The organism is Pseudomonas sp. NFACC45 (genome assembly GCF_900113505.1).
GTDB lineage: Bacteria > Pseudomonadota > Gammaproteobacteria > Pseudomonadales > Pseudomonadaceae > Aquipseudomonas > Aquipseudomonas tehranensis.
Genome location: NZ_FOPO01000006.1, coordinates 287607 through 402234 on the forward strand (window position 1 = coordinate 287607; position 114628 = coordinate 402234).

The 114628-nt window shown below is 60.3% G+C and carries 106 protein-coding genes and 2 tRNA genes (2 of these 108 only partly in view); 66 read left to right on the forward strand and 42 right to left on the reverse strand.

The window, feature by feature from the left end; genetic code table 11:
• Nucleotides 1-741, reverse strand: partial view of a substrate-binding periplasmic protein gene (locus BM132_RS13490; protein ID WP_092455865.1) — the 5' portion only. 15 nt of this gene lie to the left of the window's left edge; only the first 741 of its 756 coding nucleotides appear in the window; its start codon is at nucleotides 739-741; its stop codon lies off the left edge, out of view.
• Nucleotides 742-957: 216 nt separating this feature from the next.
• On the opposite strand from BM132_RS13490, the gene BM132_RS13495 reads away from it, so the two are divergent.
• Nucleotides 958-2472, forward strand: a complete 1515-nt coding sequence (locus BM132_RS13495) for a trypsin-like serine peptidase (RefSeq protein WP_092455867.1) — start codon at nucleotides 958-960, stop codon at nucleotides 2470-2472.
• A 24-nt stretch (nucleotides 2473-2496) separates the two neighbouring features.
• Here BM132_RS13495 and hisF read toward each other — a convergent pair whose 3' ends face one another.
• From hisF to BM132_RS13525, 6 genes are all read right to left on the reverse strand, one after another.
• On the reverse strand, nucleotides 2497-3267 hold the full coding sequence (hisF, locus tag BM132_RS13500; protein WP_047226901.1) for an imidazole glycerol phosphate synthase subunit HisF: 771 nt from the start codon (nucleotides 3265-3267) through the stop codon (nucleotides 2497-2499).
• Between the two features lie 9 nt (nucleotides 3268-3276).
• Complete coding sequence (gene hisA, locus BM132_RS13505) at nucleotides 3277-4014, reverse strand: 1-(5-phosphoribosyl)-5-[(5-phosphoribosylamino)methylideneamino]imidazole-4-carboxamide isomerase (protein WP_092455869.1); 738 nt, start codon at nucleotides 4012-4014, stop codon at nucleotides 3277-3279.
• Nucleotides 4015-4056: 42 nt separating this feature from the next.
• A complete protein-coding gene (locus BM132_RS13510; RefSeq protein ID WP_092455871.1) occupies nucleotides 4057-4311 on the reverse strand; it encodes a DUF2164 domain-containing protein in 255 nt (84 codons plus the stop codon).
• On the reverse strand, nucleotides 4311-4949 hold the full coding sequence (gene hisH, locus BM132_RS13515) for an imidazole glycerol phosphate synthase subunit HisH (RefSeq protein WP_047226898.1): 639 nt from the start codon (nucleotides 4947-4949) through the stop codon (nucleotides 4311-4313). The genes BM132_RS13510 and hisH overlap by 1 nt, the downstream gene beginning before the upstream one ends.
• A complete protein-coding gene (gene hisB, locus BM132_RS13520; RefSeq protein ID WP_003186751.1) occupies nucleotides 4949-5542 on the reverse strand; it encodes an imidazoleglycerol-phosphate dehydratase HisB in 594 nt (197 codons plus the stop codon). The genes hisH and hisB overlap by 1 nt, the downstream gene beginning before the upstream one ends.
• Before the next feature lie 287 nt (nucleotides 5543-5829).
• The gene (locus BM132_RS13525) at nucleotides 5830-7491 is read right to left on the reverse strand and encodes an OFA family MFS transporter (RefSeq protein ID WP_092455873.1); all 1662 of its coding nucleotides are present in this window, start codon (nucleotides 7489-7491) and stop codon (nucleotides 5830-5832) included.
• A 262-nt stretch (nucleotides 7492-7753) separates the two neighbouring features.
• Here BM132_RS13525 and panM point away from each other — a divergent pair, with 262 nt between their 5' ends.
• The 18 genes from panM to BM132_RS13615 all read left to right on the forward strand — a co-directional run bounded on the left by panM (nucleotide 7754) and on the right by BM132_RS13615 (nucleotide 24217).
• Entirely contained in the window at nucleotides 7754-8152 is a 399-nt protein-coding gene (gene panM, locus BM132_RS13530; RefSeq protein ID WP_092455875.1) for an aspartate 1-decarboxylase autocleavage activator PanM, read from the forward strand.
• Between the two features lie 140 nt (nucleotides 8153-8292).
• Nucleotides 8293-10530 carry an AsmA family protein gene (locus BM132_RS13535; protein WP_092455877.1) on the forward strand — a complete coding sequence of 746 codons (2238 nt, stop codon included), beginning with the start codon at nucleotides 8293-8295 and terminating at the stop codon, nucleotides 10528-10530.
• Nucleotides 10527-11594, forward strand: coding sequence for an A/G-specific adenine glycosylase (mutY, locus tag BM132_RS13540; RefSeq protein WP_092455878.1), 1068 nt, complete (start codon nucleotides 10527-10529; stop codon nucleotides 11592-11594). Before BM132_RS13535 ends, mutY begins: the two co-directional genes overlap by 4 nt.
• The gene (locus tag BM132_RS13545; protein WP_092401386.1) at nucleotides 11591-11863 is read left to right on the forward strand and encodes an oxidative damage protection protein; all 273 of its coding nucleotides are present in this window, start codon (nucleotides 11591-11593) and stop codon (nucleotides 11861-11863) included. Before mutY ends, BM132_RS13545 begins: the two co-directional genes overlap by 4 nt.
• Before the next feature lie 102 nt (nucleotides 11864-11965).
• Nucleotides 11966-12041, forward strand: a tRNA-Phe gene (locus tag BM132_RS13550).
• A 153-nt stretch (nucleotides 12042-12194) separates the two neighbouring features.
• Entirely contained in the window at nucleotides 12195-12602 is a 408-nt protein-coding gene (locus BM132_RS13555; RefSeq protein WP_092455880.1) for a hypothetical protein, read from the forward strand.
• Between the two features lie 209 nt (nucleotides 12603-12811).
• Nucleotides 12812-13867 (forward strand): PDDEXK nuclease domain-containing protein, encoded by a 1056-nt coding sequence (locus tag BM132_RS13560; protein ID WP_092455882.1) that lies wholly within the window; start codon nucleotides 12812-12814, stop codon nucleotides 13865-13867.
• Nucleotides 13868-13962: 95 nt separating this feature from the next.
• Nucleotides 13963-14568, forward strand: a complete 606-nt coding sequence (locus tag BM132_RS13565; RefSeq protein WP_092401377.1) for a biliverdin-producing heme oxygenase — start codon at nucleotides 13963-13965, stop codon at nucleotides 14566-14568.
• Nucleotides 14565-16799: an ATP-binding protein gene (locus tag BM132_RS13570; RefSeq protein ID WP_092455884.1), complete on the forward strand. Its 2235-nt coding sequence runs from the start codon at nucleotides 14565-14567 to the stop codon at nucleotides 16797-16799. The genes BM132_RS13565 and BM132_RS13570 overlap by 4 nt, the downstream gene beginning before the upstream one ends.
• Nucleotides 16800-16839: 40 nt before the next feature.
• Nucleotides 16840-17286: a hypothetical protein gene (locus BM132_RS13575; RefSeq protein WP_092401372.1), complete on the forward strand. Its 447-nt coding sequence runs from the start codon at nucleotides 16840-16842 to the stop codon at nucleotides 17284-17286.
• A gap of 548 nt (nucleotides 17287-17834) precedes the next feature.
• Nucleotides 17835-18608, forward strand: coding sequence for an ABC transporter ATP-binding protein (locus BM132_RS13580; RefSeq protein ID WP_092401369.1), 774 nt, complete (start codon nucleotides 17835-17837; stop codon nucleotides 18606-18608).
• A 13-nt stretch (nucleotides 18609-18621) separates the two neighbouring features.
• Nucleotides 18622-19389, forward strand: coding sequence for an ABC transporter substrate-binding protein (locus BM132_RS13585; RefSeq protein WP_092401366.1), 768 nt, complete (start codon nucleotides 18622-18624; stop codon nucleotides 19387-19389).
• A 78-nt stretch (nucleotides 19390-19467) separates the two neighbouring features.
• Nucleotides 19468-20163 (forward strand): ABC transporter permease, encoded by a 696-nt coding sequence (locus BM132_RS13590; protein WP_092455886.1) that lies wholly within the window; start codon nucleotides 19468-19470, stop codon nucleotides 20161-20163.
• Nucleotides 20160-20849, forward strand: a complete 690-nt coding sequence (locus tag BM132_RS13595; protein ID WP_092401360.1) for an ABC transporter permease — start codon at nucleotides 20160-20162, stop codon at nucleotides 20847-20849. The genes BM132_RS13590 and BM132_RS13595 overlap by 4 nt, the downstream gene beginning before the upstream one ends.
• A complete protein-coding gene (locus BM132_RS13600; protein ID WP_092455888.1) occupies nucleotides 20830-22062 on the forward strand; it encodes a methyltransferase in 1233 nt (410 codons plus the stop codon). The genes BM132_RS13595 and BM132_RS13600 overlap by 20 nt, the downstream gene beginning before the upstream one ends.
• A gap of 331 nt (nucleotides 22063-22393) precedes the next feature.
• The gene (locus tag BM132_RS13605; RefSeq protein WP_092401354.1) at nucleotides 22394-23218 is read left to right on the forward strand and encodes an FkbM family methyltransferase; all 825 of its coding nucleotides are present in this window, start codon (nucleotides 22394-22396) and stop codon (nucleotides 23216-23218) included.
• 75 nt (nucleotides 23219-23293) lie between these two features.
• A tRNA-Thr gene (locus BM132_RS13610) sits at nucleotides 23294-23369 on the forward strand.
• A gap of 569 nt (nucleotides 23370-23938) precedes the next feature.
• Nucleotides 23939-24217 (forward strand): DUF3077 domain-containing protein, encoded by a 279-nt coding sequence (locus BM132_RS13615; protein ID WP_092455890.1) that lies wholly within the window; start codon nucleotides 23939-23941, stop codon nucleotides 24215-24217.
• Nucleotides 24218-24406: 189 nt separating this feature from the next.
• Here the strand turns inward: BM132_RS13615 and BM132_RS13620 are convergent, their stop codons facing one another.
• Together BM132_RS13620 and BM132_RS13625 are read right to left on the reverse strand one after the other, a co-directional pair.
• Nucleotides 24407-24703 (reverse strand): type II toxin-antitoxin system RelE/ParE family toxin, encoded by a 297-nt coding sequence (locus BM132_RS13620; RefSeq protein ID WP_092455892.1) that lies wholly within the window; start codon nucleotides 24701-24703, stop codon nucleotides 24407-24409.
• The gene (locus tag BM132_RS13625) at nucleotides 24693-24935 is read right to left on the reverse strand and encodes a CopG family ribbon-helix-helix protein (protein ID WP_092455894.1); all 243 of its coding nucleotides are present in this window, start codon (nucleotides 24933-24935) and stop codon (nucleotides 24693-24695) included. The genes BM132_RS13620 and BM132_RS13625 overlap by 11 nt, the downstream gene beginning before the upstream one ends.
• Nucleotides 24936-25287: 352 nt before the next feature.
• Here BM132_RS13625 and BM132_RS13630 point away from each other — a divergent pair, with 352 nt between their 5' ends.
• Nucleotides 25288-26895, forward strand: coding sequence for a methyl-accepting chemotaxis protein (locus BM132_RS13630; protein ID WP_092455896.1), 1608 nt, complete (start codon nucleotides 25288-25290; stop codon nucleotides 26893-26895).
• A 151-nt stretch (nucleotides 26896-27046) separates the two neighbouring features.
• On the opposite strand, the gene BM132_RS13635 is transcribed toward BM132_RS13630, so the two are convergent.
• Both BM132_RS13635 and BM132_RS13640 read right to left on the reverse strand, forming a co-directional pair.
• Nucleotides 27047-27724: an RES family NAD+ phosphorylase gene (locus BM132_RS13635; RefSeq protein WP_092455898.1), complete on the reverse strand. Its 678-nt coding sequence runs from the start codon at nucleotides 27722-27724 to the stop codon at nucleotides 27047-27049.
• Entirely contained in the window at nucleotides 27724-28134 is a 411-nt protein-coding gene (locus BM132_RS13640) for an MbcA/ParS/Xre antitoxin family protein (protein WP_092455900.1), read from the reverse strand. Before BM132_RS13640 ends, BM132_RS13635 begins: the two co-directional genes overlap by 1 nt.
• 352 nt (nucleotides 28135-28486) lie before the next feature.
• On the opposite strand from BM132_RS13640, the gene BM132_RS13645 reads away from it, so the two are divergent.
• Complete coding sequence (locus BM132_RS13645; protein ID WP_092402142.1) at nucleotides 28487-29413, forward strand: LysR family transcriptional regulator; 927 nt, start codon at nucleotides 28487-28489, stop codon at nucleotides 29411-29413.
• Here BM132_RS13645 and BM132_RS13650 read toward each other — a convergent pair.
• The 9 genes from BM132_RS13650 to BM132_RS13690 form a co-directional block, all read right to left on the reverse strand.
• Nucleotides 29330-29647, reverse strand: coding sequence for an AzlD domain-containing protein (locus tag BM132_RS13650; protein WP_047226873.1), 318 nt, complete (start codon nucleotides 29645-29647; stop codon nucleotides 29330-29332). The genes BM132_RS13645 and BM132_RS13650 overlap by 84 nt on opposite strands.
• Nucleotides 29626-30339, reverse strand: coding sequence for an AzlC family ABC transporter permease (locus BM132_RS13655; protein ID WP_047226872.1), 714 nt, complete (start codon nucleotides 30337-30339; stop codon nucleotides 29626-29628). Before BM132_RS13655 ends, BM132_RS13650 begins: the two co-directional genes overlap by 22 nt.
• On the reverse strand, nucleotides 30336-30773 hold the full coding sequence (locus BM132_RS13660) for a GNAT family N-acetyltransferase (protein WP_177218176.1): 438 nt from the start codon (nucleotides 30771-30773) through the stop codon (nucleotides 30336-30338). Before BM132_RS13660 ends, BM132_RS13655 begins: the two co-directional genes overlap by 4 nt.
• 13 nt (nucleotides 30774-30786) lie before the next feature.
• Nucleotides 30787-31533: a 2OG-Fe dioxygenase family protein gene (locus BM132_RS13665; protein ID WP_092402139.1), complete on the reverse strand. Its 747-nt coding sequence runs from the start codon at nucleotides 31531-31533 to the stop codon at nucleotides 30787-30789.
• 232 nt (nucleotides 31534-31765) lie between these two features.
• The gene (locus BM132_RS13670; protein WP_092455902.1) at nucleotides 31766-33052 is read right to left on the reverse strand and encodes an OprD family porin; all 1287 of its coding nucleotides are present in this window, start codon (nucleotides 33050-33052) and stop codon (nucleotides 31766-31768) included.
• A gap of 349 nt (nucleotides 33053-33401) precedes the next feature.
• Entirely contained in the window at nucleotides 33402-33605 is a 204-nt protein-coding gene (locus BM132_RS13675) for a hypothetical protein (protein ID WP_092402134.1), read from the reverse strand.
• A 245-nt stretch (nucleotides 33606-33850) separates the two neighbouring features.
• The gene (aguA, locus tag BM132_RS13680) at nucleotides 33851-34957 is read right to left on the reverse strand and encodes an agmatine deiminase (RefSeq protein WP_092455904.1); all 1107 of its coding nucleotides are present in this window, start codon (nucleotides 34955-34957) and stop codon (nucleotides 33851-33853) included.
• A gap of 3 nt (nucleotides 34958-34960) precedes the next feature.
• Complete coding sequence (gene aguB / locus BM132_RS13685) at nucleotides 34961-35839, reverse strand: N-carbamoylputrescine amidase (protein ID WP_092455906.1); 879 nt, start codon at nucleotides 35837-35839, stop codon at nucleotides 34961-34963.
• Between the two features lie 246 nt (nucleotides 35840-36085).
• Nucleotides 36086-38998 carry an aminotransferase gene (locus BM132_RS13690; RefSeq protein ID WP_092455908.1) on the reverse strand — a complete coding sequence of 971 codons (2913 nt, stop codon included), beginning with the start codon at nucleotides 38996-38998 and terminating at the stop codon, nucleotides 36086-36088.
• A gap of 189 nt (nucleotides 38999-39187) precedes the next feature.
• On the opposite strand from BM132_RS13690, the gene rfbB reads away from it, so the two are divergent.
• From rfbB to BM132_RS13725, 7 genes are read left to right on the forward strand one after another with little or no spacing between them, the layout of a single operon-like run.
• The gene (rfbB, locus tag BM132_RS13695; RefSeq protein WP_092455910.1) at nucleotides 39188-40270 is read left to right on the forward strand and encodes a dTDP-glucose 4,6-dehydratase; all 1083 of its coding nucleotides are present in this window, start codon (nucleotides 39188-39190) and stop codon (nucleotides 40268-40270) included.
• On the forward strand, nucleotides 40267-41142 hold the full coding sequence (gene rfbA, locus BM132_RS13700) for a glucose-1-phosphate thymidylyltransferase RfbA (RefSeq protein WP_092455911.1): 876 nt from the start codon (nucleotides 40267-40269) through the stop codon (nucleotides 41140-41142). The genes rfbB and rfbA overlap by 4 nt, the downstream gene beginning before the upstream one ends.
• Nucleotides 41139-41684, forward strand: coding sequence for a dTDP-4-dehydrorhamnose 3,5-epimerase (gene rfbC / locus BM132_RS13705; RefSeq protein ID WP_092402115.1), 546 nt, complete (start codon nucleotides 41139-41141; stop codon nucleotides 41682-41684). Before rfbA ends, rfbC begins: the two co-directional genes overlap by 4 nt.
• Nucleotides 41681-42562, forward strand: a complete 882-nt coding sequence (gene rfbD, locus BM132_RS13710; protein WP_092455913.1) for a dTDP-4-dehydrorhamnose reductase — start codon at nucleotides 41681-41683, stop codon at nucleotides 42560-42562. The genes rfbC and rfbD overlap by 4 nt, the downstream gene beginning before the upstream one ends.
• A 36-nt stretch (nucleotides 42563-42598) precedes the next feature.
• Nucleotides 42599-44407 carry a sensor histidine kinase gene (locus BM132_RS13715; protein ID WP_092456049.1) on the forward strand — a complete coding sequence of 603 codons (1809 nt, stop codon included), beginning with the start codon at nucleotides 42599-42601 and terminating at the stop codon, nucleotides 44405-44407.
• Nucleotides 44404-45792: a sigma-54-dependent transcriptional regulator gene (locus BM132_RS13720; RefSeq protein WP_092455915.1), complete on the forward strand. Its 1389-nt coding sequence runs from the start codon at nucleotides 44404-44406 to the stop codon at nucleotides 45790-45792. The genes BM132_RS13715 and BM132_RS13720 overlap by 4 nt, the downstream gene beginning before the upstream one ends.
• A 45-nt stretch (nucleotides 45793-45837) precedes the next feature.
• Nucleotides 45838-46293 (forward strand): YiiD C-terminal domain-containing protein, encoded by a 456-nt coding sequence (locus tag BM132_RS13725; protein ID WP_092455917.1) that lies wholly within the window; start codon nucleotides 45838-45840, stop codon nucleotides 46291-46293.
• A gap of 124 nt (nucleotides 46294-46417) precedes the next feature.
• Here BM132_RS13725 and cysQ read toward each other — a convergent pair whose 3' ends face one another.
• Together cysQ and nudE are read right to left on the reverse strand one after the other, a co-directional pair.
• Entirely contained in the window at nucleotides 46418-47245 is an 828-nt protein-coding gene (cysQ, locus tag BM132_RS13730; protein WP_092455919.1) for a 3'(2'),5'-bisphosphate nucleotidase CysQ, read from the reverse strand.
• Nucleotides 47242-47808: an ADP compounds hydrolase NudE gene (gene nudE / locus BM132_RS13735; RefSeq protein WP_092402100.1), complete on the reverse strand. Its 567-nt coding sequence runs from the start codon at nucleotides 47806-47808 to the stop codon at nucleotides 47242-47244. Before nudE ends, cysQ begins: the two co-directional genes overlap by 4 nt.
• Before the next feature lie 88 nt (nucleotides 47809-47896).
• Here nudE and yrfG point away from each other — a divergent pair, with 88 nt between their 5' ends.
• Complete coding sequence (gene yrfG / locus BM132_RS13740; protein WP_092455921.1) at nucleotides 47897-48559, forward strand: GMP/IMP nucleotidase; 663 nt, start codon at nucleotides 47897-47899, stop codon at nucleotides 48557-48559.
• A 113-nt stretch (nucleotides 48560-48672) separates the two neighbouring features.
• On the opposite strand, the gene lysM is transcribed toward yrfG, so the two are convergent.
• Entirely contained in the window at nucleotides 48673-49122 is a 450-nt protein-coding gene (lysM, locus tag BM132_RS13745; RefSeq protein WP_092455923.1) for a peptidoglycan-binding protein LysM, read from the reverse strand.
• 136 nt (nucleotides 49123-49258) lie between these two features.
• On the opposite strand from lysM, the gene BM132_RS13750 reads away from it, so the two are divergent.
• The 4 genes from BM132_RS13750 to BM132_RS13765 all read left to right on the forward strand — a co-directional run bounded on the left by BM132_RS13750 (nucleotide 49259) and on the right by BM132_RS13765 (nucleotide 54270).
• Complete coding sequence (locus BM132_RS13750) at nucleotides 49259-50146, forward strand: LysR family transcriptional regulator (RefSeq protein ID WP_092455925.1); 888 nt, start codon at nucleotides 49259-49261, stop codon at nucleotides 50144-50146.
• 93 nt (nucleotides 50147-50239) lie between these two features.
• Nucleotides 50240-51079 carry a formate dehydrogenase accessory sulfurtransferase FdhD gene (gene fdhD / locus BM132_RS13755; protein WP_092455927.1) on the forward strand — a complete coding sequence of 280 codons (840 nt, stop codon included), beginning with the start codon at nucleotides 50240-50242 and terminating at the stop codon, nucleotides 51077-51079.
• Nucleotides 51076-53424 carry an FdhF/YdeP family oxidoreductase gene (locus BM132_RS13760; protein ID WP_092455929.1) on the forward strand — a complete coding sequence of 783 codons (2349 nt, stop codon included), beginning with the start codon at nucleotides 51076-51078 and terminating at the stop codon, nucleotides 53422-53424. The genes fdhD and BM132_RS13760 overlap by 4 nt, the downstream gene beginning before the upstream one ends.
• A 360-nt stretch (nucleotides 53425-53784) precedes the next feature.
• Nucleotides 53785-54270: a glycine zipper domain-containing protein gene (locus BM132_RS13765; RefSeq protein WP_092402083.1), complete on the forward strand. Its 486-nt coding sequence runs from the start codon at nucleotides 53785-53787 to the stop codon at nucleotides 54268-54270.
• An 85-nt stretch (nucleotides 54271-54355) separates the two neighbouring features.
• Here the strand turns inward: BM132_RS13765 and BM132_RS13770 are convergent, their stop codons facing one another.
• The 3 genes from BM132_RS13770 to BM132_RS13780 form a co-directional block, all read right to left on the reverse strand.
• Nucleotides 54356-54775, reverse strand: a complete 420-nt coding sequence (locus BM132_RS13770; protein WP_092402080.1) for an acyl-CoA thioesterase — start codon at nucleotides 54773-54775, stop codon at nucleotides 54356-54358.
• Between the two features lie 39 nt (nucleotides 54776-54814).
• A complete protein-coding gene (locus BM132_RS13775) occupies nucleotides 54815-56056 on the reverse strand; it encodes a 3-hydroxyacyl-CoA dehydrogenase (RefSeq protein ID WP_092402077.1) in 1242 nt (413 codons plus the stop codon).
• A gap of 107 nt (nucleotides 56057-56163) precedes the next feature.
• Nucleotides 56164-58092: a RecQ family ATP-dependent DNA helicase gene (locus tag BM132_RS13780; RefSeq protein ID WP_092455931.1), complete on the reverse strand. Its 1929-nt coding sequence runs from the start codon at nucleotides 58090-58092 to the stop codon at nucleotides 56164-56166.
• Between the two features lie 248 nt (nucleotides 58093-58340).
• Between BM132_RS13780 and BM132_RS13785 the strand changes: the two genes are divergently transcribed.
• Together BM132_RS13785 and BM132_RS13790 are read left to right on the forward strand one after the other, a co-directional pair.
• A complete protein-coding gene (locus tag BM132_RS13785; RefSeq protein WP_092455933.1) occupies nucleotides 58341-59405 on the forward strand; it encodes a S8 family peptidase in 1065 nt (354 codons plus the stop codon).
• Between the two features lie 185 nt (nucleotides 59406-59590).
• Nucleotides 59591-59944 carry a DUF1493 family protein gene (locus tag BM132_RS13790; protein WP_092455935.1) on the forward strand — a complete coding sequence of 118 codons (354 nt, stop codon included), beginning with the start codon at nucleotides 59591-59593 and terminating at the stop codon, nucleotides 59942-59944.
• Between the two features lie 148 nt (nucleotides 59945-60092).
• On the opposite strand, the gene BM132_RS13795 is transcribed toward BM132_RS13790, so the two are convergent.
• The 3 genes from BM132_RS13795 to BM132_RS13810 form a co-directional block, all read right to left on the reverse strand.
• On the reverse strand, nucleotides 60093-61637 hold the full coding sequence (locus tag BM132_RS13795; RefSeq protein WP_047226846.1) for a phosphoenolpyruvate carboxykinase: 1545 nt from the start codon (nucleotides 61635-61637) through the stop codon (nucleotides 60093-60095).
• Between the two features lie 178 nt (nucleotides 61638-61815).
• The gene (gene hslO, locus BM132_RS13805) at nucleotides 61816-62718 is read right to left on the reverse strand and encodes an Hsp33 family molecular chaperone HslO (protein ID WP_047226845.1); all 903 of its coding nucleotides are present in this window, start codon (nucleotides 62716-62718) and stop codon (nucleotides 61816-61818) included.
• 146 nt (nucleotides 62719-62864) lie between these two features.
• Entirely contained in the window at nucleotides 62865-63269 is a 405-nt protein-coding gene (locus tag BM132_RS13810) for an RNA-binding S4 domain-containing protein (RefSeq protein WP_092455937.1), read from the reverse strand.
• A gap of 251 nt (nucleotides 63270-63520) precedes the next feature.
• Between BM132_RS13810 and BM132_RS13815 the strand changes: the two genes are divergently transcribed.
• Together BM132_RS13815 and rimK are read left to right on the forward strand one after the other, a co-directional pair.
• Nucleotides 63521-63985: a retropepsin-like aspartic endopeptidase RimB gene (locus BM132_RS13815; protein WP_171061301.1), complete on the forward strand. Its 465-nt coding sequence runs from the start codon at nucleotides 63521-63523 to the stop codon at nucleotides 63983-63985.
• Entirely contained in the window at nucleotides 63982-64887 is a 906-nt protein-coding gene (rimK, locus tag BM132_RS13820; protein WP_092402059.1) for a 30S ribosomal protein S6--L-glutamate ligase, read from the forward strand. Before BM132_RS13815 ends, rimK begins: the two co-directional genes overlap by 4 nt.
• 122 nt (nucleotides 64888-65009) lie before the next feature.
• On the opposite strand, the gene BM132_RS13825 is transcribed toward rimK, so the two are convergent.
• Both BM132_RS13825 and ompR read right to left on the reverse strand, forming a co-directional pair.
• The gene (locus BM132_RS13825) at nucleotides 65010-66323 is read right to left on the reverse strand and encodes an ATP-binding protein (protein ID WP_047226842.1); all 1314 of its coding nucleotides are present in this window, start codon (nucleotides 66321-66323) and stop codon (nucleotides 65010-65012) included.
• A gap of 113 nt (nucleotides 66324-66436) precedes the next feature.
• Nucleotides 66437-67177: an osmolarity response regulator transcription factor OmpR gene (ompR, locus tag BM132_RS13830; RefSeq protein ID WP_025211284.1), complete on the reverse strand. Its 741-nt coding sequence runs from the start codon at nucleotides 67175-67177 to the stop codon at nucleotides 66437-66439.
• Nucleotides 67178-67533: 356 nt separating this feature from the next.
• Between ompR and BM132_RS13835 the strand changes: the two genes are divergently transcribed.
• The 3 genes from BM132_RS13835 to gshA all read left to right on the forward strand — a co-directional run bounded on the left by BM132_RS13835 (nucleotide 67534) and on the right by gshA (nucleotide 72095).
• Nucleotides 67534-69858, forward strand: coding sequence for a Tex family protein (locus BM132_RS13835; RefSeq protein WP_092402056.1), 2325 nt, complete (start codon nucleotides 67534-67536; stop codon nucleotides 69856-69858).
• Nucleotides 69858-70241 carry a PaaI family thioesterase gene (locus BM132_RS13840; RefSeq protein WP_092402053.1) on the forward strand — a complete coding sequence of 128 codons (384 nt, stop codon included), beginning with the start codon at nucleotides 69858-69860 and terminating at the stop codon, nucleotides 70239-70241. The genes BM132_RS13835 and BM132_RS13840 overlap by 1 nt, the downstream gene beginning before the upstream one ends.
• 270 nt (nucleotides 70242-70511) lie before the next feature.
• Complete coding sequence (gene gshA / locus BM132_RS13845) at nucleotides 70512-72095, forward strand: glutamate--cysteine ligase (protein WP_092402050.1); 1584 nt, start codon at nucleotides 70512-70514, stop codon at nucleotides 72093-72095.
• Nucleotides 72096-72188: 93 nt separating this feature from the next.
• Here gshA and mgrA read toward each other — a convergent pair whose 3' ends face one another.
• Nucleotides 72189-73226, reverse strand: coding sequence for an L-glyceraldehyde 3-phosphate reductase (mgrA, locus tag BM132_RS13850; RefSeq protein WP_047226838.1), 1038 nt, complete (start codon nucleotides 73224-73226; stop codon nucleotides 72189-72191).
• A gap of 273 nt (nucleotides 73227-73499) precedes the next feature.
• Here mgrA and BM132_RS13855 point away from each other — a divergent pair, with 273 nt between their 5' ends.
• Complete coding sequence (locus BM132_RS13855; protein ID WP_092455940.1) at nucleotides 73500-74240, forward strand: SDR family oxidoreductase; 741 nt, start codon at nucleotides 73500-73502, stop codon at nucleotides 74238-74240.
• 12 nt (nucleotides 74241-74252) lie between these two features.
• Here the strand turns inward: BM132_RS13855 and betT are convergent, their stop codons facing one another.
• A complete protein-coding gene (gene betT / locus BM132_RS13860) occupies nucleotides 74253-76214 on the reverse strand; it encodes a choline transporter BetT (protein ID WP_177193383.1) in 1962 nt (653 codons plus the stop codon).
• A 506-nt stretch (nucleotides 76215-76720) separates the two neighbouring features.
• On the opposite strand from betT, the gene BM132_RS13865 reads away from it, so the two are divergent.
• The 12 genes from BM132_RS13865 to BM132_RS13920 all read left to right on the forward strand — a co-directional run bounded on the left by BM132_RS13865 (nucleotide 76721) and on the right by BM132_RS13920 (nucleotide 89176).
• The gene (locus tag BM132_RS13865; protein WP_092455944.1) at nucleotides 76721-77719 is read left to right on the forward strand and encodes a D-cysteine desulfhydrase; all 999 of its coding nucleotides are present in this window, start codon (nucleotides 76721-76723) and stop codon (nucleotides 77717-77719) included.
• Nucleotides 77720-78020: 301 nt separating this feature from the next.
• Nucleotides 78021-78815 carry a cystine ABC transporter substrate-binding protein gene (tcyJ, locus tag BM132_RS13870; RefSeq protein WP_047226834.1) on the forward strand — a complete coding sequence of 265 codons (795 nt, stop codon included), beginning with the start codon at nucleotides 78021-78023 and terminating at the stop codon, nucleotides 78813-78815.
• On the forward strand, nucleotides 78815-79480 hold the full coding sequence (gene tcyL, locus BM132_RS13875) for a cystine ABC transporter permease (protein WP_092402038.1): 666 nt from the start codon (nucleotides 78815-78817) through the stop codon (nucleotides 79478-79480). The genes tcyJ and tcyL overlap by 1 nt, the downstream gene beginning before the upstream one ends.
• A gap of 3 nt (nucleotides 79481-79483) precedes the next feature.
• Nucleotides 79484-80245 carry an L-cystine ABC transporter ATP-binding protein TcyN gene (gene tcyN / locus BM132_RS13880; protein ID WP_092402035.1) on the forward strand — a complete coding sequence of 254 codons (762 nt, stop codon included), beginning with the start codon at nucleotides 79484-79486 and terminating at the stop codon, nucleotides 80243-80245.
• 465 nt (nucleotides 80246-80710) lie between these two features.
• Entirely contained in the window at nucleotides 80711-81478 is a 768-nt protein-coding gene (locus BM132_RS13885) for a hypothetical protein (RefSeq protein ID WP_092455947.1), read from the forward strand.
• Between the two features lie 368 nt (nucleotides 81479-81846).
• Entirely contained in the window at nucleotides 81847-83088 is a 1242-nt protein-coding gene (locus tag BM132_RS13890) for an SfnB family sulfur acquisition oxidoreductase (protein WP_092455950.1), read from the forward strand.
• 23 nt (nucleotides 83089-83111) lie between these two features.
• Nucleotides 83112-84305 (forward strand): SfnB family sulfur acquisition oxidoreductase, encoded by a 1194-nt coding sequence (locus tag BM132_RS13895; RefSeq protein ID WP_092455952.1) that lies wholly within the window; start codon nucleotides 83112-83114, stop codon nucleotides 84303-84305.
• Nucleotides 84305-85663 carry an LLM class flavin-dependent oxidoreductase gene (locus BM132_RS13900; RefSeq protein ID WP_092455955.1) on the forward strand — a complete coding sequence of 453 codons (1359 nt, stop codon included), beginning with the start codon at nucleotides 84305-84307 and terminating at the stop codon, nucleotides 85661-85663. Before BM132_RS13895 ends, BM132_RS13900 begins: the two co-directional genes overlap by 1 nt.
• Nucleotides 85664-85809: 146 nt before the next feature.
• A complete protein-coding gene (locus BM132_RS13905) occupies nucleotides 85810-86619 on the forward strand; it encodes a MetQ/NlpA family ABC transporter substrate-binding protein (protein WP_047226827.1) in 810 nt (269 codons plus the stop codon).
• 2 nt (nucleotides 86620-86621) lie between these two features.
• The gene (locus BM132_RS13910; protein WP_092455958.1) at nucleotides 86622-87746 is read left to right on the forward strand and encodes a methionine ABC transporter ATP-binding protein; all 1125 of its coding nucleotides are present in this window, start codon (nucleotides 86622-86624) and stop codon (nucleotides 87744-87746) included.
• Nucleotides 87736-88380, forward strand: coding sequence for a methionine ABC transporter permease (locus BM132_RS13915; protein ID WP_092455962.1), 645 nt, complete (start codon nucleotides 87736-87738; stop codon nucleotides 88378-88380). The genes BM132_RS13910 and BM132_RS13915 overlap by 11 nt, the downstream gene beginning before the upstream one ends.
• 169 nt (nucleotides 88381-88549) lie before the next feature.
• A complete protein-coding gene (locus BM132_RS13920; RefSeq protein ID WP_092455965.1) occupies nucleotides 88550-89176 on the forward strand; it encodes a class I SAM-dependent methyltransferase in 627 nt (208 codons plus the stop codon).
• A gap of 153 nt (nucleotides 89177-89329) precedes the next feature.
• Here BM132_RS13920 and BM132_RS13925 read toward each other — a convergent pair whose 3' ends face one another.
• A complete protein-coding gene (locus BM132_RS13925; protein WP_092402026.1) occupies nucleotides 89330-89896 on the reverse strand; it encodes a transporter substrate-binding domain-containing protein in 567 nt (188 codons plus the stop codon).
• Nucleotides 89897-90028: 132 nt separating this feature from the next.
• Between BM132_RS13925 and BM132_RS13930 the strand changes: the two genes are divergently transcribed.
• A complete protein-coding gene (locus tag BM132_RS13930; RefSeq protein ID WP_092402023.1) occupies nucleotides 90029-90457 on the forward strand; it encodes a DUF4399 domain-containing protein in 429 nt (142 codons plus the stop codon).
• 227 nt (nucleotides 90458-90684) lie between these two features.
• Here BM132_RS13930 and serA read toward each other — a convergent pair whose 3' ends face one another.
• Nucleotides 90685-91914: a phosphoglycerate dehydrogenase gene (gene serA / locus BM132_RS13935; RefSeq protein ID WP_092455968.1), complete on the reverse strand. Its 1230-nt coding sequence runs from the start codon at nucleotides 91912-91914 to the stop codon at nucleotides 90685-90687.
• A 205-nt stretch (nucleotides 91915-92119) separates the two neighbouring features.
• Between serA and BM132_RS13945 the strand changes: the two genes are divergently transcribed.
• From BM132_RS13945 to BM132_RS13960, 4 genes are all read left to right on the forward strand, one after another.
• A complete protein-coding gene (locus BM132_RS13945) occupies nucleotides 92120-93514 on the forward strand; it encodes an FAD-binding oxidoreductase (protein ID WP_092402021.1) in 1395 nt (464 codons plus the stop codon).
• A gap of 42 nt (nucleotides 93515-93556) precedes the next feature.
• A complete protein-coding gene (locus BM132_RS13950; RefSeq protein ID WP_092402018.1) occupies nucleotides 93557-94222 on the forward strand; it encodes a fumarylacetoacetate hydrolase family protein in 666 nt (221 codons plus the stop codon).
• Between the two features lie 238 nt (nucleotides 94223-94460).
• Nucleotides 94461-95393, forward strand: coding sequence for an SdiA-regulated domain-containing protein (locus tag BM132_RS13955; RefSeq protein ID WP_092455971.1), 933 nt, complete (start codon nucleotides 94461-94463; stop codon nucleotides 95391-95393).
• 118 nt (nucleotides 95394-95511) lie between these two features.
• Nucleotides 95512-96426 (forward strand): SdiA-regulated domain-containing protein, encoded by a 915-nt coding sequence (locus tag BM132_RS13960; RefSeq protein ID WP_092402012.1) that lies wholly within the window; start codon nucleotides 95512-95514, stop codon nucleotides 96424-96426.
• 144 nt (nucleotides 96427-96570) lie between these two features.
• On the opposite strand, the gene rpiA is transcribed toward BM132_RS13960, so the two are convergent.
• Nucleotides 96571-97245 (reverse strand): ribose-5-phosphate isomerase RpiA, encoded by a 675-nt coding sequence (rpiA, locus tag BM132_RS13965; RefSeq protein ID WP_092455974.1) that lies wholly within the window; start codon nucleotides 97243-97245, stop codon nucleotides 96571-96573.
• 138 nt (nucleotides 97246-97383) lie between these two features.
• Here rpiA and ilvA point away from each other — a divergent pair, with 138 nt between their 5' ends.
• Nucleotides 97384-98898, forward strand: coding sequence for a threonine ammonia-lyase, biosynthetic (gene ilvA / locus BM132_RS13970; RefSeq protein WP_092402009.1), 1515 nt, complete (start codon nucleotides 97384-97386; stop codon nucleotides 98896-98898).
• A 152-nt stretch (nucleotides 98899-99050) separates the two neighbouring features.
• Nucleotides 99051-99476, forward strand: a complete 426-nt coding sequence (locus BM132_RS13975) for a DUF2269 family protein (RefSeq protein ID WP_092402006.1) — start codon at nucleotides 99051-99053, stop codon at nucleotides 99474-99476.
• Nucleotides 99477-99580: 104 nt separating this feature from the next.
• On the opposite strand, the gene BM132_RS13980 is transcribed toward BM132_RS13975, so the two are convergent.
• Entirely contained in the window at nucleotides 99581-100237 is a 657-nt protein-coding gene (locus BM132_RS13980; RefSeq protein WP_092402003.1) for a histidinol-phosphatase, read from the reverse strand.
• Nucleotides 100238-100380: 143 nt separating this feature from the next.
• On the opposite strand from BM132_RS13980, the gene BM132_RS13985 reads away from it, so the two are divergent.
• Both BM132_RS13985 and ptsP read left to right on the forward strand, forming a co-directional pair.
• On the forward strand, nucleotides 100381-100860 hold the full coding sequence (locus BM132_RS13985; RefSeq protein WP_003186867.1) for an RNA pyrophosphohydrolase: 480 nt from the start codon (nucleotides 100381-100383) through the stop codon (nucleotides 100858-100860).
• Between the two features lie 22 nt (nucleotides 100861-100882).
• The gene (ptsP, locus tag BM132_RS13990; RefSeq protein ID WP_092402000.1) at nucleotides 100883-103162 is read left to right on the forward strand and encodes a phosphoenolpyruvate--protein phosphotransferase; all 2280 of its coding nucleotides are present in this window, start codon (nucleotides 100883-100885) and stop codon (nucleotides 103160-103162) included.
• A gap of 132 nt (nucleotides 103163-103294) precedes the next feature.
• Here ptsP and BM132_RS13995 read toward each other — a convergent pair whose 3' ends face one another.
• Entirely contained in the window at nucleotides 103295-104041 is a 747-nt protein-coding gene (locus BM132_RS13995; protein ID WP_092455978.1) for an NRDE family protein, read from the reverse strand.
• Nucleotides 104042-104193: 152 nt separating this feature from the next.
• Here BM132_RS13995 and BM132_RS14000 point away from each other — a divergent pair, with 152 nt between their 5' ends.
• From BM132_RS14000 to BM132_RS14010, 3 genes are all read left to right on the forward strand, one after another.
• Complete coding sequence (locus BM132_RS14000) at nucleotides 104194-104976, forward strand: sulfite exporter TauE/SafE family protein (RefSeq protein ID WP_092456052.1); 783 nt, start codon at nucleotides 104194-104196, stop codon at nucleotides 104974-104976.
• 68 nt (nucleotides 104977-105044) lie between these two features.
• A complete protein-coding gene (lgt, locus tag BM132_RS14005) occupies nucleotides 105045-105854 on the forward strand; it encodes a prolipoprotein diacylglyceryl transferase (protein ID WP_076383259.1) in 810 nt (269 codons plus the stop codon).
• 48 nt (nucleotides 105855-105902) lie between these two features.
• Nucleotides 105903-106874, forward strand: a complete 972-nt coding sequence (locus BM132_RS14010; RefSeq protein ID WP_092455981.1) for a thymidylate synthase — start codon at nucleotides 105903-105905, stop codon at nucleotides 106872-106874.
• Between the two features lie 141 nt (nucleotides 106875-107015).
• Here BM132_RS14010 and cadR read toward each other — a convergent pair whose 3' ends face one another.
• The gene (gene cadR / locus BM132_RS14020) at nucleotides 107016-107462 is read right to left on the reverse strand and encodes a Cd(II)/Pb(II)-responsive transcriptional regulator (RefSeq protein WP_092401985.1); all 447 of its coding nucleotides are present in this window, start codon (nucleotides 107460-107462) and stop codon (nucleotides 107016-107018) included.
• 86 nt (nucleotides 107463-107548) lie between these two features.
• Between cadR and BM132_RS14025 the strand changes: the two genes are divergently transcribed.
• The gene (locus BM132_RS14025; RefSeq protein ID WP_092455989.1) at nucleotides 107549-109768 is read left to right on the forward strand and encodes a heavy metal translocating P-type ATPase; all 2220 of its coding nucleotides are present in this window, start codon (nucleotides 107549-107551) and stop codon (nucleotides 109766-109768) included.
• 109 nt (nucleotides 109769-109877) lie between these two features.
• Here the strand turns inward: BM132_RS14025 and BM132_RS14030 are convergent, their stop codons facing one another.
• The 3 genes in view from BM132_RS14030 to BM132_RS14040 are tightly spaced (each overlapping or abutting the next) and all read right to left on the reverse strand, a layout consistent with a single transcriptional unit that may run on beyond the window.
• Nucleotides 109878-112925, reverse strand: coding sequence for an efflux RND transporter permease subunit (locus BM132_RS14030; protein WP_092455993.1), 3048 nt, complete (start codon nucleotides 112923-112925; stop codon nucleotides 109878-109880).
• The gene (locus BM132_RS14035; RefSeq protein ID WP_092401975.1) at nucleotides 112922-113986 is read right to left on the reverse strand and encodes an efflux RND transporter periplasmic adaptor subunit; all 1065 of its coding nucleotides are present in this window, start codon (nucleotides 113984-113986) and stop codon (nucleotides 112922-112924) included. The genes BM132_RS14030 and BM132_RS14035 overlap by 4 nt, the downstream gene beginning before the upstream one ends.
• A protein-coding gene (locus BM132_RS14040) for an efflux RND transporter periplasmic adaptor subunit (RefSeq protein WP_092455996.1) crosses the window boundary here: on the reverse strand, nucleotides 113983-114628 show its 3' portion. Its footprint extends 458 nt past the window's final position; only the last 646 of its 1104 coding nucleotides appear in the window; its start codon lies off the right edge, out of view; it ends in the stop codon at nucleotides 113983-113985. The genes BM132_RS14035 and BM132_RS14040 overlap by 4 nt, the downstream gene beginning before the upstream one ends.

Below are 114628 nucleotides of genomic sequence, written 5' to 3' on the forward strand. Positions count from 1 at the left end.
CATGATCGCGTCCACCGCACCTTCCTGGCGCAGTTCATCCAGGGCCGCTTGAAGGCGGGCGACCACGTCGTCGGGCACGTTTTTGTTCAACGCCAGGTACAACTCGGCACTGTTGAACCGTAGCACGGTCTTGAGATCGCTCACCCCTTCCTCACGCGCCAGATAGCGCCCGGCCGGATCCCCGGTGGCCCACAGATCGATTTGACCATTGACCAGCTTCCTGGCGTTGTCCTGATCGCGCAACACGACAATCGGGTTCAGCCCTTGCTTGGCCAAGGTCTCGGCAATCGCGTCACCCTTGTAAGCCCCGATCCTGTGTTGACGCGCCTGCTCCAACGAGTCCAGAGAAATCTTGCTGTCGGCCTTGGCGAGCATGATCCAGTCGTCCGGGCCAATCGGGCCGACCCATTTGAAGAGTTTTTCACGCTCGGGCAATCGCGCCGTGACAAACACGCCGTACCCGGGATTATCCAGGGCCAGTTTATAAATTCGCTCCCACGGGAAACGCAGCGTCAGGCTGTAGTTGATATCGGCACGCTTGAATATCTCGCGGACAATGTCCACGGCGATGCCATTGATGTTCTCGTTCTGAGCGAAGTTTTTGCCATTCTTGGCCATGTTGTAGGGCGGGAAGTTTTCCGTCAGCAACACCAGGCCGACGTCACGGCGATCTTGAGCTTGTGCCCCGTTGACGAACAATAAAGAGGCACTGGCAAGAACCAAAAGAATGCGTCTGAACATGTCTGGCTACCCGAATCCATGGCGTGCCCAAGAGTGCCTCGGGCCTGCGAGCATGTCCACAGCCCTTTGCTACCCAGGCGGCTCAACGACTCAAAATATAAAAGAGCACTCTCACCGTTGAGGTAACTATTTACCGCCAACCGTCAGCCCCTACCTGATTAATTGGAGAACACCGGCCACGCCGGTTTTCATTCAACTAACCAAAGGTATCACTCGATGAAATCGATCTCCTTTCTGCTGACCGGCCTGTTCTGCTCGCTGAGTTTGCAGGGTATCGCCCACAGCCAGGACTTTGGCGAAGGCATGCAAAATTTTACGGCCTCAAAGATCCTTGAAAATGCGGATGGATCACACAACCACTGGCGAGGCGTCGGACGCCTGTTTATCGACGGCTCTTGTACCGCGACGCTCCTCGACACTCAGGATGCATCGGTACCCCAACCAACACCCGCCTATGTGCTCACTTCAGGACACTGTATCGAAAAAGGCAACGGCAACATCGTGACGGATAAACCGGTCAGCGGGGTCATGCAGTTCGATTACTTCGCCGACACCGGATTATTCAAAACCTACGCGCTGAAAAAGGTGGCATGGCGCAGTATGCAAGGCGTTGATCTGGCGATCATAGAATTGGACGTCAGCCTCCAGAAACTCATTGAGGAAGGTATACAGCCCCTGGAGCTGGCCCGACAAAAGCCTGCCGATGGGACTGATGTTCTGATCGTGAGTGCCCCACTGGGTTTCGACAAAACCACATTGCGCATGGCTGCCTGCACTTTGCAGCCTGCTCGGGAAATAGTGGAAGGCCCATGGGTGTGGCGAAACAACGTAATGACGCGCTGTCAGGATATAGCTGGCGGCAGTTCAGGGGGGCCGATTCTTGATCGTCACTCCAACGAGATAATAGGCGTAATAGGCACCGGCAACCTGGCGGCCGGTTTCGCTCCATGCGACGAACATGCACCCTGTACGCGGGTTGGGGATGTCTATAAAGCCATTCCCAAAAACGTTTATGGGAACCCGACAATCTTTCTCAACGGATGCTTTGTACAAGGCCACATTGCCAATGAGGCAACTTCCTCTTGCCCGCTTTATCCAGCGTTTACCGTGAGTGCTGATACCAACGAGCCGGCAAGGTACAAGAGGCTCAAAAAACGGGATGACGGGACGACGGAGATTCCGACATGGGATTACCACTTCTCCATCAGCACCGCTTTTTATCGCCACAAGACCGTGCGCGCTGCGAAGGACTGCGAAAGTGGCCATTACTACAGCGACGCGATAAGTTCTAACGACGCGTTTATCAACAGCGAGATTGGCACCCAGCCCGGTTTCTATTTCCTTTGCATTCTTGGCGTTGATTCCGCGGCTCAAGGAGCGCAGGTCGGACTCATCAAGAATGGACTATCCCTTGCCGTGGAGGTCCTCGATGACACGCCAACGGCGCAGCCCGATTTGTCGATCAGCAGCGGAGTCGGTGTGGAGCTGGCACGCGGTAACGAATACCGGACCTACGCCGTCAAATTTGGCCCGCTGGACACCACAGATTGTTCAAAGGATGAGCAATATGTTACCCACACCTACATGGATTTCTGGTTTCCGGATGCAGAACTGCCGCTGAAATTCTGCACAATCGCCTACGACAAATCAGGACAGGCATCCGAGCCGAGGGTTGACGTACTGAGCCCTGCAACAGGGGCGCAAAACGCAACCCGCCGCTCCCTGAGGTGAGCATCGGGTCTCGTCTGTGCCAGCTTATCGAATGACGATTCCGCGCTGCGCCATGTAAGCCTTGGCTTCCGGCACGGTGTATTCGCCGAAGTGGAAAATGCTTGCCGCCAGTACCGCACTGGCATGGCCTTCAAGGATGCCATCGGCCAGGTGCTGCAGGTTGCCGACGCCGCCGGAGGCGATGACCGGAATGCCCAAGGCATCGCTGATGGCGCGGGTGACGCCCAGGTCGAAACCGTTTTTCATGCCGTCCTGGTCCATGCTGGTCAGCAGGATCTCACCGGCCCCCAGGCCTTCCATCTTCTTCGCCCATTCCACGGCGTCCAGGCCGGTGGGTTTGCGCCCGCCGTGGGTGAAGATTTCCCAGCGCGGGGTTTCGCCCGGGCCGGACACTTTCTTGGCGTCGATGGCCACGACAATGCACTGCGAACCAAAACGCTGCGCCGCTTCGCCGACGAATTCCGGGTTGAACACCGCAGCAGTGTTGATCGACACTTTGTCCGCACCGGCGTTGAGCAGGTTGCGGATGTCCTGCACGGTGCGTACGCCACCGCCCACGGTCAGCGGGATGAACACCTGGCTAGCCATGCGCTCGACGGTATGCAGCGTGGTATCGCGGCCGTCGACGCTGGCCGTGATGTCGAGGAAGGTAATCTCGTCCGCGCCCTGCTCGTCATAGCGACGGGCGATTTCCACCGGGTCGCCGGCGTCGCGAATGTTCTCGAACTTGACGCCCTTGACCACCCGGCCGTTGTCCACGTCGAGACAGGGAATGATGCGTTTTGCCAGCGCCATGGTGAGTCCTCAGCCTTTGTAGGAATCGCAGAAGGCCTGGGCCTCAGCAACATCCAGTGTGCCTTCGTAGATCGCGCGACCGGTGATCGCACCGATGATGCCTGGCGCCTTGGCGTCGAGCAGTGCCTTGATGTCGCCCAGGTTATGGATGCCGCCGGAGGCGATCACCGGGATCTTCGTGGCGGCGGCCAGGGCGGCGGTGAACGGAACGTTGCAACCCTGCATCATGCCGTCTTTGGCGATGTCGGTGTAGACGATGGCAGACACGCCATCGGCTTCGAAGCGCTTGGCCAGGTCAATCACCTGCACGGTGCTGACTTGCGCCCAACCGTCAGTGGCGACGAAACCGTCCTTGGCATCCAGGCCAACGATGACCTTGCCCGGGAAGGCGCGGCAAGCCTCGGCGACAAACGCCGGGTCTTTCACCGCCTTGGTGCCGATGATCACGTAGCTCACGCCGGCCTTGACGTAGTGTTCGATGGTTTCCAGCGAGCGGATGCCACCGCCGATCTGGATCGGCAAATTCGGATAGCGCTTGGCAATGGCCGTGACCACTTCACCGTTCACCGGCTGCCCTTCGAAAGCACCGTTCAGGTCGACCAGATGCAGGCGACGGCAGCCGCCCTCCACCCACTTGGCGGCCATGCTCACCGGATCATCGGAGAACACCGTGGAGTCTTCCATCCGGCCCTGACGCAGACGTACGCAAGCGCCGTCCTTGAGATCGATAGCGGGAATAATCAGCATCTGGCAAACCTTCAAATTCGAATGTTCAGCTTGGCTCGGAAATCAGTTTTTCTCGAGCGCCCACAAGTCGCTTTCGATGCTCTCGAACCTTTCTTTAAGGTGCGCCTGCACATCGAAAATCGCCCTGTTGTAATAGTGCGGAGCAATTTCGCGGGTAAACAGCTCAAGAATTTCCGCCGCCTCGAACGAACCCAGGTCCAGCTCGAAACGCTCCTCCATGAACCGTTGGATCTTGAGGTTCGCCTCACTCTCCTGCTCGGGCGTGAGGGTGAGGATCGGCGGCTTCTTGCGGGCCATTACCAGCGCCCATCCCACGCCGCGAAGTTCTGCAACAGTTGCAGGCCATGGGTATGGCTCTTCTCCGGGTGGAACTGCACAGCGAAGCGCGAACCGTCGGCCAGGGCCGCGGCGAAGTCGACGCCATAGTGACCGCCGCCCACTACCTGCCGGGCATTACCGGCCGCGATGTAGTAGCTGTGCACGAAGTAGAAGCGCGCCAGGTCCGGAATGTTGTGCCACAGCGGGTGATCCACCGTCTGCTTCACCTCGTTCCAGCCCATGTGCGGAACTTTGAGGTGCTCGCCGTCTTCGTGCAGATCCTTGCCGAAAAACTTCACCTGGCCTGGAAACATCGCGATGCAATCGACGCCGTCGTTCTCCTCGCTGCTTTCAAGCAAGGCCTGCATGCCCACGCAGATGCCGAGGAACGGACGGTCCTGGCTGACCTCATGCACCAACGAGTCGAAGCCCAGGCGACGGATCTCGGCCATGCAGTCACGAATCGCACCGACGCCGGGAAAGACCACCCGGTCGGCTTCGCGAATCACGTCGGCATCGCTGGTGATCAGTACCTTGCCGGCGCCCACGTGCTCGAGGGCCTTGGCCACCGAGTGCAGGTTGCCCATGCCGTAATCGATAACCGCGACCGTCTGCATTACAGAACGCCCTTGGTGGAGGGCATTTGCCCGGCCATGCGGTCATCGAGCTCCACGGCCATGCGCAGCGCGCGGCCGAAGGCCTTGAACACGGTTTCGATCTGGTGGTGGGTGTTGTGCCCACGCAGGTTGTCGATGTGCAGGGTCACATTGGCGTGGTTGACGAAGCCCTGGAAAAATTCCTGGAACAGGTCCACGTCGAAGCCGCCAACGGTGGCACGGGTATACGGCACATGCATTTGCAGGCCCGGACGACCGGAGAAGTCGATCACCACGCGCGACAGCGCCTCATCGAGCGGCACGTAGGCGTGGCCGTAGCGACGGATACCTTTTTTGTCGCCGATGGCTTTGGTGAAAGCCTGCCCCAGGGTGATGCCGACGTCTTCCACCGTGTGGTGGTCGTCGATGTGCAGGTCACCCTTGCTGACGATATCCAGGTCGATCAGCCCGTGGCGGGCGATCTGGTCCAGCATGTGCTCAAGAAAAGGCACGCCGATATCAAACCGGGCCTTTCCGGTGCCATCCAGGTTGATCGAGGCTTTGATCTGGGTTTCCAGAGTGTCGCGCTCGACAGACGCCTTACGTTCGGCCATCACCAGCTCCGCAAAATCATTGGGCGAAAAAGGCAGCCATTATAGGGGCGCGAGCGGCAAACAGAAACATAAGAGGTGACATCACTGACGGGATGAATCCCCGGCTGTCGGCGATAGACATGTCCATACAAGCATTTTTTGCCATCACCCAAAATCAAATGTGGGAGCGGGCTTGCTCGCGAAAGCGGCGTATCAGTCGACATCATCGTTAACTGACACACCGCTTTCGCGAGCAAGCCCGCTCCCACATTAGGTTTGCCCTCACCTTGAAGGTTCGGGCAACAGTCTTACTGGAACAACACCGCCGTCTTCTGCAGGGTTATCCACACACCCCACGCCAACGGAATGCCCACCACCAGCCAGGCGGCGATCGCCAAAGGCTTGGTGCCCGGCGCAGCCTTCCACTCCAGCGAAGTGGTGCTGTCGGCGCCCTTGTCATGGCCCAGCGCCTGTTCAGCGGCCAGTTCGGCATCGGTCATGAAGTACTTGTCGGCGACCGGACGGACCATCATGTTGCACAGGAAGCCCAGCACCAGCAGGCCGGCGAGAATGTACAAGGTGATGTCATAGGCCGCGGCGCGTTCAACACCGATGCTCAACTGATATTCACGCAGGTAGTTCACCAATACCGGACCCAACACGCCCGCCGCAGCCCAAGCGGTCAACAGGCGACCGTGGATCGCGCCGACCATTTGCGTACCGAACAGGTCCGCCAGGTAGGCCGGCACAGTGGCGAAGCCGCCGCCGTACATCGACAGGATGATGCAGAACGCCGCCACGAACAGCGCGACGCTGCCCAGATGGCCCAGGTTCGGGATCAGCGCGTACAGGGCAAAGCCCAGGGCGAAGAACACGAAATAGGTGTTTTTACGGCCCAGGTAATCCGAGCAGGATGCCCAGAAGAACCGTCCACCAATGTTGAACAAGCTCAGCAGGCCAGTGAAACCGGCCGCGATGGCAGCAATTTGACCCAACTGCACAGCGTCCAGTTGACCGAAAGGCAGGTCGGTACCGAGCAACTTACCGCCAAACACTTCCTGCAACAGCGGCGAAGCCATGCCCAGGATACCGATACCGGCGGATACGTTCAGGCACAGCACCAGCCATACCAGACGGAACTGCGGGGTTTTCCAGGCTACGTTCACGTGAACGTGGCGATGGGTGATCATCGCGTTTGCCGCTTTCTTCGGCGCCGGAGTCCAGCCTTCAGGCTTCCAGCCGGTCGGCGGAACGCGGTACGACAGGGCACCACCGATCATGAATACGAAGTAGATCGCAGCCATGACCAGGAAGCTTTGCCATACACCCACTTCAGTCGGCGAAGAGAAATGGCTCATCAGGGCTGCAGCCAGCGGGGCACCTACCATCGCGCCGCCGCCAAAGCCCATGATCGCCATACCGGTGGCCATGCCACGCTTGTCCGGGAACCACTTGATCAGCGTCGAAACCGGGGAGATGTAGCCCAGCCCCAGGCCGATACCACCGATGACCCCGGAGCCGACCCACATCAGCCAGATCTGGTGAGTGTAGATACCCAACGCGGAAATCAGCAGACCGCCGCACCAGCACAAGGCCGATACAACGCCAGCCTTGCGCGGTCCGGCGTGTTCCAGCCAGCCGCCCCAGATGGCTGCCGAGCAACCCAGGAAGATGAAGAACAGGGTGTAGATCCAGCCGAGCATCGAGATCGGCCAGTCACATTGGGATGAAAAGACTTGTGCGATGAAGCTCATGTCCGGTGCACAGGCTACAGGCTTGGTGACGCCCAGTGCCTTGGACAACGGCAACCAGAACACCGAAAAGCCGTAGGCCATGCCGATGCAAAGGTGGATGGCCAGTGCGGCCGGTGGAACCAGCCACCGGTTGAATCCGGGCTTGGCGATAATGCGTTCCTTGGAGAGGAACGCAGGCTGGTCGGCAAAGCCGTCCGCCGTGATGCTCGTGCTCATTTGTGTATCCCCCAGTTATTGGTATGGCTCGCCAGCCATGCATCACCCTCAGCCTTATTGCACGCAAAGCACGACTGTATTTTCTGGTGAAGCTTCATTTTGGTGCGACATTGAGTCGCAGAAGGACGGGCGAACGGGTAAAGGTTACCATTTGCTTATGACAGAAAAGCCAAAATGCCATCACCTTTTTTACATCTTCTGTCTTATCGCGCCGTTGCACGTTTTCTGTAGGGTGTGAATCGTTTATTTTTCAGGAATTTATATGCCCATCGTTGTCGAGCAGTTGAATGACGCCACCTGTCGGGACCAGCAGGACCTGCACAAGATCTACCAGGATGCCCCGGCCTGGCTGTTCGAGCCGTTCACTGACGGCACACAATTGATACGCACATGCCTGGAGGACGGCGCGTTGATCGCAGCCCGCTTCAATGACCGGTTGCTCGGTGCCGCACGGCTGCAACGGCACCAGGACGTCTGGCACTTGTCCCAAATGTGTGTGCGAAACGTTACCCGTCGTCGTGGGGTGGCGGAACGATTGGTCAGCGAAGCACGGAAAATGGCTACGCAACACGGTGCTGAACTGAAGCTCTTGGCCCCACCCGGTCATCTGGAAGCCCAGGCGCTGGCGGCCAAATTGAAGCTGGCACTGGAGCAGGCCTAGCTCCGGGAGCTCAGCCCAGCCCTCGCCACCGGTTCCATGGCCCCCAAGCCTGTCAGAAAGAACGATCACCCAACGCGCCACCAGGTCAGGGCGTTATACTCCCAGGCTAATTTTTGAACTCAACCTACAAGGACTCGCCCATGAAAGCGTTCGGCAAAATCCTGGGTCTGGTACTCCTCGGGCTGTTGCTGGTCATTGTGGCCTTGGGCTTTGCCCTGACCCACCTCTTCGATCCCAACGACTATAAAGAAGAGATCCGCCAGATAGCCCGCGACAAGGCCCATATTGAGCTGACTCTCAATGGCGACATCGGCTGGAGCCTTTTCCCGTGGCTGGGTCTGGAGTTGCACGAAGCCAGCGTCGCCACCCTGGCAAACCCGACACAACCGTTCGCCGACCTGCAGATGCTCGGCCTTTCCGTGCGCGTGATTCCACTGCTGCGCCGGGAAGTGCAGATGAGCGACGTGCGGGTCGAAGGCCTGAACCTGCGACTCAACCGTGACAAGAACGGCCACGGCAATTGGGAAGACATCGGCAAGGCCCCCGCGTCTAAAACCACGGCAAACACCCCGGCACCGGCCGAACAGCCTGCCCCTGGGGACAGCACCCCGGCGCAGAAACCGGCCCAGCCAACCCGCCTGGACATCGACAGCCTGACCGTGAACAACGCCCGGGTCGAATACACCGACGAGCAGGCCGGCAGGCAGTTCACCGCCGAAAGCATCCAACTGAGCACCGGCCCGATCCATGACTCCACCAACATTCCGGTCACCCTCACCGCGTTCCTGGCCAGCAACCAGCCAGCCGTGCGCGTGCGCACCGAAGTCACGGGCGAGCTGCGCTTTGAGCGCGCCTTGCAGCGCTACAAGTTCGAAGACCTGAAGCTGTCCGGCGAAGCCACGGGCGACCCTTTGCAAGGCAAGACCGTGACGTTCGCGGCACACGGGCAGTTACTTCTGGATAAAGCGGCGAACGTCGCCGAATGGACTGGCATCAAGCTGTCCATCAATCAACTGCGGGCGTTGGGCGAACTGAAGGTCAATAATCTGGACAAGACCCCGCAACTGAGCGGCGGCATGTCGATCGCCCAATTCGATCTGGCGAAATTCGTCGACGGCGTCGGTCAGCAACTGCCGGCCATGGCCGAAGGCAGCCTGAGCAAAGTCGAACTGGTCACCCGCATTGCGGCCACGCCGACCAGCGCCGAATTCAATAGCATCAATCTGAAAATCGACGACAGCACCTTCAGCGGTCGTATCGCCGTGGAGGACTTTGCCAAGCAGTCACTGCGTGCGCAGCTCAAGGCTGATACCTTCAACGTTGACCGCTACCTGCCGCCAAAATCCGCCGAGGCCGACAGCTCCAAGGCAGCCCGTGAGGCGGAGGTCAGCAACACCGAAGCCAGTGCCATGGCCGGCGCCGGCAGCACACCGTTGCCGAGCGCACCCACCCAGGGCGCCTGGAGCAACGACCGGCTGTTTCCAGTCGAACGCCTGGGCAAACTGGACCTGAATGCCGACCTGACCTTCGGCCAACTGACCCTCGATAAGCTGCCGATCCAGAATGCCGCCCTCAAGGCCACCGGCCAGGGCGGCCTGCTGACCCTGGAAAACCTGCGGGGCGATCTGTACAACGGCAACTTCGAAGTCAAAGGCACGCTGGACGTGCGCCAGCCCATGCCGCAGTTGAACCTGCAGACCCGCATCAACCGGGTACCGGCCGAGAAAATCATCGAAAGCCAGGGCAAGAATTCGCCCGTCAAAGGCCTGGTGACACTCAACAGCGCCGTGACCGCCAGCGGCAACAGCCAAAAGGCCCTGATCGACAGCCTCAACGGCACTGCCGGGTTCGTCATCAACGATGGTGTACTGCTCAATGCCAACCTCGAGCAGCAATTGTGCAGAGGCATCGCCACCCTCAATCGTAAAACCCTCAGTGGCGAGCCCCGCGGCAAGGACACGCCGTTCGAGCAACTCAACGGCAATCTCACCTTTCGCAGCGGCGTGGCCAGCAACCCGGACCTGAAGGTCCGCATTCCTGGCATGACCGTCAACGGTGACGGCGATATCGACCTGCGTGTGCTGGGCATGGATTACCGCGTCGGCATCATCATCGAAGGCGACAAGAGCGACATGCCCGATCCGGCTTGCCAGGTCAACGAACGTTACGTCGATGTCGAATGGCCGTTGCGCTGCCGCGGTCCGCTGGAGTTGGGCGCGAAGGCATGTCGCCTGGACAACGAAGGTCTGGGCAAAGTCGCCGCGAAACTGGCCGGCGACCGCCTCGGCGACAAGCTCAATGAGAAGATCGACGAGAAGCTCGGCGACAAGGTCAGCCCCGAGCTGAAGGACGCGCTCAAGGGGTTGTTCAAGCGATGACCGCCGAGCAGTTTTCCAGCGCCGTACTGGATTGGTTCGACCGCCACGGGCGCCACGACTTGCCTTGGCAGCAAGACATCAATCCGTATCGGGTGTGGGTCTCGGAAATCATGCTGCAGCAGACCCAGGTCAGCACCGTGCTCAATTATTTCGACCGGTTCATGGCCTCGCTGCCCACCGTGCAAGCCCTGGCCGCCGCGCCGGAAGACGAAGTGCTGCACCTGTGGACCGGCCTGGGCTACTACACCCGCGCCCGTAATCTGCAGAAAACCGCGAAGATCGTTGTCGACCAATATGGCGGTGAATTCCCCCGCGACGTGGAAAAACTCACCGAGTTGCCGGGGATTGGCCTGTCCACAGCCGGCGCCATCGCCAGCATCAGCATGGGCCTGCGGGCACCGATCCTCGATGGCAACGTCAAGCGGGTGCTGGCGCGCTTCACCGCCCAGGAGGGTTACCCGGGCGAGCCGAAGGTCGCGAAGCAATTGTGGGCGACCGCCGAGCGCTTTACACCTCAAGACCGGGTCAACGCCTACACCCAGGCGATGATGGACCTGGGCGCCACACTGTGTACCCGCAGCAAACCCAGTTGCCTGCTTTGCCCGCTGAAAAAAGGCTGCCAAGCCCACATGCTGGGGCTGGAGACCCGCTACCCGATCCCCAAGCCCCGCAAGGACGTGCCCAAAAAACGCACGCTGATGCCAATGCTGGCCAACCGCGAAGGCGCGATTCTGCTTTATCGTCGCCCCTCCACGGGCCTGTGGGGCGGCTTATGGAGCCTGCCGGAACTCGACGACCTCGACGACCTGCAACACCTGGCCCTGCAACACTCGCTGGAACTGGGCAAACAACAGGAAATGCCAGCTCTGGTACACACCTTCAGCCACTTTCAGTTGGCGATCGAACCCTGGCTGGTCCGGGTCCGGGAAACCGGCCATCACGTGGCCGAGGCCGACTGGCTCTGGTATAACCTCGCCACCCCGCCGCGCCTGGGCCTCGCCGCCCCGGTCAAGACCTTGCTCGAACGCGCGGCCGCCGTATTGAACGCAGGAGAGTTGCAATGACCCGCACCGTGATGTGCCGCAAGTACAAAGAACAACTGGAAGGCCTGGAGCGCGCGCCCTTTCCGGGCGTCAAAGGCCAGGACATCTACGACAATGTCTCGGCCAAGGCCTGGGCGGACTGGCAAAAACACCAGACCCTGCTGATCAACGAAAAACGCCTGAACATGATGAACGCCGAAGACCGCAAATACCTTCAAGGCGAAATGGAAAAGTTCTTTTCCGGCGAAGAATACGCCAAGGCCGAAGGCTACGTGCCGCCGTCCGAATAGACCACCCAGAACCGGGGCGGATCGTAAGCGACGGTAATAATTAAATATTTTTTGATAACGTGCTTGACGACCCCCTGAAAAACCCGTTTAATGCGCCCCGTTGCCCAGATAGCTCAGTCGGTAGAGCAGGGGATTGAAAATCCCCGTGTCGGCGGTTCGATTCCGTCTCTGGGCACCAAATACCGAAAACCCCGATCAAGAAATTGATCGGGGTTTTTTATTGCGTGAAATTTATTTCCGCTGCCACCCTGTCTGAGGCGGATAGAAATTCGAAGGGTTTGCCCTGAAGCTGTAGCATAGGCGGCCTTATTTTCACGTCAGGAATCTGACCATGTCATCGGCAAACAAACAGCAGAAACGAAACCAGCGCGCCAAGGCGAAAGCCAAAAAGAACCGCATTCAGCGTGCCGCTGCGCCGAACGATTTCCTGGACCCGAACGATGAGCGCATCGATCTGGAAACCGTGGACCTGACAGAGCTGTTCCAAGTCATGCGCGCGGCTGAAAAAATCAGCCAGCAGGCCATGTGCGCGGTCTTCTTGGGGCATCCGCTGCTGGCGCTTGTGCTGGAGCAGGAAGGCGAGGAAGAGGCCACTGACTTCATCATTACCGCCCTGATCGAATACCGTCGCCTGACCACGGGCGTCGATGAGCAGACCGCGCTGGACTGGGTCGAAAGTGAGCAGTTCCAGGCCGATTATGTCGCCGCGTCCAATGCGCTGGCCCAAGGTTCGATCTGATCATCGTCCGCGTTACGAGGACGTCGGCAGTGGATGACGCCCTACCGGGATAGCTCCTACAAGCCAGGGTCAGCCAAGATCAGGCGGCGTCAAACCCGTCCTGCAAGAATCGGACGGCTTTCCTCCCGCCTAATCAGACTCGCCCGGCATCATCGAAACGTCGTCCAGAGCATCCTTTTGGTCCGCCCATTCTCACGGCTGACATTGCGATGACCGCACTTCTCCCTCAAGACGACCCAAAGCTTGCCCCTCTGATTAATGAGCTAGGTGAACTGATCCGCCAGGCACGCCAGAAAGTGCTGCGTGCCGTCGATACGATTCAGGTTCAAACCTGCTGGCAGATTGGGCGGCACATCGTCGAATTCGAACAGGGAGGAGCCGAGCGGGCGACTTATGGCGCACGACTGCTGCCGTCGCTGGCGAAAGTACTGACAGCGAGGTTTGGGAAAGGGTTTGATGAACGCAATCTGCGCCACATGCGGGACTTTTATCAATCGTTTCCAATTTGGAACGCAGTGCGTTCCGAATTGAGCTGGACCCATTACCGCACACTTCTGCGAGTAGAAGACCCAAACGCCCGTCATTGGTACATGAACGAAGTCGCCATCCAAAACTGGTCCACCCGCGCCCTGGAACGCCAAATCGGAACCCTCTACTACGAACGCCTACTGGCCAGCCAAGACCGCCCAGCAGTGAAACAGGAGGCGACTTCCCATACTGAAAAGCTCAATCTCAGCCCAAGGGACATCGTCAGGGATCCGGTAGTCCTGGAGTTCCTCGGAATGCCCAATGCCGGCGCTTTGCTGGAAACCGACCTGGAGCAAGCCTTGATCGACCAGCTACAGGGCTTTCTCCTTGAACTGGGCAAGGGGTTCGCCTTCGTCGCTCGCCAACAACGCATCAGCACCGAAAGTAAAGACTTCTACCTCGATCTGGTCTTTTACAATTACCTGCTCAAGTGTTTTGTGATCGTCGACCTCAAACGCGGTGAGCTGAGCCATCAGGACATTGGGCAGATGGACATGTATGTGCGTCTCTACGACGACCTCAAGCGCAGTCCCGATGACAAACCCACTGTTGGCATTATTCTCTGCGCCCAAAAAGATGAATCGGTGGTGCGTTACTCTGTCCTGCAAGGCAACGAACAATTGTTCGCCAGCCAGTACAAACTGGTACTCCCCACGGAAGAAGAGCTGCGCAATGAGCTGGATCGTGAACGGGAAAGGCTTGAGAGTTGGCAACCAGGCCTGGCGACGGGCGAATGACAGCCGACAGCTGATGACCGTTCTCGGCAAAAAATCTGTGTAAGATTGATGCGCTTTTTTTCCAGCAACGCTCCAGTCAACGAGCTCTATCGCGCATGTCACCGGCCGCACCTCCCCCTTCTCTGATTCAGGCATTGCGGACCGAAACCGCTGAGCTGCACGTCGCCCTGGAAAAACGCTTGCCGTTTTTCTCCGAACAGCTGGACCTCGACCTGTACCGGCGCCTGATGGCGGCCTACTACGGCTTTTATAAGCCGCTGGAACAACGACTTCATGTCCTGACGCTGACACCGACGGGGCTGGACCAATCCCTGCGGATCAAACTCCCCGTACTGCGGGCGGACCTTACGGCACTTGGCCTGGGTGACCACGCTATCGAAACACTGCCCACCTGCGCGGACCTGCCGCAGATCGACTCCCGTGCCGCTGCCCTCGGGGTTTCCTATGTGTTGGAAGGCGCGACTCTCGGGGGGCAGATCCTGCGCCGCAGGGTGGCCGAACAGCTGGGTCTTGATGCCTCCAGCGGCGCGGCGTTTCTCAATGTGTATGGCGAACTCACCGGCCGGCGCTGGAAGGATTTCCTTCAATACCTGGGCGACAGGAACCTTGGCGACGCTCAAACGCTCGAAGTCACACGCGCCGCCAAAGCGACGTTTACCCATTTTGAACACTGGCTGGACAGCCAAAAGGTATTGTTATGACCCCGGAAAACCAGGAAGCCTTCGAAGAGCTGCTGGCCAACTGTGCAGATGAACCGATTCGCTTCCCTGGGGCCATCCAGCCGCATGGTGTGCTGCTGATGCTGTCCGAGCCCGACTTCGTCATCCGGCAGGTCAGCGCCAACGTTTTGCAATTGATGGGACACGACCCTCAAGGTCTCCCGGGCCAGACGCTGGACGCACTGTTCGGGCAGCAGCAGGCCCAAGCCATCCTCAAGGCCTGTCGCACCGATGCGGATGGCGACAACGCGCCCGTGGAGATTGTCGTGAACCAACTGCGTTTTGACGCCCTGGTCCACCGCCATCAAGGCGCCCTCATCGTCGAACTGGAACAGCACCTGAGCGACTACCGTCCAGAAGGTGTCAGCGGCGAAGCCAACCTGGGGCGCATGTTGCAGCGCCTGCAAGGCGCGAAAAGCCTTCAGGCTCTCTACGAAATCAGCGTTAGAGAAATTCAGGCCATGACCGGCTACGACCGGGTGCTGATCTATCGCTTCGAAGAAGAAGGCCACGGCCAGGTGATCGCCGAGGCCAGCGCGCCGTCGATGGAACTCTATAAAGGCCTGTTCTTCCCGGCATCCGATATCCCTGAGCAGGCCCGGGAGCTGTATCGCACCAACTGGCTGCGGATCATCCCCAACGCTGACTACACGCCGGTACCATTGGTCCCGGCGTTGCGCCCCGACACGCAAACAGCCCTGGACCTGAGCTTTTCCACCTTGCGCAGTGTCTCGCCGATCCACCGCCAATACATGAAGAACATGGGTGTGCTGTCGTCCATGAGTATTTCCCTGATGGAAGGCGAACGGCTGTGGGGCCTGATCAGTTGCGGTAACCGCCAACCACTGCTCGTGCCCCATGAGATGCGCATGGCCTGCCAGACCATCGGCCAAGTGCTGTCGCTGCAGATCAGCGCCATGCAAGCACTGGAGCTGACCCGCCAACGGGACGCCAAGCTTGAGGACCTCAAGGTGCTCGCCATCGCCATGGCCGAGTCCAGCGACAATGTCTTTGACGGCTTGTCCCGCGAACCCCAACGGCTGATGGACTTGGCCGGCGCCACCGGCGTCGCGATCCTCGAGGACAACAAGCTGCACCGCCACGGTCAGTGTCCGGAAGCGGAGCAGATCCGCGAACTGCATAAATGGATGCTGGAGACTGGCGAGGCCGTTTTCTCCCACCACAACCTGAGCAGCGTTTTCACTCCGGCCCAGGCTTATCAGGACGTGGCGAGCGGCGTGCTGGCGATTCATCTGCCCAAGCCTGTGGACAATGGCGTGCTGTGGTTCCGCCCCGAGGTGAAGCAAACCATCCAGTGGAGCGGCGACCCGCAAAAACCCCTGGACCTGGAAAGCAGCGAGACAGGTTTGCGCCTGCGACCGCGGACGTCTTTCGAGATCTGGAAAGTCGAAATGGCCGGCATCAGTACCCAATGGACCCACGGCGATCTGTTCGCCGCCAACGACCTGCGCCGCTCGGCCCTGGAAAACGATCTGGCTCGGCAAGTCCACAAGGAGCGTCAGGCCGTGCAGGCGCGTGATGAACTGGTGGCAGTGGTGTCCCATGACCTGCGCAACCCGATGACAGTCATATCCATGCTCTGCGGCATGATGCAAAAGTCCTTCAGCTCCGACGGCTCCCATAGCTCCAAGCGAATTGCCTCAGCCATCGACACCATGCAACAGGCCGCCAGCCGCATGAACGTACTGCTCGAAGACCTGCTGGACACTTCGCGCATCGACGCCGGCCGCTACACCATCCATCCCCAGCCGATGGACGTCAGTCAGATATTCGAAGACGCCTGCTCGCTGCTGACGCCACTGGCAACCGCCAAGGCCATCGATATTTCGTTCCACGCCGAACCCGACCTGAAGATCAATGCCGACCCCGAGCGGCTGTTCCAGGTGCTGTCCAACCTGATCGGAAACGCCATCAAATTCACTCCCCGGCAAGGCAGCGTAGGCATCAGCGCGATGTCGGTGGGTGACGAGATCGTGTTCAGCGTTCGTGATACCGGCGAAGGAATCAAGCCGGAACAATTACCTCACGTGTTTGACCGCTACTGGACAGTCAAGGAAGGCAACCCGAACGGCACTGGACTGGGTTTGTACATTTCCAAGGGGATTGTCCAGGCCCATGGCGGTAAACTGCATGCCGAAAGCCAACCCGGCAAGGGCAGCGAGTTCAGCTTTACCGTGCCGAAAATCAACTGAGCCGGGCATCGCCCCCTAACCCACTGGAAACCGAAGCCCAATGGCCTCACTGAACAAACAGCAAAAACGCGCCAAGCGTGCCAAAGACAAAGCCAAACAAATCCGCATGAGCGGGCGTAAATCCATCCCTATGTATGGCGACCCGGCCCACGCCACCGCCCAGCCACCGGTCTACGTGCTCGAACTGTTCGCCAAGCTGCGCGAAGCCGAGGCCATCAGCCGCAGCGAAATGCTCGACACCCTCCTCGCGTCCGTCAGCGTGATGATCAGCGAACGCCCCGGCCTGCTGGACCTGAAAAATGCCGAGAACGAAAGCATGGCCGCCACCAACCTGGCCGCCGACATGCTGGTGGACTACCGCATGTGGGCCGACGACATGGACCGCGAGACGGCGCAGCGCTGGCTCAGCACCCCGGAGTTCATCAAGGACTTCGGCGAGGCGCTGGATCGTTATCGTCAGTTGATGGAAGAGCCCGCCAGCGAATAAGCCGGCCAGCTATTCGTGCAGCACCGCTGCCTGCGTCGGCGGTGTCGCGGTATTCCTCACTGCTGCGTGGCACCGATACCGAGTACTTGCCCGACGGAGAAGAGGCCGTAAACACTTTCATGACAAATAACTCTAAGCATTCGCAAGACTGGGATAGGTGGTTCGACAATGGCGACGCGACTGCTGACTACATGACAGAACGCGATCAGCCTCACGCAGATGAGAACAGCCAGCTAAAATCTCCTATGGACGATAAAAACGTACAACGGCAACACTCATCCGGTTAACCCTTCCAACCCCCGCCCAAAGCTGGCACCATCGCGCCTTTTTTTACGCGACTCCCCGGGATTTTTACCGGTAAACAGAGTTCGAACGACCGTTTGGTTGTTGATGGCGCGACAGTCTGCTGCGCCGATGCGACAAGCTGCCGCACATTCACCGTTTACCCCCCGTAGCGCTGTTGGCTGCCATTCGGGCGCTATGCTAGCTTGGCCGCCTCGCCAGGAAGGCCGCCAACAGCAAGGGAGCACACACCATGAGGACCGCACATGGCCCAGGCCACGCCCGCGCTTGAAATCCGCAACTTGCACAAACGCTACGGAAAGCTGGAGGTGCTCAAAGGCGTCTCGCTGACCGCCCGCGACGGCGATGTGATCTCGATCCTGGGTTCCTCCGGTTCCGGCAAGTCCACATTTCTGCGCTGCATCAACCTGCTGGAAAACCCCAACCAGGGTCAGATCCTGGTGGCCGGCGAAGAACTCAAGCTCAAGGCCGCGAAAAACGGTGAACTGGTGGCCGCCGATGGCAAACAGATCAACCGCCTGCGCAGCGAAATCGGTTTTGTGTTTCAAAACTTTAACCTCTGGCCGCACATGAGCGTGCTCGACAACATCATCGAAGCCCCGCGCCGGGTGCTCGGCCAGAGCAAGGCCGAGGCGGTGGAAGTGGCCGAGGCCCTGCTGGCCAAGGTTGGCATCGCCGACAAGCGTCATGCCTACCCTGCCGAACTTTCCGGTGGTCAGCAGCAGCGCGCCGCCATCGCCCGCACGTTGGCGATGCAGCCTAAAGTGATTCTGTTCGACGAGCCCACCTCTGCCCTTGACCCGGAAATGGTCCAGGAAGTACTTAGTGTGATCCGCGCCCTGGCCGAAGAAGGCCGCACCATGCTGCTGGTGACTCACGAAATGGGCTTCGCCCGTCAGGTTTCCAGCGAGGTGGTGTTCCTTCATCAAGGCCTGGTCGAGGAGCAAGGATCGCCACAGCAGGTCTTCGAAAACCCGCTTTCGGCGCGCTGCAAACAATTCATGTCCAGCAACCGCTAACGGAGCAGTACCTATGCAGACCTACAAGAAATTCCTCCTGGCCGCTGCCGCCAGTCTGGTCTTCTCGGCCAGCGCCATGGCCACGGAAACACTGAAGATGGGCATCGAAGCGGCCTACCCGCCGTTTAACAACAAAGATGCCAGCGGCAACGTGGTCGGCTTCGACAAGGACATTGGCGACGCCCTATGCGCCAAGATGAAAGTCGAATGCAGCGTGGTGACCTCCGACTGGGACGGCATCATTCCAGCCCTGAACGCCAAGAAGTTCGACTTCCTGATCTCCTCGCTGTCGATTACCGAGGAACGCAAGCAGGCCGTGGACTTCACCGAGCCGTACTATTCCAACAAGCTGCAATTCATCGCGCCGAAGGCCACCACCGATTTCAGCACCGACAAGGCGTACCTGAGCGGCAAGACCATTGGCGCCCAACGCGCGACGCTGGCCGGTACCTGGCTGGATGACCGCAACATGGAAGATGACTACAACATCAAGGTCACGCTCTACGATACTCAGGAAAACGCCTACCTCGACCTGCTCTCCGGCCGCGTTGACGCCATCCTGGCGGACAAATACGTGCAATACGAATGGCTCAAGAGCAAAGACGGCGCCGCCTTCGAATTCAAAGGCGACCCGGTGGTGGAAAGCGACAAGATCGGTATCGCCGTACGCAAGGGTGACGACGAACTGCGCACCAAGCTGAACGCCGCGCTCAAGGAAATCGTGGCCGACGGCACCTATAAAAAGATCAACGACAAGTACTTCCCGTTCAGCATCTATTGATCCTGACGTGCCTGGCCGGCGCTGCTTCATTGCGGCGCCGGCCCTTAGCAAAGCCTGCCGCGATATGAACACACACCCATGATGATCGATCTCTACGGATTCGGACCGGCGCTCGCCGCTGGCGCCCTGATGACCGTCAAACTGGCGCTCTCGGCCCTCTGCCTGGGGCTGGTGCTCGGCTTGCTCGGCGCCTTGGCCAAGACTTCCCCGTACAAGCCGCTGCAATGGCTGGGCGGCACTTATTCGACACTGGTTCGCGGCGTCCCCGAATTGCTCTGGGTGCTGCTGATCTACTTCGGCACCGTCAACCTCATGCGTGCCCTGGGCGAATACTTCGGTAACCCGGACCTTTCCCTGAACGCCTTCGCCGCCGGCGTCATCGCCCTGGGCCTGTGCTTTGGCGCCTACGCCACGGAAGTATTTCGCGGCGCGATCCTGGCAATTCCCAAGGGCCATCGCGAAGCTGGCGTGGCCCTGGGGTTGTCCAAGTGGCGGATCTTTACCCGGCTGATCATGCCGCAGATGTGGCGCATCGCCCTGCCCGGCCTGGGCAACCTGTTCATGATCCTGATGAAAGACACGGCGCTGGTGTCGGTGATCGGCCTGGAAGAAATCATGCGCCATGCGCAAATCGGCGTGACCGTGTCCAAGCAGCCGTTCACCTTCTATATGGTAGCCGCGTTCATGTACCTGGGCCTGACCGTGCTCGCCATGATCGGCATGCATTTTCTGGAACGACGTGCCGCTCGCGGCTTTGCCAGGAGCACCCAATGAACTGGGAAGTCATCATCAAGTGGCTGCCGAAACTGGCCCAAGGCGCGACATTGACCCTGGAACTGGTGGCCATCGCCGTGATCGCCGGTCTGCTGCTGGCGATTCCGCTGGGCATCGCCCGCTCCTCACGCCTGTGGTACGTGCGGGCTTTACCCTACGCCTACATTTTCTTTTTCCGTGGCACGCCGTTATTGGTTCAGCTGTTCCTGGTCTACTACGGTCTGGCGCAGTTCGATGCCGTGCGTAGCAGTTCGCTGTGGCCGTACCTGCGGGATCCGTTCTGGTGCGCCACAGCCACCATGACCCTGCACACCGCCGCCTACATCGCTGAAATCCTGCGCGGCGCGATCCAGGCCATCCCTCGTGGTGAAATCGAGGCCGCGCGAGCCCTGGGCATGTCCCGCCCCAAAGCGTTGTTCTACATCATCCTGCCTCGCGCCGCGCGCATCGGCCTGCCGGCCTACAGCAACGAAGTGATCCTGATGCTCAAGGCCAGCGCCCTAGCGAGCACCGTGACCCTGCTGGAGCTCACCGGCATGGCCCGCACCATCATTGCCCGGACCTACTTGCCGGTGGAGATCTTCTTCGCGGCCGGCATGTTCTACCTGCTGATGGCGTTCGTGCTGGTGCAGGGCTTCAAGCTGCTGGAGCGCTGGTTGCGCGTCGATGCCTGCCAAGGGCGCTGACCGCGGCGTGCTGACGGGCGAGGCGTTACTCGCCCGTTTCACCGCGCTGGATGCTTTTCTCACAACGCACCAGGCATTGTGGAAACCGCGTCCGTTCACCCACCTGCAACTGCCATGGGAAGGGTCCTACCCTGAGCTGGCCCAATGGCTACGCCAGCGCTCGCTGGAGGACGCGGAAAACGACCATCACCAACCCTGGCTGATTCAACATGCACCCGCGCCATTTCCAGAACTGGCGGCCATTTCCCATGCGTTGAGCGCCGTCGCAGAACTGCCGGGCAAAGAGCTCAAAGCCGCCGCCCATCGCCTCAGCGTCGACGTGCCAGGCCGTAAATGGCAGCAGATCGAAGCGTTCGCCAGCCGCCTGCACTTCGCCACCCGACCGACCCACTGGCTCGATTGGTGCGCCGGCAAAGGTCACCTTGGCCGACGCTTGCTGCAGGATGAACAACAGCTGACTTGCCTGGAATACGACCCAGCCCTGGTCGCCAGCGGCCAGCAGCTGAGCCAACGCCACCGTTTACCCGCCACGCACTTGCAGCAAGACGTGCTGGCGGCAGAGGCCGACCTGGCGATCCGCCCTGAACACACGCCGGTAGCCCTGCACGCCTGCGGCGACCTGCATGTGCGTCTGATGCAATTGGCGAGTACCGCTGGCTGCGCGCAACTGGCCATCGCCCCGTGCTGCTACAACCGCATCAGCACCGAGCGCTATCAACCACTGTCCGACGCTGCCAAGGGTTCGGTCCTACAGCTATCGCTGGACGATCTCGGTCTACCCCTGACAGAAACCGTCACGGCCGGCGCACGTATCCGGCGGCAACGGGACCAGTCCATGGCTCGGCGCCTGGGCTTTGACCTGCTGCAACGACAAATCCGGGGCCGCGACGACTATCTGCCCACCCCGTCACTTCCCAGCACCTGGCTGGAAAAGTCCTTCGCCGACTACTGCATCGATCTGGCCGCCATGAAAGACTTATCCACAGTCGGCTCACCCGACTGGACAGCACTGGAAGCAGCCGGCCATCAGCGTCTGGCCGAAGTGCGCAACCTGGAATTGGTCCGAGGCCTTTTCCGGCGGCCTTTGGAGCTGTGGTTGGTGCTGGATCGGGCACTTTTTCTCAGCCAGAAAAATTACCACGTCCGCCTCGGCACCTTCTGCGAAACGCCGCTGACGCCACGCAATCTGATGCTACTGGCCGAGCGTTACTGATACGAAACAGCCTGTGGATAACTCTGTTGATGAAAAAGTCTTGGATCCAAGAAATCCGCGATTTTCTGCTGCAACCGGGGCTGGTCATTTTTTGTTCATATGGATAAAAAACCATTAAAACAGGCATTTGCGAGCAAACGAGAAAACTGTCACAAAATCGCAAGATGACAGTCGCCCCGCCCCGCCCGTTGTGCATAAGCGCTCAAACAAAACGACATAACCGCCGAACTCAGTGCTCCCACACGCCTGCAATTGCGCCCACCGCGCCCGTGCAGTACAACAGCCTTACGTATCGTGACTGACACAATGCCGACACACACAAGGACTGGCCGTGACGTTCATTTCCTACGCACAAAACTTCGAAGACATACGCCTGTGGCGCGCCCTTCAATCGGTGGAAAACGGCTTTTATCTGGACGTAGGCGCCAACCATCCGACAGAAGATTCGGTGACCCGGGCTTTCTACGACCACGGTTGGCGCGGGATCAACATCGAACCGGTGCCGGCGTACTACGATGCCCTCTGCCAACAACGTCCCGACGACATCAACCTGCAATGCGTGGCCGGCGAAAACGCCGACAGCCTGACCTTCTACACCATTGCCGACACAGGCCTGTCCACCGTCGAAGCCAGCGTCGCCCAACAACACCGTGACGCCGGCATGAATGTGAGTGTCCAAACCGTCCAGTCCCGCACCCTGACGTCGATCTGCGAGCAATACGCCCAGCACCGCCCCATCCACTTCTTAAAAATAGACGTCGAAGGCCACGAAGAAACCGTGCTGCGCGGCATGGACTTCAGCCGCTGGCGCCCCTGGATCATCCTCATCGAAACCCCATGGACCCGCGACCAGACCTGGGAAACCCTCGTCACCGACGCCGGCTACCAGCCCATCCTGTTCGACGGCCTCAACACTTTTTACCTCGCCGAAGAACACCTGGCGCTCAAACCCGCTTTCGACATCCCCCCGTGCAACCTCGACGGGTTCCAGTTCTGCAAGGGCCACAAATTCAGCCACCCCCTCAGCGAACCCGACCAACAACTCACCACCGCCCTGCAACGCGCCGAACGGGCCGAAGCCCAACTCCATGCCCTGCAAAACAGCCGCACATGGCGAACCTTGCAGAAAGTACGCAACCTCGTACGCCGCGCCTGAGCCAGGGCCCTGCAAAAATAGTCAGAATTCAGGGGTTTACAGAACGCACCCAATCGCTATAATCGTCGCCCACACGCCGGTATAGCTCAGTTGGTAGAGCAACTGACTTGTAATCAGTAGGTCCCGGGTTCGACTCCTGGTGCCGGCACCATACAAAACGAAGCCCTCGCAGAAATGCGAGGGCTTTGTTGTTTCTGCACATCCACTTTCCTGTCCACACACTGAACTCTGTGGGAGCGAGCCTGCTCGCGATGAGGCCATCACAACCACCGACAATCTGCCATACAGACGCAAGCTCGCTCCGTCCGCCCCAGATGCGTTAATTCCGGACACACAATTCCAGCCCCGCCAGCATCGCGCCACGATTGTCCCCTATCCAATCGACCGCTACCCTCCAAACGTCGCTGCCAATTCAGCGACCGGGCCTGAGAACCCGAGTAAGATGCAGGCGCTACAGCGCCCTAACCACGTTTTGCGGCGTTTTTTTATGCCCGTATTTCGTGCAATGGCGGCTGTGCGTGGGAGACCTTCGGGTCTGCCGGGTTCCTGTATCTCCGGTTTCTCAGCCCGCGCACAGCTGCCACCCATTCGCCTGAGAACGAACGTGGCAGCTCTCACTTGATATGGGAGTTTTATCGATGCATGCCATGGATTCGCCGTTTTCTGCCGTTGCGCTTCGCCAGCCGTTACCTGCCGCCGACTGACAATCGGAGGCGCACAATGACTCATCCCAGAGACCTCAAAACCCCAGGCCTGACCCCCTTCTCCTTCCACTCCGATCGTCCACTGTTCCGCGTCACCAGCGGTGTCCCCATCGGCGAAGCCCTGTCCCACGCTTCCGACCTGCTCCACGTTGCCAAGCTTTTGGCCGAGGACGCGGCGATGATTCGCAGCACGGATCGGTATGCTTGGGCGTCGTGTTATTTACAGGATATGAGCAAGGCGGTGATTGATGATGTGGTGAAGGTGCTGGAGGCGCCGGGGAATATGTCCGCTTAGGTCACCGGGGACATCCGATGCTGCTCACTTAAGCGAGGGTGGCATTGGATCAGGAGCTGAGCGATTCGGGGACAGACCACGATTCCTAGCTTGAATGAATATGCAGAGACGCCAAATTAATCGTGGTCTGTGCCCGTTATTTCTTAAACGAGTCTGGAGGATGTACTTCGTCCCTCGCTTTGCGCCCCGTCACCCCTTGGCGCGAGGGCGTTGCCGCGTATGAAATACCCCAAGGATTTGAAGGCGGTCACCGCGTACCCGGTAGGGGATGAGATAGGACCAGTTGGGCACTGCCCATTCACGCGTGTTTTTGACTCGACCCTCACGGCCCATGGCGGGAAATCGGGCCAATTTGTCTACGCTGGCGAAAATCGCATCTGAGAAATCATCAGCAGCCTTGGGGTTTTCAAGGGCTATATAGCTCGCTTCGTCTTCCAAGGTTTCTGAGGGCTTTTTCAAGGCTTTTTCAAGCCACTCAACCCGCATTCCTGCTCCAGCGGCGGGCGCGCATTGCCGCAACCTGGTCGTCGGTGGCGAATTTACCTTGATCAGCCTCTTCGACCGCCAGTTCGATCTGCGCAGTCAAAGCCTTCTCGTGCTCGATGTAGTCGCGAAGAACATCCATCACCAGATAGCTAACGGTTTGGCCATTCGTCTTAGCCAGATCGGAGAGCGAGTTCGAAAGGTCTTCCGGCAGGTTCAGGGATATTCCGGTCATGGCAGCCTCGATGGTGAGCGGTTGATGAACACCTTACACCGGCAAGGGTCATTCGGGGACAGACCACGACTACGAGACGGACCGACTACTCAGCTAGCTCAATATCGTGGTCTGTCCCCGATTTTTTTCCCGATTTTTTTCATTGGATCCGGCACTTAGAACCGGGCGCAGGAACAAAGGGGGCTGCTTCGCCCCCCAGCGGGAGCAAGCTCGCTCGCCACGGGCCGTGCGCAATATTCACTTAATCTTTTTTCCGCCGATACCCTTTATAGCAGCGTCGCCCGCACCAGGCGCTGCGCTTGCGCTCTACTACACTTGCCCTCAAATCCCGCCCCCTCTGGAGTATCAGGCGATGAAGATCAGGACCAAGATCATAGGCTCGGGGTTGATCAGCCTTTTCTTTGCCCTTGTGCTCGGCGGTATCGGATTGTGGGGCTATATCAGCATGACCAGCGCCCTGGCGCGTAGCGAGACCAGTATTTCGGCCATGCGCAAGCACATGGAGGCGGACATGATGCACGACGCCATTCGTGGCGATGTGTTGGCCGCTTTGCTGGTGGCGCCGGGGGATGCCGCGGGAGCCAAAGAGGTGCGGGAGGCGTTCGATGAGCATGCGCAACGGATGCGCAAGGTCATCGCCGAAAATGCCGAGGCCCAGTTGCCGCAAGCGATCGCTCAGGCCATTACCGAGCTGAAGCCGCAAGTGGACACCTATATTGCATCGGCTCAGCAGGTGATCGCTAAGGCGTTGGGTGGTGCCCAGGATGGCCGGGCGTTGCGGACGGAGTTCGACGGGGCGTTTTCGGCGCTGGAGGAGCGTAACGAGGCGGTGAGTGAGTTGATCGAGAGCCAGGCCCATGCCACCCGCGAGCATCAGGACCACAGCATTCAAACGTCGGAGCGCTGGCTGGTTTTCACGTTGCTGGCCACCTGTGTGGCGTTGGCGCTGTTGTCCTGGAGCCTGCTCAAGGCGGTGCTTACACCGCTGAATAACATCATCCTCAACACTCAGGCGATTTCCCAAGGGGATTTGCAACGCTCAATGGGCGCGCACAGCAAGGATGAGCTGGGCCAGTTGCAACGCGTGATCGAGCAGATGCAGGTCAATTTGCGGCAAATGATCGCCACGATCCGCGGCCAGAGTGACGAGTTGCATGGCACCTCGCGCGTATTGGGCGATACGGCGCGGCAGATTGTGTCCAGCGCCGATCAGCAGGCGCAGAGCGCCACCAGCATGGCGGCGAGCATGGAGCAGATGATGGCGAACATCAGCCAGATCCATCAGCACGCCGACAGCGCCCGGACGATCTCGGCACAGTCCGAACAACTGGCCAGCAGCGGCGGGCAAGTGATTCTTGGGGTGGTGGAAGGTATGAGCCGGATTGCCGAGGTGGTCAATCAGTCGTCCAGCAAGATCACGGCGCTGGACGCCTCGTCTGAAGACATTCATTCGATCATTCAGGTGATCAAGAGCATCGCCGAGCAAACCAATCTGTTGGCCCTCAACGCCGCCATCGAAGCTGCCCGTGCCGGGGAGGCGGGGCGCGGCTTTGCGGTGGTGGCCGATGAGGTGCGTAACCTGGCGGCGCGCACAACTCAGTCCACCCAGGAAATCACCGCGATGATCGAGCGCATCCAGACCAGCGCCCGGGATGCGGTGGCGAACATGCAGGCTTGCGTCAGCCGCGTGGACGAAGGCGTGTCACTGGCCCAGCAGGCCGGGGTGTCCATCAGCGAAATCCGCACCGGCGCCCGGCACGCGGCAGAAGTGGTCGAGGAAATTTCCCAGACCATTGCCGAACAATCGAAGGCCAGCGATGAAATGGCTCAGAGGGTGGAGTCGATTGCCGAGCAGTCCCGCGAGAACACACGCTCGATTCACAACCTGACGCAAACAGCGGATCAATTGAACGATGCAGCGGGGTCGATGCAGGCTTCGGTGCAGCAGTTCAAGATTTGATCAAACGGCTGCATTCACGTATGTGGCGAGGGCGAGGGCGCGTGCTCTCGCTGGGCTGCGTAGCAGCTTCTGCTTTCAATACTCGCGAATGATTGAAAATTATGGCTGGGCAATAATTATTGCCCAGCCATAAAACACCCTAAAGCCTGACTCACACCTCGTTCACCTCAAACACAAACGAAATCTCCCGCTTCTGGGCGCTCCAGACGTAGCGGATATGCTTGCCCTGCACCGGAACCGAAACCGCCGGAGGGCGAAACGCCGCGACGCATTCGTGCCCGGACAGGCGGACGCTGTTGTACAGCAAGCCCCAGGACAAGGTTTCGCGCAGTTGCCGGGCGAACACCTGGGACGGACCGTAGGCGGTGGGGTCCGGGTCGTGCAGGTGCGGGTAGTCTTGGCGGATATCGTGCAGCGGCTTGATGACCTTGTTGACGTAGGTGCGCATGGTCAATTCCAGATCCGGCTCGTTGGTCGCCCCGAGGAATCGCGCCTGGTGGTAGCAGGTCTCGGCAATGGCGGCTTCCTGGCTGCTGGCCGCGTAGTAGACGCCGAAGGTGCCGTCGCTGAAGCGGCTACTTTTGCCGATATGGGTAAACGCGGCCATCACCGGCGAGGAGCCGGGCCCGGAAATGCGGTCCTCCGGGCGTACCCGGGACAGCACGCCGGCTTCTTCCATGAGCCGGTCGTTGGTCAGTGCTTCCAGGGCATACGCGGTGGGCAGGTCCTCGGGATCAAGCACATCTTCGAACAGCGCAATCGGCGGGAAGCTGCTGTTGACTATCCGGTAGGCACGCTTCCATTGCGGGTCCGCCAGGGGTGGCGTCATCAGCCGCGTACTCCGTCGAGATAACGCCGCACATCGGCGATGTCCACCACCCGCCCGGCGAGCATATAGGCCAATGCCGACTGGCCGTTGAAGGGCGCAGCGGTATTGGGGCTGTTGACCCACTGGTAAGCGCGGTCCCGGCTGTTGCTGAAGATGATGCTCAGCGCCTTGTGAATGCCCATGAGGTAGGAAATGCGCTCCAGTGTGTCGTGAGGCAGCCTGACGTTTTCCGGTAATTGCTTGTACTTATAGAAAGTCGTGTTGCCTACCTTGCCCAGCAACGTGCGCTGCTGCTCGACGCTGCAGCCCCACAACGCCATGAGATTGAAGAAAAACTTCAACGCGACCCGACCCGCGTCCGGGGAGTCCAATTGTTGCTGCGCGTTGAGGCTGATGGAGGAGGTTGCCATGAGATTTGGGCTCCATTGCTAGGCTGACACCTAGAGAGTAGTACAAATACGGATAAATTATTATTTTTTGTTCGTAAACGTATTTTTACCACCCTCTACCTGAACAATTCAGCCAGCCGTGTGCAGGAATTTTCTTTGCGCCAGCCACTTACGGACTCGCTGACCGCCTCGATTACCGTTGATCAGGCAAAAAACCCAAATCCCGCATAAGCTCCAACCATCGTCTGCCGGAGCTTTTCGCCACAAAACCGCGACAACCGTGGCAAGGTACATGATGATAGCCGGCATGCACTGCCTGACCGGGCCAGGTGCACAACAATAGCGAGCCCACTTAAGCAGAGGGCATTACCTCATGGATAGCAGAACCTTACGCAACCTCATGCGCATCGTGCAGACCGGCTCCTTGTCGGCGGCAGCGGAACATTCCTGCCTCACGGTGCAGGCATTGGCGGCACAGTTGAACAAAGTTGAGGAGCAGTTCGGCTTCCGGTTGTTCCGGCGGTCGAACAAGGGCCTGACATTGACGAGCCAAGGCTCGGAACTGACGCCGTTCATGGATCAGGTGCTGGTTGCCACGCGGCAGTTGGAAGAGAAGGTCGCGGCGCTGAAGACACCCCGGCAGCGCACGCTGAGAGCGGCGCTCAATACCACGCTGCCGGCGGAGTTCAACCGGCGGATGATCGATCGGCTGATCGCCGTGTTTCCTCAGTATCAGTTGGAGTTCAGTTACGCCGAGTCGATGGAAAACCTGAGCAAGCTCAAGAATGAAGATTTCGACCTGGCGATCCTGATCGGTCCGCAGCAGAGCGGCTTTTCCAGCATCACCATGCCGGACGTTCAGGTGCAGGTGGTCGGCGCCCATTGTGGCGAAGAGGACGACTCCCTCGGTTTGCTCGGCGATAAGTTTCAGGTGCGTCCCGCCGAGGAATGTCCGTACTCCCACAGCTTCCTTCGCTTCCTGGATGCCGGCCTGGGCGAGTACGGCTCGAGTCAGCGGATGGTGTATTCCTGCAGTGAAACGCTGACATTGTCGTTGATTACCCAGCTCGATGGCCTGGGGCTGGTGTCCCGGGAAGCTGCGCTGCGTAACGACTTGACGATTTTCCCGGACTTCGAGGATTTCCTCGAGGTCCGCCTGGCGGTGAATAATCCAGAGTTGTCCGGCCAGGCGCTGCACGATGTTGTGGACCTGACGCTAAAGGAACGAACCGAGCGCGATGTACGCCGCCGTGCCCACCGCCACACTGAGAAACAGGTTGCGGCTGAAATACGCACATAACAGCGTCGGAATCGCGGCATAGAACTCCGGGCGGTCGAGTTGTATCTGCTGATCCTTGATCAACAACGGGGTGAGGCTGATGGCAGCGACGATCGCCACCGGCAGGTATTCCAAGGCGCGGGCGACGAACGGTGGCCAGTTTTCAGTATTGACCTGCAGCGGCAGGGCCCGTGGCAGAAAGGTCACCGCCATCATCAGGGCCACGACCAGGATCAGGAACGTTTGGTCAGGCATACGCCCACCCCGCAGCCAACGAACGTGGCAATGAAGACATTGAACGGCGAACTGCCCAGCAGGCTCAGCCCGCCCATGCAGACGACCGCCGCCAGGGCAGCGATCAGTTTGTTACGGGTATTGCACAGCGAAACCAGCACGTAGAGCATCATCGCAGTCAGGGCGTAGTCGAGCTGGTATTTGATCAGGTGCGCCGCGTATTGCGCACACACCGCTCCCAGCAGACCGCCGAGCACCCAGGAAGTGTGGCAAAAGAGGTTGAAGCCGATCAGGTAACGCACGCTGACCGGCGCCCCGGTGCCGAGTTTGACGCTGTGGAAGGCGAACGACTCATCCGTGAGCCCTGCCGCGTAGCACCAGCGCTCGAAACGACTGAGCCCCAGCGCCCGCAATGCCTTGGCCATGTACACCGACATCAGCATGTGCCGCGCGTTGATCAGAAAGGTGGTGAGCACGATGGTGGTCAGCGATGCTCCACTGGAAATCAACGCCAGCGCCGCGAATTGCGAAGCGCCCGCGTAAACGAACAGGCACATCGCCACCGGCAGCCACAAGGGCAACCCGGCGTTGACCGCCATCAGACCGAACACAAACGAAACCGTAAAATAACCCGCTACCACCGGACTGGCTTCAGCAAAGGTACGCGAGGCTTGTGGTTCGACCACCAGCGGCTGGCTGGAAGTCTTGCTCATAGATCCCTCTCGAAAGTGATTTCACCCCGAGGCTCACAAAAGCCTTGGGCTGCCCAAAACCGCTTGCCGGCCAGATTAGCATCGTCGACGAACAGGAACATGCGCAGTACGCCGACCCGCTTCATGTCGGCCGATGCCGCCTCCACCAGCCGCTGGCCCAGGCCTCGGGTGCGATGCCCTGGGCTGACGGCCAGGTGATTGATGGTGCCACGGGTGCCGAGCATGCCGCCAATCACCGCCCCCACCACCTCCCCGCGGACATCAACGGCCAGGTACGCAGTGGTGGTCTCCTGCAACAACACCCCACGCAAGAATCGGGCATCCTGCCACTCGCAGAACGACACTTCGTCGAAACCGCGAAAGAACTGCTCCAGTCGTTCGGCGTCCCTGACCATTGCCCGGCGCAACAGAACCTGTTGCTCCGGATCGTCCATGGGTTCGAGCTGTTCAGCGAACAATGTCAAAAGCGGTCCCGGGCCGCGAGAAGGAAATCGCCAGGATCTGCCTGAAAGCCATTTCGTGGCTATGGACGTTCCGGGCCGGGGTGACGTAATGGCGCATGTCGCGGTCGAGGAAGAACGTGGTGTCGAGAATGTCCTCGTAGGTAATCGCCGCCAGTTGTTCTTCCTGGGCGGTGTACAGACGACTCTCTGCGCCGGCCACATTATGACGGCCCCAGAAGTGCACGCCGCTGAACGGGTACCCGTCGCAATGAATCCCTTCAGGGGTGATTTCCAGTTGCTTGCCCGGCTTGATCTCAATACGGATCTGGTGGATCTGGCACTGCCAGATTTCCTCGTGCAGCTCCTGAGGAAGGACGTTCTTGTACACCTCAAAGTCCGTGTCGATCAGACTGCGCATCACCGGTGAGTTGATCACTTCGTTGGAAAAGTCCTGGAAATGCCGCTCCAGTCCACCGACATAGCTGTTGTTAGCCTTGGACTGAATGTAGGCCCGGTGCTCGAGCTGCGAGAGTTCGCGGGTCCTGGGGTTGTATTCGAAGTCGCTGTAGCGGCGAAAACGCATGCCTGACTCGGCCTGGCCGTAGTAGCTGTCGGGCTCCATGTTTTCCCAGCTCTTGGTCAGCCGGACAAAGTCACCGAAATGACCGTAGAGATTGAAGTCTCCACCGCGGACATTGACGTATTTGTCACGTCTGAGCGCTTCGCCGACTTCCCTGTTCAGAACGATCATTTTTCATAGGTCTCCACTGCATTGAGCAGCCTAATCTAGTGGGTACAGTATTTACGTCCATGAGAAAGTATTTGAGGCATTTCAAGCCATGCTTGAAACGGTGGGCAATGTTTCATTAGTACGACTTTTTCTCGGGAAAACAGACTGTTCCAACGGTTTTTTGCCGTCCAAAGAAAAAACCCCGAGTTTGCGCTCGGGGTTTTTCATCAGGCGTTTGGAACGTGATCAGGCATCAGAAAACGCTGATCGGATAATCCACGAACACCCGCAGCTCATTGCCGCTAACGTTGTACTCGCTGGACTTCTGCGAAACACGCAGGAACGAACTGCGCAAGCGCACGCTCAGGTCTTTGGCGGGGCCGTTCTGGACCACGTACTTGAACTGGTTGAAGATCTCGCGCTCAGTCCCGCCTTCGCTGGTGGACGTGGTGATGTTATCGCCACGCACATAAGCCACGTTATACGTCAGGCCGGGGATCCCGAACGTGGTGAAGTCCAGGCCATAACCCAATTGCCAGCTGCGTTCGTCTTCAGCGTTGAAGTCGGACCAGAAGGAGTTGGCCAGGTAGATCGTGTTGCCACCGTCACCGACACGATTCTGCTCACGCTGATAACCGCCGTAGGCATAGCCCAGGTTGCTGTCGCCAGTGCTGCGCTGGTGAGCCAGTGTGAAGCTGTGCGGCCCGGTGGCGAAGGTAGCAGCCAGGCTCCAGATCTTGTTGTCATCGCCGGTGACGTTGTTTTCGCGAACATAGCCGTTGTCCAGCTTGGTGCGATAGCCGTTGAAGTCCAGAGTCAGGGACTGATCCTTGGCCAACGGGAATACGTAGTTGGCGTTCACGTACTGTTTCTTCAGTACGTCCTCGACATCCGAGGCGTAGAGCGAAGCCTTGAACTGCTCGGTGAACTGATAACTGCCGCCCAATACGTTGATCGACTTCAGGCCACCGCTGTCACGACCCTCGGCGCTCTTGCGCGACTCGGCGGTGAAACGTCCAGCGTTCAGCTCCAGGCCCTTGATCTCTTTGGAAGTGATCAGCGTGCCGGTGTAGCTTTCCGGCAGCAGGCGCGAGTTGTCGTAGCTCAGCACCGGCAGGGCCGGCATCTGGTCACCGTAGGCCAACACGGTATTGGAAACACGGAACTTGACCGCTGCGCCAAACTTGGACAGGTCATCGGCCGCGTTACCGCTGTCGCCTTGCTTGAAGAAGTCGATGCCGCCCGCACCGCTGCGACCTTTGCCGCCATCCAGACGCAGCGCGTACAGACCGAAGGCGTCTACACCCACGCCCACAGTGCCTTGGGTAAAACCGGACGAGAACGTTCCGATGGCGGCCTGGCCCCATTCGGCTTTGTCTTCGTTACCGTTTTTGTAGTCGCGATTCATATAGGCGTTGCGTAACAGCACGTTCAGGCTGCTGTCCTCAACGAACCCCTTGGACTCAGCCTGGTCGTTGGCCATGGCATATGTCGTGTTTAAAATCCCCAGTGCGATCAGAGCAATGCGCTTGTTCAACATGATTATTTTCCTTGTACGGGTTGATACGCACTGCGACGGCAGCCGAAACGGCGCTTTTGCGCTCTTTTTCGGACTCTTGCTCCTGAAAATAATGAAAAGGCCCGCCCACGAATGATCGTGGCGGGCCTTTTTATTATTTAAGAGTCATGGCTGTTAGCCACAGGCGTGGACGAATCCTAGTCCCGCCTTCAATGATGTGTCAATTTCGTGAATCGTCTGTAATCAGGCGAAAAAATCTAAGGAACCGGAACGGTTCGTGTGGGCGCGCCAAGTGTGACGATTCCATCTCCATCGCCCATAAAAAAAGCGCTGCCATTCCGGCCAGCGCTTTTTATCAATCCGTTGAATTCTAGCCTTGCATCACATCCCATAAAGCTTCCAGTTCAGCTTCGCTGAACAGGCCAGCCGGATAGCGTTCCTTGATCATCCGACGCGGGTCGGGTTCTCTGATCTGACGCGATCCGTTGGACTTCAACCACTGCGCCAAGGCTTTAAGCGACTCACCGTTCACAACGGCCAAGGGATGGTATGTGCGCTCGCTTATCATATTCATTCCAGCGCCCTCTCCTGGTTGATGAGCGGCCAATTTATCCAAGGTTTATGACAAAACAACTCAGCTCCGCTCCCCAGAACTGCCGGGATACAGATACAAGAGCTGTGCCAATGTGCCTGCACCGCCGATCTGCGGACATAAAAAAGCCCGCATCCCCAATCAGGCCGCGGGCCAAAGCAAAATGGATCCAAAAAGCCCGGCGCAGAGCGGCCGCCAGCGCTATTACCTGGCTGTTACATCACCACTCATTTTGTGCGCGGCGCAGGCTGTTGTTGGGTAAGGCAGTGGATGTTTCCGCCCCCCAGTAACAGTTCGCGACCCGGCACCATGACCACTTCGTGCTCTGGAAAAAGCCCTTGCAGAAGCGCTTTCGCCGGGCCATCGAGTGGATCGTCGAAGCTCGGCGCGATGATGCCGCCGTTGACGATCAGGAAGTTCACGTAGGAACCGGCCAACCGCACGGTCGGATTGCGCTCCTGGGAGCCTTGCACCGCGTCCACACCGGCACATTCCTCTTCGGTGGCATACAACGGCCCCGGAATCGGCATCTTGTGCACTGTGAACGGGCGTCCCTTGGCGTCAGTGCTGTTTTGCAGTACGTCCATCGCGGCGTGGCAGCGGGTGTAGTTCGGGTCCTGCGGGTCGTCGGTCCAGGCCAGCAATACTTCGCCAGGGCGCACGTAGCAGCAGAAGTTATCCACATGCCCGTCGGTTTCGTCGTTGAACAGGCCGTCCGGCAGCCAGATGATTTTGTCCACAGCCAACTGCGCGCTGAGCACCGCCTCGATGTCTTCGCGGCTCAGGTGCGGATTGCGATTGCGGTTGAGCAAGCATTCCTCGGTGGTGATCAGGGTGCCCTCGCCATCGACGTGGATCGAGCCGCCCTCAAGCACGAAACCTTCGGTGCGGTAACGCGGGCTGCGTTCAATCTCGAGAATCTTGCTGGCCACCTGCGAATCCCGGTTCCACGGCGCATACAGGCCACCCTCAAAACCACCCCAGGCGTTGAAATCCCAGTCGACGCCGCGCACTTCGCCACTGTCATTGATGACGAACGTCGGGCCGGTGTCCCGAACCCAGGCATCGTCGCTGGACATTTCCACCACGCGGACATTCGGCACGTCGAGATGCGCCCGGGCATTTTCGTATTGGTTCGCCGACACCGCCACGGTCACCGGTTCGAAGCGGGCGATGGCTTTGGCGACCGCCACATGAGCAGCCTGCGCGGGCTTGCCGCCCAGGCGCCAGTTGTCCGGGCGCTCGGGCCAGACCATCCAGACCTGGGTCTGGGGTGCCCACTCGGCGGGCATGTGGAAACCATCCGCGCGGGGAGTGCTGTGCAACGTTGTCATAAATCAGGACTCCAGTGAGCCATCGAGGGTTTTGATCGAGCCGTACAGGTCCGCACGACGATCACGAAAAGTGCCCCAGGCACTGCGAATGTGTTCCAGCTCGTCCAGGTCAAAGCTGTGCACCAGCACGCCTTCTTCGGTTTCGTTCAACGCCTGGACCTTTTCACCGAACTGATTGGCGATGAACGAGGAGCCGTAGAACGTGATGTCGTAGCCATCCTGCTCTTCGTTGCCGATGCGGTTGCTGGCCACCAGCGGCATCACGTTCGCGCCGGCATGACCTTGTTGCACGCGCTGCCAGTGATCGCGGGACGAAATGCGCTTGTCGTGCGGCTCGCTGCCAATGGCAGTCGGGTAAAACAGAATTTCCGCACCTTGCAGCGCCATGCTGCGGGCGCACTCGGGAAACCACTGGTCCCAGCAGATGCCCACGCCGATCCTGGCGTAGCGAGTATTCCAAACCTTGAAACCGGTATCGCCAGGGTTGAAGTAGTACTTCTCATGGTAACCAGGACCGTCCGGGATGTGACTCTTGCGGTATACCCCCAGGTTACGACCGTCGGCATCAATGATCGCAATACTGTTGAAACGCGCACGACCGGCCCGTTCAAAAAAGCTGATGGGCAAAACGACCTGCAGCTCCCTGGCGACTTTCTGAAAATGCCTGATAGCGACGTTATCTTCGACCGGAGTCGCCAATTGCAGGTAGTCCGGGTTGGGCTTCTGGCAAAAGTACGGCGTCTCGAACAACTCCTGAAGCAGGATGATCTGCGCCCCTTTGGCGGCGGCCTCGCGAACCTGCTTTTCAGCGGTCTCGATGTTGGCCTCCAAGTCCCAGGAACAGGCCATCTGGGTAGCGGCAACGGTGACGATACGACTCATGAATGGAGCTCCAGAGCATGTGTGGTGCCGACTTTATAACCGATAAAAATCGGCTTTAAAAGCATAAAACGCTCAAAACATCGTCAACCCTGCAGCTAAAGCCGACAAAAATCGATTTTAAGCCTACTAAATCCCGTGGGAGCGGGCTTGCTCGCGAAGACGGCGGCACATTCAACATCGCCTACAACTTCACACCGCTTTCGCGAGCAAGCCCGCTCCCACAGGGAAAGCGTTTGCCTCAGTGAGTCAAACCCCCTCGTCCAACACCTTCGCCAACATATCGACAAAGAAATCCACGCTCTGGCGGCTGGTGACCATCGGCGGTTTGATCTTGAGGATGTTCAGGTAGTCGCCGGTCGGTTGCATGAAAATGCCCAGCTCCCGCAAGCGGTTGCACAGCGCCGTGGTTTCTTCGGTGGCCGGCTCGAGGGTGTCGCGGTTGCGGATCAGCTCCACACCCAGGTAAAAACCGGAGCCATGCACCGCACCGACCAACGGATATTGGTCGATCAAGGCTTGCAGGCGGGCCTTGAAATGCCCACCCACTGCCCGGACGTTTTCCCACAGCTGTTCTTCTTCCATGACGTCCAGCACGGCCATGCCGATCTGGCAACTGACCGGACTGCCGCCGGCTGACGAGAAGAAATACCCTTCAGCTTCCAGCGCCTCGGCGATTTCCCGGCGGGTGATGACCGCTCCCAGCGGCTGGCCGTTACCCATGCCCTTGGCCATGGTGATGATGTCCGGCACGACATCCTGTTCTTCGAACCCCCAGAAAAATTCGCCCATGCGCCCGTAGCCGACTTGTACCTCGTCGGCGATGCAGACACCGCCGCGCTCACGCACCATCGCGTAGACCTGCTTCAGATAGCCCGGCGGCAATGCGATCCCACCGGCATTGCCGTACACCGGTTCGCAGATGAAGCCGGCGAGCTGGCGCTTGTGTTCGGCGATTTTTGCCAGGTTGTGCTCGACGCTGCGCAGGTAGTCCGGCGCGCTGTTGGGGCCGCGAAATTCACCGCGATAAGTGTTTGGTGCGGTCACCGGATGTACCCAATCCGGGCGACTGCTCAGGGCCTTTGGGTTGTCGGCAATGGACGTCGAGACCGCATCGGCCGCTACCGACCAGCCGTGATAGGCCTCCAGCACACTGAGCATGTCCCGACCGCCGCTGTAGGCCCAGGCCAGGCGGATCGCCAGGTCGTTGGCCTCGGTGCCACTGTTGACCAGAAATACCCGATCCATGCCGGGCGGCGCCAGCGCCAGCAAGCGCTCGGAAAACTCGGCAATCGCGGCATAGTGAAAGCGTGAGTTGGTGTTGAGCAGCGACCACTGCCGGGCCGCCACCGCCGCCATGCGCGGATGCCCGTGGCCCAGCACCGCGACGTTGTTGAGCATGTCCAGGTAAGAACGGCCCTGCATGTCGATCAGGTGATTGCGCCAGCCGCGCTCAATGCGCGGCGGATCAACGTAATAGTGCTTCTGCGAGCGGGCAAAGCTCGCATCGCGCCGAGCCAGCAGCTGCTGGGGGTCGATCTCTGGCTCGGCATCACAGGCCAGTCCCAGCAGCACCGCCGGCGAGGGGCAGAGCGCCTGCCAGGCCGACGCCCTGGATGGCGTGCAGAACAACGGTGGATTCAGGTGAGCGCCGCGACACAACTGCACCCACAACGGTCCATCGACTTGGCCCAAGACCTGGCCCTTGACCAGCGCAGCCCCGGAATGCAGCGGCGATGTCACGCCCCACAGCCGAATGCTCAGTTGCACGCTGTCCAGTTGCAACATGCCGTCGGCAGCCTTGTGCACCACCCCGGCAAACGGCGATTCCAGCGGCGTGCCCCGCGGCACCTGCAATTCTACGTGTAATGGATAAGTATCCGGTTCAACGGCGCTGTCCGGCCGGGTCCGAGACAATCGGTACTGCCCGTAGCGGCTGGCGGCCAATCCATGGACCGCGGCGGCTTCGCTCAGCAGACGCTGGTCGATCCCCTCCTGCTCCCAGTTGCCGGCTTCGAAATGCGGGCTCAGGACACCCAGGTCGATCAGGGCGAACTCGCGGCCCACCAAGGTCGGCAACAGCGGCACAAAGCCTTCACTGGCAACGGGTGGCAGATTGTGGCCCACGCACGAGAGGATCGCCGCTTCCATCAGTTCGAACGGGACCGACTGAGCAATTCGAAAAATCTCCCACTCATGGTCCAGGTTGTCGCGGCTGTATTGATTTTCCGGGTCAATGGAGACCTGCTGTTCACCGCTAAGCACCAGCACGGCCGCGCGGGCGACGATCAGCGGCCAAAGCGCCAGCAATTCCTCATGCTGCAGCGGGTTGAGCGCGTTGTAGGCCTTGATCGCCGGCAGGATGAAAAACGGATCGCCGTCGGCATGGTGCAACAAGGCTGCACAGGTCACCGACAGATCGGTCACGCGCCAGGTGCGGATCAGATCGCCGAAATCGATGACACCCTGCAATTGCCATTGGCGCTGGGCGTCGCGCTGCCAGACCACGTTGTCATCGGTGATGTCCATGTGAATCGCCTGCACCGGCAGGCTGGCCTTGAGCGGCTGCAAGCGTCGTTCGGCCTGTTGCGCCGCCTCGGCGATCAGGTTGCGTTCTTGATCATCGTCGATGACGGGCAGCAGGTGGCCAACCAGCGCATTGGCGTGGCGGGCGTCCCATTGCAGGGTGCGCTCCAGGCCAGGGTGATCGAAGGTGGCCAGGGCCAGGTCGATGTGTGCGCACAAGCGCCCCAACCCCGTGACCAGTTCAGGTCCCCAATGGTTGAGCTGGGTGAGCGGCTGGCCATCAATGTACTCCAGCAGCCGCACATGAACCGCTTGCCCTGCGATCTCCAGGGTCAACAGATCCTGGCCATTGTTGGCAGCGATCACCCGCGGCACTTTCACCGCGCCGTGCTCGGCCAGATGCTTGAGGGCGGCATGCTGGGCCTGGAGTTCCTGGACGGCGTAGTCACCATGGCAAATCTTCAGCACAAACCGTCCGCGCTCGCTGTCGACGCGATAGTTGAGGTCCTGCTGGCTGCCCAAGGGTCGCAGGTCACCGCTGAGTCCGTAATTCGAGCGCAGCAGCACCAGCGCCTGCTCGGCACTGATCTGTGGGCTTGGCAAACTGGCACGGTGAACCAACGTAGCGAGTGGCATACAACGACCCCTGAGGTGGTTTTATCGGATGTCTATCTCGCCATTGAGTCGGGGGATAAGCAACCCCTTTACCGCAGGTCAATTGCCAAGCGCGTGAACGTGCCCCGAAATATCCTGCTTGCACCGCCCTCGCCATGCCGACAAGCTATGCTCCAATGCTTTGTTGTTCCACGGAAAAGGCTTGATCGGATGCGCATTCTCATCACTGGCGGTGCCGGTTTTATCGGCTCGGCGCTTATACGGCACTTGATCCTAGATACTGGACATCAGGTCCTGAACCTCGACAAGCTGACCTATGCCGGCAATCTCGAATCGCTGAGCAGCATCGATCACGACAGCCGCTACGAGTTCGTCCAGGCCGATATCGTCGATCAACCGACGGTCAGTGCGATACTGGCCAGGTTCCAGCCTGAGGCCATCATGCATCTGGCGGCCGAGTCCCACGTGGACCGCTCCATCGACGGCCCGGCGGACTTCATCCAGACCAATATCGTGGGCACCTACAGCCTGCTGGAAGCCACCCGCGCCTATTGGCAGACCCTGGCCGAGCCGCAGAAGCGCGCGTTTCGCTTCCATCACATTTCCACCGACGAAGTGTATGGCGACTTGCATGGCGCGGATGATTTGTTCACCGAAACCACCGCCTACGCCCCCAGCTCGCCGTACTCAGCGAGCAAGGCGGCTTCCGACCATCTGGTACGCGCCTGGCAACGCACTTACGGCTTGCCCGTGCTGCTGACCAACTGCTCCAACAACTATGGGCCGTTTCACTTTCCCGAGAAGCTGATTCCGCTGGTGATCCTCAATGCCCTGGCCGGTAAGCCGTTGCCGGTATACGGCGACGGCCAACAAGTGCGCGACTGGCTGTACGTCGAAGACCACGCCCGGGCGCTGCTCAAGGTGGTGACCGAAGGTGCCGTGGGTGAGACCTACAACATTGGCGGCCACAATGAACAGAAGAACATCTACGTGGTGCGCAGCATCTGCGCCCTGCTCGAAGAACTCGCGCCCCACAAACCCAACGGCGTGGAGCACTATGCCGACCTGATCACCTTCGTCAAAGACCGCCCCGGTCACGACCTGCGCTACGCCATCGATGCTGGCAAGATCGAGCGCAAACTGGGCTGGACGCCCCGGGAAACCTTCGAGACCGGCCTGCGTAAAACCGTGCAGTGGTACCTCGAAAACCTGCTGTGGTGCCGACGTGTCCAGGACGGTAGCTATCAGGGCGAACGCCTGGGCTCGCTCGACAACAAGGATGCAATTGCATGATGAAAGGCATCGTTCTGGCCGGCGGCTCCGGCACCCGACTGCACCCCATTACCCTTGGGGTTTCCAAGCAGTTGCTACCGGTTTACGACAAACCGATGATCTATTACCCGATTTCGGTGCTGATGCTCGCCGGCATCAAGGACATCCTGGTGATTTCCACCCCTCAGGACTTGCCGCAATACCGCAATCTGTTGGGCGACGGCAGTCAGTTTGGTGTGAAATTCAACTACGCCGAGCAGCCATCGCCGGATGGCCTGGCTCAGGCATTCCTGATCGGCGAACAATTTATCGGTAACGATCCGGTGTGCCTGATCCTGGGCGACAACATTTTTCACGGTCAGCATTTCGGCGAACAACTGCAGACGGCCGCCACCCGGCAGACCGGCGCAACGGTATTCGGTTACTGGGTCAAGGACCCTGAGCGATTTGGCGTGATCGATTTCGATCCCGAAGGACGAGCCATTTCCATTGAAGAAAAACCTACCGCGCCCAAATCCAGCTACGCGGTAACCGGCCTGTATTTCTACGATAATGACGTGATCCAGATCGCCAAAACCATCAAACCCTCCAAACGAGGCGAACTGGAAATCACCGACGTCAACAACGTCTACCTGCAGCGCGGCGACCTGCACGTCGAGCGTTTCGGCCGTGGCTTCGCCTGGCTGGACACTGGTACCCACGACAGCCTGCTGGAGGCTTCGCAATATGTGCAGACCATCGAGCACCGCCAAGGTTTGAAAGTCGCCTGCCTGGAAGAAATTGCCTACCAACAGGGCTGGGTCAGCCGCGAGCACATCCTTGAACGCGCCCAGTACTTTGGCAAGACCGGTTACGGCCAATACCTGTTCCAGATCGCCGGAGAGACACGTTGAACGTCATCGCCACCCGACTGCCTGAAGTCCTGATCATCGAACCGAAGGTTTTCGGTGATGATCGCGGCTTTTTCTATGAAAGTTTCAACGCCCGGGCGTTTGCCGAGGCCACCGGCTGCGCCTTGCAGTTCGTCCAGGATAATCACTCGCGCTCGGCCAGGGGCGTGCTGCGCGGCCTGCATTATCAAATTGAACAAGCCCAGGGAAAACTGGTGCGGGTCACGGCCGGGGAAGTGCTCGACGTGGCGGTGGACATTCGTCGCAGCTCGGCCACTTTCGGGCAATGGGTGAGCGTACGCCTATCGGCGCAGAACCATCGGCAACTGTGGGTCCCACCGGGCTTCGCCCATGGCTTCGTCGTGCTCAGCGATAGCGCCGATTTTCTCTACAAAACCACCGACTACTATGCGCCCTCGGCCGAGCGCTGCATTCGTTGGGACGACCCGGACCTGGCCATCGACTGGGAATTGCAAAGCGCGCCGATCCTGTCGCCCAAGGACCAGGCCGGCAAGGCTCTGCACGAGGCCGACCTGTTCCCATGAATACCTCCTTGCGCATCCTGATCATCGGTCAGAACGGCCAGGTCTCCCGAGCGCTCCAGTCGCGCCTGACCGGCATGGCTGAGTTGATCGTGCGCGGCAGCGACCAGCTCGACCTGGCGCGCCCCGATCACCTTCGTTCACCCATCACAGCCCTGCGGCCTGACCTGATCATCAATGCCGCCGCCCACACTGCCGTCGACCAGGCCGAGAGCGAACCGGAGCGGGCCTTCGCCATCAATGCCACGGCGCCGGGCGTCCTGGCTCAAGTGGCGGTCGAGTTGGGTGCGCCGCTGATCCACTACTCCACCGATTACGTCTTCGATGGCCACAAGCCTGAGCCCTACACCGAGGCCGACTCGCCCAACCCGCTGAGTGTCTACGGGCGCAGCAAGCTGGCCGGCGAGGAGGCCATTCGCCACGCCGCCGGGCAGCACCTGATATTGCGCACCAGTTGGGTGTACTCCAGGGAAGGACGCAACTTCCTGTTGACCATGCAACGTCTGCTGCAGGAAAAACCGCACCTGCGGGTGGTCAACGATCAGATCGGCGCACCGACCTGGGCCGGGACTATCGCCGAGAGCACTGCCCACTTGATCGAACGCTGGCAGGCCGAGCGGTGCGGCGCCTGGGGAACCTATCACCTGACGGCGCAGGGCGAAACGTCCTGGTTCGGCTTTGCCCAGGCCATCGGCGAGCACCTGATCGAGCAGCACAAACCGTGCGCGGTGCTTGAGCCCATCCCCTCCAGTGCTTACCCGACTCCGGCCCCACGCCCGCTGAACTCGCGTCTGGATTGCACGCGCCTGCTTGAGCAATGGGGTGTCAGCCAGCCAGACTGGCGAAGCGCGTTGCACCAGTGCCTTGCCGCCGGACACTAGGCATAATGCGCCTGTCCCCACAGGCGCCTGATGCTCATGAATTCCACTCTTCCCCGCAGACCCCGCTGGCGTAGCCTGGCCTTGCTTGCGCTGTGCCTGGCGCCGTTGCTGTGGCCGCTGGAACATCTGGCCGAGCGTTACTACCGCAGTGAACTGGCCGGGCAGAACCGCCAGACCCTCGATCTCTACGTCGCCAACCTGTTGGGCACCCTGCACCGCTATGAAGTGCTGCCGCAGATTCTCGGTGAACTGCCGGCCCTGCGCGCCACCTTACTGACACCGGACGACGGCATCATCCAGGGCAATGCCAATCGACTGCTGAAAAACATCAGCGCCCAGACCGGTGCAGAGGTCATGTACCTGATGGACCCCACCGGCAAGACCCTGGCGGCATCGAACTGGGACAAACACGACAGTTTCGTCGGCCGCAACTTTGCCTTCCGGCCGTATTACATCGAAGCCATGGCCGGGCGGCTGGGTCGCTTTTTCGGCTTGGGCACCACCTCGGCCAAACGCGGTTATTTCTTCGCCGCAGCGGTGCGCGACCGTGAAAAAGTGATCGGCGTGCTGGTGGTCAAGGTTGATCTGGACCACACCGAAAGCCTCTGGGGCAAAACCCCCGAGCAACTGCTGGTGACCGATCACAACGGCGTGGTGATCCTCACTTCGCGACAGGAATGGCGATTCCGCTCGACCCGCCCCTTCAATGACGAAGAACGCAATTCCATCAGCGCCGTACAACCTTACCCAACCCGCGACCCAAAGCCGCTGAACCTGGATGCGAACGCCTGGCTGATCCAGACCCAGTCCATCGAAGAGACCGGCTGGAGCGTGAGCATTCTCGCCCCGCGTACCCTGATCGACCGTCCAGTCCGCACCGTGGTGGTCATCGGCGGCGCGGCGTTGCTGGTCCTGATGCTGTTGCTCGGGTTGATGATGCAGCGCCGGCGGCATTACCTGGATCGTATCGCTTTCGAAGGCAAGGCCCGTCAGGAGCTGGAAGGTCGGGTGGCCGAGCGCACCAGTGACCTGGAAGGCCTGAACCGACGACTCAAGCAAGAGGTGCTGGAGCGCGAACAGGCCCAGCAGGAACTGGTCCGCGCCCAGGATGACCTGGTGCAGGCCGGCAAGCTGTCGGCCCTGGGCACCATGTCGGCCAGCATCAGCCACGAACTCAACCAGCCGCTGGCGGCGATTCGCAGCTACGCCGAAAACGCCGAAATATTGCTCGATCACCAGCGCACCGAGGACGCCCGAGGCAACCTCAAGCTGATCAGTGAGCTGACCGGGCGCATGGCCTCGATCATCGCCCACTTACGCGCGTTCGCCCGCCGCGACCGTCACGCCCCGGAAAGCGTCGCCCTGCAACCGGCGCTGGATGATGCCCTGGCACTGCTCGCCAAACGTCGGCGCAGTATGGAAGTGGAGCTGATCCGCGACCTGCCGGCCGCCACGTTGTGGGTCGAGGCCGGGGAAACGCGCTTGCGCCAGGTGCTTGGCAACCTGCTGGCCAACGCTCTCGACGCCCTGACTGAAAAAGGCCCGCCGCGCAAACTCTGGCTCAGTGCCGAAGCCACTGAAACCGGCGTCAACCTGTACATCCGCGATAACGGCCCAGGGTTTTGCATGGAAGCCCTGGGTCGCGCGGGCGAGCCCTTCTACACCACCAAGACCCGCACCCAGGGCCTTGGCCTGGGGCTGGCGATTTGCGACACCCTGATGCGCGCCTTCGGCGGTGAACTGTCGTTCGCCAACCACAAGGAAGGCGGCGCCCTGATTACCCTGAAGTTGCGCGCTGGCGCGCCCGGTGTAAGCCTGCAACCGTCCGAGGACCGTAGCGTATGACCATCGATAACCGGATTGAGGTGGTGTTGATCGACGACGATCCCCACTTGCGTCAGGCCTTGAGCCAGACCCTCGACCTGGCCGGCCTGAAGATCCTGCCCCTGGCCGAGGCCAAAGGCGTGGCCAGGCAACTGTCCCGCGACTGGCCGGGTGTGGTGGTCAGTGACATTCGCATGCCGGGCATTGACGGTCTTGAGTTGCTGAGCGAACTCCATGCCCAGGACCCGGAGCTGCCGGTGTTGCTGATCACCGGCCACGGCGACGTGCCGCTGGCGGTGCAGGCCATGCGCGCGGGGGCCTATGACTTCCTTGAAAAACCTTTTCCCAGCGATCACCTGCTCGACAGCGTGCGTCGGGCCCTGGCTTTGCGCCGGCTGGTGCTGGACAACCGCAGCCTGCGCCTGGCCCTGAGCGACCGCCATGAACTCAGTGCCCGGCTCGTCGGCCAATCGCCCTCGATGCTGCGCCTGCGCGAGCAGATCGGTGCACTGGCGGCGACCCGCGCCGATGTGCTGATCCTCGGTGAAACCGGGGCCGGCAAGGAGGTCGTCGCCCGAGCCCTGCACGATCTGTCGGGCCGACGCAACGGCCCCTTCGTCGCGATCAACGCCGGAGCCCTGGCCGAGTCGGTGGTGGAGAGCGAGCTGTTCGGTCATGAGCCCGGCGCTTTCACCGGCGCGCAGAAGCGCCGCATCGGCAAGTTCGAGTTCGCCAACGGCGGTACGCTGTTTCTCGATGAAATCGAAAGCATGAGCCTGGACGTTCAGGTCAAACTGCTGCGGCTGCTGCAAGAGCGGGTGGTGGAACGACTGGGGGGCAATCAACAGATCCCGCTGGACATCCGCGTCATCGCCGCCACCAAGGAAGACCTGCGTCAAGCCGCTGATCAGGGTCGTTTTCGCGCCGACCTGTATTACCGCCTGAACGTCGCGCCGCTGCGTATACCGCCGCTGCGTGAACGTGGTGAGGATGCCCTGATGCTGTTCCAGCATTTCGCCGACGAAGCCAGCGCCCGTCACGGCCTGCCGCCCCACGAGTTGCAACCAGCCCAACGGGCATTGCTGCTGCGCCATAGCTGGCCGGGCAACGTGCGGGAATTGCAGAACGCCGCCGAACGTTTTGCCCTGGGCCTGGAACTGGCCCTGGACAACAGCGCGCCAGACGGCAACCCCGGCGCACCGGTCGAGCTGGTCAGCGGCGGTTTGAGCGAGCAGGTGGAAAATTTCGAGAAAACCCTGATCGCCGCCGAACTCGCTCGCCCTCACAGCTCGGTGCGCAGCCTCGCCGAAGCCCTGGGCATTCCGCGCAAGACCTTGCACGACAAGTTACGCAAGCATGGGCTGAACTTCGGCGACAGCCAGGGCCATGCCGATGAGTCCGATTGAGTCTGCTTGAGTGATTGCCATCTTCCCTTTCAAAAGAGGCCCTGCATGAACCGCGACAGCCGCTACCTGGAATCGATCCTGCACCACGACATCCCGTTGACGCGGGACATGGGCCTGAAGGTTCTCGACTGGCAGGCCCGGCAACTGCGTCTGTTTTTACCGTTGGAGGCCAACGTCAACCACAAGAGCACCATGTTCGGCGGCAGCCTGTACTGCGGCGCAGTGCTGGGCGGCTGGGGCTGGCTGCACCTGGCCTTGCGCGAAGAAGGCATTGAGGACGGGCATATCGTCATTCAGGAAGGGCAGATCAGCTATCCTCTGCCGGTCACGAGGGACGCCACAGTCATTTGCCACCCCCCCGAAGAAAAGGTCTGGAAACGCTTCCTGGCCACCTACCGGCGCTACGGACGCGCGCGACTGACTTTGCAGACCCAGGTGATAAATGCCGGGAGCGAAGCCACTGCGGTGCAATTTGTGGGGCAGTACGTGTTGCACCGCTGAAGCAACGCAGCCTCTGTGGCGAGGGGATTTATCCCCGTTGGGCTGCGCAACAGCCCCCTAACAACAGGGCCGCTTCGCGCCCCAGCGGGGATAAATCCCCTCGCCACAGAGGATCGGAGGCGGCTTAAGAGCGGGCGAGTTCCAATAGCTTTGCCCTCCACGCCGCCTTTGCCGGCAACGCCAGGAAGGACTCATTCAACAGCGACTCCCGCGGTGGATAACAGAACGGCTCGCCGCGTAGATCCAGCACCTCGCCGCCCGCCCCCTCCAGCACGCCCTGGGCGGCGGCGGTGTCCCATTGGGACGTCGGCGCCAGTCGCGGATAGCAATCCGCCGCGCCCTCGGCCAGCAGGCAGAACTTCAACGAGCTGCCAATGCTCGTCAGTTGCAACTCACCCAGGCACTCGCTCAAGCCGCCCAAGAGACGCTCTTGCTCCGGGCTGGTATGGCGACGGCTGGCGACCACCGTAAAAGCATCACCGGGTGCCGGTACGTTACGCACTTCGATCGGCAAAGGCTCGCCACCCTGGTCGCCACGCCAGGCGCCGAGCCCCGCGCCACCGACGTAAAAGCGACCATTGGTGGGCATCGACACTACGCCGAATACCACCCGCCCCTGCTCGACCAGTGCGATATTGACGGTGAATTCCTCACTGCCGGAAATAAACTCCTTGGTGCCGTCCAGCGGGTCCACCAACCACCAGCGTTGCCAGCCGGCGCGCACGCTTTGCGCAATATCGGCGTCCTCTTCGGAGAGGATCGGGATATCCGGCGCCAGCGCGGTCAGCCCGGCCACGATCACATCGTGAGCGGCCATGTCTGCGGCGGTCACCGGCGATGCGTCGGACTTGTGGTTGACCTGCACATTGGCTCGCCAGAACGGCAGGATCGCCTCACCGGCCTTGAGCGCCAGCTCGACCACAGGAGCCATCAGGGGATCGGGAAAATTCATGACAGGAACGCTCCGCGCTGGGTCAGCAGGTCACGGGCCAAGTACAGCGCCGCCAAGGCCCGACCCTCCGTGAATTGAGGGTTTTGCGCCAAGGCCGACAACTCACGCAGATTGACCTTGTCCACGCGCATCGGCTCGGGCTCGTCGCCTTCCAGCCGCTCTTCATAGAGATCGGTCGCCAGCACCACCTGGATCTTCTGGCTCATGTAGCCGGGGGACAGGGACAGTTCAGTCAGGTGCTCCAGTTGACGCGCACCAAAACCGGCCTCTTCCTTAAGCTCCCGCTCAGCCGCCGCCAGCACGTCTTCACCCGGCTCGATCAACCCCTTGGGGAGGGACAGTTCGTAGGCATCGGTGCCGCCGCAGTATTCTTCCACCAGCACGGCGTGATCGGTGTCGAGCATCGCCACGATCATCACGGCGCCGTAACCTGCGCCCTTGCCCGCCAAACGTTCATAGGTGCGCTCCACGCCGTTGGAAAACCGCAGTTTCAGTTCCTCCACGCAAAACAGGCGGCTGGTGGCGACGATCCGTCGATCGAGTATGGTGGGTTTCTGGCGCATAAACGGCTCCCTGGGCGATAGCGAGCTACTATACCCGGCCTATTCTGATTGTTTGTGTCGGATATCCGATTACCGCTGGAGAAGTTTTATGGCCTTGCTGCCCTGGCACGAGATCGACACGGTGCTGCTGGACATGGACGGCACCTTGCTGGACCTGCATTACGATAACCATTTCTGGATGGAACACTTGCCCCAGCGCTACGCCGAACTGCATGGCGTGAGCCGGGCCATGGCCGAGCTGGAGTTGCAGCCGCTGTTCGAGCGCAACGCCGGTCAATTGCAGTGGTATTGCCTGGACTTCTGGAGCATCGAGCTGAAACTGCCGGTGCGCGAACTGAAGCTGGAAACCGCGCACCTGATTGCCCTGCGCCCGGACGCCGACACGTTCCTGGCGGCGATCCAGCGGGCAGGTAAACGGGTGGTCATGATCACCAACGCCCATCGCGATTCGTTGTCCCTGAAGCTGGAACGCATCGAACTGGCCCCTTACTTCGAACGTTTGATCAGCTCCCACGACTACGGTTTTCCCAAGGAAAGCCCGCAGTTCTGGGATGCCCTGCAAGCCGATCTGAACTTCGACCCGGCCCGCAGCCTGTTTATCGACGACACCTTGCCCGTATTACGTAGTGCTCGGGAGTTCGGCGTGGCGCACCTGCTGGCGGTTAGCGTACCGGACAGCCGCAAAGGGCCAAAGGACACGGGGGAGTTCGAGGCGTTGGGGGATTATAGGGATTTGATTGCCGGGCTTTGATAGCCGGCCGTTTGCATCGCGAGCAGGCTCGCTCCCACAAAGGATCCGTGGCCAACAAAGAACCAGTGTGGGAGCGAGCCTGCTCGCGATGAAGACAATGCGGTCCTCAAGCTTTATTCGGGAATGCGCAGCACCTGCCCCGGATAGATCTTGTCCGGATGCGACAGCATCGGTTTGTTGGCTTCAAAAATCTTGTTGTACTTGTTCGCATCACCATAAACACGCTTGGAAATGGCGCTCAGGGTGTCACCTTTTGCGACGGTAACGAACTTGGCCTCAGTAGCCACAGGACCCGTCACCGTGATTTGGTCATCGACTTCACTGATACCGTGCACGTTGCCCAGCGCCAACAAAATCTTTTCTTTCTCTTCCTGGGTCGCGGCTTCACCCGAGGCAATGACTTTTTCGCCCTCGACTTTCACCTGGATTTTTGCAGTATCAATGCCTGTCAACGCATCCTTTACATGATTGGTCAGCGCTTCGCTGTTGGCCTGTGCCTTGTCGGGCGTCAGTGCATCAAGAATTTTCTCACCGGCATCTTTCAAAAAACTGAAAAGGCTCATCGTGTTCTCTCCATAGGTTTAAGTGTCCAGACGCAAAAGCCTAGACCAAGCCAAACGAACCCGGTTCCCAGCCGACCAATGACCCTGCCGCGCACAAAGCGCTAGAATCCGAACCTTCCCGCGCCCTGGAACGAAGATGGACATCAAGCAGCTGAAATTTCTCATCGCGCTCGACGAAACCCGCCACTTCGGCCAGGCGGCCGCGCGCTGCCACATCACCCAACCGACTCTGTCGATGCGCCTGCGCAGCCTTGAAGAGGAGTTGGGTCTGCCCCTGGTCAATCGAGGCCAGCGCTTTGAAGGTTTCACCGCTCCAGGGGAACGGGTGTTGGCCTGGGCGCGCACGGTCATGGCGGCCTATGACGGTCTTCAGGCCGAAGCGGCGGCCTGCCGTGGCAACCTGGTGGGTACCCTGCGCCTGGGTGTGGTGCCATTGTCGGACTTCGATCCGTTGTCGATGATGCAGCGCCTGCACAGCGAGCACCCTAACCTGCATTTCGAGTTGTCCTCCCTGAGCTCCGAACGCATCCTCGAACAACTGGCGAACAACCGCATCGACCTGGGCATTTCCTATCTGGAGCGCTTGGACACCGAACGCTTTGACGCCCTGCCCTTCAGCCATACGCGCATGGGCCTGCTCTATGACCAGCGCTACTTCTATTTCGGCGAACAGCCGCTGAGCTGGGAAGCACTGATCGAGTTGCCCCTGGGCATGCTCACCAGCGGCATGCATTTTCGTCAGTCCATCGACCACAACTTCCACAGTCGGGGCCTCACACCCCGCCCTCTGCTGCAAACCGACGCGGTGCATCAATTGTTACAAGCCGTACACGGCGGACTGTGTTGCGCGGTGATGCCGCTGGACAGTGGCCTGGGTATGCTGACCCAGGACTTGCGCATTCAACCCATCGAAGACGCGCAAACCCTGGTCCCGTTGGGTCTGATCATGCGCCGCGGCGCGCCGCGCTCGGCTTTGGCGGAGGCTTGCTTCGCCCTCTACCAGAAATCATCAACGACATCTTGATCGACGTCATCTATTGATAGATCAGTAATAGCGATTAGACGTGGCAGATTGCCGCATTTAGTCTTATCACTATTCCCACTGTCAGTGATGCCTATGAACGACAAGCCTCCGGTCTGTTCTGCGCCTGCGGAGAAAATACCCGCGCCAGCCGCCAGCCAGAGCTATCGCTATTGCAACCTGGACCATTCCCAATCGGACAGCACCGCGCTGGCCGAGGAAGTGGCGCTGGCGATCGCCTATAACGGCATCAGTCAGGCTGTCATGCTGGTCACGCCCTCTGACCTTGAAGACTTCATCGTCGGCTTCAGCCTGGGCAGCGGCATCATTGAAGACCCTGCGGACATCTATGACGTGCAACTGAGCGGCGACGGTTCTGCGCAATACGCCCAGGTAACCATCGCCAATCGCGCCTTCTGGAGCCTCAAGCAACAACGCCGACAACTGGCCGGCACCAGCGGCTGCGGGCTTTGTGGGGTGGAAGCGGTGGAGCAGGCATTACCGAACCTCAAGGCACTGCCCGGCACGCCACTGCCACCGGCCCAGTGGCTCGAAGGCCTGCGTCAACGCATCGGCCAGTTCCAGCCCCTGGGCCAGCATTGCGGCGCGGTACACGCGGCCCTGTTCATGGACGCCCAAGGCCAATTGCTACTGGGTCGCGAAGACATCGGCCGGCACAACGCCCTTGACAAACTGATCGGCGCGCTGATCCGACAGCAGATCCCGGTGAGCGGAGGCGTGGCGATCGTCACCAGTCGTTGCAGCCTCGAATTGATCCAGAAAGTGTTGCGCGCCGGCATCCAGACCCTGGTCAGCCTGTCATCTCCCACCGGCCTTGCCGTGCAATGGGCCCGACAACACAACCTCAATCTCATCCACCTGCCGCAAAAAAGTGCGCCGCGGGTCTACAGCCCTGCGATGGAGAATCAAGCGTGAGCAATCATCAACAAGCCGATCAGAAACCCGTACCGTGCTACAAGCCCTACAAGGGCCCGGCCGGTGGTTGGGGCGCGTTGATCAGCGTCGCCCAGGCCTGGCTGACCAGCGACAATGCGCTGAAGAACCTGCGCATGATGCTCAAGACCAACCAGAACGGCGGCTTTGACTGCCCAGGCTGTGCCTGGGGCGACTCGCCGGAAAGCGGCATGGTCAAGTTCTGCGAGAACGGCGCCAAAGCCGTGAACTGGGAAGCGACCAAGCGCCGTGTCGATGGCACGTTCTTCGCAAAACACAGTGTGACGTCGCTGCTGGAGCAGAGCGACTATTGGCTGGAATACCAGGGGCGCCTGACCGAGCCATTGAGCTACGACGCCGAAACCGACCGCTACAAACCCATCAGCTGGGAAGCGGCATTTGCCCTGATCGGCAAACACTTGCAGGGGCTCTCCAGCCCGAACCAGGCTGAGTTCTATACCTCGGGCCGGGCCAGCAACGAAGCGGCCTACCTCTATCAGTTGTTTGTGCGCGCCTACGGCACCAATAACTTCCCCGACTGCTCGAACATGTGCCATGAAGCCAGTGGCGTGGCGCTTTCCCAGAGTGTCGGCGTGGGCAAAGGCACCGTGACTTTCGACGATTTCGAGCATGCCGACGCGATTTTCGTCTGGGGCCAGAACCCAGGCACCAACCATCCGCGCATGCTCGAACCGCTGCGCGAAGCGGTGAAACGCGGCGCCCAGGTGGTGTGCATCAACCCGCTCAAGGAGCGTGGCCTGGAGCGTTTCCAGCACCCGCAAAACCCGATCGAGATGCTTACCAACGGGGACAAACCGACCAACTCCGCCTATTTCCGTCCGGCCCTGGGTGGCGACATGGCGGTCTTGCGGGGCATGGCGAAGTTCCTGCTGCAATGGGAACGTGAGGCGCAAAACACCGGCGCTGCTGCGGTGTTCGACCACGCGTTCCTGAACGAGCACAGCATCGACGTACTGGATTACCTGGCCGTGGTCGATGACACGCCGTGGGAGCAGATCGTTGAGCAGTCGGGCTTGACCCTGGTCGAGATCGAACAAGCGGCGCGCATGTACGCCATCAGCAAGAACGTGATCATGTGCTGGGCGATGGGCATCACCCAGCATCGCCATTCGGTGGCGACCATCCAGGAAATCGCCAACCTGATGCTGCTGCGCGGCAATATCGGCCGGCCGGGCGCCGGCCTGTGCCCGGTTCGCGGCCACAGTAACGTGCAGGGCGACCGGACCATGGGCATCAACGAGCGTCCGCCGGCGGCGTTCCTTGACTCGCTGGAGCGTCGCTTCCAGTTCAAGGTGCCGCGCGAGAATGGCCACAACGTGGTCGAAGCCATCCACGCCATGGCTGACGGCCGGGCGAAGGTCTTCATCGCTCTGGGCGGCAACTTCGCCCAGGCCACCCCGGACAGTGATCGGACGTTCCAGGCCTTGGGCAATTGCGACCTGACTGTGCAGATCAGCACCAAGCTCAACCGCAGCCATCTGGCTCATGGGAAAGAGGCGCTGATCCTGCCGTGCCTGGGCCGCACCGACATCGACCTTCAAGTCGAAGGCGCGCAAGCGGTGACCGTGGAAGACTCGTTCAGCATGGTCCATGCGTCCAATGGCCAATTGCAGCCGCTGTCGAACCAGATGCGCTCCGAACCCTGGATCATCGCCGGCATCGCCGCCGCCACGCTGGGCAGCCGCCCGGTGGACTGGAACTGGCTGGTGGCTGATTACAGCCGCATCCGCGACTTGATCGCCGACACTATCCCGGGGTTTAAAGACTTCAACGCAAAGCTCCAGAACCCAGGCGGCTTCTATCTGGGCAACAGTGCCGGTGCACGTCGCTGGAATACCGCCTCCGGCCGCGCCAACTTCAAGCCCAACCGGTTGCCGACCGATCTGGTGCATGAACGCACCCGCGCCACCGGCCAATTGCCTGACCTGATCATGCAGTCCATGCGTTCTCACGATCAGTACAACACCACCATCTATGGCCTCGATGACCGTTATCGCGGCGTGAAGGGCCAGCGTGACGTGTTGTTCGTCAATGAAGCGGACATCATTCGACTGGGCTTCAAACCTGGGCAGAAGGCCGACATCGTCTCGCTCTGGGATGACGGGCGTGAGCGACGGGTCAAAGGCTTTACCCTGCTGGCATTCGATATTCCCGCCGGACAGGCCGCCGCCTATTACCCTGAAGTGAATCCGTTGGTGCCGTTGGAGAGCACCGGCGACGGCAGCCATACCCCGACCTCGAAATTCGTGGCGATCCGCCTGGAAGCGGCGAGCGAGAATGGGCTGATTCTGGCCAAGTCGGCCTGAGACAGTCCCTAAGGCGATGAGATTTCCCCTCAGGCTGTAGGAGCTGCCGCAGGCTGCGATCTTTAGAGCTTGATCGTTCGCTTCGGACTGAACGGACCGGGGAAATCGCAACCTCGTTGCTCTCTACCGGCGAGATAAATCTCCTCGCTACAGCGCATTTTCTAACGCCCACAAAAAAGGCCGTTTTCCATAGAAAACGGCCTGTCCGAAGTAGCTAAAGACCGGCGAAATTCTGTTAAGTTCCGCCCATAAAACAATAACTTATCGAATTGTGCACAAGTCGTGTTACTCGTCGGATTTCGATTGTAACCAAGCGAAGCCAGCCTCAGGATCGCGCCGTCATCCCTTTGAGGCTCCTCTATGAAGTTCTCCTCGATTCTCTTGTTGTCCCTTGGCCTGGTCAGTGGCGTAGCCTCTGCCGGTGGCACCACCGAAGCAGGCGTGGGCGGCGCATTGGGCGGGGTTCTGGGTTCTGTGGTCGGCCAGTCCTTGGGCGGCAACACCGGGTCCACCATCGGCGCAGCCTTGGGTGGCGCGGGTGGCAGTGCGGTCGGTGCGGACAAACGCAGCCGCGGCGAAGCAGCGATTGGCGGTGCGCTGGGCGCAGCCGGCGGTAACGTGGTCGGCCGTAGCGTAGGCGGCACCACCGGCAGCCTGATCGGTGCTGCAGCAGGCGGCGGCGCTGGCGGTGCACTGGGCAACTATATGGGCAAGGACGATGACGACGATCGTCGTTATGACGGTCGCCGTGGTGATCGCCGCTACTACCGTGACGGCCATCCGGGTCGTGGCCATGCCTACGGGCATCGCAAGCACAAGCACAAACATCGCTATCACGACGATTGATCACTGGCTCTGACCAGCCGTCGATAGAAAATCGCAGTCTTCGTCAGCGCTTCTCAAGAGCCTGACAGGAGACTGCGATTTTCGTTTAAATCACCAGCCGCTCCAAAGCGGCGCGCAAACGATCCGGAATCGCCACTGGCCGATTCGAAGACCGCTCCACAAAAACATGCACAAAGCGCCCCGCCGCGCAGGCCTCGTCCTCCCCCGCCTTGAACACCGCCAGCTCGTACTGCACTGAGCTGCTGCCCAGCTTCCCCACCCGCAGACCGATTTCAATCCGGTCGGGAAAGGCGATCGAGGCAAAGTAGTCGCAAGCCGAACTCACCACGAACCCCACCACCTCCCCGTCGAGGATATCGAGGCCACCGACCTCGATCAGATAAGTGTTCACCGCCGTGTCGAAAAAACTGTAATAAGTCACGTTGTTGACGTGACCGTACACATCGTTGTCGTGCCAGCGTGTGGTGATCGGTTGCAGGTGCGGGTATTCGCTACGTTGGGGCATCAGGTGTCCTTTACGGTTGCTCAATGGTTCATGCGTTGTTCAGGATTTTGAGGCCTGGTGTTGTGCGAATCCCTTGCCCTGTGCCGCCAGCTCCCCGATCAGACGCGCGGGCTTCCAGTGGTCCCCCTGCTTCGTTTCGAGTTCCAGCAACCGTGCATGGATGTCTTCAAGTCCCTGATGGTCGGCCCAGGCCATCGGGCCGCCCTTGTCTGCGGGAAAGCCGTAGCCGTTGAGATACACCAGGTCGATGTCGTGAGCCGACTCGGCAATACCTTCCTGCAGAATTTTTGCGCCCTCATTGACCAGCGCCAGCAAGCAACGCTCGAGAACTTCCTCGGGGCCGATCTCGCGACGCTGAAAACCCAACGTTTCACTGACCCGCTGCACCAGCGCATCGACCTCTACATCATGCTCGGCCTGCCGACTGCCGGCTTCGTAGTGATAATACCCGTCGCCGCTTTTCTGGCCGAACCGACCCAGCTCGCACAAACGGTTGTCCACCTGCACCTCGGGTGCATCCTGTCCTTCTCCCGCCAGTTCCCGAGCGCGCCACTCAAGGTCGATGCCAACGACGTCGTACATGCGAAACGGCCCCATGGCAAAGCCGAAACCTTGCAATGCGGCATCCACTTGATGGGGAAACGCCCCTTCCAGCAGCATCTTGCGCGCCTCCAGCACATAGGGGTGAAGCATCCGGTTGCCGATGAACCCGTGACAGTTGCCCGAGACCACGCTGACCTTGCCCATGCGTTTGCCCAAGGCCAGGGCTGCATCCAGCACCGCTTTGGAGGTTTGCGCCCCCCGAACGATTTCCAGCAACTTCATGATGTGCGCCGGGCTGAAGAAGTGCAGACCCAGCACCTGGGTGGGCCGGCGGGTGACGGCGGCAATCGCATCGATGTCCAGCGCCGAGGTGTTGCTCGCCAGAATGGCTTGCGGCTTGAGCAAGCCGTCCAGCTCGCGGAAGATCTGTTGCTTGAGCTCAAGGTTCTCGTAAACCGCCTCGATGACCAGATCCACATTGCGGATCGCCGGGTAGTCATCTGCCCGCGTCACCCTGGCGATTCGGGCATCGGCTTCACCCTGGTCGATACGGCCCTGGCGCACGTTGTGGGCATAAGTATCGGCCACGGCAGCCAACGCCTGTTCCAGCATCTGCGGGTTGTTGTCGACCCACTGCACCGTCACGCCGGCGTTGGCCAGGCACATCACGATGCCCCGCCCCATAGTGCCTGCACCGACTACGGCGGCGCGCTGAATATCGAAGGGTGTCTGGCTCATGTTTGCTCTCTTGTTGGCGATCCAAAGACAGCTCTCACCTTAGTCAGCCACAGAATATTTTTGAAATTTATTCGTGTGATGGCGGGCATTCATCGGATGGATGCAGATTACAAAGCCGCTTGAACCCAGTGGCGAACTTCGGCGTATGGGTAATCTTCCAACTGCGCATATCCTGGAATCGTCCGCGCCTTCAGTTTGGTGAACAACGGCACGCTGATGCCGCAGAGGAACCGGGTCACCCGCTCCGCAGAGGGTGCACTGCCAGTATGCTGCTCGTGCCTGTTGATAAAGGCGCTACACAGCGCGTTGAAGTCTCTGTCCACCAGTGCCGGTAATGCCGGCGGCTCCGGCAGACGGGCAACATGTCCATGGCAGACCGAACAATGACCGCAACGCTGCGGAGCATCTTCATCGCCGAAATACTGCGCCAACCGATAACCGAGGCAACGATCAGTGGCGAACAGCTCGAGCATGGCGTTGATCCGCGCGATTTCCCCACGCTCGTGCCGGGTGAAATAGTCGTGCAACTCGGCGCTCAGCGCCTGGACGTCGAACCCTGCCTCAAGCACGTTATACACCTCGGTCATCTGCTTGCTTTCCAGCTCGATCCAGCCCTTTTCCTGAAAGTAATCCAGCGCCTTGACCACGCGGTTACGCTCGGCGTGATACTGCTGGTGCATCCCGTCGAAATCCACCGTGGCCCAGGTACGGGCACGGCTGGAGGTCTGGATGATGGCCGAGACGAACGCCTGACGCTCACCTTCGAAGTGCTCGAGCAATGCCTGCGGCTCGATCAGAAATTTGAAACGATACTCTGCGAAATAGGCATAACGCGGCGCGATCAGCCGGCGCAGTTCCAGTTGCACCAGCAGCGTCTTGAGCGGCAGTTGCCGGATGTTGCTCTTGTCCGCCAGCGGCCCCAGCAAAAACTCCCACTGCCCATCGGCAGCGGCGGCCTTCAACTCGTCGAGCACGCACCGAATACCCGCCAGCTCCGGCGTATCACCATAAACAAAGTTTTCCAGCACGTTGAGACTGTCGCGGTTGGCCAGTACCAGACAATCGGACGGCAACCCGTCACGCCCCGCCCGGCCGATTTCCTGGCTGTAGTTCTCGATGGATTTAGGCAGGTCGAAATGCGCCACGTTGCGGATATCGCTCTTGTCGATACCCATGCCGAAGGCAATGGTCGCGACGATGCAATTGGACTGCCCGCCCATGAACCGTCGCTGGATGGCTTCGCGTTGTTCATGAGGTAAACCGGCGTGGTAAGCCTCGGCCCCGATCCCATGCTGGCTCAGATGCTCGGCAATCTGCTCGGCGGTTCGCTGCAAGGTGACATAGACGATGCTCGGTTGCCCGGCTCGCTCGCCCAGCCATTGCACCAGTCGCCGCCGCTTATCCGCACCGCGCACGGGCTCCACCAGCAGGTTGAGGTTGGATCGATAGAAGCCGGTGGTGACCACATCGTCGGGGGCGATGGCGAACTTCGCCTGCATGTCCGCGATGACTTTGGGCGTTGCGGTGGCCGTCAACAGCAACACCTGGGGAATGTCGAACTGACGCTGATAATCGGGGAGCTTGAGGTAGTCGGGGCGAAAGTTATGCCCCCATTCGGAAATACAGTGGGCTTCGTCCACCACCAGCAACGAGATTGGCACCTGCTGCAGGAAATTGCGGAAGCGCTCGTTCTTGAGCCGCTCCACTGAAATCATCAGGATTTTCAGTTCGCCGGAACGGGCACGTGCCATGACCTCGCTGGCTTCGTCACGACGCTGGACTGAATCAATACTCGCCGCCGCGATGCCATGGCGATGCAAGAACGCCAGTTGGTCTTGCATCAGCGCCAACAGCGGCGAGACCACCAGCGTCAAGTGCGGCAATAACAGCGCCGGCAGTTGATAACACAGGGACTTGCCCGAGCCGGTGGGGAAAATGGCTGCTGCCGACCGTCCGGCGAGCACGGCGCTGACGGCAGCCTCCTGACCGGGGCGAAACTGCGGATAACCGAAAACCTGTTCCAGGGTGCTGTGCATAAGCGGTCACTCCTTGACTGCTGCGATGCCAAAAGCCTAGCCGGACAGCGCAGGGAGTCGAGAAAAGGTTTGGGAGAAAACGATACCGGATGATACAGCCTCAGCGCCCTTATGCTTTGCCATGAAGTGATACAAATCCAGGCACTTTGATGTCTCGTTCCCGTTTCGCTTGCAAGGTAAGGTGCGCCATCCACATGCGCTGCAGGCCAGGAAGCCTGGCGCTCAAAACTTCGTTCAAGGAATGAACCATGCCACATCCTTTTTCCGCGCTACGCACCCTGGCGCTAACGTCGGCCTCACTGCTGGCCGGCTGCTTGACCCTTCCTGAACAACCCCACACGGAAGCCGCCGCCTTTGAAACACCGGAATACCGTGCCCAGCAAGGTCTGGAGATCGTCAAGGCTTCAGCGCTGTATGCCCGAGGCGGCACCGGCCAGAACGTGACCGTGGCGCTCATCGACTCTGGACTGAACAGCAACCTGACGGAGTTCGAGGGCAGGCTGAGTGACCCCGGATTCGACCATGTCGAAAACCGTCCCGGCACCGTTGACCGTGTCGGTCACGGCACGCAAATGGCCGGCATCCTCGCCGCGAACAAGGACGGTCAGGGGATGCATGGCATGGCGTTTGACGCCCGGTTGATCCCCTTCCGTTTCGGCGACGACAACGAACCGTTTTTCTTCGACAGCGAAATCGCACAATCCTGGCAAAGCGGTTTCGACAAGGGTGCCCGCCTGTTTAATAACTCCTGGGCCAACGCCATTCCCGCCACCGAAATCACTGAAGCGCGTTACAACCAGGTGATGCCCGACTCCCTGGCCGTTGCCCGAAAACTGGTGGAAGACGGCGCTGTGTTTGTCTTCCCGACAGGTAACGAACTCAAGCGTGAGCCCCTGGCCGAACCGGGGTTGCCGGTGGCCTTGCCTGAATTGGAAAAAGGATGGATCGCGGTGGTTGCACTGAAAAACGATGGCAGCGCAATCAATGGCAAATCCAACTATTGCGGCGTTGCAGCCGCCTGGTGCATCGCCGTACCCGGCGGCGACGCGGGTCCACAGGCGGGCCTGCTAACCGTAGGCAAGGATGGCCGTTACGTCCAAACCGCAGGCACATCCCCGGCCGCTGCGTTGGTCAGCGGCGCCCTGGCGGCGCTGCAAAGCCTCTACCCGCAGCTCAACGCACAGCAAGTGCGCGAACATCTGCTGGCGACAGCCAACCGCACCGGCATCTACGCCAACAGCGAAGCCTACGGCAGAGGGCTGATGGACCTGGAGGCGGCCTCGCGACGCATCCCTGGGCCGTTGGCTGACTGATCCTAAAGCCGCTACCGCTCGCGACTGTCGAAGCTTCAGGCGCGAGCATTATTCCTGCACTTTATTTTTGGGTTCAGGACAGTTCCGAGACTGTCGTGGAATATTTCTTCTTTTTCCAATTGGGAAAAATTTCGCCCTAAACTTCCCACCTTTACAGACGCCCCCTCAGCCCCGGACATTTTTCCATGCGCCTCGCTCCAGACTTTCCCGACGACCACGCCATGCGCCAGCTCATGGAACTGCTCCATGAAGAAATCGGTCTGCCGGAGCGCAAGACAATCCGTCTGGACACCGCCATCAATCTCGACCTGGGCTGTGACGGCGCGGACGCTCGGCATCTGATAGAAGCCTTGGAGGAGCGGTTCACCATCGACCTCATCGACTACGACGCTTACCGCTACTTTCAGCCGGAAGGATTCGATGTGTTTCAAAAACGCAGGGCCAAGGGCCGTGGTAACAAGATGCCGTTGACCATTGGCATGCTCTACAAGGCCATCAAGGCACAACGGTGGGATACGCAGGAAATGGAACAGGACTAGTCGGCCGGGATGCCTTAAGTGGCATTATTCTGGCTGTTTAGCTCGATTTCAGATGGAATAATGGCAGTTCCAAACCTTACACGTACAAATAGCCGCCCATAAAAAAACCGCCCTGAAGAGGGCGGTTTTTTCATTCGCTAACCAATCCTTACAACTGCGGTCCAGCCGCCTTGATCGCGTCGCTCACTTCAAACTTCTTGAAGTTCTCGATGAACAAACCAGCCAAAGCTTTGGCCGCTTCGTCGTACGCAGCCTTGTCGGTCCAGGTGTTGCGTGGGTTCAACAGACCAGTCTCAACGCCCGGAACAGCCAACGGCACGTCCAGGTTGATGATGTCCAGGTGCTCGGTTTCAGCACCGATCAGCGCGCCGCTCTGGATGGCCGCGATCACCGCACGGGTGGTCGGGATGTTGAAGCGCTTGCCGACGCCGTAGCCACCGCCGGTCCAGCCGGTGTTGACCAAGTAGACCTTGGAGCCGAAGCCACGGATACGCTTGATCAGCAGCTCAGCGTATTCACCGGCAGGACGTGGGAAGAATGGAGCGCCGAAGCAGGTGGAGAACGTCGACTTGATGCCGCTGCCCGAACCCATTTCAGTCGAGCCCACCAGTGCGGTGTAGCCGGACAGGAAGTGGTAAGCCGCTTGTTCTTCACTGAGGATCGACACCGGCGGCAGTACGCCGGTCAGGTCGCAAGTCAGGAAGATCACTGCGTTTGGCTCGCCACCGAGGTTTTTCGGTGCGCGTTTTTCGATCAGTTCACGCGGGTACGCGGCGCGGCTGTTCTGGGTCAGGCTGTCGTCGGCGTAATCGGCTTTCTTGGTGACCGGATCCAGGACGACGTTTTCCAGTACGGCGCCGTGCTGGATGGCTTTCCAGATAACCGGCTCGTTCTTCTCGGACAGGTCGATGCACTTGGCATAGCAACCGCCTTCAATGTTGAAGACCACGCCAACGCCCCAGCCGTGCTCGTCATCACCGATCAGGTAACGGCTTTCATCGGCGGACAGAGTCGTTTTACCCGTGCCCGACAGGCCGAAGAACAGGGTCACATCGCCCTCTTCGCCCATGTTGGCGGCGCAGTGCATCGGCAATACGTCAACCGCTGGCAGCAGGAAGTTCTGGACGGAGAACAGTGCTTTCTTCATTTCACCGGCGTAACGCATGCCAGCGATAAGCACTTTCCTGGCCGCGAAGTTGATGATCACGGTGCCGTCGGAATTGGTGCCGTCGCGCTCAGGCTCGCAGACGAAGTTCGGCGCGTTGAGGATCTGCCATTCATCCTTGCCACCGGCGTTGTACTGCTCGGGGTTGATGAACAGGCAGCGGCCGAACAGGTTATGCCAGGCAGTCTCGGTGGTCATCTTGACCGGCAGGTAGTGTGCAGGATCGGAACCTACATGAACATGGGAGACAAAACGCTCACGCTCGCCCAGATAGGCTGCTACGCGGTCCCACAGGGCGTCGAACTTGTCGGCCGGGAACTTGCGGTTGATCGGGCCCCAGGCGATGGCGTCCTGGGTGGTCGGCTCTTCAACGATGAAACGGTCAACCGGTGAACGACCGGTACGATGACCGGTGCGAACAACTAGCGCGCCAGTATCGGCAAGCTCGCCTTCACCGCGACTGAGGGCTTCTTTGACCAGATCATCGACACTCAGATCGGTGTACACGGCGTTATTGGCTTGCGTCATGAGATTCCCCGTCGGCCTGTGGCCGAGTGCTCCAAACGTTTTGTAGTAGGAAGTCGCGCACTACTACCCGAAAAAAGTGGGCCGGATTATGCCAGAAAAGCCCAAAAAAAGTAGGGCCCTCCCGTCAGTACGGCGTAAATCCGGCGTTTGCCAGGAGATTTACCTGCGCTGAACCGTTTTAGTGACGAGTATCTGACGGTGTGTCGACACCCGCACCGGCGAACAATTGGGCGATGTCCGCAGCGTCGAACAGGTAGCGCTCGTTGCAAAACTGGCAATCGATCTCGATGGCGCCACCATGCTCGATCACCAATTGCTGCGCATCTTCCAGACCCAGACTGACCAGCGCATTGCCGGAACGTTCACGAGAGCAGCTGCATTGGAAGCGCAACGGCTGAACATCGAACAGGCGGACCTGCTCTTGATGGTAGAGACGATGCAACACGGTTTCGTTGTCCAGGCTCAGTAGCTCATCGGCGCTCAGGGTGCTGGCCAGAGCGGTGATGTGCTGCCAGCTGGCGTCACGTTCTTGCGGGTCGCGAAGGCGATCGGCGGGCAACTGCTGCAGCAGCAAACCACGGGCGCGCCGCCCGTCGGCGTAGAGCCAGAATCGAGTGTTGGTCTGTTGCGACATGACGAAGTAGTTGGTGAAGCATTCAGCCAGGGACGTGCCATCGAGATCGACAATGCCTTGGTAGCGCTTGCCGTGGGTTGGATCGACCGTCAGGGCCAGCACGCCATCGGGCATCATGTCGGCCAGGGTCGCGTCGGGGGCGATCTGCTCGGCGTGATAACGGGCCAGGCCACGGATCTCGCGTTCGCTGGAGCATTCGATCATCAACAACGGCACCGGGCCTTCGGAACGGGCCTGGAGAATCAGCAAGCCATCGAACTTCAAGGTGCCGACCAGCAGCGCCGCAGCCGCCATCAGTTCACCGAGCAGTTGGGCGACCGGTTCCGGATAGGGATGCTTGGCAAGCACTTCGGCGTAGCTACGCTCCAACGCCACCAGCTCGCCACGAGTGTCGCTGTCATCGAAGATGAAGCGTTGGGTGTAGTCGGTATCCGGCAAATCAGTCATAGGGTCTGGTATCTGAGGTGATGACAAAGGATGGCGGGCATTTTATGGACATTCCGGGTGGGTTCCAAGCAACGCAAGGCTTTGTCTGACGATGGGCTGACTGCTCATCTGAGTCACAGACACTCCGGGCCCCAATGGCCGATCTTTTATTCGCTGTTGCTGCCATGAAACCTGAACAGGTCCCGCCGCTGCTTCTTGCTGGGCTTGCCATCGGTGCTGCCCCCCAAGGCGCCGGCCTTGCGTTGGGCGGCTGCGGCTTCACGCTTGGCAATGCTGGCTTCGGTTTCGCGATACAGCGTCTGGGCTTCAGGCGCGCCGCGGCGCACGATCGATAGGGCTTGGACCACCACGGTTTTTTCGTCGAATCCGGCGCGAATGACATATTCGTCGCCGATGCGAGGCTCCTTGCCCGGTTTGCAGCGTTCACCCCGGTGATGGACCTTGCCGCTTTCGATGGCGGTCTTGGCCAGGGCACGGGTTTTATAGAATCGCGCTGCCCACAACCATTTATCGAGACGGACCTTGTCGTCTTCTTCCTTTTTTTGTGCCACTGCAATTCCTCTTTCAGCCAATAGTCAGAACTGTACTACCGTTTTTGTCGGGCGCACGAATTCGGTCCGACGGATAGAATGGCGGCCGAACCGACTGGCGGCTCGATGGGCGCCGCTGTCGGTCACGAGCGCAAACAGATGTGTAGATAACTGTCGCCATTTTGTGATTATTCTGCGTGAATACCGCAATTCGCGGGCTCCACGATCCGATGTACTGATCGCAGGTTTTTTTATTGAAGACTTTTGACCATCTGACCGTTGTCGGTCTGCGCGAGTGGGTGGCGCTCCCGGACCTGGGTGTCGCGGGCCTGCGGGCAAAAATCGACACCGGCGCCAGCACCTCCAGCCTGCACGCCACCGACATCGAGCCGTTCGAGCGTGACGGTGAAAAATGGGTGCGCTTCACCGCGCATCTGGGAACGGTGGTGCAGTTACGCCATCGTCGCTGCGAAGCCCCATTGGTGGCGCGCAAAACGATAAAAAGCTCCAACGGCCACGCTCAGGTTCGCTACGTGATCAGCACGACGCTGGCACTGGGGGATCGGATCTGGCGAGTCGAGTTCACGCTTGCCTGCCGCAAGTCCATGCGATATCGCCTGTTATTGGGTTCCAAAGCCTTGATCGACGGCCAGTTGGTGGTCAATCCGGGCATCAAATACGTTCAAGACAAGCCGGTGTTCCCGGTGTCCACTACCTCTGCCACAGGTGTTGCATGAAGATCGCTGTGCTGTCGCGTAATCCGCGTCTGTATTCCACTCGTCGCCTGGTTGAAGCCGGGACCGAACGTGGCCATGAAATGGTGGTGATCGATACCCTGCGCGCCTACATGAACATTGCCAGCCACAAGCCGCAGATCCACTACCGTGGCAAACCGCTGGAAGGGTTCGATGCGGTGATCCCGCGCATCGGTGCATCGGTAACGTTCTATGGTTGTGCCGTGTTGCGCCAGTTCGAAATGATGGGCGTGTTTCCCCTCAACGAGTCCGTGGCCATCGCCCGCTCCCGGGACAAGTTGCGCTCGCTGCAATTGTTGTCGCGCCGTGGGATCGGCTTGCCGGTGACCGGTTTTGCCCACTCTCCCGATGACATTCCCGATCTGATCGCCATGGTCAACGGCGCACCACTGGTCATCAAGGTGCTAGAAGGCACCCAGGGTATTGGCGTAGTGCTATGTGAAACCGCGACGGCCGCCGAGTCGGTGATCGAAGCGTTCATGGGACTGAAGCAGAACATCATGGTCCAGGAATACATCAAGGAAGCCGGCGGCGCGGACATTCGCTGCTTCGTGGTCGGCGACAAGGTGATCGCTTCGATGAAGCGCCAGGCCAAGCCCGGGGAATTTCGCTCCAACCTGCATCGCGGCGGCAGCGCCAGCCTGATCAAGATCACGCCGCAAGAGCGCATGACGGCCCTGCGCGCAGCAAAGGTCATGGGCCTTGCCGTGGCGGGCGTAGACATCCTGCGCTCCAATCACGGGCCACTGGTAATGGAGGTCAACTCCTCACCAGGTCTGGAAGGGATCGAAACCACCACAAGCAAGAACGTGGCGGGGATGATCATCGAGCACCTGGAAAAGAATGGCGGGCCTAACATGACCCGGACCAAGGGCAAGGGTTAGGTGATATGTGGGAGCGAGCCTGCTCGCGATGGCGGTGTGTCACTCAACATCAATGCTGCTGATCCATCGCTATCGCGAGCAGGCTCGCTCCCACATCAGTTCTTGAGCAAACGGGTGTGTCCCTATACCGCATCCCTGGGCAACAACAGCCCCAACGGCAACCTCACCCGCGCTTCCAGACCACCACCGGCGCGGTTGCGCAACTCGACATTACCGCCGTGCATTGAAGCGATGCGCTTAACAATGGCCAGGCCCAATCCCGTGCCTTTTCCGCCCCGGGCACGGTCGCCCCGGGTGAAGGGGTTGAAAATGGCTTCCAGTTCCGACGGATCGATCCCGGCACCACGGTCCATGACGCTGAGCACCACATAAGGTGCGCTGGTATCACCGGAAACATAGGCCGCCACTTCGACGCCCGTGCCGGCGTGGTTCAGGGCATTGCCGATCAGGTTGTTCAGCAATCGCTTCATCGACACCCGGCGCAGCGGGAACGGCTGGATCGGCTCCAGGCGCAGGTGCACTTTTTCGCAATTCTGGTTATAGGGCGCGGCCACTTCCCGTACCAACTCGCTGAGATCGACTTCTTCCACGGACTCGTCCCGACCGTCGCGAATGAACGCGAGGAACTGATCGAGAATCGCGTCCATGTCTTCGATATCGCGGACCATTTCATCGGTCAGGTCGGTATGCTCGCCCATCAACTCCAGCGACAGCCGTAAACGGGTCAACGGTGTGCGCAGGTCGTGGGAGACGCCCGCAAGCATCAGTTCACGCTCGCGTCCGGCCTGCTCGACGTCCTCGGCCATCTGGTTGAAAGCGCGGTACACCTCGGTCATTTCGCTGGGCGTGTCGCTGATGGGCAACCGCACGCTACGGCCCTGGCCCAACTGTCGGGCCGCATAGACCAGGCGCTTGAGCGGCTGATTGAGCTGGCTGACGAAGATCCACGCCGAAGCGGTCGACAACAGGCCGATGGCCAGGAACCAGCCAAGCACGTTCCAGATTTTCTGGCCGCGCAACGGGTGGGGGTACAACGGTACCTTCAACCAGCCATCCCCCAGGCTCGGCGCACGTACCCACAAAGCCGGAGGCGAGTGCATACGTAATCGCACTTCGGTATCGGCGCCGAGTTCGTCCTGCATCTGCCGTTGATAGATTTCGCTGTAAGGCCAGTGTTGTTCGCCTTCCGGCACGCCGGCGCCCACCACCCGGATCAGGGTCGCCGCTTCGGCAATCTTTTCCCGGTTGGCTTCATCGGCAGCCCAATAGGCTCGAAGGGTCAAGGCAACGCCGTGGCTGTACTGCCGGTCCACCAGCACATCTTCGTTCATCAGCAAGTAGACGAGCGTCAGTGCCTTGGAAAAGAGCACGACAATCAGCACCAGCCAGAGGGTGCGGGAGAAGAAGCTCTGGGGGAACCAAACGGGGGTTTTCATGAATAGCCGCTACACACTTGCAGGAGCGAGCGATGCTCGCACAATAACGGACCGCGAGTCGCCTGCAGGAAGAAATTCAACCCGCCAGGCCACCCGCTCCTACAAATCACCGATCACTTGCTGGCGGCACCATCCGGCACGAACACATAACCCACGCCCCAGACAGTCTGGATATATCGCGGCTTGGAAGGATCAGGCTCGATCATCCGGCGCAGACGGGAAATCTGCACGTCGATGGATCGCTCCAGCGCATCCCATTCACGGCCACGGGCCAGGTTCATCAGCTTGTCGCGGGTCAGCGGCTGACGGGCGTTCATCACCAGGGCCTTGAGCACGGCGAACTCACCGGTGGTGAGCATGTGTATTTCATCGCCGCGCTTGAGCTCGCGAGTGGCCAGGGACAGTTCATAGTCACCGAAGGTCACGCTTTCATCTTCGCTGCCCGGGGCGCCAGGCACCGGAGCCGACTGACGACGCAACACCGCCTTGACCCGAGCCATCAGCTCGTCCGGGTTGAACGGCTTGGCCAGGTAATCGTCAGCACCCAGTTCCAGCCCCTTGATACGGCTCAGCTCATCGCCCTTGGCGGTAAGCATGATGATCGGGATCTGGTTGTTGGCGCCACGCAGGCGACGGCAGGCCGTCAAACCGTCTTCACCTGGCAGCATCAGGTCGAGGACCACCAGGTTGAAGACCTCACGGGCCAGCAACCGATCCATTTGCTCGGTGTTCGGTACGGTGCGGGCGCGGTAGCCCTTGCTGACGAAAAAGCGCTCCAGCAGGCTGCTCAGCCCCGGATCGTCGTCAACAATAAGAATTTTTTCGCCTTCAGCAGTTTGTGCAGTGCTGCTCATAGGAAGCTCCTTTGATCTCGGCGCGCATTATGGCCTAGCTGCCGTTATACGCACCGTGTGCATTGTTAGCAGATTTTTCCTCTATCTCCACCAATCCGGGTATCAAGCCTACAGACCACGGAGCCCCCTAAGAACGGAACGCTGGTTATAATGCGCGGCCTTTTGTGCCAGGGAATGTCGGATCGTGATCCCGACGTATCGTTTTTTTCCCTTGCCCGGCAGCACTTTCTGAATTTCGCGGGTCAACAGGCAGCCTCTTGACCCAGGCAGCGGCGCACGCCAGGCCGCTCAACCAGTCTCGCCGAGCCCGGCTTCTGCGGTGGCGGGTCTGATTTCACAATTTTTCAGGTGGTTTTATGGACAGCATCAACAGCCGCATCGCCGAGGAACTCGGCGTACGCCCACAACAGGTCGAAGCGGCCGTCGCGCTACTGGATGAAGGCTCCACGGTGCCCTTTATCGCCCGTTACCGAAAAGAAGTGACCGGCAGCCTCGATGACACCCAACTGCGTCATCTGGAAGAACGCCTGCGCTACTTGCGAGAACTCGACGAGCGGCGCGTCAGCATCCTGGCCAGCATTCAGGAACAGGGCAAGCTGACCCCGCAACTTGAGCGTGACATCAAGCTGGCCGACACCAAGACCCGTCTCGAAGACTTGTACCTGCCCTACAAGCAAAAACGCCGCACCAAGGGCCAGATTGCTCTGGAGGCCGGCCTCGGCGAGCTGGCCGACGGTCTGTTCAACGACCCGACCCTGGCCCCGGAAACCGAAGCCGCGCGTTTCGTCGATGCCGAAAAAGGGGTGGCGGACGTGAAAGCGGCGCTGGAAGGTGCCAAGTACATCCTGATGGAACGCTTCGCCGAAGACGCCAACCTGCTGGAAAAACTGCGCAATTACCTCAAGCAGGAAGCCACCCTCAGCGCCCGCGTGATCGCCGGCAAGGAAGAGGAAGGCGCCAAGTTCCGCGACTACTTCGAACACGACGAACCGCTCAAGAGCATGCCGTCCCACCGCGCCCTGGCAATTTTCCGCGGCCGCAACGAAGGCATTCTCAGCTCCGCGCTGAAGGTGGGCGATGAGTTGCCCGGCACCATGCACCCCTGCGAAGGCATGATTGGCCAGCAGTTCGGCATCCAGAACCAGAACCGCGCCGCCGACAAATGGCTGGCCGAAGTGGTGCGCTGGACCTGGAAGGTCAAGCTGTACACCCACCTGGAGACCGATCTGCTGGGCGAACTGCGCGACAACGCCGAGACCGAGGCGATCAACGTCTTCGCTCACAACCTGCACGACCTGCTGCTGGCCGCACCGGCCGGGCCGCGCGCCACCCTGGGCCTGGACCCGGGCCTGCGTACCGGTTGCAAAGTGGCCGTGGTGGACTCCACCGGCAAGCTGCTGGACCATGCCACGGTCTACCCCCATGTGCCGCATAACAAGTGGGATCAGACCCTCGCCGTGCTCGCCGCGCTGTGCGCCAAGCATTCGGTGGACCTGATCGCCATCGGCAACGGCACCGCCAGCAGGGAGACCGACAAACTGGCCGCCGAACTGATCAAGAAATACCCGGCCATGAAGATGACCAAGGTTATGGTTTCCGAGGCCGGCGCTTCGGTTTATTCGGCGTCGGAACTGGCCTCCAAGGAATTCCCGGACCTGGACGTGTCGATTCGTGGCGCGGTGTCCATTGCTCGCCGCCTGCAGGACCCGCTGGCGGAACTGGTAAAGATCGATCCGAAATCCATCGGTGTCGGCCAGTACCAGCACGACGTTTCCCAGTTGAAACTGGCCCGAGGCCTGGATGCTGTGGTGGAGGATTGCGTGAACGCCGTGGGCGTGGACGTGAACACCGCTTCGGTAGCGCTGTTGGCGCGTATCTCGGGTCTCAATGCCACGCTGGCGCAGAACATTGTCACTCACCGCGACGAACATGGTGCGTTCAAGACCCGCGCCGCATTGAAGAAAGTCCCGCGCCTGGGTGAAAAAACCTTCGAACAGGCCGCCGGCTTCCTGCGCGTCATGAACGGCGACAACCCGCTGGATTCGTCGGCTGTCCACCCTGAGGCCTACCCACTGGTGCAACGCATCGCCGCCCAGACCGACCGCGACATCCGCTCGCTGATCGGTGATGCTGCGTTTCTCAAACGCCTGGACCCGAAAAAATTCACCGACGAAACCTTCGGCCTGCCCACCGTGACCGACATTCTTCAGGAACTGGAGAAACCCGGCCGTGACCCGCGTCCCGAGTTCAAGACTGCCGAGTTCCAGGACGGCGTCGAAGACCTCAAGGACCTGCAACCGGGCATGATCCTCGAAGGCGTGGTGACCAACGTCACCAACTTCGGTGCCTTCGTCGACATCGGCGTGCATCAGGATGGTCTGGTGCACATCTCCGCGCTGTCGGAGAAGTTCATCAAGGACCCGCGCGAAGCGGTGAAGGCCGGTGATGTGGTGAAAGTGAAGGTCATGGAAGTCGACATCCCGCGCAAACGCGTCGGTCTGTCGATGCGCATGAGTGATACGCCGGGCGAGAAAGTCGACGGTGCCCGCGGCGCTCGTCCGGGCTCGACACCGCGTCAATCGCAGAACACCACACCGCGCAAGGAAACCGCCACGCAGGCCCCGGCCAACAACGCCATGGCCTCGCTGTTCGCCAATGCCAAACAGTTGAAGAAACGCTGATGGATGCGCCAGCCGGGTTGGTGGAAAGCGCGTTTTTCAAGCTGCTCGGCTGCCGTCTGCACAGCCTGGGTGACGGGGTGGCGCAAGTCGCCCTGAGCCTTGAGCCACCGTTGCGCAACCGCGGCGGCAAGCTGCATGGCGGCGCGTTGTTCAGCCTGGTGGACATCGCCATGGGCCTGGCCTGCTCCAGCGTCCATGGCTTTGACCAGCAGAGCGCGACCATCGAATGCAAGATCAACTACATTCGCGCCGTCTCCGACGGTGCGGTGCTCTGCACGGCCCGGGTCATTCACCCGGGTCGGCGCACGCTGGTGGTTGAGGCCGAAGTGATGCAAGGCGACAAACTGGTCGCAAAAGCACAAGGCACGTTCGCAGTCCTATAGCTCCCTGTCATCGATTTGGGTTAATTTCGGCGCCATGAATGCCGCGCGAAATCCCCTGTGGGAGCGAGCCTGCTCGCGATAGCGGTGGACCAGTCAATATAAAGTTGACTGAAATACCGCTATCGCGAGCAGGCTCGCTCCCACAGGGGGCTGCGACGATTTGTCTTTGGCAGCACAAAAACCAGGCGAAAACGCCAGTTTTAACTTCACCCTTGTAGACCGTCGTGACCACCCCCATATTGGGGCGACTGACGCGTGAAGGAATTCAACTTGAGCGACCTTTTAAACCGCCGCCTGGCTCTGCTCGGCGAGCGCGCCAACCTCTCCCTGCTCGAGCAGTGCCTGCACGGCATCGAACGTGAATGCCTGCGCGTCACGGACACAGGGCATCTGGCGCAGACCCCGCACCCCGAGGCCCTGGGCTCGGCGCTGACCAACGAACAGATCACCACCGACTATTCCGAGTCGCTGCTGGAGTTCATCACCCCGGCCCAGGCTGACGTGGCCGATACCTTGCACAGCCTCGACAAGATCCACCGGTTTGCCTACAGCAAACTCGGCAACGAGTACCTGTGGAGTCCTTCGATGCCGTGCCCGCTGCCAGCGGAGGAAGACATTCCGATCGCGTATTACGGCACCTCGAACATCGGTCGGCTCAAGTACGTCTACCGCCAGGGTCTGGCGCTGCGCTATGGCAAGACCATGCAATGCATCGCCGGGATCCACTACAACTTTTCCCTGCCGGAAAAACTCTGGCCGCTGCTGCGTCAGGCCGAAGCCGTCGAAGCGAGCGATCGTGATTTCCAGTCATCGGCCTACATCGCGCTGATCCGTAATTTCCGTCGCTACAGCTGGTTGCTGATGTACCTGTTCGGTGCCTCGCCGGCTCTGGATGCCGGCTTTCTGCGCGGCCGTCCGCACCAGTTGGAACAATTGGATCCGGACACCTTGTACCTGCCGTATGCCACCAGCCTGCGCATGAGCGACCTGGGTTACCAAAGCAACGCCCAGGCCGGCCTGACCCCCTGCTACAACGACCTGGCAAGCTACACCGACAGCCTGCGCAAGGCGGTGGCGACACCGTACGCGCCCTACGTCGAAGTCGGCACGCATAAGAATGGTGAGTGGGTGCAGCTCAACACCAATATTTTGCAGATCGAAAACGAGTACTACTCCAACATCCGCCCAAAACGCGTGACCTATACCGGCGAGCGCCCGATCCAGGCGTTGATGGCCCGGGGCATCCAGTACGTCGAAGTCCGCTGCCTGGACATCAACCCGTTCCTGCCGATGGGCATCGACCTCACCGAATCGCGGTTCCTCGATGCGTTCCTGCTGTATTGCGGCCTGAACGACAGTCCATTGCTGGAAAACAACGAGTGCAGCAATGCGACGAACAACTTCCTGACTGTGGTCAAGGAAGGCCGGCGGCCAGGTTTGCAATTGCAACGCCAAGGGCAATCGGTGGACATGCAAGCCTGGGCCATTGAGCTTCTGGAGAAGATCGCACCATTGGCCTCGCTGCTCGACGAGAGCCAGGGGGGCGACGCCCATCGCCAGGCATTGGACGCGCAATTGGCGAAGGTGCGGGACCCGTCACTGACCCCCTCCGCCCAAGTGCTGGCAGCCATGGCACAACACCAGGAAAGTTTCGCCCAGTTCTCCCTGCGCCAGAGCAAGGCCCACGCCGAATTCTTCCGTGCCAAGCCGTTGCCTACCCAGGAGCAGAGCGCATTCGAAGAAAACGCTCGTCAATCCCTGGCTCAGCAAGCTGAGCTTGAGCAGAACGAAGTGGGGGATTTCGATGTGTTTGTAGGGGCGTACCAGGCGAGCATCCTGGCAATCAGTAACTAGCGAGCGAACACCTGTGGGAGGGAGCAAGCTCCTCCCACAGGGTTTTGTGTACAGCCGGCCATTTTTGGCGGATCGGCTGTTTGGCAAAAGTAACTACTCCGCCGACGAAGGTTTCTCCCACAGATTGATCCCGCCCTCCTGGGCAAACCGATCGATCTGCGCCAGTTCTTCAGCGCTGAAACTCAGGTTCTTCAACGCCCCGACGTTCTCGATAATCTGCTCCGGCCGACTGGCGCCGATCAGCGCAGAGGTTACCCGTGCGTCACGCAGGGTCCAGGCCAGGGCCATTTGCGCCAGGCTTTGCCCGCGACGCTGGGCAATTTCATTGAGGGCGCGCACATGGGCGATGTTCTCCTGCGAGAGGTGCGAAGCCTGCAACGAACCACCACCCGGGCGATTGACCCGCGCATCGGCCGGAATGCCCTTGAGGTACTTGTCGGTCAGCAGGCCCTGGGCCAAGGGCGTAAAGGCAATCACACCCGTGCCCAGTTCATCAGTGGCGTCCAGCAGGTCCTTTTCCACCCAGCGATTAAGCAGGTTGTAGGCCGGTTGATGGATCAGCAGTGGGACCTTCCACTCTTTGAGTAGCGCAGCCATTTCCCGGGTCTTCACACCGGAATACGAAGAGATGCCGATGTACAACGCCTTGCCCTGCTGCACGGCCGTGGCCAGCGCGCTGGCGGTTTCTTCCAACGGGGTGTCGGGGTCGAAGCGGTGGGAATAGAAGATATCCACATAGTCCAGGCCCAGGCGTTGCAGGCTCTGGTCCAGGCTGGCCAACACGTACTTGCGCGAACCACCCCCCTGGCCGTAAGGACCCGGCCACATGTCCCAGCCGGCCTTGCTGGAGATGATCAACTCATCGCGGTACTGCTTGAAGTCTTCGCGCAGCAAGCGGCCAAAATTGATCTCGGCGCTGCCGTAGGGCGGGCCGTAGTTGTTGGCCAGGTCGAAGTGATTGATTCCCAGGTCAAACGCCGTACGCAGCAGCGAACGCTGCGTGTCGATCGGCGTGCTGTCGCCGAAGTTGTGCCACAACCCTAACGACAGCGCCGGCAGCACCAGCCCGCTGCGACCGACACGGCGGTAAGGAATGGACTCGTAGCGGTTTTCGGCAGCGGTGTAGGTCATCGAAAGGCTCTCTGTTCGGGTGGCTGGTACAAGGGGCAAGCTAACACCTCACAGACGCATCCGTCAGGCCAAAAGTTCGCCTGTCCGGCGTGGGAGCGGGTTTGCCGGTGCAGGTGAACTACCGCAGGTGGGCGACATGCCGGCCCATGGAAGAGACGTCTTCCTGCCCGCGTATTGTTTGTGATTACTGAACAGTCAAGGCAGCCGCCGGGCATTTATCATCGACAGTAAACATGTGAATCTGGCTTCATCCATTTCAAAAGGAGCCCTGTCATGCCCCCGCAAACCACCAAAGTTGCCATCGTAACCGGCGCCTCCCGCGGCATCGGCGCCGAAATCGCCAAGCAACTGGCCCGCGATGGATATGCTGTAGCCATTAACTTCGCCAACAGCGCCGCCGAGGCCTCGAAGCTGGTGGTGCAATTGCGCCAGGCCGGTCACCAGGCCATAGCGATCAAGGCAGATGTGTCCTCTGCCGTCGACGTCCGCCGGATGTTCGACGAGACCGAAGCGCAACTGGGCAAGGTGGATGTGCTGATCAATAACGCTGGCACCCTCCAAGTGATGCCCTTGGCCCAGCACAGTGACGAGCTGTTCGACCAGACGTTCGCCATCAACACTCGCGGCACCTTCAACACCCTGCGCGAAGCCGCAACCCGTCTGAGCGACGGTGGCCGGATCGTGAATTTTTCCAGCAGCACCGTTGGCCTGAACCTGCCCGGCTATTCGGTGTACATCGCCAGCAAGGCCGCCGTCGAATCACTGACCCAGGTGTTCGCCAAGGAACTGCGCGGCCGCCAGATCACAGTCAACGCCGTGGCGCCCGGCCCGGTCGCTACCGAACTGTTCCTGCATGGCAAGAGCGAAGAACAGATCCAGAACTTCGCCAAAATGCCACCTCTGGAACGCCTCGGCCAGCCCGAGGACATCGCCAGCATCATATCCTTCCTGGTCAGCCCGGCCGCCGGCTGGGTGAACGGGCAAATCCTGCGTGCCAACGGCGGTCTGGTCTGAGGTTTCGCCCGATCAGCGCACCAGGTGCAGGAACTGCATGTGCCGCTCGTATTGGTCGAGGATGTCGTTGATGACCTGCTCCTTGGTATAACCCACCAGATCGTAATCCTGACTGCCTTCACTCAGGTGCACTTCAGCACGGTAGTAACGGCGGTTGTTGAGCTCCTTGGAACCCATGCCGCCGCGGGCGAAGGACGGCGTGAAGTAGCCGCGCATCTGCACCTGGTAGATGAACGGATGCTGCTCGCCGTGGCCGATCTCCAGGCTGACGCTGTCGTTGGCCGGGTCTGGCTGGGTCACCACGGTCAGGCCTTTCTCGGCGAACACCGCTTTCACCTCCTCGATGGCCGGGCGTACCGTGGTGTCGAGAAAACGGTACACCTCGTCGCGGGACGGGAAATGCACCGCCTGACTCAAGCGCTGTCGCCAGCCGCCTGTACCTCGTCGAGAAGCCGACACCGGCGCCAGCGAATGCAACTGCGCAATCTGCTTCTGGGACTCGAGGTAAAACGCCTTGTGCAGGCCCCACATCATCAACAGCAGAATCAGCGAGAACGGCAAAGACGTCAGCACCACTGCCGACTTCAAGGCATCGATGCTGCCGGAGAACAGCAATGCACTGGTCACCAGGGCGGTCATCGCCCCCCAGAACACCCGCAGCCATTTGGGCCCGTCTTCATCAGGGCTGCCGCCCTTGGCCGACAACGTCGAAAGCACCACAGTGCCGGAGTCGGCTGACGTAACAAAGAACACAAAACTGATAAACACGGTCACCGCGATGACGGTCTTGCTCCATGGATAGGTTTCCAGCAGCAAATAAAGGCTCATCGAGGGGTTTTCCAGGGCGGACATACCCAAAGCACTCATGCCGTGGTTCAACACTTGGTCAATGGCGCTGTTACCGAAGATCGACATCCACGCCAGGGTGAAGCCAAGGGGAATCAGCAACACGCCAAACACGAACTCGCGGATAGTGCGCCCACGGGAGATGCGCGCAATGAACAACCCCACGAACGGCGACCACGCGATCCACCAGGCCCAGTAGAACACCGTCCAGCCGCCCAGCCAGTCGCTGGGCTCGTTGTAGGCGTACACGTCAAAACTCTTCATCGGCAGGGCGCCGAGATAATCGCCGATGTTCTGGATCAACGTGTTGAGCAAATGCTGGGTAGGCCCGGCAAACAGCACGAACAGCAGCAACGCGCAGGCCAGCAGCATGTTGATGTCGGACATGACCCGCACGCCTTTATCGACACCGGCCACCGCCACAATGATTGCCGCGCCCATCATCAGTACGATCAGGCCGACCTGAATCCACTGGGTGTGGGCGATGCCGAACAGATAATCGAGCCCGGAATTGAGATGCAGCACCCCAAACCCCATGTCCGCGCCGAGGCCGAACACGGTCGCGATGATGCCGAAGCCGTCCACCGCGTAGCCGATGGGGCCGTTAATACGTTTACCGATCAGCGGGTACAGCGCTGAACGCAGGGCCAACGGCAAATTGTGCCGGTAGGCAAAGTACGCCAGGGCCATGCCGACGAAAGCAAACACGCCCCAGCCGTGCAGGCCCCAGTGCAGAAACAGGATCTGCATGGCCTGGCGCGCGGCATCTGCGGTACCAGCCTCGCCTTGCGGTGGCTGAACCAGATGGGTCAGCGGTTCGGAGACACAGAAAAAAAACAGGGTGATGCTGATACCGGCAGCGAACAGCATGCCGGCCCAGGACAGGTAACTGAATTCGGGCTCGTCGTGGTCGGCACCGAGCTTGATCTTGCCGTAGCCGGACAAGGCGGTGACCACCACGAAGACCAGATACAGGGTCATCGCCAACATGTAATACCAGCCGACCGTATTGGCCGCCCAGTTCTGCGCCGCCAGCAGCCAGGCACCGGCCTGCTCCGGCACAGCAATGACCACCAGGCCGAACAGCAGAATGAAGGTCGCGGCAAAGTAAAAAACCGGCGGATTCATGCGGACCAGGCCGCTGGATGGAAGGGACGAGGCACTCATGAGCGAGGGTCCCCGGAAAGCGAAATCGTGAAAATTGCGAACGGACTCGGCAAAGGCAAGCCTCCTGTTGTGAGCGGGCAGCAAACCGACGGTTTAACTTGAATGAACGTTCAAGTTAAACATGAATAGGTAGCTAAGGACTAATCCCAGGTCTGGCCGGTACTTTTCCTACACTGGTCTGGGAGGCTATGACGCTACCTGGAGAGCATTCGTTCAGTGTCTAAATATATGTCCTAGGAAACATGCCCCCTGTGGGAGCGGGATTGCTCGCGAAGGGGCCGTAACATTCACATCAATGTAGATTGGAAGTCCGCCTTCGCGAGCAAGCCCGCTCCCACAGGATCTTCATTGTCCAGCAATCCGGGAGTCCTACCCTGCCGGTTTACGTCCAAACAAAACGATTGCCGGTTGCCCATCAATATCGGCGTGCCTATAGTCCAGGCATCTCCTGCAATCAGTACGGACCCATGATCAAACAACAGCTAGCGCGCTTTAACCGTCTTGACCTGCTCGGCCATCCAACTCCCCTGGAAAAACTCGACCGTCTTTCCTCCTGGCTCGGTCGCGACATCTATATCAAGCGCGACGACCTGACCCCGCTGGCTTTGGGTGGCAACAAGCTGCGCAAACTGGAATACCTGGCCGCCGATGCCCTGGCTCAAGGTGCCGACACCCTCATCACCGCCGGTGCGATCCAGTCCAACCATGTGCGCCAGACTGCCGCGCTGGCGGCCAAGCTGGGCCTGGGCTGTGTGGCCCTGCTGGAAAACCCCATCGGCACCGAAGACAGCAACTACCTGAGCAATGGCAACCGGCTGCTACTGGAGCTGTTCGACGCCAAGGTCGAATTAGTCGAAAACCTGGACAACGCCGACGAGCAATTGCAGGCCCTCGCCGCGCGTCTGCGCAGCAATGGGAAGAAGCCCTATCTGGTACCGATTGGCGGTTCAAATGCTCTGGGCGCGCTAGGGTATGTGCGCGCCGGGCTGGAACTGGCCGAACAAATCAAGGACACCGGCCTGAATTTCGCCGCCGTGGTGCTGGCCTCCGGCAGCGCCGGGACTCACAGCGGTCTGACGCTGGCACTCAGTGAAAGGCTGCCGCAACTTCCCGTGATTGGCATAACGGTCTCACGCAGCGAAGAAGACCAGCGCCCCAAGGTCCAGGGCTTGGCCGAACGTACCGCCCAACTGCTTGATGTATCGTTTCCAAAGGCCTTCAAGGTGAACCTGTGGGACGAATACTTCGCCCCACGTTACGGCGAACCCAATGCCGGTACGCTGGCGGCAGTCAAATTGCTGGCGAGCCTGGAGGGTCTGTTGCTCGATCCGGTCTACACCGGCAAGGCGATGGCCGGCCTGCTCGATGGTATTGGTCGCGATCGCTTCGACGAGGGCCCGATCATCTTCCTGCATACCGGCGGCGCACCGGCGTTGTTCGCGTATAACGCGGCGCTCCAGGCGTAGTGAAGTTCTCAATGTGGGAGCGAGCCTGCTCGCGATAGCGGCGTGTCAGTCAAAACAATATTGACTGGTTATCGCGAGCAGGCTCGCTCCCACAGGGGATTTTTTCATTCCATACTCGAATATTTGAATGATTTAATATTATTTTCCAATCTATAAACACCACCCTATAGTCTCGCCACAGGCGCATTTGCCGCGAGACGCCCAGGCTGCTTTAAGGCAGGATGTGGCAATCTTTTCGGATCGCGGCTACGCCTTATCTCAGCCAAAATAACCTCTTCATAAGAAAACACAGGGGCTTGTCATGAATTTTTCCGCATTACGTCGCAACCTGTTGGTGGGTTCGCTGGGCCTGGCATTGAGCGCAGGTCTGCTGGGGCAGGCAGTTGCCGGTGAGCAGTTGCAAAAGATCAAGGACGCGGGCGTGATCAACGTCGGTCTGGAAGGCACTTACCCACCGTTCAGTTTCGTGGACGCCGATGGCAAGCTGGCCGGTTTCGAAGTGGAGTTTTCCGAAGCCCTGGCCAAGGAGCTGGGCGTGAAGGTCAAACTGCAGCCGACCAAATGGGACGGCATTCTCGCCGCGCTGGAATCCAAGCGCCTGGACGCGGTGATCAACCAGGTCACCATCTCCGAGGAGCGCAAGAAGAAGTATGACTTCTCCCAGCCCTACACCGTTTCCGGTATCCAGGCACTGGTTCTGACCAAGAACAAAGACGCCATCAAGACCGCCGATGACCTGGCCGGCAAGAAAGTCGGCGTTGGCTTGGGCACCAACTATGAGCAATGGCTCAAGGAAAACCAGCCAAAGGCTATTATCCGCACCTACGACGATGACCCAACCAAATACCAGGACCTGCGTGTAGGCCGCATCGACGCCATTCTGGTAGACCGGCTGGCTGCTCTGGAGCTGACCGCCAAGGCCAAGGACACCGCCGTTGCCGGTGAGCCGTTCTCCCGCCAGGAAGCCGGTATCGCCCTGCGCAAAGGCGAGCCTGAGCTGCTGGACGCAATCAACAAGGCCATCGACAAATTGCGGGCCGACGGCACCCTGGCGAAAATTTCGCAGAAATACTTCAACGCTGACGTCACTCAATAATGGAAGAGGCTTTTCAACTCGCGCTGGACTCCGCGCCCTTCTTGCTCAAGGGCGCGTATTACACGGTCATCCTCAGTTTGGGCGGCATGTTCTTCGGCTTGCTGCTGGGCTTCGGCCTGGCGTTGATGCGCCTGTCGCGCTTCAAGCTGGTGAGCTGGATCGCTCGCATCTACGTGTCGTTCTTTCGCGGCACGCCGCTGCTGGTGCAGCTGTTCGTGATCTATTACGGGTTGCCCCAACTGGGCGTCGAGCTGGATCCGTTGCCGGCGGCGCTGATCGGATTCTCGCTGAACATGGCGGCCTATGCGTGTGAAATCCTGCGCGCGGCCATCAGTTCCATCGAGCGCGGCCAGTGGGAAGCCGCGGCCAGTATCGGCATGACCCGCGCCCAGACCCTGCGCCGGGCCATCCTGCCGCAAGCGGCGCGAACGGCCTTGCCTCCTCTGGGCAACAGCTTCATTTCCCTGGTCAAGGACACCGCATTGGCGGCGACCATCCAGGTGCCGGAGCTGTTCCGTCAGGCGCAGTTGATCACTGCCCGCACTTTCGAAATCTTCACCATGTATCTTGCCGCCGCGCTGATCTACTGGATTCTGGCCAGCGTGCTGGCGCACCTGCAGAACGTCCTGGAAGCCCGGGTCAATCGGCATGACCAGGAGTCCTGACCCATGATTGTCGTGGAAAAACTGACAAAGCAGTTCAAGGGTCAAGTGGTGCTCAATGGCATCGACCTGGAGATCAAAGAAGGCGAAGTGGTGGCGATCATCGGCCCCAGCGGTTCGGGCAAAACCACCTTCCTGCGCTGCCTGAACTTCCTCGAAGAACCCAGCAGTGGCCGGATCAAGGTCGGCGACATCGAAATCGATGGCAGTCGACCGCTGAACCAGCAGCAGAACCTGGTACGTCGTTTGCGCCAGCAAGTGGGTTTTGTGTTCCAGAACTTCAATCTGTTCCCTCATCGCACCGCGCTGGAGAACGTCATCGAAGGCCCACTGGTGGTGAAGAAGACCCCACGTGCCGACGCTGAGGCTTTAGGCCGTAAACTGTTGGCCAAGGTCGGGCTGGCAGGCAAGGAAGACGCCTACCCGCGGCGTCTTTCCGGTGGCCAGCAACAGCGCGTGGCGATTGCCAGGGCGCTGGCGATGGAGCCTGAGGTGATTCTGTTCGACGAGCCGACCTCGGCCCTGGACCCGGAGCTGGTGGGCGAGGTGCTGGCGACGATTCGTGGCCTGGCCGAAGAAAAGCGCACCATGGTCATTGTGACTCACGAAATGGGCTTCGCCCGGGACGTGGCGAACCGCGTGGTGTTTTTCGACAAAGGTGTGATCGTCGAACAAGGCGAAGCCAAGGCCTTGTTTGCAGCCCCCCGGGAGGAACGCACTCGACAGTTCCTCAGCAAGTTCCTCTCGGCCGGACACGGCAACCAGTAAGTTATTTATATTGTCCCTACTTCCAAGGATGGAAGTAGAACAACTAACTCCCCAACGCAACAAACTGAAACTCTCGATTGAGTTAACACTCCACCCCCGTTGACCTGCGATATATACGTATCTCTGGCAATACTTTTCTTTGAGCCAAGCTATTAGCAGGCTTGCTACCACTCCCCGTTCAAACGAATGAAGCCGAGGAAAAAGGTGCGCAAGGCCGCGCATTCTTAACTTTAATGCGTAGGACATTTCTGAAGCCCTATATAATCAATTATTAAGCAAGTTCCTCTATTGACACTGAAACTGCTGAACCCTTATCTAGTGACCCACAGGCGATGCGAACTATTTTAGTTCTGCGCGGTGAACCGCAGACAGGGTCCATGCTGCGCAATAAAAATATGTCGCGATGATTAAGCGCCTTCGATCTTCCCGAAACGGACTTCGTTTTAAAGCATCAAGGAGAACACCATGACATGTACGTCGAACATTCCTGAACTGGCGGCGCCTATCCTGGCCAACGCTCTGCGTAACAGCATCAACATCACCAGCGCGGCACACTTGCAAGTGGCGATTGCCCCTTATCCCGGCATGGACGCGGGCGATCTGATCGAGCTGTTCTGGGACAATTGCTACGTCGGCTCCCGCCTGCTGTCACCGGCCGATGTGCACAGTAGCGTTACGTTGCGGGTCCCCGAGAGCTTCATCGTCAATGGGACCTCGCGCATCCATTATCGCGTGATGCAAGTGGGGCGCGGGCCGGCGCTCTCAGCATCGCAACGGGTCCAGGTCAAGCTCGATTGCCCCGGTGGCCAACCGTCGGCCCTGAGCGGTGATGAAAACCAGGGCCTGGCGCCAGTGCGGATTCCTGATGCTATCCGCCGTAAGGGCGTGAACCCGAGCCAGGTCAAACGTGGCGTACCACTGACCATAGAGCCCTATCTGAACATGGCCGCTGACGATGCGATTACCTTGCGCTGGGGCGACGTGCGCATGGACCTGCCCCGCATCAAGCCCTGCGAGGTTGGCCTGCCGATCAACATCTGGGTACCGCCGCAGATCATTCTGGAGGCGGGAGAAGACCTGCGCCTGGAAGTGACCTACTGCATCCTCGACCGCGTGGGCAACAACTCCCACTGGGCGCCGCCGCGAACGTTGAAGATCGGTTGCGCCAACCCCTACCTGAGCACTTCTCCGAAAGAGGCGCTCATGGCCGCCGAAACGCGCCGCCGAACATGAATACTCTGAGCAAGCTGTTGTGGCGAGGGGATTTATCCCCGCTGGGCTGCGAAGCAGCCCCCACTATGCAATCGCGGTGCAACAGGTTGCTGTGTTGACTGCTTTGGGGCCGCTGCGCAGCCCAACGGGGATAAATCCCCTCGCCACAACATCGCTCGGCACAAAGCCCTCTATTGATATTCCTAAAAGTTAGTTCAAAAATAAATTACACACGTTTAGGGTATATAAACCGGACCACCGGACATTCTTGATTTTTGCTCGCCGTCTTCATCGCGGCGTTTCTTGAGATGTGAGGTGGGTATGGAACGGAACACAATCACCCCAGTGCAATATGCCAGGGCACTGCCTGCAGCCACGGAGTGGCTGTAATGTCGGATTTGGCGCAAGCAAAGGTCCAGAGCGACCTGGACATCGCACCGCAGCTGTTGCCCGCACAGGTGTTGCGCAACGATGCCGAGGCCATCAAAGCCGCCCATGAACTGGCGCAGGTCGCCCGTCAGCAGGCCGCGCGTCGTGACCAGCAACGCAAGCTACCCTGGGCAGAAATCGAGCAATTCACCCGTAGCGGACTGGGCAGCATCGCCATTCCCCGGGCATACGGCGGCCCGCAGGTTTCTTTCGTCACCCTGGCCGAGGTGTTCGCGATCATTTCCGCCGCTGACCCGGCCCTCGGGCAGATCCCGCAAAACCAATTCGGCGTACTCCAACTGATTCTCGGCACCGGCACCGAACGGCAGAAAAAAATCCTGCTGCAGAGCGTGCTCGAAGGCTGGCGCATCGGCAACGCCGGGCCGGAACGTGGCACTCGCAATACCCTTGAACTCAAGGCCCGGATCACCGCTGACGGTGACAGGTTTGTCATCAATGGTCAGAAGTTCTATTCAACCGGCGCGCTGTTTGCCCACTGGGTCGCGGTCAAGGCGCTGAATGACGAGGGTCGGCAGGTGCTGGCGTTCGTGCGGCGCGGCACCCCGGGCCTGCGGATCGTCGACGACTGGTCAGGGTTCGGCCAGCGCACCACGGCCAGCGGCACCGTGTTGCTGAACAATGTGCAAGTGGATGCCGACTTGGTGCTGGAGAACTGGCGCATCAACGAAACGCCCGGCGTGCAAGGCGCGATTTCCCAACTGATCCAAGCCGCCATCGATGCAGGCATCGCCCGTGGCGCCATCGACGATGCCATCGCCTTCGTCCGAGAACGAGCCCGGCCCTGGATCGATGCCAAGGTCGACCGGGCCAGTGACGACCTCTATGTGATCGCCGACATCGGCAAGCTGAAAATCGAACTGCACGCCGCCGAAGCGTTGTTGCGCAAGGCCGGACAAGTGCTGGACCAGGTCAGCGCCGCGCCCATCACCGCGCAATCGGCTGCCCGCGCCTCGATTGCCGTGGCCGAGGCCAAGGTGCTCACCACCGAGATCGCCCTGCAAGCCAGCGAAAAATTGTTAGAACTGGCCGGCAGCCGCGCCACCCTCGCCGAATTCAATCTCGACCGCCACTGGCGCAACGCACGGGTCCATACCCTGCACGACCCGGTGCGCTGGAAGTATTACGCGGTAGGCGCCTACCACCTGAACGGCACCTTGCCGGCCCGGCATTCCTGGATCTGACGACCCGACCTCTGGAGTAGTACATGACGTTTTCTCAACACGTCGCGGTGATCACCAGCGATGAACAAGCCCTGATCGTGGCCAGCGACCTGGCCGATGACTTCAAGCGCGACAGCGCCCTGCGCGACCGTGAGCGCCGCTTGCCGTACCCGGAACTGGAGGCCTTCTCCCGCTCTGGCCTGTGGGGCATCAGCGTGCCCAAGGCCTATGGCGGCGCCGGTGTGTCCAACGTCACCCTGGCCAAAGTCATCGCGCTGATTGCTCAGGCCGACGGCTCGCTGGGGCAGATTCCGCAAAATCATTTCTACGCCCTAGAAGTGCTACGGGTAAACGGCAGCCAAGCGCAAAAACAACGCCTGTATGCCGAAGTCCTGGCCGGCCAACGTTTTGGCAATGCATTGGCGGAGCTCGGCACCAAGACCGCCCACGACCGCATCACGCAACTGCGCCGCGACGGTGAGGGCTACCGCATCAGCGGTCGCAAGTTCTACGCCACGGGGGCGATCTACGCCCAGCGCATCCCCACGTCGGTGGTGGATGAAAACGGCGTGCAACAACTGGCATTCGTCCCGCGCAACAGCCGAGGCCTGACGGTGATCGACGACTGGAGCGGTTTCGGCCAGCGCACCACCGGCAGTGGATCGGTGGTGTTCGAGGACGTTTATGTCACCGCCGAAGACGTCGTGCCCTTCCAGAGCGCCTTCGAACGCCCAACGCCGGTGGGGCCGCTGGCGCAGATTCTTCACGCCGCCATCGACACCGGCATCGCTCGCGCCGCCTATGAGGACGCCCTGCATTTTGTCCGCAGCAAAACCCGGCCCTGGATCGACGCCACCAGCGACGTCGCCACCGAAGACCCGCACACCCTCAAGAGTTTCGGCCAACTGAGCATCCGCCTGCACGCCGCCGAAGCCCTGCTGGAACGTGCCGGTGAGTTTCTCGACCGGGCCCAGGCCGACACCCAGGCCGACACGGTCGCCGCCGCCTCGATTGCCGTAGCCGAAGCCCGCGCCATCAGCACCGAGATTTCCCTGGCCGCCGGCAGCACCCTGTTCGAATTGGCCGGCAGCCAGGCGACCCTGGCCGAACATGGTCTCGACCGCCACTGGCGCAACGCCCGGGTGCACACCCTGCATGACCCGGTGCGCTGGAAATACCACGCGGTGGGCAACTTCTACCTCAACGATGAAAAACCGCCGCTGCGGGGGACTATCTGATGGCGGCCGACAGGAAAAAGATCCTGCTCAACGCGTTCAACATGAACTGCATCGGGCACATCAACCATGGTTTGTGGGCTCATCCCCAGGACACCTCGACCCAGTACAACACGATTGAATACTGGACCGCCCTGGCGCAATTGCTCGAGCGCGGATTGTTCGACGGGCTGTTCATCGCCGACATCGTCGGGGTCTACGACGTGTACCAACAGTCGGTGGACGTCACGCTCAAGGAGTCGATCCAACTGCCGGTCAACGACCCGTTGCTGCTGGTCTCGGCGATGGCCGCCGTGACGAAAAACCTCGGCTTCGGGCTCACCGCCAACCTGACCTACGAACCGCCCTACCTGTTTGCCCGACGCATGAGCACCCTCGACCATCTGAGTCGCGGCCGGGTCGGCTGGAACATCGTCACCGGCTATCTGGACAGCGCCGCCAAAGCCATGGGGCTTACCGCGCAGGTCGAGCATGACCGCCGCTACGACCAGGCCGATGAATACCTGCAAGTGCTCTACAAATTGTGGGAGGGCAGTTGGGAAAACGACGCGGTGCTCAACGACCGCGAGCAGCGGATCTATGCCCGGCCGGAGAAAGTGCACAAGGTTCGGCACCAAGGCGAGTTCTATCAGGTCGAGGGTTATCACCTCTGCGAACCCTCGCCCCAGCGCACGCCGGTGCTGTTCCAGGCCGGTAGTTCCGAGCGCGGCCTGCTGTTTGCCGGGCGGCATGCCGAGTGCGTGTTCATCAGCGGCCAGAACAAACCCGCGACCAAGGCCCAGGTGGACAAGGTTCGCGCCAGCGCCGCCCGAGCCGGACGAAACCCCGGGGACATCAAAGTGTTCATGGGCCTTAACGTGATCGTCGGCGAGACCGAAGCGGCCGCCTGGGCCAAGCATGCCGAGTACCTGAGCTACGCCAGCGCCGAAGCCGGGGTGGCGCATTTTTCCGCCTCGACAGGAATCGATTTTTCCGCGTACGAACTGGACGAACCGATCCAGTACGTGAAGAGCAACGCCATCCAGTCTGCCACCAAGATCCTGCAGAACAACGACTGGACCCGGCGCAAATTGCTGGACCAACACGCCCTGGGCGGTCGCTACATCACCCTGATCGGCTCGCCCGAACAGGTGGCCGATGAACTGGAGGCGTGGATCGCCGAAACCGGCCTCGACGGCTTCAACCTGACCCGCATCGTCACGCCGCAAAGCTACGTGGACTTCATCGACCTGGTGATCCCCGAGTTGCAGCGACGCGGTTCGTACAAGACCGAATACGACAACGGCACCCTGCGCGAAAAGCTGTTTCACGCAGAGGCCCATTTGCCCGAACAACACACCGGTTCGACCTACCGACACTGACCTTGTGGGAGCAAAGCTTGCTCGCGATGCAGACACCTCGGTTTTTGAGCGACCGCATCAACTTCATCGCGGGCAAGCCTTGCTCCCACAGAGCTCTGTTCGCCACAAAAAATATGCACCGCCCATTAATGACTGGAATATCCGACATGACCAAGCAACTCCTGACCTTGCCAGTCAAAGCACTGGCCCTGGCCCTCGGCCTGTTCAGCTCGACGCTGTTTGCCGCCGACGCACCGTTGAAGATCGGCACCACCGCCGCGTTTGCCATTCCCCTGGAAGCCGCCGTAGAAGAAGCCGGCAAGCAAGGCTTGAAGGTCGAGTTGGTGGAGTTCAGCGACTGGATCGCGCCCAACGTCAGCCTGGCCTCCGGTGATATCGACGTGAATTACTTCCAGCACATTCCGTTCCTGGAAAATGCCAAGGCCGCCGCTGGGTTCGACCTGGTGCCCTTTGCGCCGGGGATCATCAACAACGTCGGGCTCTATTCGAAAAAATACAAAAGCTTCGACGAGCTGCCCGAAGGCGCGAGCGTCGCCATTGCCAACGACCCGATCAACAGCGGTCGCGGCCTGCAACTGCTGGCCAAAGCCGGGCTGATCACCCTCAAGCCGGGGGTGGGTTACAAGGCCACCGAAGACGATATCGTCGCCAACCCGAAAAAAATCAAAATCCTGCAAGTCGAAGCCGTGCAACTGGTGCGCGCCTATGACGACGCCGACTTGGTACAGGGCTATCCCGCCTACATCCGCTTGGCGAAGACCTTCGACGCCACGTCTGCCTTGCTGTTCGACGGACTCGATCACAAGGAGTACGTCATCCAGTTCGTGATCCAACCCAAGAGCAAAACCGACCCAAGGCTGATCAAATTCGTCGACATCTATCAGCACTCACCTGTCGTGCGTGCTGCCCTGGACAAGGCCCATGGCAAGCTCTACCAGGCCGGATGGGAAGGCTGACCATGAACGCCGTCAATGCTCGACTCAGACACGAAGCTCCCACGCCACAAAGCGCCGACCAGACCGAGCTGCATCCGGAGTTGAACCGCGCCCTTGTGCGCTTCATCGGCCTGGGCAAGACCTACAACGGTGCCCAGGGTCCGGTGGCCGCGCTGCAAGGGATCGACCTGGCGATCCAGCGCGGCGAGGTGTTCGGCATCATCGGCCGCAGCGGCGCCGGCAAGTCGTCGCTGATCCGCACCATCAACCGCCTCGAACAACCCACCAGCGGCAGGGTGTTGATTGATCAGATAGACATCGGCGAGTTCGATGAGGACCGCCTGGTGGAATTGCGCCGGCGCATCGGCATGATCTTCCAGCACTTCAACCTGATGTCGGCCAAGACCGTCTGGCAGAACGTTGAGCTGCCGCTGAAAGTCGCCGGCGTGCCCAAGGAACAGCGCCAGCGCAAAGTCCGCGAGCTGCTGGAGCTGGTCGGCCTGCAAGGCAAGCACAAGGCCTATCCGGCGCAACTTTCGGGCGGTCAGAAGCAGCGGGTGGGGATTGCCCGGGCGCTGGTCCATGACCCGCAGATCCTGTTGTGCGATGAAGCCACATCGGCCCTTGACCCGGAGACCACCCAATCGATCCTCGGTTTGCTACGCGAGATCAATCAGCGACTGGGCCTGACCATCGTGTTGATCACCCACGAGATGGCGGTGATCCGTGAAGTCTGCGACCGGGTGGTGGTGCTCGAGCAAGGACGCATGGTCGAGCAGGGACCGGTCTGGGAAGTATTCGGCAACCCGCAACACGAGGTCAGTCGGACGCTGCTGGCGCCGTTGCAACACGCCATACCGCAAGAGCTGCAAAGTCGCTTGCAGGGGCAGCCGGCATCGGCGGATGCGGCTACCGTGCTGCGCCTGAAATTCAGCGGCATAGATCGAGAAGAACCGGATCTCGCCGCCTTGTTCAGTGCCCTCGGTGGACGGGTGCGGCTGCTGCACGGCGGCATCGAGCGCATTCAGGGCCACGGGCTGGGGCAATTGTTGCTGGCCGTGAGCGGTTCGTCATGGGGCGCCGAGGAATTGCGTCAACGGGCGGGCAATTGGGCACAACGGGTAGAGGTGCTGGGTTATGTGGTTTGACCGGTTGTTGCAGGGTTTTATCGACACGTTCCTGATGGTTGGCGTGTCATCGTTGATTGCGTTGCTGGCGGGCATACCGCTGGCGGTGATCCTGGTCACGAGCGGCAAGGGTGGAATTTATGAAGCGCCAGCCTTGAACCGGGCCCTGGGCGCGTTCGTGAACCTGTTCCGCTCGATACCGTTCCTGATTCTGATGGTGGCGTTGATCCCGTTCACCCGGCTGATCGTCGGCACCACCTATGGCGTGTGGGCCGCGGTTGTACCGCTGACCATCGCCGCCACACCGTTCTTTGCCCGTATCGCCGAAGTCAGCCTGCGCGAGGTCGACCATGGCCTGATCGAAGCGGCCCAGGCTATGGGTTGCCGACGCTGGCACATTGTCTGGCATGTGCTGCTGCCCGAAGCCCTGCCGGGCATCGTTGGCGGTTTTACCATCACCTTGGTGACCATGATCAACTCCTCGGCCATGGCCGGAGCGATCGGCGCCGGCGGCCTGGGCGACATCGCCTACCGCTACGGCTACCAACGTTTCGACAGCCAGATCATGCTCACGGTGATCGTGTTGCTGGTGGCATTGGTCGCCGTGATCCAATTGGGTGGTGACCGCCTGGCGCGCGGCTTGAATAGACGCTGACCTATGGGAGCAGTTGACCTGTGGGAGCAAAGCTTGCTCGCGATAGCAGTATTCCATCCAACATGGATACCAACTGGACGACTGCAGTCGCGAGCAAGCTTTGCTCCCACAGGCAGATCAGCGGGCTTGCGGTATAGTCGGCTGACACTCCTCACCCAAACCCACACCCATGAAACACACCACCGACGACCTGCACGCCATCACCGCCACGACCCTGGGCCATTACAACGCCGTGGCAGAGAGCTTTCGCGACGGCACCCGCGACCACGATGTCAGCCAGAACATCGACGCCCTGCTGCGCCATATCCAGGGCCAGGCACCGCTGCACATCCTGGATTTCGGCTGCGGCCCGGGGCGCGACCTGCGCACATTCACGGCCATGGGCCATGTCGCGGTCGGCCTCGACGGTTCAGAGGAATTTGCCCGGATGGCGCGCCAGGACAGCGGTTGTGAGGTGTGGCAGCAGGACTTCCTGGAACTCGACCTGCCGGTCGAACGCTTTGACGGGATTTTCGCCAACGCGGTGCTGTTTCATGTCCCCGTCCAGGAACTGCCACGGGTGCTCAAGCAATTGCACGCCACCCTCAAGCCCGGCGGCGTGCTGTTCAGTTCCAACCCCCGGGGCGAAAACCAGGAAGGCTGGAACGGCCAGCGCTTCGGCGCGTATCACGACCTTGCGGCATGGCGCACGCTGCTCACCGAGGCAGGTTTTGTCGAGCTTGAGCATTACTACCGACCGGCGGGGCTGCCGCGGGAGCAGCAGCCATGGCTGGCGAGTGTCTGGCGTAAGTCCTGAGGACAGGACTATTTGGACAGGGTGAGCGGTGAACCCTGTGGCGAGGGAGCTTGCTCCCGCTCGACTCTGGAGGCGCCGACGAAACCTGCGATCGTTTGATCTTTCGCTTGAGACTCAAGTGTCCTTGAAAAGATCGCAGCCTCGTTGCACTCGTCAGCTCCTACGACCCAACCATTTCTGCGACAACTGCTCCAATCGCCCGTCGTCCTTGATCCGCTCCAGGGCATTGTCCAGGCTGGCCTTGAACGCCGGGTTGCCCTTCTGAAACGGAATCACCAGGCTCGGCGCCGGCTCGCTCTTTTCTTCCGGCTGAAAGGACTGCGCCATGACCAGGGGACGCGGTGTCTCATCCTTGCGCGCCAACAGTTGCGCATCCGGCTGGCTGTAAACGGCACTGGTGTCGAAACGTTCGGCCAGTTCCGGGGTCATTGCTATGTGGTTGATGGCAACGTCGTACTTGCCACTTTCCACGCCGGACAGCAGATCCCCGGCATCGGTGACCACAAAATCGGCGCGAACATCCAGCTCACCGGCCAGCATCTGACCCAGCTCCACTTCGAAGCCGGTGAGCTTGCCGTCCTCCTTGAAGTTGAAAGGGCTGGTGTTGGCTTCCAGAGCGATGCGCAATTCGCCACGGTCGTTGACGTCGTCGATCAGTTCGGCATGGGCCAGAGGGCTCAAGAGGGGTAGCAGGCAGATCAGCCCAGGCAGAAAACGCATGGTCACTCCTTTGTATTGTTACAAGCGACGCTCGTTTCAGGCTCGCTTTGCTATGGTTGTTGCAGGCTTCGACAACGAATGGTCATGAAGTTGTCATGATCTCGCGGATTTCATGAAAAACTGGAGAAAAAAATGAAAAGCTTTATGTCACGTGCCGCCTTGGCCAGCCTGTTGCTGGGGGCTTCGATGCTGGCGACAGCCGCAACCCCTGCTCCCGAGGGTGCGAAAGTCTTCTTCGTTTCCCCAAAGGATGGCGATGTTGTCAGTCAGGAATTCAAAGTCCAGTTCGGCGTCGCAGGAGGAATCGCCTTGGCCAAAGCGGGCGAGATGATAAAAAACACAGGGCACCACCATTTGCTGATCGATGTGGACAAACTACCTGCCGAAGGCGTTGCAATTCCGACCGACGCCAACCACGTGCATTTTGGCATGGCACAAACCGAGACCACCCTCAAACTGGCCCCGGGCAAACACACCTTGCAACTGATACTGGGCGACTACGGCCATGTACCGTTCGATCCATCGATCGTATCCGAGAAAATCACGGTGACCGTGGAATAACCCGGCCCCCATAAACACTCCGCCCTCTGGGAGCGGGCTTGCTCGCGAAGGCGGTGTATCAGCGTGGGATATATCGACTGACACACCGCCTTCGCGAGCAAGCCCGCTCCCACAAGAACTCATGCTGTGTCAGGCAATAAAAAAACGGGAGCCCTGACCGGGCTCCCGTTTTTTATTGCAAGCCATACATCAGCTTGCCGCTTGAAACTAACAACTCACCCCTGCTCTTAGAACAACACCCGGCTACGAATAGTGCCGTTGATGTGCTGCAGTTTCTCTTGTGCCAGATCGGAGTATTCGGCATCGACGTCGATCACGACGTAACCGACTTTCTCGTTGGTCTGCAGGAACTGACCGGAAATGTTGATACCGTTTTCCGCGAAGACCTTGTTGATCTCGCTCATCACACCCGGGATGTTTTCGTGGATGTGCAGCAGGCGATGCTTGCCAGGGTGAGCCGGCAGGGCCACTTCCGGGAAGTTCACGGACGATACCGAAGTCCCGTTGTCGCTGTACTTGACCAGCTTTTCCGCCACTTCCAGGCCAATGTTGGCCTGGGCCTCGGCAGTAGAACCGCCGATGTGCGGGGTCAGGATCACGTTGTCCAGGCCGCGCAGCGGGCTTTCGAAGATATCGTCGTTGGAGCGCGGCTCTACCGGGAAGACGTCGATGGCGGCGCCGATCAGGTGTTTGTCCTTGATCGCTTCGGCCAGGGCGTCGAGCTTGACCACGGTGCCGCGAGCGGCGTTGATCAGGATCCCGCCTTTCTTGATGGAACGGATTTCCTTCTCGCCGATCATCCACTGGGTGGCGGCGGTTTCCGGAACGTGCAGCGTCACGATGTCGGACATGCCCAGCAGCTCGTGCAGGTCGTTGACCTGGGTGGCATTGCCCAGCGGCAGTTTGGTCACGGTGTCGTAGAAAAACACCTGCATGCCAAGGCCTTCAGCCAACACCGACAACTGCGTGCCGATCGAGCCGTAACCGACGATACCCAGCTTCTTGCCACGGATTTCGAAGGAGTTGGCCGCGCTCTTGATCCAGCCGCCACGGTGGCAGGAAGCGTTCTTCTCGGGAATGCCGCGCAGCAGCAGGATCGCTTCGGCCAGTACCAGTTCAGCCACGGAACGGGTGTTGGAGTATGGCGCGTTGAACACCGCGATACCGCGCTCGCGCGCCGCATTGAGGTCCACCTGATTGGTGCCGATGCAGAAGCAGCCGACCGCCACCAGTTTCTTGGCGTGGTCGAAGATCTCTTCGGTCAATTGGGTACGGGAGCGAATACCGATGAAGTGAGCATCGGCGATCTTTTCCTTGAGCTGGGCTTCCGGCAGAGAACTGGTGATGTACTCGATGCTGGTGTAGCCCGCCGACTTGAGGACGTCGACAGCCGATTGGTGGACGCCTTCGAGAAGAAGGAACTTGATCTTGCTCTTATCGAGAGAAGTCTTGCTCATCTGCGTAAACCTGTGTCCCGGAGAAAAATGGCAGGGAATCGGACAGCGCATGCTGGTCCGACCGGCATGACAGCCGTCGCCGCAGAACAGCCAATGGGCACTACGCTGCGGGGTCGGTATGCTAGCATACGCACCCCGCTAAACACTCATTCCTGCGACGTGAAGCGTTCTCAGGATGACCATGAATTGTTCGAGAGTTCTGTCGATGACCAATCCTGCCGTGATAGATGAGCTGAAGACCCTGGTTGAGCCTGGCAAAGTCTTGACCGATGCCGACTCCCTGAACGCTTATGGCAAGGATTGGACCAAGCACTTCGCCCCGGCGCCGAGCGCCATCGTCTTCCCCAAGACCATCGAACAGGTTCAGGCCATTGTGCGCTGGGCCAATGAGCATAAGGTCGCGCTGGTGCCATCGGGCGGGCGTACCGGGCTTTCCGCCGCAGCCGTGGCGGCCAACGGCGAAGTGGTCGTGTCATTCGACTACATGAACCAGATTCTCGACGTGAACCTCACCGATCGCACAGCCGTCTGCCAGCCAGGTGTAGTCACCGAACAACTGCAGAACAAGGCTGAAGAACACGGCCTGTACTACCCGGTGGACTTCGCCTCGGCCGGTTCCAGCCAGATTGGCGGCAACATCGGCACCAATGCCGGCGGAATCAAGGTCATTCGTTACGGCATGACCCGCAACTGGGTAGCCGGCATGAAAGTCGTCACCGGTAAAGGTGACCTTCTGGAACTGAACAAAGACCTGATCAAGAACGCCACTGGCTACGATCTGCGGCAGTTGTTCATCGGCGCCGAAGGCACCCTCGGGTTCGTGGTTGAAGCCACCATGCGTCTGGACCGGGCTCCGAAGAACCTCACCGCCATGGTCCTGGGCACCGCCGATTTTGATTCGATCATGCCCGTTCTGCATGCCTTCCAGGGCAAGCTGGACCTGACAGCGTTCGAATTCTTCTCCGACAAGGCCCTGGCCAAGGTCCTGGATCGGGGCGACGTACCGGCGCCATTCGAAACCGAGTGCCCTTTCTACGCCCTGCTGGAGTTCGAAGCCACCACCGAAGAAGTCGCCAACCACGCCCTGGAAACGTTCGAACACTGTGTAGAACAGGGCTGGGTACTCGATGGGGTGATGAGCCAAAGCGAAACCCAACTGCAAAACCTGTGGAAGTTGCGCGAGTACATCTCGGAAACCATCTCCCACTGGACGCCGTACAAAAACGACATCTCGGTCACCGTCTCGAAAGTCCCGGGGTTCTTGCGCGACATTGACACTATCGTCGGCCAACATTACCCGGATTTCGAAATCGTCTGGTTTGGCCACATCGGCGACGGCAACTTGCACTTGAACATCCTCAAGCCAGAGAACCTGAGCAAGGACGATTTCTTCGCCAAGTGCGCGACCGTGAACAAATGGGTCTTTGAAACCGTCGAGAAATACAACGGCTCGATCTCCGCAGAACACGGCGTAGGCATGACCAAACGCGACTACCTGACCTACAGTCGCTCGCCGGTAGAAATTGAATACATGAAGGCCGTCAAGGCCGTATTCGACCCGAACGGCATCATGAATCCAGGCAAGATTTTCGCGGTTTAACGCAAAAAAATACCTGATGAATCCCAGAAGCAGGAGTCGGTAATGAGCTATCAGCACCAGTATGTCGACGGTACCCGTATTCATTTCCCGGTGGGAAAAATCGTGTGCATTGGCCGCAACTACGCCGAACACGCCAAGGAACTGGATAACCCTGTACCCACCGAACCCCTGCTGTTCATCAAGCCTGGCAGCTGCGCGGTGCCGCTGGAAGGCGGTTTCAGCATCCCCGCCGACCGTGGTGCAGTGCACTACGAAGCTGAAATTGCCGTGCTGATCGGCAAGCCACTGTCGACCCGGCCCAGTGCCGAGGAAGTGCTGGATGCCATCTCCGGCTTCGCCCCGGCCCTGGATCTGACCCTGCGGGACAAGCAAGCCGAGCTCAAGGCCAAGGGCTTGCCCTGGGAAGTCGCCAAATCCTTCGACGGTGCGGCGGTGCTCGCACCTTTCGTATCCAATGGTACCTTTGCCGATCTGACCGACATCCCGGTTCGCCTGACCATCAACGGTGAAGTGCGCCAGGACGGCAACAGCAGCCTGATGCTCAACCCCATCGTGCCGATGATCCAGTACATGGCTGGCTGCTTCTCATTGCAGGCCGGCGACGTGATCCTCACTGGCACTCCGGCGGGCGTGGGACCGTTGAACGTCGGGGATGAACTGGTACTGGAATTGCCAGGCGCGAGCCGTTTCGAAAGCAGCGTTCGCTAACTCGGTTTTGTGATCCGCTAGAAATCATGTGGGAGCGGGCTTGCTCGCGAAGGCGATATAACAGTCAGCATAGATGTTGAATCTGACGCCCCCTTCGCGAGCAAGCCCGCTCCCACAGGTATCCAGCTTTCCCGAGACCTAGGTTTTACTGTTTTTTCACATGCCATCCGGATAATCCCAGGGAATGCGGCATCTGAGCCAGCCATTTTCCGAATCCGACTTATCTGGAATGCCCCTGATGGCCACGCCCCTTGCACAGCCCTCTTCCAACCGCGTCCGCCGCTCCCGCCTGGCGCTGCCCTGGTATGCCTGGTCGCTGTTAGCGGCCGGGGCCTTTTACTGGCTGGCGTATGCCATGCACTGGGATGACCGGGGCCTGCTGTGGGCATCGGAACGTCTCGAAAGCCCCGCCCAGCGCCAGGAAAGCATCTGGTTGCCGGACTACCACGCGGTGATTGACGCCAAGGTCCTGCCTGGAATGGAAGAGGATGAAGCTTCCGACCTGACCTATAACCCACAGACCAGAACCCTGTTCGCGATCATGGGTAAGCACCCGTTTCTGGTGGAACTTACCCTGCAGGGTGACGTGCTGCGCAAAATGCCGTTGGTGGGCTGGAGCAATCCTGAAGGCGTGGCCTACATGGAGAATGGTCTACTGGCCATTACCGATGAACGAAAACACACGTTGTCGATCATCCAGGTCGATGCCGATACTCGCGAACTGAACAGCACGGATTTCCCTCACTACGATCTCGGCCCGTCAAAGAACCAGAACAAGGGCTTCGAAGGCGTCGCCTGGGATCCACGCAACCAGCGACTGGCCTTGGGTGAAGAACGTCCACCGGCGTTGTTCACCTGGAAAAGCGACGGCAGCCAACTGCTCAAGGGCGACAAACAGATCCATGCCAGCGATGAACTGGACCTGCGCAACCTCTCGGCGCTGGCGATCGATCCTCGCACGGGTCACTCGCTGCTGCTGTCGGCCGACTCCCATCTGTTGCTGGAGCTGGACGATACAGGGGAACAGGTCAGCTTCATGACGTTGCTGGGCGGTTTCAACGGTATCAAGGACACGATCCCCCGTGCCGAAGGCGTAGCCCTCGATGAGGTGGGCAACCTGTACATGGTCAGCGAGCCGAACCTGTTCTATCGTTTCGAAAAACAACGCTGATAGCGCAACTCTGTAAGGCAATTCATCTTTCGCTGTAGGGTGTGGCATCCGGCCATTAAGCTTCAGTTCAGGCAGCCGTGGTATTTCCAACCACCTGTTCTCATCCGAGCCCACCCACATGCGTCGACTTGCCCGCCCGAAGCCCTTGATCCTGCTGCTGATAACCATCGTGCTGATCGCTGTGATCGCAGCCGCTCAATACCTGCGCCTGTTCGAGCGCGCCTGGTTCAATTTCAACGCCCTCTGGCAGCCCCCCAGCGAGCAGGCCATTGCGCTGGACCAGTATCGGGTTACGGTCGAGGCGCAGGTGATCGAAGGCCTGAACAATGACGTTTCGGCGCTGACGTACGATCCGATCCGCAAGAGCCTCTTTACCGTTACCAACAAGAATGCCGAACTGATCGAACTGTCACTGGACGGCAAGATCCTTAGGCGCATCGCCCTGATTGGCTTCGGCGACCCGGAAGCGGTGGAGTTCATCAGCGAGGACATTTACGTCATCACTGACGAGCGTCAGCAGCGGCTGATCAAGATTCACTTGGACGACGATACCCAATTCCTCGACGCGGCCGACGCAGAGCAAATGACGCTTGGCCTGCACCTGAACGGTAACAAAGGGTTCGAAGGATTGGCCTACGACTCAGTGGGCAAACGGTTGTTCGTGGCCAAGGAGCGCGATCCGATGCTGATTTATGAAGTGCGGGGCTTTCCCCACCACAAACCGGACAAATCCTACGCTGTCCATGTCATCAACAACCCCAAGCGCGATGCCGGACTGTTCGTCCGCGATCTTTCGAGCCTGCAATACGACGAGCGCAGCGGCCATTTACTGGCGCTGTCCGATGAGTCGCGATTGATTCTCGAGCTGGATATAGACGGCCGACCGCTGAGCACGCTGTCGTTGAGCAAGGGACGTCAAGGGTTACAGAAAACCGTTCCTCAGGCCGAGGGTGTTGCCATGGATGACGATGGCAACCTCTATCTGGTCAGCGAGCCGAACCTGTTCTACGTCTTCAAAAAACCGCAGCCTTGATCCACCAAAAAAACCAATGTGAGAGCGAGCCTGCTCGCGATGGCGGTGCATCAGCCAACATGGATGTGTCGGGTAGACCGCTATCGCGAGCAGGCTCGCTCCCACAGGGACTGCTTCACTCAAAGAGCAGGTTATGCCACCTGCTTACTCAGCCCGCAGGGTCTTCACCCCTTCAGCAGTTCCCAGCAACAACACATCCGCCGGGCGAGCCGCGAACAAGCCATTGGTGACCACACCGACGATGGCGTTGATCTGACTTTCCAGCTCCACCGGGTTAGTGATCTGCAGGTTATGGACATCCAGGATAATGTTGCCGTTATCGGTCAGCACGCCTTCGCGGTACACCGGGTCGCCGCCCAGTTTCACCAGTTGGCGGGCCACGTGGCTGCGGGCCATCGGGATGACTTCCACCGGCAGCGGGAACGCACCGAGCACTGGCACCAGTTTGCTGGCGTCGGCGATGCAAATGAAGGTCTTGGCCACGGCCGCGACAATCTTCTCGCGGGTCAGGGCCGCGCCGCCGCCCTTGATCAGGTTCAGGTGCGCGTCACTTTCATCGGCGCCGTCGATGTAGAACTCCAGATCGCTCACGGCATTGAGCTCATAGACCGGGATCCCGTGGCCCTTCAGGCGCGCGGCGGTGGCTTCGGAACTGGCGACCGCGCCGTCGAACGCGCCTTTGTGCTGCGCCAATGCGTCGATAAAGCAATTGGCCGTCGAGCCGGTGCCGACCCCAACGATGCTCTTGTCATCCAGTTTCGGGAGGATGAGGTCGACAGCGGCCTGGGCCACGGCCTGTTTGAGTTGATCCTGGGTCATGCGGGCTCCGAAAGCGGACGGGGGAGTAAAGAGGGACGCGAGTATAACCCAACAAAACCTTGGGATTCGTGTGGTCGCCCAGCCAAAAGCCGGGTTAGACTCCTTGGCCCTGCCCAACCCGCTCAGTGATGCTTTCCGATGCTTGAACAGTACGTCAAAAAGATCCTCACCTCGCGCGTTTACGACGTTGCCGTGGAAACCCCATTGCAGACTGCCCGCCAGCTCTCCGAGCGGCTGGGCAACAACATCTGGCTCAAGCGCGAAGACTTGCAGCCGGTGTTCTCGTTCAAGATTCGCGGCGCCTACAACAAGCTGACCCAGCTCAGCGACGAAGAGCGCGCACGCGGCGTGGTCACGGCTTCGGCGGGCAATCACGCCCAGGGCCTGGCCCTGGCGGCCAAGGTGCTGGGCGTCAAAGCCACCATCGTGATGCCCAAGACCACTCCGGAAATCAAAGTCGAAGGCGTGCGTTCCCGCGGTGGCAAAGTGGTGTTGCACGGCGATTCGTTCCCCGAAGCCCTGGCCTATTCGCTGAAACTGGTCGACGAAAAGGGCTACGTCTACATTCACCCCTATGACGATCCCCACACCATTGCCGGGCAGGGCACGGTGGCGATGGAGATCCTGCGCCAACATCCGGGGCGTCTGGATGCGATTTTCGTCCCCGTGGGCGGCGGCGGGCTGATTGCCGGGATCGCGGCCTACGTGAAATACCTGCGGCCAGAGATCAAGGTGATCGGCGTCGAACCGGACGATTCCAATTGCCTGCAAGCTGCCATGGCTGCGGGAGAGCGGGTGGTGCTGCCAACCGTGGGGCTGTTTGCCGATGGCGTTGCCGTGGCGCAGATCGGCCAGCACACGTTCGACATCTGCAAGCACTACGTGGATGAAGTCATCACCGTCAGCACCGACGAAATCTGCGCGGCCATCAAGGATATCTACGACGATACCCGCTCGATCACCGAACCTGCCGGGGCCTTGGGCGTGGCAGGAATCAAGAAATACGTCGAATCGCGCGGCATCAGTGGGCAGACCCTGGTGGCCATCGACTCCGGCGCCAACGTCAACTTCGACCGCCTGCGTCACGTGGCTGAACGCGCCGAACTGGGCGAAGGTCGCGAGGCGATCATCGCGGTGACCATTCCCGAGCAGCCGGGCAGTTTCAAGGCCTTCTGCGAAGCCGTCGGCAAGCGCCAGATCACCGAATTCAACTATCGCTACAACACGGGCAGCGAAGCGCACATCTTCGTGGGCGTGCAAACGCACCCGGAAAACGACCCGCGCAGCGCGCTGATCGCCAGCCTGACCGAGCAAGGCTTCCCGGTGGTGGACCTGACCGACAACGAACTGGCCAAACTGCACATTCGCCACATGGTGGGCGGGCATGCGGCCCATGTCATCGACGAGGTCGTGCTGCGCTTCGAATTCCCGGAACGTCCGGGGGCGCTGTTCAACTTCCTCAACAAACTGGGCGGACGCTGGAATATCTCGATGTTCCACTACCGCAACCATGGTGCGGCAGATGGTCGTGTGGTGGCGGGACTGCAAGTACCGCACGATGAACGTCATCTGGTACCGGCAGCCCTGGAAGAAATCGGCTACCCGTACTGGGATGAAAGCGATAACCCGGCGTACCAGTTGTTCTTGGGGTGAACTCCGCGATTGCGACCTGTGGCGAGGGAGCTTGCTCCCGCTGGGTCGCGAAGCGGCCCCAAGAAAAGCGGTGAGCGCTTCGCACCCAAGCGGGAGCAAGCTCCCTCGCCACAGGGGCTAAGCTATTGAGCAAGACTTAAGGAAATCCAACGATGGAAACGTTAACCGCGCTGAAGATCGCCCATGTCGTCGCCACGGTATTGCTCTTGGCGGGTGCCCTGGGGCTGGCCATCTGGGTCTGGAGGACGCGCCGCAACGGCGATGCCACGGCGGCCGCGCGCACACTGCAACGCCCGCGGGTGTTTGTCTGGCTGGTGATGGCCCTTGCGTTGGCGAGCCTGCCGTTCACGGGGTGGTGGATGGTGCATCAGATCGGCTGGCCGCTGGGGCAGACCTGGTTGCTGGCTTCCAGTGTGCTCTACACCGTGGCGGCGCTGGCGGGGTTCTGGCTGTTGGTGCGGTTGAATAAACTGCGCAAGGCGCCTGGAGGTAGCGGGAAATTTACCTTTGCCTTGGCGCTGTTCAGTGTTGTCTGCTTTGTCGCCATTGCGGGGTTGATGGGGGCCAAGCCGGTTTAAGATTTAAAACCGAGTCGCCCCTATCGCGAGCAGGCTCGCTCCCACAGGAATTTTGTGAACAACGCACATCCCCTGTGGGAGCGAGCCTGCTCGCGATAACAATCTCAGCCGCGCAACGAAATCACCGGCCAACCCCGCTTCTCGGCCTCGGCCTTAAGATTCGGGTCCGGATCCACTGCCACCGGATGCGTCACCACCTCCAGCAACGCCAGATCGTTCATCGAATCGCTGTAGAAGTAGCTGCCCTCCAGCGAATGCCCGGTTTCTTCCAGCCAACGGTTCAGCCGGGTCACCTTGCCCTCACGAAAACACGGGACATCCGTACTGCGCCCGCTGTAGCGCCCATCGATCATTTCGCACTCAGTGGCGATCAGGGTTTCGACGCCCAGGCGCTCGGCGATCGGCCCGGTGACGAAGCGATTGGTGGCAGTGATGATCACCAGCTTGTCGCCGGCCTCACGGTGTTGACTCAACAGCTCGATCGCCTGTGGCAACACAATCGGTTCGATGCAGTCGCGCATGTAGTCCAGATGCCACTGTGCCAGCACCTCCATCTCCGTGCGGCCAAGGATTTCCAGGCAAAAATTCAGGTACTCGGCGTTGTCGAGCTTGCCAGCCAGGTAATCCTGATAGAACTCATCATTACGCGCCTTGTACGTAACGGCGTCGAGGAAGCCGCGCTCACACAGGTAATCGCCCCAGGCGTGGTCACTGTCGCCGCCCAGCAAGGTGTTGTCCAAGTCGAATAAAGCCAGCCGCATTGCAGTTACTCGCTGAAGAATCTGAAGAAAGGCGTCCAGAATACGGACTTTTCACAAGAGTGCACATAAGGTAGGAAGGCTCGTTGCTGCTTTCACAACCTTTGTGGAACAATGCGGCGACATGCGTTTGCGAGGTTGTTGCCGTGATCGATCCCGATGGTTTCCGACCCAATGTGGGGATCATTCTTACGAATGATGCAGGGCAGGTGCTATGGGCTCGCCGTATCAATCAAGACGCCTGGCAGTTTCCCCAGGGTGGGATCAACCCTCAGGAGACGCCCGAAGAGGCCTTGTACCGCGAGTTGAACGAAGAAGTGGGGCTTGAGCGAGAAGATGTCGAAATACTCGCCTGCACCCGGGGCTGGTTGCGCTATCGTTTGCCGCAACGCTTGGTCAGAACGCATAGCCAACCGCTGTGCATCGGCCAGAAGCAGAAATGGTTTCTCCTGCGCCTGATCTCCAACGAGCAGCGGGTGCGGATGGATTTGACCGGTAAACCGGAGTTCGATGGCTGGCGCTGGGTCAGCTATTGGTATCCGTTGGGCCAGGTGGTGACATTCAAGCGCGAGGTATACCGACGCGCCCTCAAAGAGCTTGCCCCGCGCCTGCTGACGCGCGACTGACGACGGAGTTCGACCCCGAGCCATGCTCAATACGCTGCGCAAGATCGTCCAGGAAGTTAACTCCGCCAAGGATCTCAAGGCGGCGTTGGGGATTATTGTATTGCGCGTCAAAGAGGCCATGGGCAGCCAGGTCTGCTCGGTCTATCTGCTGGACCCCGAGACCAACCGTTTTGTGCTGATGGCCACCGAGGGCTTGAACAAGCGCTCGATCGGCAAAGTCAGCATGGCGCCCAATGAAGGTCTGGTCGGCCTGGTCGGCACGCGCGAAGAACCGCTGAACCTCGAAAATGCCGCGGATCACCCCCGCTATCGTTATTTTGCCGAGACCGGCGAAGAACGCTACGCCTCGTTCCTCGGGGCGCCGATCATCCACCACCGCCGTGTCGTCGGCGTGTTGGTCATCCAGCAAAAAGAGCGTCGGCAGTTCGACGAAGGTGAAGAAGCCTTCCTCGTGACCATGAGCGCGCAATTGGCCGGGGTTATCGCCCACGCCGAAGCCACCGGGTCGATCAGCGGCCTGGGGCGCCAGGGCAAAGGCATCCAGGAAGCCAAGTTCGTCGGCGTGCCAGGGTCTCCAGGCGCGGCAGTGGGTACGGCGGTGGTCATGTTGCCACCCGCCGACCTCGACGTAGTGCCGGACAAGACCATCAGCGATATCACCGCCGAATTGGCGCTGTTCAAGACGGCCATCGAGGGCGTGCGCGCCGACATGCGCGCCCTGTCGGCAAAACTGGCGACGCAGCTGCGACCTGAAGAGCGCGCGCTGTTCGACGTTTACCTGATGATGCTCGACGACGCCTCCCTGGGCAGCGAGGTGACCACGGTCATCAAAACCGGTCAGTGGGCCCAGGGTGCGTTGCGCCAGGTGGTGACCGACCACGTCAACCGTTTCGAACTGATGGACGACGCCTACCTGCGCGAGCGCGCCTCCGACGTCAAGGACCTCGGCCGCCGGCTGTTGGCCTACTTGCAGCAGGAACGTCAGCAGACCCTGGTCTACCCCGATAACACCATCCTGATCAGCGAAGAACTGACCCCGGCCATGCTCGGCGAGGTGCCTGAGGGCAAACTTGCGGGGCTGGTCTCGGTATTGGGCTCGGGCAACTCCCACGTCGCGATCCTGGCCCGCGCCATGGGCATTCCGACGGTCATGGGCGTGGTGGACCTGCCGTATTCAAAGGTCGACGGCATCCAGATGATCGTCGACGGCTACCACGGCGAGGTCTACACCAACCCCACCGAGTTGCTGCGCAAACAATTTGCCGATGTGGTGGAGGAAGAAAAGCAACTGTCCCTGGGCCTGGATGCGCTGCGGGACCTGCCTTGCGTGACGCTCGACGGCCACCGCATGCCGCTGTGGGTCAACACCGGCCTGCTGGCCGACGTGGCCCGGGCGCAGAAGCGCGGCGCCGAGGGCGTGGGCCTGTACCGCACCGAAGTGCCTTTCATGATCAACCAGCGCTTCCCCAGCGAAAAGGAACAGCTGGCGATCTATCGCGAACAGTTGGCCGCCTTCCATCCGCAACCGGTGACCATGCGCAGCCTGGACATCGGCGGGGACAAATCCCTGTCCTACTTCCCCATCAAGGAAGACAACCCGTTCCTGGGTTGGCGCGGGATACGTGTGACGCTCGACCACCCGGAAATTTTCCTGGTCCAGGCCCGCGCCATGCTCAAGGCCAGCGAAGGCCTGAATAACCTGCGCATCCTGTTGCCGATGATTTCCGGCACCCATGAGCTGGAAGAAGCCTTGCACCTGATCCACCGGGCCTGGGGCGAAGTGCGCGACGAAGGCACCGACGTGCCGATGCCGCCAGTCGGGGTGATGATCGAAATTCCGGCAGCCGTGTACCAGACCAAGGAACTGGCCCGGCAGGTGGACTTCCTGTCGGTGGGCTCTAACGACCTGACTCAATATCTGCTGGCCGTGGATCGCAACAACCCGCGGGTTGCCGATCTGTACGACTACCTGCACCCGGCGGTGCTGCAAGCCCTGCAGAACGTGGTCCGTGATGCCCATGCCGAAGGCAAGCCGGTGAGCATCTGCGGCGAAATGGCCGGGGACCCGGCGGCGGCGGTGCTGCTCATGGCGATGGGCTTTGACAGCCTGTCGATGAACGCCACCAACCTGCCGAAAGTGAAATGGATGCTGCGTCAGATCAACCTCAGCAAGGCCCAGGAACTGCTGGCCGAAGTGATGACGATCGATAACCCGCAGGTGATCCACAGCTCCTTGCAACTGGCGCTGAAGAACCTTGGGTTGGCGCGGATGATCAATCCGGCTTCGAACAAGACCCTCTGACATTTCAGTGCCTCCATCGCGAGCAGGCTCGCTCCCACAGTAGATCTTCAGTGACCACAAGCTTTGTGAGTGACCGAGATCCCATGTGGGAGCGAGCCTGCTCGCGATGAGGCCAGCAATGACAGCGCAAAATCAGACCTTAAGCTCAACCTCCCCCAAATGCCCCCCAAGCGGCCCAAAACTGCGCTCGACCAAATGCCGCGTCCCATCGGCATGGACAATCAGCGCGGTACTCGCTCGCGTCCCGTAAGCAGGACTGGCGATGAACACACTCGACAACAGCGTCTCGGTCGCCAGCCCCACGCCGGTGTCCGGCAGTTCGGCTACCGGGGCCGGCTGCGGGTCGTTCAGCAGCGCCAACAAGGCCTGGGGCTGCGGATCGTCCAGTACCTCGACCAGCGCCGCCCGGGCCTTGAGCAGCTTGGGCCATGGCGTGTTCAGCCCAGCGTTCGACAAACCGTAGACACCTTCGGCCAGTCGCTGTGGCTGGGTATCGCGGGCGTTGAAATGCCATAGCTCAGTACCATCGCCGAGCAGCAGGTTGAACCCGCCAAACTCGCTGGCACGGGGTACGACTTCGCTCAAATAATCGGCAATTGAAATATTTCCGCTCAAAAACCGCGCCACCAGTTCGCCACGGGACTTGAAGCCCGGCGGCTGGCCCGGGTCGCGAATGTTGGTCAGGGCAGCGAAGCGGCCATCGGCGCCGACGCCAAGCCAGGTCCCCCCGGCCTCCAGATCGCGACCGGCATGGACATCAGGGGCGTCAGGCCATTGCGCCAGGGGCAAGGTCGGGCGCGCGTAGAACTCATCGCGGTTGGCCGCCACGATCAGCGGCCGGGCGTGGCCGGGGCGCCAGGCAAATACGATCAGGCACATCAGGTAGTCCCATTGAAAATAAAGCCGAGCACAGCTGTTGTGGGTTTCACTCTACCCAGACATCGCCCCGGCATCCATCGCCTTGAGTGGAGCCCAAGGCCATGGATCCGTTACCATGCCGCTCTTGTTTCGAGGATGGGCGAGGGACGCTGGTGGAATTTGTGCTCTATCTGCTGCTCGGCGCCTGTGCCGGCGTGCTGGCCGGACTGTTCGGCGTGGGTGGCGGGATCATCATCGTCCCGGTGCTGGTATTCAGTTTTACCTTGCAGGGCTTCGACCCACTGGTGTTGACGCACCTGGCGGTGGGCACGTCCCTGGCATCGATTATCTTCACTTCGGTCAATGCCGTGCGCGAGCACCAGCGCAAAGGCGCGGTGCGCTGGCCGATTTTTGCCTGGATGACCGTTGGCATTCTGATCGGTGCCGGTTTCGGAGCCGTCACTGCCGAAGCGATTTCCGGCCCGAACCTGCAAAAAATCATCGGCGTGTTCGCCCTGATTGTCGCCGTACAGCTGGGCCTGGACTTGCGGCCCAAGGCCAGCCGCACAGTTCCGGGCAAGGTCGGGTTGACCGTGGCGGGGACGGTGATCGGCTGGGCCTCGGCGATTTTCGGCATCGGCGGCGGCTCACTGACCGTGCCGTTCCTGACCTGGCGCAGCGTGCCGATGCAACAGGCGGTGGCGACTTCATCGGCCTGCGGTTTGCCGATTGCCCTGGTCAGTGCATTAAGTTTCATGATTCTGGGCTGGCAAGATCCGCTGCTGCCGGCTCATAGTCTCGGTTTTGTTTATTTGCCGGCGCTACTGGGCATCGCCCTGACGAGCATGGTCTTCGCCCGCTTCGGCGCGCGACTGGCCCATCGCCTGTCACCGCGCTTGCTCAAACGGCTGTTCGCCGCTTTGCTGTTCAGCGTGGGCTTGAGTTTTCTGCTCTGACGCAATCCTGGCTTAATCCCGAGGTGGCAGCGTCGCCCGGATATTGTTGACGTTTACGAGGAATATCAATGCTGCCTTACCCGCAGATCGATCCGGTGGCCCTGGCCATCGGCCCGCTGAAAATCCACTGGTACGGCCTGATGTACCTGATCGGCATCGGCGGCGCCTGGCTACTGGCGTCGCGCCGGCTCAACCGTTTCGATCCGACCTGGAACAAGGAAAAGCTCTCGGACCTGGTGTTCTGGCTATCCATGGGCGTGATCGTCGGGGGACGTCTGGGTTACGTGTTGTTCTACGACCTGAGCGCGTACCTGGCCAATCCGACGCTGATCTTCGAAGTCTGGAAGGGCGGCATGTCGTTCCACGGCGGGTTCATCGGCGTGATGCTGGCAGCGCTGTGGTTCGGTAAACGCAACAACAAATCGTTTTTCGAGCTGATGGACTTCGTCGCGCCAATGGTGCCGATTGGCCTGGGGGCCGGGCGCATCGGCAACTTCATCAACGCCGAATTATGGGGCAAGGCCACCGACGTGCCATGGGCGATGGTCTTCCCGCCGTTCAGCGACCCGGCGCAACTGCCCCGTCATCCTTCGCAGCTGTATCAGTTCGCGCTCGAAGGCGTGGCACTGTTTGCCATCCTGTGGCTGTTCTCGCGCAAGCCAAGGCCGACCATGGCCGTGTCGGGCATGTTCGCGCTGTTCTACGGGATCTTCCGTTTCATCGTTGAATTCGTCCGCGTACCAGACGCCCAACTCGGCTACCTGGCGTGGAACTGGCTGACCATGGGCCAGTTGCTGTGCCTGCCGATGATCATCGGTGGCCTGGCGCTGATCTGGCTGGCTTATCATCGTGCGCCGGCTGCGGCGGCCAAGATTTAAATTCGAACCCCGGGGCGCTGGCCCCGGGTTCAAGGACACAGGTAACCCATGAAGCAATATCTCGATCTGGTGGCCCACGTCATCAAGAACGGCACCAAGCAAGCCAACCGCACGGGTGTGAACACCATCAGCTTTCCCGGCGCCATGTTGCGCTATGACTTGAAGGACGGGTTCCCGGCCATCACCACGCGCAAGATGGCCTTCAAGTCGGCCATCGGCGAGATGTGCGGTTTCCTGCGCGGCGTGAACAACGCCGCCCAATTCCGTGCTCTGGGCTGCAAGGTCTGGGATCAGAACGCCAACGAAAACGCCCAGTGGCTGGCCAACCCGTTTCGCCAGGGCGAAGACGACCTGGGCGAGATCTACGGCGTGCAATGGCGCAAGTGGCCGGCTTACAAGCAGATCCCTGTGAGCAACCCGGCAGCCATCGAGCAAACCCTGGCTCAGGGTTACCGGCAGATCGCCGAGGGCGAAGAAAACGGTCAGGCCTACGTGGTGCTGTACAAAGCCATCGACCAGGTGCGCCAGTGCGTGGACACCATCATCAAGGACCCGGGCAGCCGGCGGATCCTGTTCCACGGCTGGAACTGCGCCCAGCTCGATGAAATGGCCCTTCCGCCCTGCCATTTGCTCTACCAGTTCCACCCGAATGTCGAGACCAAGGAAATTTCCCTGACCCTCTACATCCGCTCCAACGACCTGGGCCTGGGCACGCCGTTCAACCTCACCGAAGGCGCCGCGCTGCTGAGCCTGATCGGTCGCCTGACCGGCTACACGCCACGCTGGTTCACCTATTTCATCGGCGACGCCCACGTCTACGAAAACCACCTGGACATGCTCAACGAACAGCTCACCCGCGAGCCGTTCCCGATGCCCAAACTGGTGATTTCCGAGCGCGTGCCGGAGTTCGCCAAGACCGGTGTGTACCAGCCGGAGTGGCTGGAACTGGTGGAGCCGAGCGACTTCTCCCTCGAGGGCTACCAGCACCACGCGCCGATGACCGCGCCGATGGCGGTCTGAGCCGCCATTATCCCTGTGGGAGCGAGCCTGCTCGCGATGGCGTCATTACATTCAACATTGACGTTGAATGATAGGCCGCTATCGCGAGCAGGCTCGCTCCCACATTGGTTTGCATGTATTTCAAGATCGAGGCAGGGGCTCTCAATGCCCATGACTACGCCCCACATGTGAAGGCTCCACCTCCGGCACCACCGCTCCACTCACTTCCAAGCGCTGCAAGATCCCGCATTGATCCAGGTCCGGCCCTTCGCCACAACGATGGCGCAGGTCGATCAGTTGTGTCTGCAAGGCCAGCAGACCGTCGATGCGCGCCTTGACGTGGTGGATGTGTTCGTCGATCAGCGCGTTGACGTTTTCGCACTGGTCCTGGGGGCTGTCACGCAGGGTCAGGAGGCTGCGGATTTCTTCCAGGGTCATGTCCAGGGTGCGGCAGTTACGGATGAACGTCAGCCGCTCGGCATGAGCTTGGGTGTAGACACGATAATTGCCATCGCTGCGGGCCGGCTCCGGCAGCAAGCCTTCGCGCTCGTAGTAGCGAATGGTTTCGACCTGGCAGTCGGTGATTTTTGCCAGTTCGCCGATCTTCATGGCGTTGCCTCCAAAACAGATGCTTGACCCTATAGTGGCTACAGGGTCTTTACTGTGCAACAGGCACTTTTCACGGACGTAACCCGATGAGCGATTCCATTCACACCCACAAGCCCGACCACGGCCATGACCACGGGCATTCCTGCTGCTCTGCGAAAGCAGCACCGTCGGTAGTCAAGCTCGGCAAGGCCCCGACGGACGGCGCTCGGCTGAGCAGTTTTCGCATCCAGGCCATGGACTGCCCCACCGAACAGACGCTGATCCAGAACAAGCTCGGCAAACTTGAAGGTGTGCACCAACTGGAATTCAACCTGATCAACCGCGTGCTGGGCGTGACTCACGACTTGCCCAACGACTCGCCGATCATTGATGCGATCCAGTCCCTAGGCATGCAGGCCGAGCCGTTGGCCCCTGGCCAGGAAAAAGAAACCAGCGAATTGCCCGCCCAGGCCAAGCCCTGGTGGCCGCTGGCGCTGTCGGGTGTCACCGCCCTGGGTGCCGAAGTGATCCACTTCACCAACACGGCGCCGGAGTGGGTAGTCGCGCTAATGGCGTTGGTGTCGATCCTCAGCGGCGGTCTCGGTACATACAAAAAGGGCTGGATCGCCCTGAAAAACCGCAACCTGAACATCAACGCACTAATGAGCATCGCGGTGACCGGTGCGGTGCTGATCGGCCAATGGCCAGAAGCGGCGATGGTGATGTTCCTGTTCACGGTGGCTGAACTGATCGAGGCCAAGTCCCTGGACCGCGCGCGCAACGCCATCAGCGGCCTGATGCAAATGGCCCCGGAACAGGCCACTGTGCAGCAGGCCGATGGCAGCTGGCAGGTGCAAGCGGTCAAGGCCATCAACCTCGGCGCACGGGTGCGGGTTCGCCCAGGCGAACGGGTGGGTCTGGACGGGGACGTCGTTGCCGGTCGCTCCACCATCGACCAGGCGCCCATTACCGGCGAGAGCCTGCCGGTGGAAAAAACCGTGGGCGACAAGGTCTTCGCCGGCACCATCAACCAGGCCGGCGAGCTGGAATACACCGTGACCGCCGCAGCCGACCACTCCACCCTGGCGCGGATCATCCACGCCGTGGAGCAGGCCCAGGGCTCCCGCGCCCCGACCCAGCGTTTCGTCGATCAGTTCTCGAAAATCTACACCCCTGCGGTGTTTGCCCTCGCCCTGGCCGTGGCAATCATCCCGCCGCTGTTCATGGGGGCGACCTGGTTCGACTGGATCTACCGGGCACTGGTGTTACTGGTGGTGGCCTGCCCGTGTGCGCTGGTGATCTCCACTCCGGTGACCATCGTCAGCGGCCTCGCCGCAGCGGCGCGCAAAGGCATTCTGATCAAGGGCGGTGTGTACCTGGAAGGCGGCCACAAGCTCGATTATCTGGCCCTGGACAAGACCGGCACGATCACCCATGGCAAGCCAGTGCAGACCGACTACCTCGCGCTCGATCCGACAGTGGAAGCTGCCGCCCCCGCTTTGGCCGCCAGTCTTGCCGCCCGTTCCGACCATCCGGTCTCTCACGCGATCGCCAACGCAGCTGTGGATAACCGGCTGGCACCGCACCCTGTGGATAACTTTGCTGCGCTGCCGGGACGCGGGGTGCGCGGCGATATCAACGGCCAGACCTACCACTTGGGCAATCACCGGTTGGTGGAGGACCTGGGCCTGTGCTCCCCCGAGCTTGAAGAGAAACTTTTCGCCCTGGAAAAACAAGGCAAGTCCGTGGTGCTGTTGCTCGACCACTCAGGCCCCTTGGCGCTGTTTGCCGTCGCCGACACGGTGAAGGACTCCAGCCGCGAAGCCATCCAGCAGTTGCATGAGCTGGGCATCAAGACCTTGATGCTCACCGGCGACAACGCCCATACCGCCGAGGCGATTGCCGCGCAGGTGGGCATCGATCAGGCCCGAGGCGATCTGTTGCCGGGCGACAAGCAGCAAGCGATCGAAGACCTGTATGCCTTGGGTCACCGGGTCGGCATGGTGGGCGACGGCATCAACGACGCCCCTGCCCTGGCGCGCTCGGAGATCGGCTTCGCCATGGCGGCGGCGGGCACCGACACCGCCATCGAGACCGCCGATGTAGCCCTGATGGACGATGACTTGCGCAAGATTCCGGCGTTCATCCGCCTGTCGCGACAGACCTCGAGCATCCTCAAACAGAACATCGCTTTGGCGCTGGTGATCAAGGCGATCTTTCTGGGATTCACCTTTGCCGGGTTTGCCACCATGTGGATGGCAGTGTTTGCCGACATGGGGGTGAGCTTGCTGGTGGTGTTCAATGGGTTGCGGTTGTTGCGCATGTAGGAGCTGCCGAAGGCTGCGATCTTTTGATCTTGACTCTTTCGCTTGCGACTCAATTGTCTGGGGAAAGATCGCAGCCTCGCGTTGCTCGTCAGCTCCTACGGGAGCAGCCTCATGATTTTTGCGGCTCGCGAATCTTGTACCAGGCCACATACAGCGCCGGTAGGAACAACAACGTCAGCAGGGTGGCGATAATGATCCCGCCAATCATCGCGTAAGCCATCGGCCCCCAGAACACTTCCCGAGCAATCGGGATCATCCCCAGACTCGCGGCCGCCGCGGTGAGCAGGATCGGCCGACGCCGGTGTTCGGTGGCTTGCACCACCGCATCCCAAGGCTCGTACCCGTCACGTTCATATTCATCGATCTGGGTCACCAGGATCACCGAGTTGCGGATGATGATGCCGATCAGCGCGAGGATCCCGAGAATCGCCACAAAGCCCATGGGCGTGCCCGTCGGCACCAGCGCCAGCACCACACCGATCAACCCGAGGGGCGCGACGCTGGCCACCAGGAACATCTTCTGCACGCTGTGGAGCTGGATCATCAGGAAGGTCGCCATCAAAAACAGCATCAGCGGCACGACGCTGGCGATCGGTCCTTGGGCTTTGCTGCTTTCTTCCACCGTGCCCCCGGTGGCGACCTTGTAGCCCGCCGGCAGGCCGGCAGCGAATTTATCGATGGCCGGTTGCAGTTGCTTCACCAGATCGGTGGGCTGGATTTCATCGCGCACAGCGGCCTTGATAGTAATGGTGGGCTTGCGGTCGCGACGCCACACCAGGGGTTGTTCCAGTTCATAGCGCACCGTGGCAAACGCCAGCAGCGGAATGGAGGTGCCGCTCGGCGTGACGATCTGCAAATTCTGCAAGGTTTCCGGCGAGCCGCGCTCGGCGTCTTCGGCACGCCCGACCACGTTGATCAGGTAAATATCGTCATTGACCTGGGTCACCGGCGAACCGCTGACGATGCTGTTCATCAACCTGGCCACGTCTTCCGAAGACAAGCCCAATTGCCGCGCCCGGTCTTGGGCAATGTCGATGCGCAGCACCTTGCCCGGCTCGTTCCAGTCGTAAATGATTTCGCCGATGTGGGTGTTCTTGTCCAGTTCGCTGGCAAGCTCAATGGCGTGCTTGCGCACCTGATCGATGTCCTTGCCGCTGACCCGGTACTGGATCGGCCGCCCCACCGGCGGGCCCATTTCCAGGGCTTGCACATAGCTGCCAATGCCGACGAAGTCCTCGCGCAGACGCTTTTGCAGGCGTTCGGTGAGGGCCGTGCGCGACTCCAGGCCCTTGCTGACGATCACCAGCTGCGCGTAGTACGGATTCTGCAACTGCTGGTCCAGCGGCAGGTAGAAACGAATCGCACCCTCACCGATGTAGGTGCTCCAGCGCTCGATGTCCGGGTCGCCCTTGAGCGTCGCCTCCAGGCGATCGACCGCCTTGCGGGTCTCGTCCATCGAAGCGTTCTGCGACAGGTTCAGGTCCACCAGGATTTCCGGGCGGTCCGAAGACGGGAAGAACTGGTTCTGCACAAAACGCATGCAAAACACCGCCAACACAAACAGCAGCGCGGTGATGCCGATGGCCCACCAGCGATTGCGCATCGCCCACAGCAAGCCGCCATTGAACGCTCGACCGATCCGCCCCGGCTCGGCGCTGTGGGGCTTCACATTGGTACTGAGGATATGCACGCCGATCACCGGCGCGAACAGCACCGCGACGATCCAAGACACCAGCATTGCCACGGCAATCACCGCAAACAGGGTAAAGGTGTACTCGCCGGCGGAGCTGGCGTTCAGGCCGATCGGCACGAACCCGGCCACGGTCACCAGGGTCCCGGTGAGCATCGGGAACGCTGTTGAGGTGTAGGCGAAGGTCGCGGCCTGCTCCTTGGTTTCACCTTTCTCCAGGCGCGTGACCATCATTTCCACGGTGATCATCGCGTCGTCCACCAGCAGGCCGAGGGCGATGATCAGCGCACCGAGGGAAATCCGCTGCATGGTAATGCCGCTGTATTCCATGAACACAAAGACCATCGCCAATACCAGCGGAATCGAGCAGGCCACCACCAGCCCGGCTCGTAAGCCAAGGCTGATAAAGCTGACCACCAACACGATAATCACCGCCTCGAACAACGCGCTGGTGAAACCGCCGACCGCTTCCTCCACCACTTCCGCCTGGTCCGACACGGTATGCACGTCGACGCCCACTGGCAGATCGGCGGTCAGTTCGCTCATGCGCGCGTGCAGTGCCTTGCCGAATTCCTGGATGTTGCCGCCCTTCTTCATCGCAATAGCCAGGCCGATGGCCGGCGTGCCATTGAAGCGAAACATCGGGGTCGCGGGGTCGACATAACCGCGACGGATGTCAGCGATGTCGGCCAGTCGATAAAAACGATCATTGAGCCGCAGATTGACGTTGGCCAGGTCCTTTTCCGACTGGAACTGCCCGGAGGTGCGTACGGAAATCCGCTCTGGCCCGGCGTCGATCACCCCGGCAGGGGTCACGGCGTTCTGCGATTGCAGGCTTTGCACCACCTGGCGCTGATCGATGCCCAGCGCGGCGAGCTTGCGGGTCGAAAAATTCAGGTACAGGACTTCATCCTGCTCACCCACCATCTCGACCTTGCCCAGGCCGGGCACCTCACGGATCTCGGCGCGCACTTGTTCCACATAATCGCGCAACTGACGCATCGAAAGTCCGTCGCCGGTGAAGGCATAGACTGACCCGTACACATCGCCGAATTCATCGTTGAATCCCGGGCCCTGCAGGCCTTGGGGGAAGTCACCACGGATGTCGTCGATTTTCTTGCGAACCTGGTACCAGATTTCGGGGATTTCCTCGGCGCCGGTGGTATCGCGCAGGTACACGAACACCGTCGACTCCCCTGGCCGGGTGTAGCTCTTGACGTAGTCGAGGGAGTCGAGCTCTTCGAGTTTTTTCTCGATGCGGTCGGTGACCTGCTTGAGGGTTTCCTCCTGGGTCGCGCCGGGCCAACGGGTCTGGATGACCATGGTCTTGATGGTGAACGAGGGGTCTTCTTCGCGCCCCAGGTTCATGTACGAAAACACCCCCATCAACAGGGCGACGAACATTAAGTACCAGACAAACGACTGATGCCGCAGGGCCCATTCGGATAAGTTGAAAGGCCCTTTCATCGTGCGTCCTCGTCGAGTTTCACTTTCTGCCCCGGCTGGAGGCTGTTCACACCGGCGCTGACCACACGGTCGCCGGGCTTGATGCCATTGGCCACCAGCACCGAGTCGGTGGAGCGGCTGAGAATCCTCACCTCACGGGGGGAAACGGTCTGACTCTGCGGATCGACAAGCCAGATCCGCGTGATGCCATCGACCTCTTGCAACGCACTGCGTGGCAGCTCGATGCGCGGCTCGATGGTTGAGCTCAGGGTCACGCTGATGGCCGTGCCCAGGCGAAAGCCTGGCGGTGTGTCGCCCAGGGTCAGGCGTGCGCGGCGCGTGCGAGTCGCACTTTGGGCCTGGGGTTCGATCTCGCGCACGGTGGCGGTCGTGCGGATGCTCGGGTCCAGTTCCCCGGCAACCTCGAACACAACATCGGCGGGCAGACGCTCCGCCAGGCCGGCCGGCAGGTCGATCACCGCCTCCTTGATGTCCGGGCGAGCCAGGGTCACCACTTGCTGGCCGGCCGTGACCACCTGCCCGGCCTCGGCATTCCAGGCCGTGACGACTGCATCGTGGTCGGTGTGCAACTGGCTGTAGTTGAGCTGGTCGCGCGCCTGCTCCACCGAGGCACGGGCCTGTTCCAGGGAAGCGGCGGTGGTTTTCAGATCAGTCTGGGCGATGTCCAATTGCGCCTGGGCACCGACACCACGGTCGAACAACTGCTGCTGGCGACGGGCATTAGCCTGGGCATTGATGTACTGCGCCTCGATCCGCGCCAGGTCGCCTTGGGCGGCGCGCAACTGGTTCTGTTGATCGGTCGGGTCAAGGGTAGCGAGCAAATCGCCCTTCTTCACTTCGGCGCCGACATCGACGTTGCGGCTGGCGATCCGTCCCGGCACGCGGAACCCCACATTGGTCTCGTAACGGGCCTGGATACTGCCCGCGAAGCGCCCAAGGGCTTGCTGGTCGAGCGCGCGAACCTCGATGGACAACACCGGGCGCACCGGCTCAGGTGGCGGCTCTTCCTTCGAGCACGCTGCCAGTAGCAAGGCGGACGAGACCATCCATAAACGCTTCATGGCTGGACTCCCGTCGGGGACTTCTCATGGGTATTTTCGGCGATCTCTACGCGCACGCCGGGATGCAGCAATTGCCCACCCGCGATGACCACTTTCTCGCCACCCTTGAGCCCGTCGCTGATGATGACCTTACCGGTGAGATACCGGCCGACGGTGACATTGTGCAACTGCGCCTTGCCGGCATCGTCCACCAGCCACACCGCCGGATCGTGAAGGTTCTTGGTCAGCGCCGACCAGGGCAGTTCCACGGCGGTCTTGCCGGCAGACTTGGCGGTGGCACTGACCACCGACCCAAGGCGCATGCCTTCGGGTAGATCGTCGAGGGTCACCTTGACCTGTACGGTGCCGGTTTCGGCGGAAACCGCCGGGGTGATCTCGCGCACCGTACCGGTGGTCTTGATGGCCGGGTTGTCCAGCAGGCTAATGACGATGGCGGGGTCCGAGGGTGGTTCACGCAACAGTGACTCGTAGATATTGAACACGGCGTCGCGCTCCCCGTCCTGGGCCAGGCTGAAGATCGGTTCCGTGGCCTGTACCACCTGGCCGACCTCCGCCTGCCGTGCCGTGATGATGCCCGGGGCCTCGGCGACCAGCGCGGTATAGCTCAGTTGTTCGCGGGCGTTGGCCAACTGGGCTTGGGCA

Coding starts and splice junctions, on each gene's coding strand:
- BM132_RS13495 (WP_092455867.1), top strand. CDS start 958: ATGAAATCGATCTCCTTTCTGCTGACCGGCCTGTTCTGCTCGCTGAGT.
- hisF (WP_047226901.1), bottom strand. CDS start 3,267: ATGGCGCTGGCAAAACGCATCATTCCCTGTCTCGACGTGGACAACGGC.
- hisA (WP_092455869.1), bottom strand. CDS start 4,014: ATGCTGATTATTCCCGCTATCGATCTCAAGGACGGCGCTTGCGTACGT.
- BM132_RS13510 (WP_092455871.1), bottom strand. CDS start 4,311: ATGGCCCGCAAGAAGCCGCCGATCCTCACCCTCACGCCCGAGCAGGAG.
- hisH (WP_047226898.1), bottom strand. CDS start 4,949: ATGCAGACGGTCGCGGTTATCGATTACGGCATGGGCAACCTGCACTCG.
- hisB (WP_003186751.1), bottom strand. CDS start 5,542: ATGGCCGAACGTAAGGCGTCTGTCGAGCGCGACACTCTGGAAACCCAG.
- BM132_RS13525 (WP_092455873.1), bottom strand. CDS start 7,491: ATGAGCACGAGCATCACGGCGGACGGCTTTGCCGACCAGCCTGCGTTC.
- panM (WP_092455875.1), top strand. CDS start 7,754: ATGCCCATCGTTGTCGAGCAGTTGAATGACGCCACCTGTCGGGACCAG.
- BM132_RS13535 (WP_092455877.1), top strand. CDS start 8,293: ATGAAAGCGTTCGGCAAAATCCTGGGTCTGGTACTCCTCGGGCTGTTG.
- mutY (WP_092455878.1), top strand. CDS start 10,527: ATGACCGCCGAGCAGTTTTCCAGCGCCGTACTGGATTGGTTCGACCGC.
- BM132_RS13545 (WP_092401386.1), top strand. CDS start 11,591: ATGACCCGCACCGTGATGTGCCGCAAGTACAAAGAACAACTGGAAGGC.
- BM132_RS13555 (WP_092455880.1), top strand. CDS start 12,195: ATGTCATCGGCAAACAAACAGCAGAAACGAAACCAGCGCGCCAAGGCG.
- BM132_RS13560 (WP_092455882.1), top strand. CDS start 12,812: ATGACCGCACTTCTCCCTCAAGACGACCCAAAGCTTGCCCCTCTGATT.
- BM132_RS13565 (WP_092401377.1), top strand. CDS start 13,963: ATGTCACCGGCCGCACCTCCCCCTTCTCTGATTCAGGCATTGCGGACC.
- BM132_RS13570 (WP_092455884.1), top strand. CDS start 14,565: ATGACCCCGGAAAACCAGGAAGCCTTCGAAGAGCTGCTGGCCAACTGT.
- BM132_RS13575 (WP_092401372.1), top strand. CDS start 16,840: ATGGCCTCACTGAACAAACAGCAAAAACGCGCCAAGCGTGCCAAAGAC.
- BM132_RS13580 (WP_092401369.1), top strand. CDS start 17,835: ATGGCCCAGGCCACGCCCGCGCTTGAAATCCGCAACTTGCACAAACGC.
- BM132_RS13585 (WP_092401366.1), top strand. CDS start 18,622: ATGCAGACCTACAAGAAATTCCTCCTGGCCGCTGCCGCCAGTCTGGTC.
- BM132_RS13590 (WP_092455886.1), top strand. CDS start 19,468: ATGATGATCGATCTCTACGGATTCGGACCGGCGCTCGCCGCTGGCGCC.
- BM132_RS13595 (WP_092401360.1), top strand. CDS start 20,160: ATGAACTGGGAAGTCATCATCAAGTGGCTGCCGAAACTGGCCCAAGGC.
- BM132_RS13600 (WP_092455888.1), top strand. CDS start 20,830: ATGCCTGCCAAGGGCGCTGACCGCGGCGTGCTGACGGGCGAGGCGTTA.
- BM132_RS13615 (WP_092455890.1), top strand. CDS start 23,939: ATGACTCATCCCAGAGACCTCAAAACCCCAGGCCTGACCCCCTTCTCC.
- BM132_RS13620 (WP_092455892.1), bottom strand. CDS start 24,703: ATGCGGGTTGAGTGGCTTGAAAAAGCCTTGAAAAAGCCCTCAGAAACC.
- BM132_RS13625 (WP_092455894.1), bottom strand. CDS start 24,935: ATGACCGGAATATCCCTGAACCTGCCGGAAGACCTTTCGAACTCGCTC.
- BM132_RS13630 (WP_092455896.1), top strand. CDS start 25,288: ATGAAGATCAGGACCAAGATCATAGGCTCGGGGTTGATCAGCCTTTTC.
- BM132_RS13635 (WP_092455898.1), bottom strand. CDS start 27,724: ATGACGCCACCCCTGGCGGACCCGCAATGGAAGCGTGCCTACCGGATA.
- BM132_RS13640 (WP_092455900.1), bottom strand. CDS start 28,134: ATGGCAACCTCCTCCATCAGCCTCAACGCGCAGCAACAATTGGACTCC.
- BM132_RS13645 (WP_092402142.1), top strand. CDS start 28,487: ATGGATAGCAGAACCTTACGCAACCTCATGCGCATCGTGCAGACCGGC.
- BM132_RS13650 (WP_047226873.1), bottom strand. CDS start 29,647: ATGCCTGACCAAACGTTCCTGATCCTGGTCGTGGCCCTGATGATGGCG.
- BM132_RS13655 (WP_047226872.1), bottom strand. CDS start 30,339: ATGAGCAAGACTTCCAGCCAGCCGCTGGTGGTCGAACCACAAGCCTCG.
- BM132_RS13660 (WP_177218176.1), bottom strand. CDS start 30,773: ATGGACGATCCGGAGCAACAGGTTCTGTTGCGCCGGGCAATGGTCAGG.
- BM132_RS13665 (WP_092402139.1), bottom strand. CDS start 31,533: ATGATCGTTCTGAACAGGGAAGTCGGCGAAGCGCTCAGACGTGACAAA.
- BM132_RS13670 (WP_092455902.1), bottom strand. CDS start 33,052: ATGTTGAACAAGCGCATTGCTCTGATCGCACTGGGGATTTTAAACACG.
- BM132_RS13675 (WP_092402134.1), bottom strand. CDS start 33,605: ATGAATATGATAAGCGAGCGCACATACCATCCCTTGGCCGTTGTGAAC.
- aguA (WP_092455904.1), bottom strand. CDS start 34,957: ATGACAACGTTGCACAGCACTCCCCGCGCGGATGGTTTCCACATGCCC.
- aguB (WP_092455906.1), bottom strand. CDS start 35,839: ATGAGTCGTATCGTCACCGTTGCCGCTACCCAGATGGCCTGTTCCTGG.
- BM132_RS13690 (WP_092455908.1), bottom strand. CDS start 38,998: ATGCCACTCGCTACGTTGGTTCACCGTGCCAGTTTGCCAAGCCCACAG.
- rfbB (WP_092455910.1), top strand. CDS start 39,188: ATGCGCATTCTCATCACTGGCGGTGCCGGTTTTATCGGCTCGGCGCTT.
- rfbA (WP_092455911.1), top strand. CDS start 40,267: ATGATGAAAGGCATCGTTCTGGCCGGCGGCTCCGGCACCCGACTGCAC.
- rfbD (WP_092455913.1), top strand. CDS start 41,681: ATGAATACCTCCTTGCGCATCCTGATCATCGGTCAGAACGGCCAGGTC.
- BM132_RS13715 (WP_092456049.1), top strand. CDS start 42,599: ATGAATTCCACTCTTCCCCGCAGACCCCGCTGGCGTAGCCTGGCCTTG.
- BM132_RS13720 (WP_092455915.1), top strand. CDS start 44,404: ATGACCATCGATAACCGGATTGAGGTGGTGTTGATCGACGACGATCCC.
- BM132_RS13725 (WP_092455917.1), top strand. CDS start 45,838: ATGAACCGCGACAGCCGCTACCTGGAATCGATCCTGCACCACGACATC.
- cysQ (WP_092455919.1), bottom strand. CDS start 47,245: ATGAATTTTCCCGATCCCCTGATGGCTCCTGTGGTCGAGCTGGCGCTC.
- nudE (WP_092402100.1), bottom strand. CDS start 47,808: ATGCGCCAGAAACCCACCATACTCGATCGACGGATCGTCGCCACCAGC.
- yrfG (WP_092455921.1), top strand. CDS start 47,897: ATGGCCTTGCTGCCCTGGCACGAGATCGACACGGTGCTGCTGGACATG.
- lysM (WP_092455923.1), bottom strand. CDS start 49,122: ATGAGCCTTTTCAGTTTTTTGAAAGATGCCGGTGAGAAAATTCTTGAT.
- BM132_RS13750 (WP_092455925.1), top strand. CDS start 49,259: ATGGACATCAAGCAGCTGAAATTTCTCATCGCGCTCGACGAAACCCGC.
- fdhD (WP_092455927.1), top strand. CDS start 50,240: ATGAACGACAAGCCTCCGGTCTGTTCTGCGCCTGCGGAGAAAATACCC.
- BM132_RS13765 (WP_092402083.1), top strand. CDS start 53,785: ATGAAGTTCTCCTCGATTCTCTTGTTGTCCCTTGGCCTGGTCAGTGGC.
- BM132_RS13770 (WP_092402080.1), bottom strand. CDS start 54,775: ATGCCCCAACGTAGCGAATACCCGCACCTGCAACCGATCACCACACGC.
- BM132_RS13775 (WP_092402077.1), bottom strand. CDS start 56,056: ATGAGCCAGACACCCTTCGATATTCAGCGCGCCGCCGTAGTCGGTGCA.
- BM132_RS13780 (WP_092455931.1), bottom strand. CDS start 58,092: ATGCACAGCACCCTGGAACAGGTTTTCGGTTATCCGCAGTTTCGCCCC.
- BM132_RS13785 (WP_092455933.1), top strand. CDS start 58,341: ATGCCACATCCTTTTTCCGCGCTACGCACCCTGGCGCTAACGTCGGCC.
- BM132_RS13790 (WP_092455935.1), top strand. CDS start 59,591: ATGCGCCTCGCTCCAGACTTTCCCGACGACCACGCCATGCGCCAGCTC.
- BM132_RS13795 (WP_047226846.1), bottom strand. CDS start 61,637: ATGACGCAAGCCAATAACGCCGTGTACACCGATCTGAGTGTCGATGAT.
- hslO (WP_047226845.1), bottom strand. CDS start 62,718: ATGACTGATTTGCCGGATACCGACTACACCCAACGCTTCATCTTCGAT.
- rimK (WP_092402059.1), top strand. CDS start 63,982: ATGAAGATCGCTGTGCTGTCGCGTAATCCGCGTCTGTATTCCACTCGT.
- BM132_RS13825 (WP_047226842.1), bottom strand. CDS start 66,323: ATGAAAACCCCCGTTTGGTTCCCCCAGAGCTTCTTCTCCCGCACCCTC.
- ompR (WP_025211284.1), bottom strand. CDS start 67,177: ATGAGCAGCACTGCACAAACTGCTGAAGGCGAAAAAATTCTTATTGTT.
- BM132_RS13835 (WP_092402056.1), top strand. CDS start 67,534: ATGGACAGCATCAACAGCCGCATCGCCGAGGAACTCGGCGTACGCCCA.
- BM132_RS13840 (WP_092402053.1), top strand. CDS start 69,858: ATGGATGCGCCAGCCGGGTTGGTGGAAAGCGCGTTTTTCAAGCTGCTC.
- mgrA (WP_047226838.1), bottom strand. CDS start 73,226: ATGACCTACACCGCTGCCGAAAACCGCTACGAGTCCATTCCTTACCGC.
- BM132_RS13855 (WP_092455940.1), top strand. CDS start 73,500: ATGCCCCCGCAAACCACCAAAGTTGCCATCGTAACCGGCGCCTCCCGC.
- betT (WP_177193383.1), bottom strand. CDS start 76,214: ATGAATCCGCCGGTTTTTTACTTTGCCGCGACCTTCATTCTGCTGTTC.
- BM132_RS13865 (WP_092455944.1), top strand. CDS start 76,721: ATGATCAAACAACAGCTAGCGCGCTTTAACCGTCTTGACCTGCTCGGC.
- tcyJ (WP_047226834.1), top strand. CDS start 78,021: ATGAATTTTTCCGCATTACGTCGCAACCTGTTGGTGGGTTCGCTGGGC.
- tcyL (WP_092402038.1), top strand. CDS start 78,815: ATGGAAGAGGCTTTTCAACTCGCGCTGGACTCCGCGCCCTTCTTGCTC.
- tcyN (WP_092402035.1), top strand. CDS start 79,484: ATGATTGTCGTGGAAAAACTGACAAAGCAGTTCAAGGGTCAAGTGGTG.
- BM132_RS13885 (WP_092455947.1), top strand. CDS start 80,711: ATGACATGTACGTCGAACATTCCTGAACTGGCGGCGCCTATCCTGGCC.
- BM132_RS13890 (WP_092455950.1), top strand. CDS start 81,847: ATGTCGGATTTGGCGCAAGCAAAGGTCCAGAGCGACCTGGACATCGCA.
- BM132_RS13895 (WP_092455952.1), top strand. CDS start 83,112: ATGACGTTTTCTCAACACGTCGCGGTGATCACCAGCGATGAACAAGCC.
- BM132_RS13900 (WP_092455955.1), top strand. CDS start 84,305: ATGGCGGCCGACAGGAAAAAGATCCTGCTCAACGCGTTCAACATGAAC.
- BM132_RS13905 (WP_047226827.1), top strand. CDS start 85,810: ATGACCAAGCAACTCCTGACCTTGCCAGTCAAAGCACTGGCCCTGGCC.
- BM132_RS13910 (WP_092455958.1), top strand. CDS start 86,622: ATGAACGCCGTCAATGCTCGACTCAGACACGAAGCTCCCACGCCACAA.
- BM132_RS13915 (WP_092455962.1), top strand. CDS start 87,736: ATGTGGTTTGACCGGTTGTTGCAGGGTTTTATCGACACGTTCCTGATG.
- BM132_RS13920 (WP_092455965.1), top strand. CDS start 88,550: ATGAAACACACCACCGACGACCTGCACGCCATCACCGCCACGACCCTG.
- BM132_RS13925 (WP_092402026.1), bottom strand. CDS start 89,896: ATGCGTTTTCTGCCTGGGCTGATCTGCCTGCTACCCCTCTTGAGCCCT.
- BM132_RS13930 (WP_092402023.1), top strand. CDS start 90,029: ATGAAAAGCTTTATGTCACGTGCCGCCTTGGCCAGCCTGTTGCTGGGG.
- serA (WP_092455968.1), bottom strand. CDS start 91,914: ATGAGCAAGACTTCTCTCGATAAGAGCAAGATCAAGTTCCTTCTTCTC.
- BM132_RS13945 (WP_092402021.1), top strand. CDS start 92,120: ATGACCAATCCTGCCGTGATAGATGAGCTGAAGACCCTGGTTGAGCCT.
- BM132_RS13950 (WP_092402018.1), top strand. CDS start 93,557: ATGAGCTATCAGCACCAGTATGTCGACGGTACCCGTATTCATTTCCCG.
- BM132_RS13955 (WP_092455971.1), top strand. CDS start 94,461: ATGGCCACGCCCCTTGCACAGCCCTCTTCCAACCGCGTCCGCCGCTCC.
- BM132_RS13960 (WP_092402012.1), top strand. CDS start 95,512: ATGCGTCGACTTGCCCGCCCGAAGCCCTTGATCCTGCTGCTGATAACC.
- rpiA (WP_092455974.1), bottom strand. CDS start 97,245: ATGACCCAGGATCAACTCAAACAGGCCGTGGCCCAGGCCGCTGTCGAC.
- ilvA (WP_092402009.1), top strand. CDS start 97,384: ATGCTTGAACAGTACGTCAAAAAGATCCTCACCTCGCGCGTTTACGAC.
- BM132_RS13975 (WP_092402006.1), top strand. CDS start 99,051: ATGGAAACGTTAACCGCGCTGAAGATCGCCCATGTCGTCGCCACGGTA.
- BM132_RS13980 (WP_092402003.1), bottom strand. CDS start 100,237: ATGCGGCTGGCTTTATTCGACTTGGACAACACCTTGCTGGGCGGCGAC.
- ptsP (WP_092402000.1), top strand. CDS start 100,883: ATGCTCAATACGCTGCGCAAGATCGTCCAGGAAGTTAACTCCGCCAAG.
- BM132_RS13995 (WP_092455978.1), bottom strand. CDS start 104,041: ATGTGCCTGATCGTATTTGCCTGGCGCCCCGGCCACGCCCGGCCGCTG.
- lgt (WP_076383259.1), top strand. CDS start 105,045: ATGCTGCCTTACCCGCAGATCGATCCGGTGGCCCTGGCCATCGGCCCG.
- BM132_RS14010 (WP_092455981.1), top strand. CDS start 105,903: ATGAAGCAATATCTCGATCTGGTGGCCCACGTCATCAAGAACGGCACC.
- cadR (WP_092401985.1), bottom strand. CDS start 107,462: ATGAAGATCGGCGAACTGGCAAAAATCACCGACTGCCAGGTCGAAACC.
- BM132_RS14025 (WP_092455989.1), top strand. CDS start 107,549: ATGAGCGATTCCATTCACACCCACAAGCCCGACCACGGCCATGACCAC.
- BM132_RS14030 (WP_092455993.1), bottom strand. CDS start 112,925: ATGAAAGGGCCTTTCAACTTATCCGAATGGGCCCTGCGGCATCAGTCG.
- BM132_RS14035 (WP_092401975.1), bottom strand. CDS start 113,986: ATGAAGCGTTTATGGATGGTCTCGTCCGCCTTGCTACTGGCAGCGTGC.